General features: G+C 59.3%; 108 protein-coding genes, 5 tRNA genes, 1 other RNA gene and 3 pseudogenes (2 of these 117 cut by a window edge). 55 read left to right on the forward strand and 62 right to left on the reverse strand.

From position 1 onward, the window contains the following. Positions 1-1,122, forward strand: partial view of a nitric oxide reductase transcriptional regulator NorR gene (norR, locus tag MKR05_RS10865; RefSeq protein WP_048335079.1) — the 3' portion only. The gene continues 429 nt to the left of window position 1, outside the view; only the last 1,122 of its 1,551 coding nucleotides appear in the window; the start codon falls outside the window, past its left edge; its stop codon occupies positions 1,120-1,122. Here norR and gutQ read toward each other — a convergent pair. The 7 genes from gutQ to MKR05_RS10900 form a co-directional block, all read right to left on the reverse strand. After that, the gene (gene gutQ, locus MKR05_RS10870; protein ID WP_032453823.1) at positions 1,085-2,050 is read right to left on the reverse strand and encodes an arabinose-5-phosphate isomerase GutQ; all 966 of its coding nucleotides are present in this window, start codon (positions 2,048-2,050) and stop codon (positions 1,085-1,087) included. The two genes, norR and gutQ, sit on opposite strands and share 38 nt — an antisense overlap. Further along, positions 2,043-2,816, reverse strand: coding sequence for a DNA-binding transcriptional repressor (locus MKR05_RS10875; RefSeq protein WP_004205671.1), 774 nt, complete (start codon positions 2,814-2,816; stop codon positions 2,043-2,045). Before MKR05_RS10875 ends, gutQ begins: the two co-directional genes overlap by 8 nt. A gap of 66 nt (positions 2,817-2,882) precedes the next feature. Beyond that, positions 2,883-3,242: a transcriptional regulator GutM gene (gutM, locus tag MKR05_RS10880; RefSeq protein WP_032453822.1), complete on the reverse strand. Its 360-nt coding sequence runs from the start codon at positions 3,240-3,242 to the stop codon at positions 2,883-2,885. 157 nt (positions 3,243-3,399) lie between these two features. Next, complete coding sequence (gene srlD / locus MKR05_RS10885) at positions 3,400-4,179, reverse strand: sorbitol-6-phosphate dehydrogenase (RefSeq protein ID WP_002914815.1); 780 nt, start codon at positions 4,177-4,179, stop codon at positions 3,400-3,402. A 12-nt stretch (positions 4,180-4,191) separates the two neighbouring features. Next, entirely contained in the window at positions 4,192-4,554 is a 363-nt protein-coding gene (gene srlB / locus MKR05_RS10890) for a PTS glucitol/sorbitol transporter subunit IIA (RefSeq protein ID WP_050533591.1), read from the reverse strand. A gap of 13 nt (positions 4,555-4,567) precedes the next feature. Next, complete coding sequence (locus tag MKR05_RS10895; protein WP_032453820.1) at positions 4,568-5,548, reverse strand: PTS glucitol/sorbitol transporter subunit IIB; 981 nt, start codon at positions 5,546-5,548, stop codon at positions 4,568-4,570. Next, on the reverse strand, positions 5,545-6,108 hold the full coding sequence (locus tag MKR05_RS10900; RefSeq protein WP_004205677.1) for a PTS glucitol/sorbitol transporter subunit IIC: 564 nt from the start codon (positions 6,106-6,108) through the stop codon (positions 5,545-5,547). The genes MKR05_RS10895 and MKR05_RS10900 overlap by 4 nt, the downstream gene beginning before the upstream one ends. Before the next feature lie 277 nt (positions 6,109-6,385). Between MKR05_RS10900 and mltB the strand changes: the two genes are divergently transcribed. From mltB to MKR05_RS11000, 20 genes are all read left to right on the forward strand, one after another. Continuing rightward, complete coding sequence (gene mltB / locus MKR05_RS10905) at positions 6,386-7,465, forward strand: lytic murein transglycosylase B (RefSeq protein WP_023290770.1); 1,080 nt, start codon at positions 6,386-6,388, stop codon at positions 7,463-7,465. A 325-nt stretch (positions 7,466-7,790) separates the two neighbouring features. Then, a complete protein-coding gene (locus MKR05_RS10910) occupies positions 7,791-8,501 on the forward strand; it encodes a metal ABC transporter ATP-binding protein (RefSeq protein ID WP_075206823.1) in 711 nt (236 codons plus the stop codon). Further along, entirely contained in the window at positions 8,498-9,361 is an 864-nt protein-coding gene (locus MKR05_RS10915) for a metal ABC transporter permease (RefSeq protein ID WP_023290767.1), read from the forward strand. Before MKR05_RS10910 ends, MKR05_RS10915 begins: the two co-directional genes overlap by 4 nt. Before the next feature lie 7 nt (positions 9,362-9,368). Then, a complete protein-coding gene (locus tag MKR05_RS10920; RefSeq protein WP_032453816.1) occupies positions 9,369-10,247 on the forward strand; it encodes a metal ABC transporter substrate-binding protein in 879 nt (292 codons plus the stop codon). Positions 10,248-10,385: 138 nt separating this feature from the next. Next, on the forward strand, positions 10,386-10,883 hold the full coding sequence (gene pncC, locus MKR05_RS10925; RefSeq protein WP_032453814.1) for a nicotinamide-nucleotide amidase: 498 nt from the start codon (positions 10,386-10,388) through the stop codon (positions 10,881-10,883). A gap of 90 nt (positions 10,884-10,973) precedes the next feature. After that, positions 10,974-12,032 (forward strand): recombinase RecA, encoded by a 1,059-nt coding sequence (gene recA, locus MKR05_RS10930; protein ID WP_004205686.1) that lies wholly within the window; start codon positions 10,974-10,976, stop codon positions 12,030-12,032. Positions 12,033-12,102: 70 nt separating this feature from the next. Further along, positions 12,103-12,603, forward strand: a complete 501-nt coding sequence (gene recX, locus MKR05_RS10935; protein WP_101996172.1) for a recombination regulator RecX — start codon at positions 12,103-12,105, stop codon at positions 12,601-12,603. 250 nt (positions 12,604-12,853) lie between these two features. Next, positions 12,854-15,481 (forward strand): alanine--tRNA ligase, encoded by a 2,628-nt coding sequence (gene alaS, locus MKR05_RS10940; RefSeq protein ID WP_032453813.1) that lies wholly within the window; start codon positions 12,854-12,856, stop codon positions 15,479-15,481. Positions 15,482-15,843: 362 nt separating this feature from the next. Continuing rightward, entirely contained in the window at positions 15,844-16,029 is a 186-nt protein-coding gene (csrA, locus tag MKR05_RS10945; RefSeq protein ID WP_000906486.1) for a carbon storage regulator CsrA, read from the forward strand. A 321-nt stretch (positions 16,030-16,350) separates the two neighbouring features. Further along, positions 16,351-16,443: transfer RNA gene (locus MKR05_RS10950), tRNA-Ser, on the forward strand. Positions 16,444-16,447: 4 nt separating this feature from the next. Continuing rightward, positions 16,448-16,524: transfer RNA gene (locus MKR05_RS10955), tRNA-Arg, on the forward strand. Positions 16,525-16,675: 151 nt separating this feature from the next. Next, positions 16,676-16,752: transfer RNA gene (locus MKR05_RS10960), tRNA-Arg, on the forward strand. Between the two features lie 188 nt (positions 16,753-16,940). Next, positions 16,941-17,017, forward strand: a tRNA-Arg gene (locus tag MKR05_RS10965). 228 nt (positions 17,018-17,245) lie between these two features. Then, positions 17,246-17,322 (forward strand) — tRNA-Arg (locus tag MKR05_RS10970). A 391-nt stretch (positions 17,323-17,713) separates the two neighbouring features. Next, positions 17,714-18,028, forward strand: coding sequence for a BON domain-containing protein (locus MKR05_RS10975; protein WP_004205689.1), 315 nt, complete (start codon positions 17,714-17,716; stop codon positions 18,026-18,028). A gap of 125 nt (positions 18,029-18,153) precedes the next feature. Next, complete coding sequence (gene yqaB / locus MKR05_RS10980; protein ID WP_004205690.1) at positions 18,154-18,720, forward strand: fructose-1-phosphate/6-phosphogluconate phosphatase; 567 nt, start codon at positions 18,154-18,156, stop codon at positions 18,718-18,720. Then, positions 18,717-19,145: a YqaA family protein gene (locus MKR05_RS10985; RefSeq protein ID WP_023290761.1), complete on the forward strand. Its 429-nt coding sequence runs from the start codon at positions 18,717-18,719 to the stop codon at positions 19,143-19,145. Before yqaB ends, MKR05_RS10985 begins: the two co-directional genes overlap by 4 nt. A gap of 66 nt (positions 19,146-19,211) precedes the next feature. Next, on the forward strand, positions 19,212-20,768 hold the full coding sequence (gene gshA, locus MKR05_RS10990) for a glutamate--cysteine ligase (RefSeq protein ID WP_064155053.1): 1,557 nt from the start codon (positions 19,212-19,214) through the stop codon (positions 20,766-20,768). Positions 20,769-20,933: 165 nt separating this feature from the next. Further along, the gene (luxS, locus tag MKR05_RS10995) at positions 20,934-21,449 is read left to right on the forward strand and encodes an S-ribosylhomocysteine lyase (RefSeq protein WP_004205694.1); all 516 of its coding nucleotides are present in this window, start codon (positions 20,934-20,936) and stop codon (positions 21,447-21,449) included. Between the two features lie 52 nt (positions 21,450-21,501). After that, positions 21,502-22,269, forward strand: coding sequence for a helix-turn-helix transcriptional regulator (locus tag MKR05_RS11000; RefSeq protein WP_032456498.1), 768 nt, complete (start codon positions 21,502-21,504; stop codon positions 22,267-22,269). Here MKR05_RS11000 and leuA read toward each other — a convergent pair. The 14 genes from leuA to MKR05_RS11070 form a co-directional block, all read right to left on the reverse strand. Then, the gene (gene leuA, locus MKR05_RS11005) at positions 22,248-23,924 is read right to left on the reverse strand and encodes a 2-isopropylmalate synthase (protein ID WP_238875130.1); all 1,677 of its coding nucleotides are present in this window, start codon (positions 23,922-23,924) and stop codon (positions 22,248-22,250) included. The genes MKR05_RS11000 and leuA overlap by 22 nt on opposite strands. 136 nt (positions 23,925-24,060) lie before the next feature. Continuing rightward, complete coding sequence (gene emrB, locus MKR05_RS11010) at positions 24,061-25,599, reverse strand: multidrug efflux MFS transporter permease subunit EmrB (RefSeq protein WP_002914342.1); 1,539 nt, start codon at positions 25,597-25,599, stop codon at positions 24,061-24,063. Between the two features lie 15 nt (positions 25,600-25,614). Next, complete coding sequence (gene emrA / locus MKR05_RS11015; RefSeq protein ID WP_004205697.1) at positions 25,615-26,787, reverse strand: multidrug efflux MFS transporter periplasmic adaptor subunit EmrA; 1,173 nt, start codon at positions 26,785-26,787, stop codon at positions 25,615-25,617. Positions 26,788-26,912: 125 nt separating this feature from the next. Further along, positions 26,913-27,443: a transcriptional repressor MprA gene (gene mprA, locus MKR05_RS11020; RefSeq protein WP_002914337.1), complete on the reverse strand. Its 531-nt coding sequence runs from the start codon at positions 27,441-27,443 to the stop codon at positions 26,913-26,915. Positions 27,444-27,533: 90 nt separating this feature from the next. Continuing rightward, positions 27,534-27,869: an L-valine transporter subunit YgaH gene (gene ygaH / locus MKR05_RS11025; protein ID WP_004205699.1), complete on the reverse strand. Its 336-nt coding sequence runs from the start codon at positions 27,867-27,869 to the stop codon at positions 27,534-27,536. After that, positions 27,859-28,605 (reverse strand): AzlC family ABC transporter permease, encoded by a 747-nt coding sequence (locus MKR05_RS11030; RefSeq protein ID WP_023290756.1) that lies wholly within the window; start codon positions 28,603-28,605, stop codon positions 27,859-27,861. The genes ygaH and MKR05_RS11030 overlap by 11 nt, the downstream gene beginning before the upstream one ends. A gap of 180 nt (positions 28,606-28,785) precedes the next feature. After that, positions 28,786-29,784 carry a glycine betaine/L-proline ABC transporter substrate-binding protein ProX gene (proX, locus tag MKR05_RS11035; RefSeq protein WP_023290755.1) on the reverse strand — a complete coding sequence of 333 codons (999 nt, stop codon included), beginning with the start codon at positions 29,782-29,784 and terminating at the stop codon, positions 28,786-28,788. A gap of 77 nt (positions 29,785-29,861) precedes the next feature. Next, a complete protein-coding gene (proW, locus tag MKR05_RS11040) occupies positions 29,862-30,929 on the reverse strand; it encodes a glycine betaine/L-proline ABC transporter permease ProW (RefSeq protein WP_004205702.1) in 1,068 nt (355 codons plus the stop codon). Further along, positions 30,922-32,124, reverse strand: coding sequence for a glycine betaine/L-proline ABC transporter ATP-binding protein ProV (gene proV / locus MKR05_RS11045; protein ID WP_002914328.1), 1,203 nt, complete (start codon positions 32,122-32,124; stop codon positions 30,922-30,924). Before proV ends, proW begins: the two co-directional genes overlap by 8 nt. 356 nt (positions 32,125-32,480) lie before the next feature. After that, entirely contained in the window at positions 32,481-33,443 is a 963-nt protein-coding gene (gene nrdF, locus MKR05_RS11050; protein WP_032453806.1) for a class 1b ribonucleoside-diphosphate reductase subunit beta, read from the reverse strand. 10 nt (positions 33,444-33,453) lie between these two features. Beyond that, entirely contained in the window at positions 33,454-35,595 is a 2,142-nt protein-coding gene (nrdE, locus tag MKR05_RS11055; protein ID WP_048298087.1) for a class 1b ribonucleoside-diphosphate reductase subunit alpha, read from the reverse strand. After that, positions 35,568-35,978 carry a class Ib ribonucleoside-diphosphate reductase assembly flavoprotein NrdI gene (gene nrdI / locus MKR05_RS11060; RefSeq protein WP_023290751.1) on the reverse strand — a complete coding sequence of 137 codons (411 nt, stop codon included), beginning with the start codon at positions 35,976-35,978 and terminating at the stop codon, positions 35,568-35,570. The genes nrdE and nrdI overlap by 28 nt, the downstream gene beginning before the upstream one ends. Continuing rightward, positions 35,975-36,220 carry a glutaredoxin-like protein NrdH gene (gene nrdH / locus MKR05_RS11065; RefSeq protein ID WP_023290750.1) on the reverse strand — a complete coding sequence of 82 codons (246 nt, stop codon included), beginning with the start codon at positions 36,218-36,220 and terminating at the stop codon, positions 35,975-35,977. Before nrdH ends, nrdI begins: the two co-directional genes overlap by 4 nt. 183 nt (positions 36,221-36,403) lie before the next feature. Next, a complete protein-coding gene (locus MKR05_RS11070) occupies positions 36,404-36,835 on the reverse strand; it encodes a carboxymuconolactone decarboxylase family protein (protein ID WP_023290749.1) in 432 nt (143 codons plus the stop codon). A gap of 88 nt (positions 36,836-36,923) precedes the next feature. On the opposite strand from MKR05_RS11070, the gene MKR05_RS11075 reads away from it, so the two are divergent. After that, positions 36,924-38,294, forward strand: coding sequence for a PLP-dependent aminotransferase family protein (locus tag MKR05_RS11075; RefSeq protein WP_238875128.1), 1,371 nt, complete (start codon positions 36,924-36,926; stop codon positions 38,292-38,294). A gap of 119 nt (positions 38,295-38,413) precedes the next feature. Here the strand turns inward: MKR05_RS11075 and MKR05_RS11080 are convergent, their stop codons facing one another. Then, positions 38,414-38,761: a DUF883 family protein gene (locus MKR05_RS11080; RefSeq protein WP_032432206.1), complete on the reverse strand. Its 348-nt coding sequence runs from the start codon at positions 38,759-38,761 to the stop codon at positions 38,414-38,416. A 149-nt stretch (positions 38,762-38,910) separates the two neighbouring features. Between MKR05_RS11080 and MKR05_RS11085 the strand changes: the two genes are divergently transcribed. Beyond that, positions 38,911-39,273 (forward strand): DUF2002 family protein, encoded by a 363-nt coding sequence (locus MKR05_RS11085; protein ID WP_002914291.1) that lies wholly within the window; start codon positions 38,911-38,913, stop codon positions 39,271-39,273. Between the two features lie 78 nt (positions 39,274-39,351). Here the strand turns inward: MKR05_RS11085 and MKR05_RS11090 are convergent, their stop codons facing one another. Then, on the reverse strand, positions 39,352-39,801 hold the full coding sequence (locus MKR05_RS11090; protein ID WP_049013830.1) for an L-alanine exporter AlaE: 450 nt from the start codon (positions 39,799-39,801) through the stop codon (positions 39,352-39,354). Between the two features lie 728 nt (positions 39,802-40,529). Between MKR05_RS11090 and stpA the strand changes: the two genes are divergently transcribed. Next, entirely contained in the window at positions 40,530-40,931 is a 402-nt protein-coding gene (gene stpA / locus MKR05_RS11095) for a DNA-binding protein StpA (RefSeq protein ID WP_064157708.1), read from the forward strand. Positions 40,932-41,006: 75 nt separating this feature from the next. On the opposite strand, the gene MKR05_RS11100 is transcribed toward stpA, so the two are convergent. Then, positions 41,007-41,186 carry a hypothetical protein gene (locus tag MKR05_RS11100; protein WP_023290745.1) on the reverse strand — a complete coding sequence of 60 codons (180 nt, stop codon included), beginning with the start codon at positions 41,184-41,186 and terminating at the stop codon, positions 41,007-41,009. Positions 41,187-41,390: 204 nt separating this feature from the next. Here MKR05_RS11100 and lpxO point away from each other — a divergent pair, with 204 nt between their 5' ends. Further along, entirely contained in the window at positions 41,391-42,293 is a 903-nt protein-coding gene (gene lpxO / locus MKR05_RS11105; RefSeq protein WP_032453800.1) for a lipid A hydroxylase LpxO, read from the forward strand. Here lpxO and MKR05_RS11110 read toward each other — a convergent pair. The 3 genes and pseudogenes from MKR05_RS11110 to MKR05_RS11120 all read right to left on the reverse strand — a co-directional run bounded on the left by MKR05_RS11110 (position 42,274) and on the right by MKR05_RS11120 (position 43,809). Continuing rightward, positions 42,274-42,820, reverse strand: a pseudogene (locus MKR05_RS11110) (rhodanese family protein). The gene lpxO and the pseudogene MKR05_RS11110 overlap by 20 nt on opposite strands. 7 nt (positions 42,821-42,827) lie before the next feature. Next, on the reverse strand, positions 42,828-43,127 hold the full coding sequence (locus MKR05_RS11115) for a helix-turn-helix transcriptional regulator (protein WP_002914277.1): 300 nt from the start codon (positions 43,125-43,127) through the stop codon (positions 42,828-42,830). A 76-nt stretch (positions 43,128-43,203) separates the two neighbouring features. Then, positions 43,204-43,809: an FMN-dependent NADH-azoreductase gene (locus MKR05_RS11120; protein ID WP_048298082.1), complete on the reverse strand. Its 606-nt coding sequence runs from the start codon at positions 43,807-43,809 to the stop codon at positions 43,204-43,206. A gap of 103 nt (positions 43,810-43,912) precedes the next feature. Here MKR05_RS11120 and MKR05_RS11125 point away from each other — a divergent pair, with 103 nt between their 5' ends. Further along, positions 43,913-44,809 (forward strand): LysR family transcriptional regulator, encoded by an 897-nt coding sequence (locus tag MKR05_RS11125; protein ID WP_048298081.1) that lies wholly within the window; start codon positions 43,913-43,915, stop codon positions 44,807-44,809. A 32-nt stretch (positions 44,810-44,841) separates the two neighbouring features. On the opposite strand, the gene MKR05_RS11130 is transcribed toward MKR05_RS11125, so the two are convergent. Then, positions 44,842-46,629, reverse strand: a complete 1,788-nt coding sequence (locus tag MKR05_RS11130) for a sigma-54-dependent Fis family transcriptional regulator (protein WP_023290740.1) — start codon at positions 46,627-46,629, stop codon at positions 44,842-44,844. A gap of 263 nt (positions 46,630-46,892) precedes the next feature. Here MKR05_RS11130 and MKR05_RS11135 point away from each other — a divergent pair, with 263 nt between their 5' ends. From MKR05_RS11135 to MKR05_RS11155, 5 genes are all read left to right on the forward strand, one after another. Continuing rightward, complete coding sequence (locus MKR05_RS11135) at positions 46,893-48,413, forward strand: aldehyde dehydrogenase family protein (protein WP_032453792.1); 1,521 nt, start codon at positions 46,893-46,895, stop codon at positions 48,411-48,413. A gap of 699 nt (positions 48,414-49,112) precedes the next feature. Continuing rightward, on the forward strand, positions 49,113-49,694 hold the full coding sequence (locus tag MKR05_RS11140; RefSeq protein ID WP_044524454.1) for a fimbrial protein: 582 nt from the start codon (positions 49,113-49,115) through the stop codon (positions 49,692-49,694). Positions 49,695-49,888: 194 nt separating this feature from the next. Continuing rightward, positions 49,889-50,551, forward strand: a complete 663-nt coding sequence (locus MKR05_RS11145; protein WP_032418427.1) for a molecular chaperone — start codon at positions 49,889-49,891, stop codon at positions 50,549-50,551. Between the two features lie 36 nt (positions 50,552-50,587). Then, complete coding sequence (locus MKR05_RS11150; protein WP_238875126.1) at positions 50,588-53,143, forward strand: fimbria/pilus outer membrane usher protein; 2,556 nt, start codon at positions 50,588-50,590, stop codon at positions 53,141-53,143. Between the two features lie 7 nt (positions 53,144-53,150). Further along, on the forward strand, positions 53,151-54,245 hold the full coding sequence (locus MKR05_RS11155) for a fimbrial protein (RefSeq protein WP_237902473.1): 1,095 nt from the start codon (positions 53,151-53,153) through the stop codon (positions 54,243-54,245). Here MKR05_RS11155 and MKR05_RS11160 read toward each other — a convergent pair. Then, positions 54,242-54,931: a molecular chaperone gene (locus MKR05_RS11160; protein ID WP_044524452.1), complete on the reverse strand. Its 690-nt coding sequence runs from the start codon at positions 54,929-54,931 to the stop codon at positions 54,242-54,244. The two genes, MKR05_RS11155 and MKR05_RS11160, sit on opposite strands and share 4 nt — an antisense overlap. Positions 54,932-54,967: 36 nt before the next feature. Then, on the reverse strand, positions 54,968-55,519 hold the full coding sequence (locus tag MKR05_RS11165) for a fimbrial protein (RefSeq protein WP_044524451.1): 552 nt from the start codon (positions 55,517-55,519) through the stop codon (positions 54,968-54,970). Between the two features lie 492 nt (positions 55,520-56,011). Here MKR05_RS11165 and MKR05_RS11170 point away from each other — a divergent pair, with 492 nt between their 5' ends. After that, complete coding sequence (locus tag MKR05_RS11170) at positions 56,012-56,836, forward strand: transporter substrate-binding domain-containing protein (RefSeq protein WP_369816809.1); 825 nt, start codon at positions 56,012-56,014, stop codon at positions 56,834-56,836. Between the two features lie 55 nt (positions 56,837-56,891). Here the strand turns inward: MKR05_RS11170 and MKR05_RS11175 are convergent, their stop codons facing one another. The 9 genes from MKR05_RS11175 to speB form a co-directional block, all read right to left on the reverse strand. Then, a complete protein-coding gene (locus MKR05_RS11175; RefSeq protein WP_023290731.1) occupies positions 56,892-57,512 on the reverse strand; it encodes a hypothetical protein in 621 nt (206 codons plus the stop codon). Positions 57,513-57,668: 156 nt separating this feature from the next. After that, a complete protein-coding gene (locus tag MKR05_RS11180; protein ID WP_064155063.1) occupies positions 57,669-58,463 on the reverse strand; it encodes an SDR family NAD(P)-dependent oxidoreductase in 795 nt (264 codons plus the stop codon). Positions 58,464-58,523: 60 nt separating this feature from the next. Beyond that, a complete protein-coding gene (locus MKR05_RS11185; protein ID WP_032453784.1) occupies positions 58,524-59,456 on the reverse strand; it encodes a glyoxylate/hydroxypyruvate reductase A in 933 nt (310 codons plus the stop codon). A 5-nt stretch (positions 59,457-59,461) separates the two neighbouring features. Further along, positions 59,462-60,190, reverse strand: coding sequence for a class II aldolase/adducin family protein (locus tag MKR05_RS11190; protein ID WP_023290728.1), 729 nt, complete (start codon positions 60,188-60,190; stop codon positions 59,462-59,464). After that, the gene (locus MKR05_RS11195; RefSeq protein WP_182962508.1) at positions 60,191-61,711 is read right to left on the reverse strand and encodes an amino acid ABC transporter permease/ATP-binding protein; all 1,521 of its coding nucleotides are present in this window, start codon (positions 61,709-61,711) and stop codon (positions 60,191-60,193) included. It abuts the gene before it with no gap. Positions 61,712-61,741: 30 nt separating this feature from the next. Beyond that, positions 61,742-62,545, reverse strand: a complete 804-nt coding sequence (locus tag MKR05_RS11200) for an ABC transporter substrate-binding protein (protein ID WP_044524443.1) — start codon at positions 62,543-62,545, stop codon at positions 61,742-61,744. 19 nt (positions 62,546-62,564) lie between these two features. Continuing rightward, positions 62,565-63,632: an isopenicillin N synthase family oxygenase gene (locus MKR05_RS11205; protein WP_023290725.1), complete on the reverse strand. Its 1,068-nt coding sequence runs from the start codon at positions 63,630-63,632 to the stop codon at positions 62,565-62,567. After that, positions 63,629-64,492 (reverse strand): sugar phosphate isomerase/epimerase, encoded by an 864-nt coding sequence (locus MKR05_RS11210; RefSeq protein ID WP_214184107.1) that lies wholly within the window; start codon positions 64,490-64,492, stop codon positions 63,629-63,631. The genes MKR05_RS11205 and MKR05_RS11210 overlap by 4 nt, the downstream gene beginning before the upstream one ends. Before the next feature lie 10 nt (positions 64,493-64,502). Then, positions 64,503-65,453 (reverse strand): agmatinase, encoded by a 951-nt coding sequence (speB, locus tag MKR05_RS11215; protein ID WP_004145693.1) that lies wholly within the window; start codon positions 65,451-65,453, stop codon positions 64,503-64,505. Between the two features lie 115 nt (positions 65,454-65,568). Here speB and MKR05_RS11220 point away from each other — a divergent pair, with 115 nt between their 5' ends. Continuing rightward, on the forward strand, positions 65,569-66,480 hold the full coding sequence (locus MKR05_RS11220) for a LysR family transcriptional regulator (protein ID WP_002914199.1): 912 nt from the start codon (positions 65,569-65,571) through the stop codon (positions 66,478-66,480). Positions 66,481-66,674: 194 nt separating this feature from the next. Here the strand turns inward: MKR05_RS11220 and MKR05_RS11225 are convergent, their stop codons facing one another. Together MKR05_RS11225 and MKR05_RS11230 are read right to left on the reverse strand one after the other, a co-directional pair. After that, positions 66,675-67,298 (reverse strand): hypothetical protein, encoded by a 624-nt coding sequence (locus MKR05_RS11225; RefSeq protein WP_238875123.1) that lies wholly within the window; start codon positions 67,296-67,298, stop codon positions 66,675-66,677. 204 nt (positions 67,299-67,502) lie between these two features. Further along, complete coding sequence (locus MKR05_RS11230) at positions 67,503-68,624, reverse strand: FAD-dependent oxidoreductase (protein WP_023290721.1); 1,122 nt, start codon at positions 68,622-68,624, stop codon at positions 67,503-67,505. 185 nt (positions 68,625-68,809) lie between these two features. On the opposite strand from MKR05_RS11230, the gene MKR05_RS11235 reads away from it, so the two are divergent. The 8 genes from MKR05_RS11235 to MKR05_RS11270 all read left to right on the forward strand — a co-directional run bounded on the left by MKR05_RS11235 (position 68,810) and on the right by MKR05_RS11270 (position 76,985). Beyond that, positions 68,810-69,709 carry a LysR family transcriptional regulator gene (locus tag MKR05_RS11235; protein ID WP_023290720.1) on the forward strand — a complete coding sequence of 300 codons (900 nt, stop codon included), beginning with the start codon at positions 68,810-68,812 and terminating at the stop codon, positions 69,707-69,709. A gap of 120 nt (positions 69,710-69,829) precedes the next feature. Then, positions 69,830-70,987 carry a S9 family peptidase gene (locus MKR05_RS11240; protein ID WP_023290719.1) on the forward strand — a complete coding sequence of 386 codons (1,158 nt, stop codon included), beginning with the start codon at positions 69,830-69,832 and terminating at the stop codon, positions 70,985-70,987. A 22-nt stretch (positions 70,988-71,009) separates the two neighbouring features. Beyond that, positions 71,010-71,930: a VOC family protein gene (locus MKR05_RS11245; protein ID WP_044524437.1), complete on the forward strand. Its 921-nt coding sequence runs from the start codon at positions 71,010-71,012 to the stop codon at positions 71,928-71,930. Beyond that, positions 71,930-72,289 carry a Rieske 2Fe-2S domain-containing protein gene (locus MKR05_RS11250; protein WP_238875121.1) on the forward strand — a complete coding sequence of 120 codons (360 nt, stop codon included), beginning with the start codon at positions 71,930-71,932 and terminating at the stop codon, positions 72,287-72,289. The genes MKR05_RS11245 and MKR05_RS11250 overlap by 1 nt, the downstream gene beginning before the upstream one ends. Continuing rightward, complete coding sequence (locus MKR05_RS11255) at positions 72,267-73,250, forward strand: fumarylacetoacetate hydrolase family protein (RefSeq protein WP_032454935.1); 984 nt, start codon at positions 72,267-72,269, stop codon at positions 73,248-73,250. The genes MKR05_RS11250 and MKR05_RS11255 overlap by 23 nt, the downstream gene beginning before the upstream one ends. 3 nt (positions 73,251-73,253) lie before the next feature. After that, the gene (locus MKR05_RS11260) at positions 73,254-74,045 is read left to right on the forward strand and encodes a cyclase family protein (protein WP_023290715.1); all 792 of its coding nucleotides are present in this window, start codon (positions 73,254-73,256) and stop codon (positions 74,043-74,045) included. Between the two features lie 229 nt (positions 74,046-74,274). Continuing rightward, the gene (locus tag MKR05_RS11265) at positions 74,275-75,477 is read left to right on the forward strand and encodes an MFS transporter (RefSeq protein WP_238875119.1); all 1,203 of its coding nucleotides are present in this window, start codon (positions 74,275-74,277) and stop codon (positions 75,475-75,477) included. A 197-nt stretch (positions 75,478-75,674) separates the two neighbouring features. Next, the gene (locus MKR05_RS11270) at positions 75,675-76,985 is read left to right on the forward strand and encodes a carbohydrate porin (protein ID WP_043521376.1); all 1,311 of its coding nucleotides are present in this window, start codon (positions 75,675-75,677) and stop codon (positions 76,983-76,985) included. Positions 76,986-77,122: 137 nt separating this feature from the next. On the opposite strand, the gene MKR05_RS11275 is transcribed toward MKR05_RS11270, so the two are convergent. From MKR05_RS11275 to MKR05_RS11285, 3 genes are read right to left on the reverse strand one after another with little or no spacing between them, the layout of a single operon-like run. Continuing rightward, positions 77,123-79,567 (reverse strand): beta-glucosidase, encoded by a 2,445-nt coding sequence (locus tag MKR05_RS11275; RefSeq protein ID WP_064157698.1) that lies wholly within the window; start codon positions 79,565-79,567, stop codon positions 77,123-77,125. Next, positions 79,542-80,165 carry an NADPH-dependent FMN reductase gene (locus tag MKR05_RS11280; RefSeq protein WP_048298064.1) on the reverse strand — a complete coding sequence of 208 codons (624 nt, stop codon included), beginning with the start codon at positions 80,163-80,165 and terminating at the stop codon, positions 79,542-79,544. Before MKR05_RS11280 ends, MKR05_RS11275 begins: the two co-directional genes overlap by 26 nt. Before the next feature lie 20 nt (positions 80,166-80,185). Then, positions 80,186-81,280, reverse strand: a complete 1,095-nt coding sequence (locus MKR05_RS11285; RefSeq protein ID WP_238875117.1) for an LLM class flavin-dependent oxidoreductase — start codon at positions 81,278-81,280, stop codon at positions 80,186-80,188. A 202-nt stretch (positions 81,281-81,482) separates the two neighbouring features. On the opposite strand from MKR05_RS11285, the gene MKR05_RS11290 reads away from it, so the two are divergent. Continuing rightward, complete coding sequence (locus tag MKR05_RS11290) at positions 81,483-82,127, forward strand: TetR/AcrR family transcriptional regulator (protein ID WP_012967405.1); 645 nt, start codon at positions 81,483-81,485, stop codon at positions 82,125-82,127. Positions 82,128-82,138: 11 nt separating this feature from the next. On the opposite strand, the gene MKR05_RS11295 is transcribed toward MKR05_RS11290, so the two are convergent. The 3 genes from MKR05_RS11295 to MKR05_RS11305 form a co-directional block, all read right to left on the reverse strand. Next, the gene (locus tag MKR05_RS11295; RefSeq protein WP_023290709.1) at positions 82,139-83,386 is read right to left on the reverse strand and encodes an MFS transporter; all 1,248 of its coding nucleotides are present in this window, start codon (positions 83,384-83,386) and stop codon (positions 82,139-82,141) included. 268 nt (positions 83,387-83,654) lie between these two features. Beyond that, the gene (locus tag MKR05_RS11300; protein ID WP_284118213.1) at positions 83,655-85,154 is read right to left on the reverse strand and encodes a GMC oxidoreductase; all 1,500 of its coding nucleotides are present in this window, start codon (positions 85,152-85,154) and stop codon (positions 83,655-83,657) included. Positions 85,155-85,281: 127 nt separating this feature from the next. Then, positions 85,282-86,739, reverse strand: coding sequence for an MFS transporter (locus MKR05_RS11305; protein WP_064155072.1), 1,458 nt, complete (start codon positions 86,737-86,739; stop codon positions 85,282-85,284). 220 nt (positions 86,740-86,959) lie between these two features. Between MKR05_RS11305 and MKR05_RS11310 the strand changes: the two genes are divergently transcribed. The 4 genes from MKR05_RS11310 (at position 86,960) to MKR05_RS11325 (ending at position 89,923) form a co-directional block, all read left to right on the forward strand. Beyond that, on the forward strand, positions 86,960-87,733 hold the full coding sequence (locus MKR05_RS11310) for a TIM barrel protein (RefSeq protein WP_023290706.1): 774 nt from the start codon (positions 86,960-86,962) through the stop codon (positions 87,731-87,733). 20 nt (positions 87,734-87,753) lie between these two features. Then, positions 87,754-88,767 (forward strand): sugar phosphate isomerase/epimerase, encoded by a 1,014-nt coding sequence (locus MKR05_RS11315; RefSeq protein ID WP_023290705.1) that lies wholly within the window; start codon positions 87,754-87,756, stop codon positions 88,765-88,767. Positions 88,768-88,778: 11 nt separating this feature from the next. Beyond that, positions 88,779-89,171, forward strand: a complete 393-nt coding sequence (locus MKR05_RS11320; RefSeq protein WP_023290704.1) for a DUF6379 domain-containing protein — start codon at positions 88,779-88,781, stop codon at positions 89,169-89,171. A 272-nt stretch (positions 89,172-89,443) separates the two neighbouring features. Then, positions 89,444-89,923, forward strand: coding sequence for an Rrf2 family transcriptional regulator (locus MKR05_RS11325; RefSeq protein WP_049013852.1), 480 nt, complete (start codon positions 89,444-89,446; stop codon positions 89,921-89,923). Between the two features lie 64 nt (positions 89,924-89,987). Here the strand turns inward: MKR05_RS11325 and oqxB are convergent, their stop codons facing one another. Then, positions 89,988-93,140: a multidrug efflux RND transporter permease subunit OqxB gene (oqxB, locus tag MKR05_RS11330; protein WP_238875113.1), complete on the reverse strand. Its 3,153-nt coding sequence runs from the start codon at positions 93,138-93,140 to the stop codon at positions 89,988-89,990. A 23-nt stretch (positions 93,141-93,163) separates the two neighbouring features. Next, a complete protein-coding gene (gene oqxA, locus MKR05_RS11335; RefSeq protein ID WP_044524416.1) occupies positions 93,164-94,339 on the reverse strand; it encodes a multidrug efflux RND transporter periplasmic adaptor subunit OqxA in 1,176 nt (391 codons plus the stop codon). 333 nt (positions 94,340-94,672) lie between these two features. On the opposite strand from oqxA, the gene MKR05_RS11340 reads away from it, so the two are divergent. Continuing rightward, positions 94,673-95,026 (forward strand): helix-turn-helix domain-containing protein, encoded by a 354-nt coding sequence (locus MKR05_RS11340; RefSeq protein ID WP_032429203.1) that lies wholly within the window; start codon positions 94,673-94,675, stop codon positions 95,024-95,026. 19 nt (positions 95,027-95,045) lie between these two features. On the opposite strand, the gene MKR05_RS11345 is transcribed toward MKR05_RS11340, so the two are convergent. Continuing rightward, positions 95,046-95,618, reverse strand: a complete 573-nt coding sequence (locus MKR05_RS11345) for a flavin reductase family protein (RefSeq protein WP_044524415.1) — start codon at positions 95,616-95,618, stop codon at positions 95,046-95,048. Between the two features lie 211 nt (positions 95,619-95,829). On the opposite strand from MKR05_RS11345, the gene MKR05_RS11350 reads away from it, so the two are divergent. Both MKR05_RS11350 and MKR05_RS11355 read left to right on the forward strand, forming a co-directional pair. Further along, positions 95,830-96,714, forward strand: a complete 885-nt coding sequence (locus MKR05_RS11350; protein WP_023290699.1) for a LysR family transcriptional regulator — start codon at positions 95,830-95,832, stop codon at positions 96,712-96,714. Positions 96,715-96,834: 120 nt separating this feature from the next. Next, on the forward strand, positions 96,835-97,635 hold the full coding sequence (locus MKR05_RS11355) for a hypothetical protein (RefSeq protein ID WP_065812300.1): 801 nt from the start codon (positions 96,835-96,837) through the stop codon (positions 97,633-97,635). A gap of 142 nt (positions 97,636-97,777) precedes the next feature. Here the strand turns inward: MKR05_RS11355 and MKR05_RS11360 are convergent, their stop codons facing one another. The 5 genes and pseudogenes from MKR05_RS11360 to MKR05_RS11380 form a co-directional block, all read right to left on the reverse strand. Next, positions 97,778-98,140, reverse strand: a complete 363-nt coding sequence (locus tag MKR05_RS11360) for a cupin domain-containing protein (protein ID WP_023290697.1) — start codon at positions 98,138-98,140, stop codon at positions 97,778-97,780. A gap of 448 nt (positions 98,141-98,588) precedes the next feature. Beyond that, positions 98,589-99,155, reverse strand: a complete 567-nt coding sequence (locus MKR05_RS11365) for a helix-turn-helix domain-containing protein (RefSeq protein WP_048298702.1) — start codon at positions 99,153-99,155, stop codon at positions 98,589-98,591. 401 nt (positions 99,156-99,556) lie between these two features. Continuing rightward, positions 99,557-100,297, reverse strand: a complete 741-nt coding sequence (locus MKR05_RS11370; RefSeq protein WP_023290695.1) for an SDR family oxidoreductase — start codon at positions 100,295-100,297, stop codon at positions 99,557-99,559. A 119-nt stretch (positions 100,298-100,416) separates the two neighbouring features. After that, positions 100,417-100,536 (reverse strand): annotated as a pseudogene (locus MKR05_RS11375) (integrase arm-type DNA-binding domain-containing protein); the annotation flags it as partial. Between the two features lie 424 nt (positions 100,537-100,960). After that, entirely contained in the window at positions 100,961-102,214 is a 1,254-nt protein-coding gene (locus MKR05_RS11380; protein WP_048325396.1) for an enolase C-terminal domain-like protein, read from the reverse strand. 337 nt (positions 102,215-102,551) lie between these two features. Here MKR05_RS11380 and MKR05_RS11385 point away from each other — a divergent pair, with 337 nt between their 5' ends. The 3 genes from MKR05_RS11385 to MKR05_RS11395 all read left to right on the forward strand — a co-directional run bounded on the left by MKR05_RS11385 (position 102,552) and on the right by MKR05_RS11395 (position 105,462). Next, positions 102,552-103,319 carry an SDR family oxidoreductase gene (locus tag MKR05_RS11385; protein WP_049013856.1) on the forward strand — a complete coding sequence of 256 codons (768 nt, stop codon included), beginning with the start codon at positions 102,552-102,554 and terminating at the stop codon, positions 103,317-103,319. A gap of 56 nt (positions 103,320-103,375) precedes the next feature. Continuing rightward, positions 103,376-104,662 carry an MFS transporter gene (locus MKR05_RS11390; protein ID WP_075206799.1) on the forward strand — a complete coding sequence of 429 codons (1,287 nt, stop codon included), beginning with the start codon at positions 103,376-103,378 and terminating at the stop codon, positions 104,660-104,662. 80 nt (positions 104,663-104,742) lie between these two features. Beyond that, complete coding sequence (locus MKR05_RS11395) at positions 104,743-105,462, forward strand: FadR/GntR family transcriptional regulator (RefSeq protein ID WP_048325388.1); 720 nt, start codon at positions 104,743-104,745, stop codon at positions 105,460-105,462. Positions 105,463-105,568: 106 nt separating this feature from the next. On the opposite strand, the pseudogene MKR05_RS11400 reads toward MKR05_RS11395, so the two are convergent. From MKR05_RS11400 to smpB, 3 genes and pseudogenes are all read right to left on the reverse strand, one after another. Then, positions 105,569-105,997 (reverse strand): annotated as a pseudogene (locus MKR05_RS11400) (integrase core domain-containing protein); the annotation flags it as partial. A gap of 126 nt (positions 105,998-106,123) precedes the next feature. Then, positions 106,124-106,486, reverse strand: a transfer-messenger RNA (tmRNA) gene (gene ssrA / locus MKR05_RS11405). A gap of 144 nt (positions 106,487-106,630) precedes the next feature. Continuing rightward, complete coding sequence (gene smpB / locus MKR05_RS11410) at positions 106,631-107,113, reverse strand: SsrA-binding protein SmpB (RefSeq protein ID WP_002914164.1); 483 nt, start codon at positions 107,111-107,113, stop codon at positions 106,631-106,633. Between the two features lie 149 nt (positions 107,114-107,262). Between smpB and MKR05_RS11415 the strand changes: the two genes are divergently transcribed. Beyond that, complete coding sequence (locus MKR05_RS11415; protein ID WP_008806099.1) at positions 107,263-107,700, forward strand: type II toxin-antitoxin system RatA family toxin; 438 nt, start codon at positions 107,263-107,265, stop codon at positions 107,698-107,700. Continuing rightward, the gene (locus MKR05_RS11420) at positions 107,690-107,980 is read left to right on the forward strand and encodes an RnfH family protein (RefSeq protein WP_004206851.1); all 291 of its coding nucleotides are present in this window, start codon (positions 107,690-107,692) and stop codon (positions 107,978-107,980) included. Before MKR05_RS11415 ends, MKR05_RS11420 begins: the two co-directional genes overlap by 11 nt. Before the next feature lie 69 nt (positions 107,981-108,049). On the opposite strand, the gene bamE is transcribed toward MKR05_RS11420, so the two are convergent. The 3 genes from bamE to nadK form a co-directional block, all read right to left on the reverse strand. Beyond that, positions 108,050-108,391: an outer membrane protein assembly factor BamE gene (gene bamE, locus MKR05_RS11425; RefSeq protein ID WP_004206850.1), complete on the reverse strand. Its 342-nt coding sequence runs from the start codon at positions 108,389-108,391 to the stop codon at positions 108,050-108,052. Positions 108,392-108,537: 146 nt separating this feature from the next. Next, positions 108,538-110,199 (reverse strand): DNA repair protein RecN, encoded by a 1,662-nt coding sequence (recN, locus tag MKR05_RS11430; RefSeq protein ID WP_004206849.1) that lies wholly within the window; start codon positions 110,197-110,199, stop codon positions 108,538-108,540. An 86-nt stretch (positions 110,200-110,285) separates the two neighbouring features. Further along, a complete protein-coding gene (gene nadK / locus MKR05_RS11435; RefSeq protein ID WP_002914158.1) occupies positions 110,286-111,164 on the reverse strand; it encodes an NAD(+) kinase in 879 nt (292 codons plus the stop codon). Between the two features lie 124 nt (positions 111,165-111,288). Between nadK and grpE the strand changes: the two genes are divergently transcribed. Further along, positions 111,289-111,879, forward strand: a complete 591-nt coding sequence (gene grpE / locus MKR05_RS11440; RefSeq protein WP_004174800.1) for a nucleotide exchange factor GrpE — start codon at positions 111,289-111,291, stop codon at positions 111,877-111,879. A 118-nt stretch (positions 111,880-111,997) separates the two neighbouring features. On the opposite strand, the gene MKR05_RS11445 is transcribed toward grpE, so the two are convergent. Continuing rightward, positions 111,998-112,914, reverse strand: partial view of an HlyC/CorC family transporter gene (locus MKR05_RS11445; protein ID WP_023290690.1) — the 3' portion only. Its footprint extends 370 nt past the window's final position; the window shows 917 of its 1,287 coding nt (coding positions 371-1,287); its start codon lies off the right edge, out of view — the gene reads right to left on this strand; its stop codon occupies positions 111,998-112,000.

The raw sequence follows: 112,914 nt of genomic DNA on the forward strand, positions 1-112,914 counted from the left end.
GAAGAGCTGCGACTGATTGCCGCGCTGGTGGCCGGGGCGCTGAATAACGCGCTGCTTATCGCCCGCCTTGAAGCGCAAAACGTCCTGCCCGCGCAGGTGGTGAATTACCCGCAGCCGGAGCGTCAGGAGATCATCGGCCTGTCGGCGCCGATGCTGCAGCTGAAAAAAGAGATCGAGATTGTCGCCGCCTCGGATTTGAACGTGCTGATCAGCGGCGAAACGGGGACCGGTAAGGAGCTGGTGGCGAAGGCGGTGCATCAGGGATCGCCGCGTGCGGCTAACCCGCTGGTGTACCTCAACTGCGCGGCGCTGCCGGAGAGCGTGGCGGAGAGCGAGCTGTTCGGTCACGTGAAAGGGGCGTTTACCGGGGCTATCAGCAATCGCAGCGGCAAATTTGAGATGGCCGATAACGGCACGCTGTTCCTCGACGAAATCGGCGAGCTGTCGCTGGCGCTGCAGGCGAAGCTGCTGCGCGTCCTGCAGTATGGTGATATTCAGCGTGTCGGTGATGACCGCAGCCTGCGGGTCGATGTGCGGGTGCTGGCGGCCACCAACCGCGATCTGCGCCAGGAGGTGGTGGAAGGGCGCTTTCGCGCCGACCTCTATCACCGGCTGAGCGTCTTCCCGCTGTCGGTTCCGGCGCTGCGCGAGCGGGAAAATGACGTGGTGCTGCTGGCTGGCTATTTTTGCGAGCAGTGCCGCCTGCGGATGGGGCTGGCGCGGGTAATTTTAAGTGAGGCAACGCGAAACAGGCTGCAGCAGTGGTCGTGGCCTGGCAACGTGCGCGAACTGGAGCATGCCATTCACCGCGCGGTGGTGCTGGCGCGGGCTACTCAGGCTGGCGATGACATAGTACTGGAGCCGCAGCATTTCGAGTTTACGGCGACTGCGCCGACGTTGCCGACCGAGGCGGCGGCAGCGGCGCCGGCAATGGGCAACGTGAATCTGCGCGAAGCCACGGATAATTTCCAGCGCGAGGCGATTGCCCGCGCGCTGGCGGCACATCAGGGCAACTGGGCGGCGACCGCCCGCGCGCTGGAACTCGACGTCGCCAACCTGCACCGGCTGGCGAAACGTCTGGGGCTTAAAGGATCCCGGCCTGGTAAAAGTTCTGCAGGTTGATGGCGCCGACCAGTTGGCCGTTTTCATCGACTACCGGCGCGGCGCTGATTTTGTGCTTCATCAGCCGCTCTTTAGCTTCCACCGCGCGGCTCTCCGCCTGTAGCGTCACGCCGTTGCGGGTCATCGCCTGCGCGACGCCGTCGTTTAAGGTGCCGCCGCCCACCAGCCAGCGGCGCAGGTCGCCGTCGGTGAAGACCCCCTGCACGCGGTTGGCCTCATCGCAGACCGCCACCAGGCCGAGCCCGGTGCGGCTTAGCTCGAGCATTGCGTTCATGACGTTGGCGTCCGTGCCGACGCGCGGCACTTCGTCGTCGCGGCGCATCAGGTGATGCACTTTATTCAGCAGACGCGCGCCGAGCGCCCCTGCCGGGTGGGAGCGGGCAAAATCCTCTTCATTGAAGCCGCGGGCCTGCATGACCGCCATCGCCAGCGCATCGCCAAGCATCAGGGTGTTGACGGTGCTGGAGGTCGGCGCCAGGTGCATCGGACAGGCCTCTCGCTCGACGGCGATATCCAGCACCGCTTTCGCCGCCAGCGCCAGCGGCGAGGTGGATTTGCCGGTCATCGCCAGCAGCGGGATACCTTTTTCCTCCAGCCGCGGCACGATCAGATCCAGCTCTTTCGCGCTGCCGGAGTAGGAGATAAACAGCATCACGTCGCGGCCGTCGAGCATGCCAAGATCGCCGTGCAGCGCTTCCGCCGGATGGACAAAAAAGGCTGGGGTGCCGGTGCTGGCGAAAGTCGCCGCCAGCTTTTTGCCGATATGACCGGATTTACCGATACCGGAGACAATCAGTTTGCCCTCGCAGTGGATGATGGTTTCCGCCGCGCGGATGAAGTCGTCGCCCAGGCGTTCCGGCAGGCGGCTCGCCTCCTGTAGCTCCAGCATCAGGGTCTGGCGTCCGGCCTCTAACAAAAAGTTACTCATGATGTTCTCCAGTAATGATGACTTCTATGCCTTTGGCTTCCAGCGCCCGCTGGAATGCAGGGTCAATATCGGCATCGGTAATCAATTTATCCACGCGCTCCAGGCCGCAGACGATATTGGGGCTTTTACGGCCAAACTTTGACGAGTCGGCCATCAGGATCACTTCGCGGGCGGCGTTGCACATCGCCTTGCTGACGGTATACACCTCATTGAAGGTGGTGACGCCGGCGTTCAGATCGATGCCGTCGGTGCCCATAAACAGCTTGTCGAAACTGAACTGTTCGAAGGCGTTTTCCGCCAGCTGGCCGTGAAAGGAGGCCGATTTTTTGCGGAAGGTGCCGCCGGGCATCAGGATAGTCTGTTCATTATCCAGTTCGGCAAGGGCGTTGACGATATGCAGGCTGTTGGTCATCACCGTGATGTTATTGAAGCGGCTGAGCAGTGGGACCATCTGCAGCACCGTGCTGCCGGCATCAAGGATGAGGGAGTCGCCATCATGAATAAAGCGCACCGCCGCTTCGGCGATGCGCGCTTTCTTATGGGTGTTGATCAGCGTTTTATGATCGATCGGCGGATCGGCTTCATCTTTGTTGAGTACCACGCCACCGTAGGTGCGAATGACGGTGCCGGCGTTTTCCAGCGTGACCAGATCCTTGCGGATGGTGGTGCCGGTAGTATCGAAGTGTTGCGCCAGCTCTTCGACCGAGCATTTTCCCTGCGACTGCAGGAACTCGAGAATGGCTGCCTGGCGCTGACGTGGTTTCATAGGCGTCTATCCTGCGTTTAAGTTTCGAAGTGATAATTTCGCAAGATATTTACTTTTACAACGAAATTATCCATGTTTCGGATTAAGCGCTAATGATAGTGCATTCTGACAGCGCGGATCATGGGGAAAGATCACATCAGGCTGCAATTCCCCGATATGTTTGCCGTCCAGCGCGGGGATTTTTTGCGGTCGGGCGAAAATGGTGAAGCCTTTCATCAGCAGCGTGTCGCAAATGCGGTTGTCATCATCAACGGCGATAGCGACGATGGCGCGCGGTTGAAAGCGCCCGGCGGAGCGGCCGACCCCCACCCGACCCTGCTGGCACAGGCGGTCGAAGGCGCGATTGAAGCGGCGGATCTGCCAGCCGCCGAAGGCCAGTTGGGTAAGCCAGGCGATGGCGGCGACGGTGATGAGTGCGGTAACCATAGGTGTCTCCTTAAGGGGGCCGGGAACAACCCGGGTCGCGGCGCGAGCGCCTAACCCGAGCGACCCGCGGTGCCGTATTTTTGTCGGGTGGCGGCTAACGCCTTACCCGACCTACCGTTTTGTCGCCCGGATAAGCGCGGCGCCATCCGGGATCCCTTTAAAACATCACCTGGCCGCCGGTAACGTTGATCGACTGACCGGTGCAGTATGACGCCTGCGGGCTGGCGTAAAACATCAGGACGTTCAACACATCCTGATATTCGCAACCGCGCTTCAGGGGCACCTTGTCGATGTAGTACTGCTCGACCTCGCTCTCATCGATACCGAGCTTGGTGGCGTACTGCGGCAGCAGCGACTGGAACATCGGCGACTTCAGCAGATTGCCGAGCATCAGTGAGTGTACGGTAATGCCGTACTCCGCCAGATCCAGCGCCAGCGACTGGGTCAGGCCGACGCCGCCGAACTTCGCCGCGCTGTAGCCGGAGTTGTGCTTGCTGCCCACTTTGCCGGATTTCGAGTTGATCTGAATGATGCGTCCCTTAATGCCGTCGCGGATCATCAGCCGGGAAAACTCGCGGGCGCAGAGGAAGTAGCCCACCAGATTGACCTGCAGCGAGCGGTCGAAATCCCCCAGCGCAAAGTCGCTAATAAACGCCGCTTTAGCGATGCCGGCGCTGTACACCAGCAGGTCGACACGCGAGAAAATCTCATCCACTCCGTGGGCCAGCGCGGTGACGCTGGCCTCGCTGGTGGCGTCGGCGCCGAAGCCATACGCCATGCCTTCGCCATATTCAGCGTTAATCTCCTGGGCGACGCGGCTGGCTTTTTCGCTCTGAATATCGACCACCGCCACGCGGTAGCCCTCGGCGGCCAGCCCGCGGCACAGAAACTCTCCTAAGGTTTGTCCACCGCCAATGACAACAGCAACCTGATTCATCTTTCTCTCCTGTTAAGCAACAAATTTCAGTACGCAGCCGGGCGCGATGGCGTCCGGCACCGGGCCCGCGACGTGCACGGTTCCGGGGAATTCCGCTTCGCGGTGACCATCAAAGCGCAGGGTGATGTGGCCCAGCTCGCGCAGGTTTTGTTCGGCGACCTCGCCGACGGCGGTCACCGGGTAGCGCAGCTCGCCAAGCTGCAGCTCTGCGCCCGGCTGCAGCGCGCCGGCAAGCTCGCCGTGGTTGTGAATAAAGCAGTACGCTTCGATATCCGCCGGGGCGCCCTCGCGGAAGGTGATCAGCATCTGCTCTTCCAGCGCCATCGTCGCGCAGGCGCCGATGTGCGTAATGGTGGTCTGGTAAATCACGGTCATGTTCTGGCCCCTCTTACTGGTAAATAAATCCGGAAACGAACCACGCGATCAGCACCGTTGGCGCGCCGGTCAAAAAGCGGCTGACCAGCACCGACGGCACGCCGACGCGCACGGTATCCTGGCGGGCTTCAGCCAGCGACAGGCCTACCGGGATAAAATCGCAGGCGGCCTGGGCGTTAATGGCGAACAGCGCCGGCAGGGCGAGGTGCGGGGGAATATTGCCGAGGCCGATCTGAACGCCGATCAATACGCCAATCACCTGGGCGATAACCGCGCCGGGGCCGAGAAACGGCGACAGCAGCGGGAAGGAGCAGATCAGCGCCAGGGTCACCAGACCCAGCGGATGGCTGGCCAGCGGCGCCAGGCCATGGGCGATCCAGTCGCCGATGCCGGAGGCCATGATGATGCCGATCAGCGCCGAGACGAAGGCCATAAACGGCAGAATAGTCTTCAGCACCGTATCGATGGTGTCGCGCCCGGCCTGGAACAGCACCGCCACCACCGAGCCCATCCCCATCCCGACCTTCGCCAGCAGGCCATCGCTCTGTTCAGTGATCTTTTTGCTGGCGTCGTAATCGCGACCCGCGCGGTTGTTCTCCGCCGGTGGCTCGGGAGCTACCGCGCTGTCGGTCGCGATGCGCTGAATGTTCTCCTCTTTGACGCCGGAGACGTAGATATCTTCTGTGATGTATTGGGCCAGCGGCCCTGATTTGCCGGTGGCATGGATATTCACCGTCGGGATACGACGCTTGGGGTAGAGCCCGCAGCGCAGGGTGCCTCCGCAGTCGATAATCGCCACGCCGATGTCGCTTTCCGCCGGTTCGCCCTCTTTAAAACCGTCCACCGCCTGCCAGCCGGTCAGGCTGGCGATGCGGTCAACGATCGCCGGGCGGGTGCCGGCGGTGATATAGACGATCTTTTTGCCCTCGACGACGTCGAGCTCAAGGGGGCCGCCCCAGCCGCCGGTGCCTTTCTCAATACGAATCCGGGTCATGATGTCGCTCCTGACAGATGCACTTTCTGAGCCAGCTGAATCGCCATTTTTCGTTCGAAAATCGAGGTGGTCAGGTCGGTGACCCAGCCGCGGAAGAAGTTGGTCACCAGCCCGACCAGCAGATAGCTCACCGCCAGCGGCCCAAGCGGCAGGCCGAGGGTGGTGAGGCCGTTGGCGATGCCGAGATAGACGAACAGCTCGCCGGGGTTGATATGCGGAAACAGGCCGTTCATCGAGTGGCAGCTGTAGGACGCCGCCGCGTAATAGCTGGGCTTGTACTTCTCTGGCATAAAGCGGCCCAGGCTCAGGGTCATCGGGTTACAAAACACAAAGGTGCCGATGCAGGGCAACAGCAGGTAGCGGGAGATCGGGTTCCCGGCGCAGCGCTGCGCCAGTTTTTCGATCCGCTGCTGGCCGATAAAGTTGATCAGCGCGTTCATGATCACCAGCAGACTGATCAGCAAGGGGAGGATCCCGGTCACCATTCCGGTAAATACCTCGCCGCCTTTCTGAAACAGGCCGATAAACCACTCTGCGCCGTGGGTCACGACGTCAATCATTGTTCTCTCCTTCAGCATGTTATTTTTCTTGCTAACTGCAGGCTGATTTTAATCACTTTGAAAGATTTTAAAGTGTTAAATAGATCGCAAAATGAAAGATAAATATTTTATTTCGAAAGATTGGGGCTGAGAGGATGAAATCACGAGGCGCATGACAGCATCCAGGAAGGGGGGCGGTGAAGGACTATTTTGTCTACAAACAGATTGTCGCTTTCTTGTTGGTCGTCGCATGCTTTACCATAATTATCCCTTGCTGAATTTGTTAAACGGAATTCCCATGTTGAAGCGTCGCTCTCTGGCTGTACTTCCCCTTTGTGTGCTCCTCGCTGCCTGCAGCAGCAAACCCAAGACTCCCGCGGAAACGGAGATGGCGAGTGGAACCGGCGGCTTTTTGCTGGAACCGCAGCATAACGTGATGCAGATGGGCGGCGACTTCGCCAACAACCCGGCAGCGGCGCAGTTCATCGATAAGATGGTGGCGAAGCACGGCTTCGACAGGCAGCAGCTGCAGGAGATCCTGTCGCAGGCGAAGCGTCTGGACTACGTTCTGCGGCTGATGGATCGTCAGGCGCCGACCGGCCTGCCGCCGACCGGGCCGACCGGCGCCTGGCTGCGCTACAAGAAACAGTTTATTACCCCGGATAACGTGCAGAACGGCGTGGTGTTCTGGAATCAGTATCAGGACGCGCTCAACCGCGCTTATCAGGTCTACGGCGTACCGCCGGAAATCATTGTCGGCATTATCGGCGTGGAGACCCGTTGGGGCCGGGTGATGGGCAAAACCCGCATCCTCGACGCGCTGGCGACCCTGTCGTTTAACTATCCGCGCCGTGCTGAATACTTCTCCTCCGAGCTGGAAACCTTCCTGCTGATGGCGCGCAGCGAAAGCGACGACCCGCTGGATCTGAAAGGCTCTTTCGCCGGGGCGATGGGTTACGGCCAGTTTATGCCGTCCTCCTATAAGCAATACGCGGTGGACTTTAACGGCGACGGCCATATCAACCTGTGGGACCCGGTGGATGCGATCGGCAGCGTGGCCAATTACTTCAAACAGCACGGCTGGGTGAGCGGCGATCTGGTGGCGGTGCAGGCGCTGGGCCAGGCGCCGGGGCTGGAGAATGGTTTCAAAACCAAATACAGCGTTTCGCAGCTGTCGGCGGCGGGATTAACCCCGACCCAGCCGCTGGGCAACCATCAGCAGGCCAGCCTGCTGCGCCTGGACGTCGGCACCGGCTATGAGTACTGGTACGGGTTGCCGAACTTCTACACCATCACCCGCTACAACCACAGCACCCACTACGCCATGGCCGTCTGGCAGCTTGGCCTGGCGGTTTCTCAGGCCCGCGGCGGTTATTAATACTGTCATCCGGCTGACCGATCCCGAGCCTCCCCGGATAGCGGCGCGTAGCGCCTTATCCGGGCTACGGTCTGTTATCCGGCTGGCAGCCCCGGTAAGCGCAGCACGACCGGGGGACTTCTCGCTTATCCTCCTGCTTTTTCCCGTTTGCCTGCCGTTTGTCGACCTTTGTTACATTTCCGCTCCCCGACGCTGATTTACAATCTTATTTCGCCTCTGTATTGTTATGTTATAACATTAAGTAGAGGTGGGATATGTTCACATCGGTTTTTATGGCATCCGGCGCGGCGCGCCTGGCCATCGCGGGAACGCTGCTGGCGGCGCTATGGCTGGCGACCTGGTGGGCGGTGACGCTGCCATGATTGAACTGGAACAACTGGTAACCGGCTATGGCGGGGTGGCGATCACCCCGCCGCTGAGCGGGATGATATGCCCCGGCAGCCTGACGGCAATCGTTGGCCTCAATGGCTGCGGAAAATCGACTCTGCTGAAAACCCTCGCCGGGTTTCTTCCGCCGGTCAGTGGCTGTCTGCGCTGGCAGGGAAAGCGGCCGGTGATTGGCTGGCTGGCGCAGCGCCATGCCCTCGAGTCGCAGTTTCCTCTCAACGTGCAGGATGTGGTGAGCCAGGGCGCATGGCCCGGCGTGTCGCTGCTGCGCGGTCTGGGCGGCGATACCCGGCGACGCATCGGCGCGGCGCTGGAGCGGGTCGGGCTGGCGAGCCTGGCGAAAACCCCGATCGAAGCGCTCTCCGGCGGCCAGTTTCAGCGCATGCTGTTTGCCCGGGTGCTGGTGCAGCAGGCGCCGCTGGTGATGCTCGACGAGCCCTTCACCGGCATTGATGAAGCGACCAGTTGCGAACTGATGGATTTGATCCTCGACATGCACCGGCAGGGGCAGACCATCCTGGCGGTGCTGCATGATAACCAGCGGGTAGCCGACTTTTTCCCGGAGACGCTGCTGCTGACCCCCCGGCGCGCCTGCTGGGGCGCCACCCGGGCGGTTCTCCCGGCCTTCAGCCAGGCGAGGTCGGCATGATCTGGCACACCTTCTTTCAGCCTTTTATTGAATTCGGCTTTATGCGCCGGGCGCTGGTGGTCTGTCTGGCGCTGTCGCTAAGCACCACCATGCTGGGCGTCTTCCTGCTGCTGCGGCGCATGAGCCTGATGGGCGACGCGCTGTCGCACGCCATTCTCCCCGGCGTGGCGGTGGGCTATCTGCTGAGCGGCATGTCGCTGCTGGCCATGACCCTGGGCGGCTTTGTCGCCGGCATCGCGGTCGCGCTGGTGGCGGGATGGGTGAGCCGGCGGACGCCGTTAAAAGAGGACGCCAGCTTTGCCGGATTTTATCTGGGATCGCTGGCGCTGGGCGTCACCCTGGTGTCGCTGCGCGGCTCCAGCGTCGACCTGCTGCATCTGCTGTTTGGCTCCATTCTGGCGGTAGACCGTGACGCGGCGCTGTTTGTCAGCGGCGTCGCCAGTCTGACGCTGCTGTGCATCGCGCTGTGCTACCGCGGTCTGGTCAGCGAGGCTTTCGACAGCGCCTGGCTGCAGGTGAATCACCGCCGGCTGCCCGCGCTGCTGCATGGGCTTTTTCTGGCGCTGCTGGTGCTTAACCTGGTGGCGGGGTTTCAGGTACTCGGCACGCTGATGGCGGTAGGGGTGATGATGCTGCCGGCGGTCGCCGCGCGCTGCTGGGCGCGAACGCTGCCGGGCATCCTGCTGCTGGCGGCGCTCTCCGGCGCGCTCTGCGCCTGGCTGGGTTTGAGTCTCTCCTGGGCGGCCAGTCTTCCCGCCGGGCCCGCCATCGTGCTGACCGCCAGCGCGCTGTTTTTTATTTCGCTGTTTTTTGGCACGCGCAGCCGGCTGCTGGTCGGCTGGCGCAAATTGATGGGGTAAGGAAATGATGAAACGTAGTGCAATAGTGGTCGCGCTGGCCTTCGGCCTGATGGCGCAGGGGGCGATGGCGAAAACGCTGAATGTGGTAAGCAGTTTTTCGGTGCTGGGTGATATGGTGCAGCAGGTCGGCGGGGAGCATGTTCATGTGGATACCCTGGTCGGCCCGGATGGCGATCCGCACACCTTCGAGCCGTCGCCGAAGGACAGCGCGCTGCTCAGCAAGGCCGACGTGGTGGTGGTTAACGGTCTGGGACTGGAAGGGTGGCTGGATCGCCTGATTAAGGCCTCTGGTTTTAAGGGCGAGCTGGTGGTGGCGTCGAAGGGCGTCAAGACCCATACCCTCGATGAAGATGGCAAAACGGTGACCGATCCCCACGCCTGGAACAGCGCGGCGAACGGCGCGTTGTATGCGCAGAATATCCTCGATGGACTGGTGAAAGCCGACCCGGAAGATCAAGCGGCGCTGACGAACAGCGGCAAGCGTTATATCGAGCAATTGACGGCCCTCGACGGCTGGGCGAAAGGGCAGTTCAGCGCCATTCCGCAGGCAAAGCGCAAAGTTCTCACCAGCCATGACGCCTTCGGCTATTTTGGCCGCGCTTATCACGTGACCTTCCTCGCGCCGCAGGGGCTCTCTTCAGAGAGCGAGGCCAGCGCGGCGCAGGTGGCGGCGCTGATTAAGCAAATCAACGCGGACGGCGTCCATACCTGGTTTATGGAGAACCAGCTTGACCCGCGACTGGTGAAGCAGATCGCCAGCGCCACCGGCGCGCAGCCCGGCGGAGAACTCTATCCTGAGGCGCTCTCCGCCCCGGGTGGCGTCGCGGATAGCTATGTCAAAATGATGCGTCATAACGTGGCGCTGATCGCCGCCAGCATGAAGTAGTCGTGCAATTTCTCATCCCGGCGCCGCCGGGATGATTCATTTTGGATGTCCCCTCGTAAATTCCACACCTCGTCCCCATATCTCTGTGGAAAGTGCTATCTTTGATGGCCTCTTTATCCGGAGCAAAGCGGGGCGATAATGACCGATTCAGAATTAATGCAGCTAAGCGAGAAGGTCGGCCGGGCGCTGAAGGCGCAGGGCGCGACGGTGACCACGGCGGAATCCTGCACCGGCGGCTGGATAGCGAAAGCCATCACCGATATTGCCGGCAGCTCAGCGTGGTTTGAACGCGGTTTTGTGACCTACAGCAACGAGGCCAAATCGCAAATGATCGGCGTCAGCGAAGCGACGCTGCGGGACAACGGCGCGGTGAGCGAACCGGTGGTGGTGGAGATGGCGATCGGCGCGTTGCGCGCCGCGCGCGCGGACTATGCCATCTCGGTAAGCGGCGTCGCCGGGCCGGATGGCGGCAGCGACGAAAAGCCGGTCGGGACGGTGTGGTTTGGCGTCGCCAGCGTCAGCGGGCAAGGGGTGACGCGGCGGGAATGCTTTGCCGGAGACCGCGAAGCGGTGCGTCGTCAGGCGACGGCCTACGCGCTCAATCTGCTCTGGCAACAATTTCTACAAAAGACTTGATACTGTATGACTATACAGTATAATTGCCTCAACTGAACAAATATTAACGGCGAAGCGAACAGGCTTCACCCTGCATGATTAGGAGTAACAATGGCGATCGACGAAAACAAACAGAAAGCGTTGGCGGCTGCACTGGGCCAGATCGAAAAGCAATTCGGTAAAGGCTCCATCATGCGCCTGGGTGAAGACCGTTCTATGGACGTAGAAACCATCTCCACCGGCTCGCTTTCTCTGGATATCGCGCTGGGCGCCGGCGGTCTGCCAATGGGCCGTATCGTCGAGATCTACGGGCCGGAATCCTCCGGTAAAACCACCCTGACGCTGCAGGTTATCGCCGCAGCGCAGCGCGAAGGTAAAACCTGTGCGTTCATCGATGCGGAACACGCGCTGGATCCGGTCTATGCGCGCAAACTGGGCGTGGATATCGACAACCTGCTGTGTTCTCAGCCGGATACCGGCGAGCAGGCGCTGGAAATCTGTGACGCGCTGGCGCGCTCCGGCGCGGTTGACGTTATCGTCGTCGACTCCGTCGCGGCGCTGACGCCGAAAGCGGAAATCGAAGGCGAAATCGGCGACTCTCACATGGGCCTCGCGGCGCGTATGATGAGCCAGGCGATGCGTAAACTGGCGGGTAACCTGAAGCAGTCCAACACGCTGCTGATCTTTATCAACCAGATCCGTATGAAAATCGGCGTGATGTTCGGTAACCCGGAAACCACCACCGGCGGTAACGCGCTGAAGTTCTACGCCTCCGTGCGTCTGGATATCCGTCGCATCGGCGCGGTGAAAGAGGGCGATAACGTCGTCGGCAGCGAAACCCGCGTCAAAGTAGTGAAGAACAAGATTGCGGCGCCGTTCAAACAGGCTGAATTCCAGATCCTCTACGGCGAAGGCATCAACTTCTTCGGCGAGCTGGTTGACCTCGGCGTGAAAGAGAAGCTGATTGAGAAAGCGGGCGCCTGGTACAGCTACAACGGCGACAAAATTGGTCAGGGTAAAGCGAACGCTATCACCTGGCTGAAAGAGAACCCGGCGGCGGCGAAAGAGATTGAGAAGAAAGTGCGCGAACTGCTGCTCAACAACCAGGACTCTACGCCGGACTTCGCCGTTGACGGCAACGACGCAGAAGAAACGGAACAAGATTTCTGATATCGTCTAACAGAGTGATAAAGGGCTGCTTATGCGGCCCTTTTGCTTTTCTTAGATTATTGAGGTGCCTGTGACTGAACCTTCATCACGCCGATCCGGCTATGCTCGTCTGCTGGACCGCGCTATCCGTATCCTGGCGATGCGCGACCACAGCGAACAGGAGCTGCGGCGCAAACTGGCCGCTCCGGTGATGAGCAAAAACGGCCCCGAGGCGCTGGACGTCACCCCTGAAGAGCTGGAGCAGGTGGTGGCCTGGTGTATCGAAAACCACTATCTCGACGATAATCGTTTTGTCGGCCAGTTCATCGCCAGCCGGAGCCGCAAAGGCTATGGCCCCGCGCGCATTCGTCAGGAGCTCAGCCAGAAAGGCATTGCGCGCCAGGCCGTTGAACAGGCGATGCGCGAATGCGATATCGACTGGGTGAGCCTTGCCAGGGCGCAGGCGCAGCGTAAATACGGTGAACCGTTACCATCCGCCTTTACTGAAAAAGTGAAAATCCAGCGATTCCTGCTGTACCGTGGCTACCTGATGGAAGATATCCAGGAAATCTGGCGAAATTTTGCAGATTGACCCATCCGGGATTTTACTTCGCCGTAAAGAAAACTTATCTTATTCCCACTTTATTCCGTCGGGCCGCTGGTTGTGACAGTGCAGGCAGCGTCCTGGGCGATTATTCCTTTACACAAAATCATTCAAGCTGCATCAGGGCGGCAAGAGAGACTATCTTCCGCAGCGCACGTCAGTTCGGTGCCGGAAGAGCAAGCGCAGCCAGGACAGAGGCGACTTGAAGGATGACGTGTAGCTTGATTTCAGGATAATTATGAGCAAGAGCACCGCTGAGATCCGTCAGGCGTTTCTCGACTTTTTCCATAGCAAGGGACATCAGGTAGTTGCCAGCAGCTCCCTGGTGCCGCACAACGATCCGACCCTGCTGTTTACCAACGCAGGGATGAACCAGTTCAAGGATGTCTTCCTTGGTCTCGACAAACGTAATTATTCGCGTGCGACCACCGCGCAGCGTTGCGTGCGTGCGGGTGGTAAACACAACGATCTGGAAAACGTCGGTTACACCGCGCGCCACCACACCTTCTTTGAAATGCTGGGCAACTTTAGCTTCGGCGACTACTTCAAGCAGGATGCCATCAAATACGCGTGGGAACTGCTGACCGGTGAGAACTGGTTCGCGCTGCCGAAAGAGAAGCTGTGGGTCACCGTTTACGAGACCGATGACGAAGCATTCGACATCTGGGCCAATGAAGTTGGCGTCCCGCGCGAGCGAATCATCCGCATCGGCGACAACAAAGGCGCGCCGTTTGCTTCAGACAACTTCTGGCAGATGGGCGACACCGGTCCGTGCGGCCCGTGCACCGAAATCTTCTTTGACCACGGCGATCACATCTGGGGCGGCCCTCCGGGAAGCCCGGAAGAAGACGGCGACCGCTACATTGAGATCTGGAACATCGTCTTCATGCAGTTCAACCGTCAGGCTGACGGCACCATGGAGCCGCTGCCGAAGCCGTCCGTCGACACCGGTATGGGCCTGGAGCGTATTGCCGCGGTGCTGCAGCACGTTAACTCCAACTATGACATCGACCTGTTCCGCGATCTGATCGCCAGCGTGGCGAAAGTCACCGGCGCCACCGATCTGACGAACAAGTCGCTGCGCGTTATCGCCGACCACATTCGCTCCTGCGCCTTCCTGATCGCTGACGGCGTTATCCCGTCGAATGAAAACCGCGGCTACGTGCTGCGTCGCATCATTCGCCGCGCGATCCGTCACGGCAACATGCTGGGCGCGAAGGACACCTTCTTCTGGAAACTGGTTGCCCCGCTGATTGCCGTGATGGGCTCCGCCGGCGAAGAGCTGAAGCAGCAGCAGGCTCAGGTTGAGCAGGTGCTGAAAACCGAAGAAGAGCAGTTCGCCCGTACTCTGGAGCGCGGACTGGCGCTGCTGGATGAAGAGCTGTCGAAGCTGAAAGGCGACACCCTGGATGGCGAAACCGCCTTCCGTCTGTACGACACCTACGGCTTCCCGGTCGACCTGACCGCGGACGTCTGCCGCGAGCGCAACATCAAGGTTGACGAAGCCGGCTTTGAGGCCGCCATGGAAGAGCAGCGCCGCCGCGCGCGCGAGTCCAGCGGTTTCGGCGCGGACTACAACGCGATGATCCGCGTTGACGGCGCCTCTGAATTTAAAGGTTACGATCGTCTGGAGCTGAACGGCAAAGTGACGGCGCTGTTTATCGACGGCAAAGCGGTGGATAGCGTCAGCGCGGGTCAGGAAGCGGTGGTGATCCTCGACCAGACCCCGTTCTATGCGGAGTCCGGCGGCCAGGTGGGCGATAAAGGCGAACTGAAAGGTGCGGGCTTCTCCTTCGCGGTCAGCGACACGCAGAAGTACGGCCAGGCCATTGGTCATATCGGTAAAGTCGCCAGCGGCTCCCTGAAAGTGGGCGACGCGGTGCAGGCCGATGTGGACGAGGCTCGCCGTCAGCGTATCCGTCTGAACCACTCCGCGACGCACCTGATGCACGCGGCGCTGCGCCAGGTGCTCGGCACCCATGTGGCGCAGAAAGGCTCGCTGGTCAACGATAAAGCGCTGCGCTTTGACTTCTCGCATTTCGAAGCGATGAAGCCGGAAGAGATTCGTGCAGTGGAAGATCTGGTCAACGCGCAGATCCGTCGTAACCTGGCTATCGAAACCAACATTATGGATATCGATGCCGCGCGCGCATCCGGCGCCATGGCGCTGTTCGGCGAGAAATACGATGACCGCGTCCGCGTGCTGCAGATGGGCGACTTCTCCACTGAACTGTGCGGCGGGACTCACGCGGCGCGTACCGGTGATATCGGCCTGTTCCGCATCACGTCTGAGTCCGGTACCGCCGCTGGCGTGCGCCGTATCGAAGCGGTGACTGGTGAGGGCGCGATAGCCATGCTGCACGCGCAGAGCGATCAGCTCAGCGATATCGCACAGCTGCTGAAGGGCGACAGCCACAATCTCGGCGAGAAAGTTCGCGCCGCGCTGGAGCGTACCCGTCAGCTGGAAAAAGAGCTGCAGCAGCTGAAAGAGCAGGCTGCGGCGCAGGAGAGCGCAAACCTCTCCAGCAAAGCGGAAGAGATTAACGGCGTTAAGCTGCTGGTCAGCGAACTGGCCGGCGTGGAGCCGAAGATGCTGCGTACCATGGTTGACGACCTGAAGAACCAGCTGGGTTCGACGGTTGTGGTGTTGGCTACGGTCGCAGACGGTAAAGTTTCCCTGATTGCCGGTGTGTCTAAGGATGTGACAGATCGCGTGAAGGCAGGGGAGCTGGTTGGTATGGTCGCTCAGCAGGTGGGCGGTAAAGGGGGCGGTCGTCCGGATATGGCGCAGGCCGGTGGTACCGATGCGTCTGCTCTCCCTGCAGCGTTAGCCAGTGTGAAAGGCTGGGTCAGCGCAAAACTGTAATAACTATAAGCGCATATACCCTAAATAATTCGAGTTGCAGGAAGGCGGCGACGCAGCGAATCCCCAGGAGCTTACTCAAGTAAGTGACTGGGGGAGCGAGGAAAGCCAACACACATGCAACCTGAAGTATGACGGGTATAAGTGCCGTAACCTCAGGGAAATGGCACCTTGCGCGAGAAACACCGATAACGATAAAGTCGGGTTGAAATTGTGTATATCGGCTAAACTTAGGTTTAACAGAATGTGATGCCATGACTGCTTATACCGCAAGGTATTTGTCATCGCTTACTTTTTGGCGTTATATGATGGATAATGCCGGGATACGAGAGACCCGACTCTTTTAATCTTTCAAGGAGCAAAGAATGCTGATTCTGACTCGTCGAGTTGGTGAGACCCTCATGATTGGAGATGAGGTCACTGTGACAGTTTTAGGGGTGAAGGGTAACCAGGTTCGTATTGGCGTAAACGCCCCTAAAGAAGTATCTGTTCACCGTGAAGAGATCTACCAGCGTATTCAGGCTGAAAAATCCCAGCAGTCCAGTTACTAAGGTTTCCGCGCCTCGCTGTTCAGTGAGGCGCATCACTTACCGTCGCTTTTTCCCTTTTTCTGTTTTTTCCCCTGCGCCATACCGCTTTTCATCACCCTTTGCTGCTTTGGTCGTTTGGCGTTATGCCTGCGTCAGGGCTGATTTCCTGTTGATAAATTGCCCTTTTTGCCGTTTTTGCACGCGAATTGCGTGCGAAGTGTGCAAACGAAAAAAGGTCTCGAAAAAGTGTTTGACTTATAAGTACCAGAAAGTAATATGTGCGCCATCGCAGCGACGAAGAGCAGAAACAAGTTCTTCGAAGCACTCGAAAGAGGCGTGTGTGGTGAGGTGGCCGAGAGGCTGAAGGCGCTCCCCTGCTAAGGGAGTATGCGGTCAAAAGCTGCATCCGGGGTTCGAATCCCCGCCTCACCGCCATTTTGCATCCGTAGCTCAGCTGGATAGAGTACTCGGCTACGAACCGAGCGGTCGGAGGTTCGAATCCTCCCGGATGCACCATCATTCTTTCTGAATGAAGAGAGAAGAACGCTGTGAAAGCAGCGGCCCGCAGTGCGAGGCATAATCGAGTCACTCTACCGATTAGGCCGTCATACTCAGTGTGGCATGTGTTAGTTGTGACACTGACGCGTAGTAAAGCAAGTTTCCCGATGCATCCGTAGCTCAGCTGGATAGAGTACTCGGCTACGAACCGAGCGGTCGGAGGTTCGAATCCTCCCGGATGCACCATATTCTCCTTAGTAACAGCAATATCGTTGTTACATGGTCTGCGAAATTTTCGCCAGCACCAGGGAGGATAACGTTGCGTAAGCAACGGCCCGTAGGGCGAGGCGTAGACGAGTCATCCTCCCGGATGCACCATTCTTGCCTGATTCTGATTATTCAGATGAATTCTGTAGTAAACTAGTTATTCCGATGCATCCGTAGCTCAGCTGGATAGAGTACTCGGCTACGAACCGAGCGGTCGGAGGTTCGAATCCTCCCGGATGCACCATATTCTCCTTAGCAACAGCGAAAACGTTGTTTCATGGTCTGCGAATTTATCGTCAGTACCAGGGAGGATAACGTTGCGTAAGCAACGGCCCGAAGGGCGAGGCGCAGCCGAGTAATCCTCCCGGATGCACCATATTCTCCTTAGCAACAGCGAAAATGTTGTTTCATGGTCTGCGAAATTATCGCCAGCGCCAGGAGAGTAACCCCGCAGTACAATCGCTTTCCCGATGCATCCGTAGCTCAGCTGGATAGAGTACTCGGCTACGAACCGAGCGGTCGGAGGTTCGAATCCTCCCGGATGCACCATATTTTCCTTAGCAACAGCGAAAATGTTGTTTCATGGTCTGCGAATTTATCGTCAGTACCAGGGAGGATAACGTTGCGTAAGCAACGGCCCGAAGGGCGAGGCGCAGCCGAGTCATCCTCCCGGATGCACCATATTCTCCTTAGCAACAGCCTTCTCCTTAGTAACAGCGAAAATGTTGTTTCATGGTCTGCGAAATTATCGCCAGCACCAGGGCGGATAACGTTGCGTAAGCAACGGCACCCTCTTCACGCTTCCCTCGCCATCCCGATAACCGCGTTTTCCATCGCCAGTTTCATCCTGACTTTTTTATTGGCAAGCCGCGCTTTCCACTATAATTTATCCTTGTATATCAGCGTTATCAGGCTGAGATAAATGCAAGGAGAGAAATCCATGAAATGGTTCAAAGCAATACCTGCTTTTTGCGCAACGCTGCTGGTGGCGACTGCCCTCGCTGGCTGTGCGGGATCGGCTACAAAGGAGAGTACGGGCGGCTATATTGACGATACCGTGGTGACCACCAAGGTGAAAACGGCGCTCTTTAACGATAAAGACATCAAGTCCTCTGAAATCAGCGTCCAGACCTTTAAAGGCCGCGTCCAACTGAGCGGATTTGTCTCCTCCGCGGAAAGCGCTAAACGGGCGGTGGAAGTCACCCGTCGGGTGCAGGGCGTGCGAATGGTCGAAAACGATCTTCGAATTAAATAAGGCCGCCTATCCGGTCTGATGCCTGAAGGCGCCTGTGGGCGCCTTTGTCGTCTGCGCCGCTGGCCGCGACAACGACCGGCTTTTGCGTTACAGTAACCATTCATTAACCGGTTGGTGAGAAGACGATGTACGAAGGTTACGCAGGACTGATCTTTGATATGGATGGCACTATCCTCGATACCGAGCCGACCCATCGTCAGGCATGGAATGAGGTGCTGGGCCGCTACGGTATGCGTTTCGACGAACAGGCGATGGTTGCCCTCAATGGCTCACCGACCTGGCGGATTGCCCAGGCGATTATTGAACTCAACCAGGCGGATCTCGATCCACATCGCCTGGCGCAGGAAAAAACCCTGGCCGTTAAGGCGATGCTGCTGGACAGCGTACGTCCATTGCCGCTGATCGAGGTGGTCAAGGCGTGGCACGGCCGTCGCCCGATGTCGGTCGGCACCGGTAGCGAAAGCGCCGTCGCCGAAGCGCTGCTGGCGCACCTGGGCCTGCGTCATTACTTCTCCGCGGTGGTGGCGGCCGATCATGTGGTCAACCATAAACCCGCGCCCGATACCTTCCTGCTGTGCGCCGAGCGCATGGGCGTCGCGCCGGAAAAATGCGTGGTCTTCGAAGATGCCGACTTTGGTCTGCAGGCAGCGAAGCGCGCGGGAATGGACGCTGTAGACGTGCGTTTGCTGTGAGCGATGCGCTGTCACTCCTCTCGCTGTTTGCCAGTAGCTTTTTAAGCGCCACGCTACTTCCCGGCAATTCGGAGGTTGTGCTGGTTGCGATGCTTCTTACGGGGGTTAGTCATCCGTGGTGGTTAGTATTAATAGCAACAATCGGCAATAGCCTTGGAGGGGTAACTAACGTTATTCTGGGGCGCCTGTTTCCGCTGCGTAAAACCTCGCGCTGGCAGGAGCGGGCGGCCGGCTGGCTTAAGCGCTACGGCGCGGTGACGCTGTTGCTAAGCTGGGCGCCGGTTGTCGGCGATTTACTGTGTTTGCTGGCGGGATGGATGCGCATTTCCTGGGGACCGGTACTCTTTTTCTTATGCCTTGGAAAGGCGCTGCGCTATATCGTCATTGCGGCAGCGACGCTTCAGGGCATGACGTGGTGGCACTAATTGGACTGATAGTTCATCCATTACAATTATGCTTATTCAAACGATTTCGACAGGCGGGAGGTCAAATTGATCCCGGACGTATCACAGGCGCTGGCCTGGCTGGAAAAACATCCGCAGGCCCTGCAGGGTATTCAACGTGGTCTGGAGCGGGAGACGCTGCGCGTGAACGCAGACGGCACCCTTGCAACGACCGGTCACCCTCCGGCGTTAGGCTCAGCGCTGACGCATAAATGGATTACCACCGATTTTGCCGAAGCTTTACTTGAGTTCATTACGCCAGTAGATGGCGATATTGAGCATATGCTGACCTTTATGCGCGATGTCCATCGCTATACCGCGCGTCAGATCGGTGATGAGCGGATGTGGCCGCTGAGTATGCCATGCTATATCGCCCCCGGTCAGGATATTGAGCTGGCGCAGTACGGCACCTCTAACGTGGGGCGCCTGAAAACGCTATATCGCGAGGGGCTGAAGAACCGCTATGGCGCGCTGATGCAGACTATCTCCGGCGTGCACTATAACTTCTCCCTACCGATGGCCTTCTGGCAGGCTAAATGTGGTGTGGAAGACACTGAGAGTGGTAAAGAGGCCATTTCGGCGGGCTATTTCCGCTCAATTCGTAACTACTATCGCTTTGGCTGGGTGATCCCCTATCTGTTCGGCGCCTCGCCGGCGATTTGCGCTTCGTTCCTGCAAGGAAAGCCGACGACGCTGCCCTTTGAGGAGACGGGCAACGGCATGTATTACTTGCCGTACGCCACCTCGCTGCGCCTCAGCGACCTTGGTTATACCAATAAGTCGCAAAGCAATCTCGGAATTACGTTTAACGATCTGCACGAGTATGTGGCAGGATTGAAGCGCGCGATTAAAACGCCGTCGGAAGAGTACGCTAAAATCGGGCTGGAAAAAGACGGTAAGTATCTGCAGATCAACAGCAATATCCTGCAGATTGAAAACGAACTCTATGCGCCGATCCGCCCGAAACGCGTCACCCGTCGGGGCGAAACCCCGTCCGATGCGCTGTTGCGCGGTGGTATTGAGTATATCGAAGTGCGTTCGCTGGATATCAATCCCTTCTCGCCGATCGGCGTTGACGCCCAGCAGGTGCGTTTCCTCGACCTGTTTATGGTCTGGTGCGCGCTGGCCGACGCGCCGGAGATGAGCAGCGATGAGCTACTGTGCACCCGCACCAACTGGAACCGGGTGATTCTGGAAGGGCGTAAGCCGGGCTTAACGTTGGGCATCGGCTGCGAAAGCGCGCAGTTCCCGCTGGCGCAGGTGGGTAAAGATCTGTTCCGCGATTTACGCCGTGTAGCGCAGACGCTGGACAGCATTCACGGCGGCGAGGCCTATCAACAGGTCTGCGATGAGCTGCTGGCCTGTTTTGACGATCCGGAATTAACCTTCTCAGCCCGCATTCTGCGTTCTATGATTGAAGAAGGGATTGGTGGAACCGGCCGTGCGCTGGCCGATCGTTACCGGACCCAGCTGCGTGAAGAGCCGCTGGAGATCCTGAGCGAAGAAGATTTCATCGCCGAGCGTGACGCGTCGGTGGCGCGACAGAAGAAAATAGAAGCGGAAGACAGCGAGCCGTTTGAGGCGCTGTTGGCGCGGCACGCGTAGCGGTCGAAGCGCTGGAAAAGAAAAAGGCCACATCACTGTGGCCAAACTTTCATCTCTGATTCAGGGATGATGATGATAATAAATGCGCGTCTTTCATATACTGAGACTCGCGGCTGAACAAAGAGTTCATTTTATTTTAAAAAAATTCACTCCCGGAGGTGACGAATGCCGTTGTTAGATAGTTTCACAGTCGACCATACCCGAATGGAAGCCCCAGCGGTGCGTGTCGCGAAGAAAATGAACACGCCGCATGGCGATGAAATCACCGTATTCGATCTGCGCTTCTGCGTGCCGAACCAGGAAGTGATGCCGGAGCGCGGTATCCACACCCTCGAGCACCTGTTCGCCGGCTTTATGCGCGATCACCTGAACGGGAATGGCGTGGAAATTATCGACATTTCGCCGATGGGCTGCCGCACCGGGTTCTATATGAGCCTGATTGGTACGCCGGACGAGCAGCGCGTCGCCGACGCCTGGAAAGCGGCGATGGCCGACGTGCTGAAGGTGAAAGATCAGAACCAGATCCCGGAGCTGAACGTCTACCAGTGCGGGACCTACACCATGCACTCGCTGGAAGAGGCGCAGGAGATCGCTCGTCATATCATCGAGCGCGATGTGCGCATCAACAGCAACGACGAACTGGCGTTGCCGAAAGAAAAACTGCAGGAACTGCACATCTAGTGCTTCCGCCGCGGCCCGACGCCTGTCGCCGGGCCGCTTTCCCGACGCCGCCATGACGACGACCACCACCTTCTCCTTTCAGCACCGCCCGCTGGTGCCCTTTGCCCATGATTATGCTCACGGTGACCAGGAAGACTGGCATCAGCATGACTGCGCCCAGCTGCTGCATATTTTAAGCGGCGTGGTGCGGGTGGCGACGCCGGCAGGCTACTGGGTGGTGCCGCCCGGACGCGGCGTCTGGCTGCCGGCGGGAACGCCGCACGCGCTGCGCATGACCGGCAACGTGGCGGCGCGAACGCTGTTTATCGATCCGCTGGCGCGCGCCGATCTTCCGGCGGGCTGCCAGATCGTACAGATCACGCCCCTGCTGCGGGAACTGATTGTCTCCTCCCTGGCGCTGGCCGAGCGTTATGCCCCCGCCAGCCGCGACGAACGGATTTATGAGCTGATCCTCGATGAGATCCGCGGGATGGCGATCCTGCCGTTTGGCCTGCCGGAGCCGCAAAGCGAAACGCTGCGCCGGCTGTGCCAGCAGGTGCGCGAGGCGCCGGGCGACGTCTGGAGCAGCAGCCAGGCGGCGAAGGCGTGCAGCATGAGCGAGCGAACCCTGAACCGCCATTTTCAGCAGCAGACTAGCCTGACGTGGCGCGAGTGGGTGCGCCGGGCGAAGCTAATGGAAGCGCTGATTCGCCTGGCGCAGGGCCACTCCGTGCTGCGGGTGGCGCTGGAGCTGGGCTACGGCAGCCACAGCGCCTTCAGCGCCATGTTTCGTCGGGTGATGGGCGTCGCCCCCAGCGACTATTTTCGTCCCCCGGCCTGATCGGCGGCGCTGAGCGCATTGCACAGCGCCTGCAGCGAGGCGCGCGCCACGTCATTATCGATACCCACGCCCCAGTAGCTTTCTCCTTGCGGAAAAACGCAGCGGATATAGGCCACCGACCGGCTGTCGCTGCGCGCGCCGAGGGTATGCTCATGATAGTCCTTGATCATAAACGGCTGCCGAAACAGCGCGCTGAGGCCGCTGGCGGCGGCGGAGAGCAGGCCGTTGCCCTGGCCCTGCAGGCGTCGGGTTTCGCCGTGGTGACGTAGCGTCCCCTGCAGGGACAGCTGGCCATCCTGCTGGCTGGCGCTCTGATAATCGACCAGCGTCAGCGCAGGCTGCGCCTGCAGCCCGTAGCGCGTGCGGAACAGCTGCCACAGCGCATGGTGGGTCATCTCTTTGCCGTCGCTATCGGTGGCCTGCTGAACGTGCTGGCTGAAGTCCTGCTGCAGCCCGCGGGGCAGCTTCAGACCATGATTTTGTTCGATAAGCCAGGCGCTGCCGCTTTTCCCCGACTGGCTGTTGACGCGGATCACCGCCTCATAGCTGCAGCCAATATCCTGCGGGTCAATGGGCAGGTAGGGCATCCGCCATGGGTCGCCAGGCTGACGGGCATCAAACCCTTTTTTGATCGCATCCTGATGGGAACCGGAGAAGGCAGTGTAGGCCAGACTTCCCGCCCACGGGTGGCGCGGGTGCACGGGGATCTGATTGCAGTTTTCCACCACTTCCACCACCCGGTTCATCTGCTCGAAGCGAAGCTCAGGGTCGACGCCCTGGCTGTAGAGGTTCATCGCCAGCGTCACCAGGCAGACGTTGCCGGTGCGTTCGCCGTTGCCGAACAGGCAGCCTTCCACCCGGTCGGCGCCGGCCATCACCGCCAGCTCGGCGCTGGCGACGCCGGTACCGCGGTCATTGTGAGGATGCACGCTGATGCAGACCTCGCCGCGGCGGGAGAAGTGGCGGCAAAAGTACTCGATCTGATCGGCATAGACGTTGGGGGTGTTGACCTCCACCGTCGCCGGCAGATTGACGATCATCGGTCGCTCGGCGCAGGGCTGCCAGACGTCCGCCACCGCTTCGCAAATCTCGAGCGCAAACTCCGGTTCGGTGAAGCAGAAGGTTTCAGGCGAATATTCATATTGCCAGCGGGTCTCCGGCTGTTGTTCGCACTGCTGGCGGATAAGCCGGGTGGCGCGGGTCGCGAGGGCGATCACCTCGGCCTTGTCCATGCCGAAAACCAGTTCGCGGAACAGCGGCGCGGTGGCGTTGTAGAGGTGGACGGTGGCCCGGCGGGCGCCGCGCAGCGCTTCAAAGGTTCGCAGGATCAGCGGGTCCCGCGCCTGGGTCAGCACCTGGATAGTGACCTCCTCCGGGATGCGCTGTTCGTCAATCAGCTGGCGGACAAAGTTGAAATCGGTTTGCGAGGCGGAAGGGAAGGCGACCTCAATCTCTTTAAAGCCGCACTCCAGCAACAGATCCCAGAACTGCAGTTTGCGGGCGCTGTCCATGGGCTCCGCCAGCGCCTGGTTGCCGTCGCGCAGGTCGGTCGACAGCCAGCGCGGGGCGTGGCTGATTTGCCGGTCCGGCCAGCGGCGGTCGGGCAGGGTAATCGGCGGATAGGGACGGTACTTTTCAGCAGGATGGCTCAGCATAGTGTTCTCCTTAATAGTCAGCCTCTATCCTGCCCGAGCGCCGGCTGGCGGGCTTTCGCAAACGAGACAGAAACTAGCGAGAACTGGACAACCTGACGCCGTAAAAAAGGGACCCGCAGGTCCCTTAATGTGAGGCTTAGTGCGCGCCGCCGCCGCCGCCGCCGGCGCTGAACGGGGGTCTGGCGAACCACACCAGTCCCAACAGCAGGATGAAAATGGCCGCTGAGATCCAGAAGATTTCGTTGGCGGAGATAATCAGTCCCTGGTTGGTTATCTGCTGCGCTATCCAGCCGGACGCCTGCTGCTGCGTCATTCCCATCCCCTGCAGCTGATCGTAGATCTGCTGCGCGTTGGGGTTGAACGGCGTCACCGATTCGGTGAGCTGCGCATGGTGCAGCGCCTCGCGGTTGGTCCACAGGGTGGTGGTGATCGAGGTCCCGATGGAGCCGGCAAGGGTACGGGTGAAGTTCGACAAGCTCGACGCCGCCGCCAGCCGTTCCGGCGGCAGGCCGGAGAGGGTGATGGTGGTCAACGGCATGAAGAAGCAGGCTACCGCGAAGCCCTGGATAAACTGCGGCCACGCCGAGGCGCCAAAATCCATCCCCGGTTCGAAGGTCCAGGCGCGCCAGTAGAAGCAGACGGCGTACATGATAAAGCTGAAGGTGACCAGCCGTCGCATATCGAGCTTATGCGCAAAGCGGCCGATAATCGGCGACAGAATGACCGGGATCACCCCCACCGGCGCTGACGCCAGGCCGGCCCAGGTCGCGGTGTAGCCGTAGACCTCCTGCAACAGCTGCGGCAGCAGCACGATGGCCCCGAAGTAGAGCATGTAGGCCAGGCTGATACAGAGGCAGCCGATGGTGAAGTTGCGCGACTTAAACAGCGACAGATCGACAATCGGGTTATCGTCGGTCAGCTCCCAGACGATCAGGAAGCTTATCGCCACCACCGCCACGATGGTCAGAATGATAATTTCATTGGAGGAGAACCAGTCCAGCTCTTTACCCCGGTCCAGCATCACCTGCAGGCTACCGATACCGATGATCAGCAGCGCCAGGCCGACGCCGTCGATACGCCGCTGTTCGGTTTTGGTTTCCCGGTTGCGCAGGGTCTGCAGGGTCATCAGCACCACCGCCACGCCAATGGGCACGTTGATAAAGAAGATCCATCCCCAGTGGTAGTTATCGCTGATATAGCCGCCGAGGATCGGGCCGCAGATGGGGGCGACGATCACCGTCATCGACCACAGCGCCAGGGCGATAGAGCGTTTCGCCGGCGGATAGTTGCTGAGCAACAGACTTTGCGACAACGGGATCAGCGGCCCGGCAACAATCCCCTGAATGACGCGGAAGAAGATCAGCATCGTCAGGCTGTTGGAGACGCCGCAGGCCCAGGAGGCGATGGCGAAAGCGGTGGTGGACCACAGGAACAGCTTCACCTCGCCCACGCGCTTGGCCAGCCACCCGGTGATCGGAATGGAGATGGCGTTAGCGACCCCGAACGAGGTGATGACCCAGGTCCCCTGGCTCAGCGATGAGCCAAGGTTACCGGCGATGGTCGGGATCGCCACGTTGGCGATAGTGGAATCCAGCACCTGCATGAACGTCGCGAGCGACAGCGCAATGGTCATGATGACCAGCTGCGCGCCTTCCAGCGGTTTTTGCTGTTGCATTACACTCACCCCGAATTATCCGGCGTTGGCCTGAATGATCTCGTCTATCAGTTTATTGACCGGATCGAGAGCGATTTCGCGGGCATTGCTCTCGTAGACCGGGGAGCTCCGCACCTGGCTTGCCAGCATTTCGCCATCGCGATCGGTGGTGTTAACTTCCACCAGCGTCGAGAGGCCGATGCGCAGCGGGTGTTCCGCCAGCTGTTTTTCATCCAGTTCGATGCGGACCGGCAAGCGCTGTACCACTTTGATCCAGTTGCCGGTGGCGTTCTGCGCCGGCAGCAGGGAGAAGGCGCTCCCGGTTCCCATATCCAGACCAACCACCTTGCCGGTGTATTTCACGTCATCGCCATAGATGTCGCTGATTACGGTGGCCGGCTGGCCGATGCGCATATGCGCCAGCTGGGTCTCTTTAAAGTTAGCGTCGATCCACAGGTTGGTCGCCGGAACCACCGCCATCAGCGGCGTGGTGGTGCCGATCTGCGCCCCAGGCTGTACCGAGCGGCGGGAAACGTAGCCGCTAATCGGGCTGACGATCTGCGTACGCTGCAGGGCCAGCCAGGCGTTACGCACTTCGGTCGCCGCCTGCAGCACCGCCGGCTGCTGTTCCAGTTTGGTACCCAGCACGATCGCCTGGTTGGCGTTGTACTGCTGGATCGCCACGTCAAGCTCGGCCTGCGCGCTGGCGACGGTGTCGCGGGCGTGCTGCAGCTCTTCGCGGCCGATGAGGTTCGCGGCGCCCAGCGGGATGCGGCGGTTCAGGTCAGCCTGCGCCTGGGCGAGGGCGGTCTTTTTGACGTCAATATTCGCCTGCAGCTGCTTGCTGTTGATCATCTGCTGACGGGTTTGACGCACGCTGGCGGCCAGCTGCGTTTTGGCTTTCTCAAACGCCTGTTGGGCATCGGTCTGATCGAGAGTGACCAGCGGATCGCCTTTCTGCACATAGTCCGTGTTGTCTGCCCAGACTTTGGTCACGCTGCCCGAGACCTGGGCCATAATTTGTACCTGGTTCCCTGCCACGTAGGCATCGTCGGTCTCTTCGTAGTGACGCAGTACCAGAAACCAGTAAATCCCATATGCCACGGCAATAATAATGAAGAGCAATGTCAGCAACAGAAGGGCGCCTTTACGCTTCCCTTTTTTGCTGCCTGGTTGCTGCGGGGTTTGGCTCTCCGCATTTGCGCTCATGTTATTCTCCACGATCTTATTATTTCACATCGGCTGAGCCGACCTGTTTATCAGAAAGGCCAGCAGAGATCTGCTGGCCTGGCTGTTTTCCTTGCAACGTAAAAATGGGCTGAGCGACGCCGCCCTTAGCGTAGAGAGTCCGCCAGCACGCCTTCTTCTTCCATCTGGTCAAGGCGGCTCAGGAGTTTGCGGGTAATGTGTTCGAGCTGATCTTTTTCGCTGGTGCTGAGTGAAGACCACAGCTGGTGCAGGCAGTTATGCTGCGGCGGCAGGACTTCACGCAAAAACTGATGGCCCTTTTCGGTCAGCTGCAGATGCAGACAGCGACGATCGTTATCGCTCTCGCGGCGTTCAATCCAGCCGCGTTTTTCCAGTTCATCAGCGATACGGGTGGCGTTAGTACGCGACGAGCCCAGCGCACAGCTCAGCTCGGACGGCTGAATGCTGTGGTTTTCCTGCGACTCCAGCGTAATCAGCGCCATAAATAATGTCTCGTTAATTCCCTGCGCTTTGAGCATTTTATTGCGATTTTCCAGCAGCTTACCTTGCATATGCATGCAAAGACGAGTTAACAGAATCTCCTGGAACGGGAAATCTTCATGGCGGCTGGCGCGGAACTTGAGCATTTGCTCAATGGGAGTAAACGAACTATCCATTTGGGTATGACCTCATTAATTACAGCCGATATAATAACTATTGTGACAAATAAATCAAATGAATTATTGACCAAAATTGATACGCAAAGCTTAGAGCCCGCTGGCGATTTTCCAGGCCAGACCGTAGGCCAACGCCGACAGCAGGGTCGGGATAATAATGCTGCGGGTTTTCCAGAAGGCGCCCCCCAGCACCAGGAAGCCGATCAGCGTCGGCGCCAGGCGATGGGCATCGGCGAGGATCTCCGGCACGCTGGAGACCACCAGCAGCGCGCAAATCGAGGCGATGCCGATGGTATCCAGCAGCACGCTGACCGGGCCACGACGGGCAGGCCGGGCATGACCCGCGCGCAGACGCAGGGGAAGATAACGAAACAGATAGTTCACGCCGCCGACAATCACTCCGAGCAGAAGGACCTCACTGTTCATCCGGCATCCCCTTCAGCATGGCCTGGACCAGCGCCGTCAGACACCCGCAGACAATTCCGGCGAGGATCGCCGCCGGAATGGAAAATAACAGAATGCCGCCCAGCGCGCCCGCCAGCGCCGCCGTGACGCACAGCGATTGCTGGCGCTGGAAAGAGGCCAGCAGGAAGCTCATAAACAGCGCCGGCAGCATAAAGCCGAGCGCGGCTTCCACCGCCGGATAATCCACCAGCAGGCCGTTGCCGGACCAGGCGCCGGCCAGCGTGCCGCACACCCACGATGCCCACGAGGTAAACGCGAGACCGAGCATCCAGTTTTCGCTCCAGCGTCGGTTGTCGCGTACCAGCCTGGCGGTGGCGGCGGCGAAAACCTCATCGGTCAGGCCGAAGGCCCAGAGGGCGGTCTTCTTTTTGTCCAGCGCGGTATGAATGCGGCTGCGCAGCGAGGGGCCATACAGCACGTGGCGGACGTCCATCGCCATCACCGTCAGGGCGGCGACCCACAGCGAACTGCCGGCGGCCAGCATGGCGGTGATCACAAACTGGCTGGCGCCGGCGTAAATAATGCAGGAGAAAAACAGGCTTTCCAGTGGGGTGAACCCCAGCCGGGTGGCGTTCAGTCCGAAGGCGAATGCCACCGGAAGGTAGCTGATGACGATGGGGAGACTGTCTTTAATGCCTTCGCCGACGGTAGCGACACGTTCAGATAAGGCACAGGTTAAGGGCGCGGGGTTTTCCATATGAATAACTTATCGCTGGATCCATGTGAAGGTGGCAAATTGACCGATGTCCCCACCTTAACAGAGCGCGACGCGCCTTAACACTATGAAAATGCCCGCAATCCGCTTTTCCATGACCCTGACGGGATGAAAGGCGGGGAAGGGGCCCGGATAAGGCGCCGGGCCTTATCCGGGGGCGGGTTACTGCTGCGCGGCGAGCGCGGCTTTCACCCAGCTGTCGAACAGCGGCTGGTGGGCTTTGATCCAACCATCAACATGACCGTTAATGTCGGCTTCGGAAGCATGGCCTTCGTGCATCATCGCATTCTCGGCGTTGATGTCGGCGATCGGCAGCTTCATGACGCTAAACAGAGTGGCGGCGGCCGGATTTTTCTCCGCCCAGGCTTTGTTGGCGACAATGTGCATGGTGTTGACCGGGAAGCCATAGTTGGCGCCGTTGGCCAGTTTGGTATCGATGTTTTTCTGCTCGCCCGGCAGGGAGGAGAACGGCACCTGCAGCCAGACGACGTCTTTGCCAGGCTTCAGCACGTCGCTAACCCAGTACGGCGTCCAGGTGTAGTAGAGCACCGGTTTACCCTCTTTATAGCGGGCGATGGTGTCGGCCATCATCGCCGCGTAGTTGCCCTGGTTATGGGTAACGGTTTTGCTCAGGCCATAGGCGTCAATCTGGTGGTTAATCACCGCTTCGCAGCCCCAGCCCGGGGTGCAGCCGGTGAGGTCCGCTTTACCGTCGTTGTTAGTATCAAACAGTTTGGCGATCTGCGGATCTTTGAGCTGATCGATAGAGGTGATGTGGTACTGCTCGGCGGTTTTTTTATCGATCAGATAGCCCTGGGCGGCACCTGAGACGTACACCCCCTTGCGGTAAAATTTGTTATCACCGCCCGCCGCGGCGTACATGTCATCGTGCAGCGGCTGCCAGTTGGTGGCGATAAAGGTAGTATCCCCGGCGGCAATCGAGGTATAGGCAACGTTATAGTCCACTTCGCTCGGTTTTTCGACGGTGTAGCCAAGCTTCTCCAGCGCGCGGCTGACCAGCAGGGTCTGGAAGCTCTCTTCGGAGATAGTGCTCTGCGCCGGCTTGACGGTAATTCCTTTGCCCGGCAGGTCGGCGGCGAAGGCGCTGGTGGCGATCAGGGTGGCAAAGGCGGCGGTGGCCATCATCGTGCTATGTCGCATGGTGGTTCCTCTTATTGTTTAACGGGAAGGCGGCTCCCCGGCATCGGCTGGTGCCGGGGTGCGGCGCTGTTATCGACTTATCGACAGAAAGGGCGAGTGAGAAGCCCCAGCGGGCCGGTGGTGTACCAGCGGCGGTTGCCGCGACTGCGGGCGTCGCGGCCGACGGCCTGGGTGAGGCGGTCAAGAATAATCGCCAGGATCACGATCCCCACGCCGCCGACGGTGGCCAGGCCCATATCCAGGCGGCCAATGCCGCGCAGCACCATCTGGCCAAGACCGCCGACGGCGATCATTGAGGCGATCACCACCATCGACAGGGCCAGCATTAGCGTCTGGTTAACCCCGGCCATAATGGTGGGCATCGCCAGCGGCAGCTGAACTTTAAACAGCAGCTGGCGAGGGCTGGCGCCAAACGAGCGCGACGCTTCGATCAGATCCGCAGGCACCTGGTTTATCCCGAGGATGGTCAGACGGACGATCGGCGGCAGGGCGAAGATAATCGTCACCACCACGCCGGGCACGTTGCCGATGCCGAACAGCATCACGATCGGCACCAGGTAGACGAAGGCCGGCGTGGTCTGCATGGCATCCAGCAGCGGGCGGATAATTTTCGCCGCTCGCGGACTGCGCGCCAGCCAGATCCCCAGCGGCAGGCCGATGATCATGCAGAACAGCAGGGCGGTGAGGACCAGCGCCAGGGTGACCATCGCCTGCGACCACGCGCCGATGGCGCCGATGGCAATCAGCGAGACCAGGGTGGCGACCCCCATGCCGAGGCTGGAGATCTGCCAGGCGATCAGCGCGAAGACGATAATCGCCACCGGCGCTGGCATCCCCAATAGCAGCTGCTGGAAGGCGCTGAGGATGTAGTCGATCGGCACGCGGATCCCCTGGAACAGCGGGCGGAAGTGCAGCACGATCCAGTCGATGGCGTGGGTCACCCAGCTGTCGAGCGGGATCAGGGTCTTATGGAACGGATCCATGATATTGAACTGTTCCGGCTGCGGCGCCGGGGCGCTGTGCAGCCAGTCGGCGCCGCCGCCATTAGTCGGCGCGGCAGTTGAGGCGCCACCCCAGGCGTCTGCAGCCTGGGCGGCGTTGTCGGTTGCCGGGGCGCTGTCCCACGGATTGGTTTGATCAGCCATGATTCACCCCCTCGCGATCTAAAGCCTGGAGCAACATTCGTTTGGAAATGATGCCAATATATTGTTGTTCTTCATCCACCACCGGGACGGCGCACGGGGCGTGGCCGACGTGGGAGAGCAGATCGCTGAGCGGCGTTTGCGCCTCCACCGCCAGCGGGGCGTCAATCAGCGCCGCCTCGATCCCCTGGCCGGCGCTGAGCGCGGTTTTCAGAGAATCGATCGAGACAATCCCGACAAAGCGATTACCGCGCTCAATGACATAACCATATTCCCGGTCTTCATCCTGTAATAATTTCAGCGCAGAGCGGGGGCCAAAACCTGGCGTTTTACGAATCAGGCCGACCGGGCTACGACGGGCAATATCTTTCGCGCTGAAGACCTGGCTAATATCGACGCCGCGGAAGAAGGTGCGGACATAATCATTGGCCGGATTATTCAATATTTCATCCGGAGTGCCGACCTGAACCACTTCGCCATTTTGCATAATGGCGATACGATCGCCAATTCGCATGGCTTCATCAAGGTCATGGGAAATAAAGACAATGGTACGCTGATGCTTAGCCTGTAATTTGATTAGCTCATCCTGCATTTCGGTGCGAATGAGCGGATCGAGCGCGGAGAAGGCTTCATCCATTAACAGAATATCGGGATTAATCGCCAGGGCGCGGGCTAAACCGACGCGCTGACGCATCCCGCCGGAGAGTTCATCCGGCCAGGCGTGGGCATAATTCTCCAGCCCCACCTGACGCAGCGCTTCCCGCGCTTTTTGCTCTCGCTCAGCGGCCGGGACGCCGGCAAGCGCCATGCCAAACGCCGTATTGTCGAGCACGCTCATGTGCGGCATTAGCGCAAAGGACTGAAAAACCATCGCAATTTTTTTACGACGCACCTCGCGCAGCTCGGCGTCCGACATTTTGGCGATATCGACCCCGTCAATCAGCACCTGGCCGCGGGTGGGTTCAATCAGGCGATTGAGAAGGCGAACCATGGTGGATTTCCCCGAGCCGGAGAGCCCCATGATGACGAATATCTCGCCTTCTTCAATGGCCAGACTGGCGTCTTTGACGCCAAGCGACAGCCCCGTTTTTTCCAGTATTTGCGCTTTGTTGAGTCCTTTCTCAATATATTTGAAAGCACGGTGAGGGTGCTCGCCAAATATCTTATAAAGATTTTTAATTTCTAATTTAATTGCCATGCAATAGAGAAGTTCCTGTTATTTGTTTATTGCGATATGGTACCCAATGGTGATAATGATCTTTTTACACCCTAACATACTCAGATTCTGTGACAACCCTCAATGGCGAACTCTCGGCAAAATGGAGGGAGGGGCATGGCGGCACAGCCCCCGTGATATAAGGGCTGAGCGGTAATTTGTTGTGGGTAATATTTTTTGATTATCTTTGGATAATTCGAATGAAATGGGCCGGTTTTCTGCTAAATATGACGAAGTGATGACGGTTAGACCATGGAGAGAATATTTGGTGGATTAATCGCGATTCTGTGAAATTGATCACCAGGAATATGCGGGCGATATTCCTGGTGAAAGTACGGTTAAAAGTCCCAGTCGTCGTCGGCGGTCTCTTCCATTTTTCCTATCACGTAGGAGGAGCCGGAGCCGGAGAAAAAGTCGTGGTTTTCATCGGCGTTGGGTGACAGCGCCGCGAGGATCGCCGGGTTAACCGCCGCCATCTCCGCCGGGAACAGCGCCTCGTAGCCGAGGTTCATCAGCGCTTTGTTGGCGTTGTAGCACAGGAAGGCGCTGACGTCGTCGAACCAGCCGCTCTCGCCGTACAGTTCCCGGCTGTAGGCCAGCTCGTTGTCGTACAGATCCATCAGCAGATCGAGGGCGAAGTTTTTCAATTCTTCGCGCTTACCGGGGCTGACGATCTCCAGTCCTTTCTGATACTTGTAGCCGATGTAATAGCCATGCACCGCTTCATCGCGAATGATCAGGCGGATCAGATCCGCGGTATTGGTCAGTTTTCCCCGACTGGAGAAGTGCATCGGCAGCCAGAAGCCGGAATAGAAGAGAAAGGATTCGAGGAACACGCTGGCGATTTTTTTCTTCAGCGGCTCGTCGGCCTGATAGTAGCCCAGCATCAGCTGCGCTTTGCGCTGCAGAGGTTCGCAGCTTTCGCTCCAGGCGAAGGCGGCATCCACCTCTTTGCTGTGGCACAGCGTGGAAAAGATGGAGCTGTAAGAGCGGGCATGAACCGCTTCCATAAAGCTGATGTTCGACAGCACCGCCTCCTCATGCGGGGTCAGAGCGTCCGCCATCAGCGCCGGCGCGCCGATGGTGTTCTGAATGGTGTCGAGCAGGGTCAGCCCGGTAAAAACGCGAATGGTCAACTGCTGCTCCGCCGCGCTAAGGGTTTGCCAGGCGGGAATGTCGTTCGACAGCGGCACTTTCTCCGGCAGCCAGAAGTTGCTGGTGAGACGATTCCACACCTCCAGATCTTTATCGTCATCGATGCGGTTCCAGTTGATCGCGCTGACGCGTGTTAAATGGGTCATCCTGTTCTCCTTACAGCGCGCAGGACACGCAGCCTTCAATTTCAGTGCCTTCCAGCGCCAGCTGGCGCAGTCGGATGTAGTACAGCGTCTTAATGCCTTTCTTCCAGGCGTAGATTTGCGCCTTGTTGATATCGCGGGTGGTGGCGGTATCCGGGAAGAACAGGGTCAGCGACAGCCCCTGATCGACGTGGCGCGTCGCCTCGGCGTAGGTGTCGATGATCTTCCGGGGGCCTATTTCGTACGCATCCTGGTAGAGGGCCAGATTATCGTTATTCATAAACGGCGCGGGGTAGTACACCCGTCCGGTTTTCCCCTCTTTGCGGATCTCAATCTTCGAGACGATCGGGTGAATGCTGGAGGTAGCATGGTTGATGTACGAGATCGAGCCGGTGGGCGGCACCGCCTGCAGATAGCGGTTGTAAATGCCATAGCGCATGACGTCGTCGCGCAGCTGGCGCCAGCTTTCCCGGTCGGGCAGGGAGATGCCGGCGCGGGCGAACAGCGCGCGGACCCGTTCGGTTTTCGGCTGCCACGACTCCTGCAGATATTTGTCGAAGTATTCCCCGCTGGCGTAGCGCGACTGCCCGAAGCCGGCGAAGCGCTGGCCGCGCTCGCGGGCCAACAGCATCGAGGTGTGCAGCGCGTGCCAGGTCACGGTGTAGAAGTAGATATTGGTGAAGTCCAGCCCCTCCGGGCTGCCGTAGGCAATGCCTTCCCGCGCCAGGTAGCCGTGAAGATTCATCTGCCCCAGACCGATGGCGTGGGAGGCGGCGTTGCCGGCCGCCACGGAGGGGACCGACTGAATGTGGCTCATGTCGGACACGGCGGTCAGGGCGCGCACCGCGGTGGCGATAGTGAGGCCGAAATCCGGCGAGTCCATGGTGTGGGCGATGTTCAGCGAGCCGAGGTTGCAGGAAATATCTTCCCCGATATGGGCATAGCTGAGATCTTCATTATAGGCGGACGGCGTACTGACCTGCAGGATCTCGGAACACAGATTGCTCATGGTGACCCGCCCGGCCACCGGACTGGCGCGGTTCACCGTGTCTTCAAACATGATGTACGGGTAGCCGGATTCAAACTGGATCTCCGCCAGGCGCTGGAACAGGTCGCGGGCGCGGATCCAGCGTTTGCGAACCCGATCGTCGGCTACCAGCTGTGGATAGAGGTCGCCGATGGCGCAGTCGGCGAAGGGTTTGCCGTACAGCCGTTCGACATCATACGGCGAGAAGAGCGCCATCTGCGCGTCTTCTTTCGCCAGCTGGAAGGTGATGTCAGGGATCACCACCCCCAGCGACAGGGTTTTGATGCGGATTTTCTCATCGGCATTTTCACGCCGGGTATCAAGGAAGCGCAAAATATCGGGATGGTGAGCGTGCAGCCAGACCGCCCCCGCCCCCTGGCGGGCGCCGAGCTGGTTGGCATAGGAGAAGGCGTCCTCCAGCATCTTCATCACCGGCACCACGCCGGAGGACTGATTTTCGATGCGCTTGATCGGCGCCCCGGCCTCGCGCAGATTGGAGAGTAAAAAGGCCACGCCGCCGCCGCGCTTCGATAACTGCAGCGCCGAGTTCACCGCCCGGCCGATGGACTCCATATTATCTTCAATGCGCAGCAGGAAGCAGGAGATCAGCTCCCCGCGCTGCTGTTTGCCGGCGTTAAGGAAGGTGGGCGTGGCTGGCTGGAAGCGGCCGCTGAGTATCTCCTCCGTCAGCTGCCGCGCCTGCTGTTCATCGCCCCGGGCCAGCGTCAGGGCCACCATTACGCTGCGTTCCGCGAAATCCTCGAGGTAGTGCTTGCCGTCAAAGCTCTTCAGCGCGTAGCTGGTATAGAACTTCCAGGCGCCGAGGAAGGTCTGGAAGCGAAACGCGGCGCGCCGGGCATGGGCGAACAGCGCCAGCACAAACCCGCGATCATAGCCGGCCAGCAGCTGGGGATCGTAATACCCCTCGCGGACGAGCCAGCTGAGTTTATCCTCCTGGCTGGCAAAGGCGAGGGTGTTGGGCTGAACCTGGGTCGCCATAAAAGCCTCAACCGCCTGGCGATCTTTTTCAAACGGGATGCGGCCCTCGCTGTCGTACAAATTCAGCATCGCATTGAGGGCGTGAAAATCCACGGCGGCGGTTATACGTTCTGCGGTTGTCGTTGCCAAAATTCGCTGACTCCTTTACGCACGTTATCGATATCGTCGGGGGTTCCCATCAGCTCGAAGCGGTAGAGATAGGGCACGGCGCATTTCTGCGCGATGACATCCCCGGCGCGCCCCCAGGCGTCGCCAAAGTTGCGATTGCCGGCGGCAATCACCCCGCGGATCAGCCGACGGTTATGTACGTCGTTTAAAAAGCGGATCGCCTGACGCGGCACGGCGCCGGCGGTACCGCCGCCGCCATAGCTGGGAACGATGAGAATATAGGGCTCGTCTACCTGCAGAGGTTCACGCTCGTTCAGCGGGATGCGCACCGCCGGCAGCCCCAGGCGCTGCACAAAGCGATGGGTGTTCTCCGAACGGCTGGAGAAGTAGACGATGAGGCTCATGCGCTGGCCGTCGCGACGGAGGGGCGCAGGCGATTGATCATATCCGGGCGGAAGCCGCTCCAGCGCAGGTCGCCGGCGATCACCACCGGCAGCTGGCGAAACCCCTGTTCGCGCAGGGTGTCGGCGGCATCCGGCTGCTGGTCGACGTTGACCATTTCAAAGGCCAGTCCCCGGCTCTCCATGGCTCGTCGGGTGGCATGGCACTGCACGCAGTCATTTCGAGTGTAAATAGTAATGCGCATGATTCGTATTTCCATTTAAGATAACAGCACGGCGCTAAACGTAGCGTCGAACGTTGTGGGCCATTCGATAAGGAAATACTAGATGTAGTTATTTAAAACTTCAACCACTCAATATATAGCGTTTTTAGCAAAGAATTCCCCCGCCGGGGTGGCCAGGCGGAGGAGGGGGAAGGCTACGCGAAACTACAGACGCATGGCGACGGCGAGGCGGTTAAAGGCGTTCATCAGGCTGATGGCGAAGGTGAGATCGCTTATCTGACGTGGGGTAAAATGTTCGCGCAGCGGCAGGTAAACCTCATCTTCCGCATGGCTGGCGGCGATGTCGGTGACCGACTCGGCCCAGGCAAGCGCCGCGCGTTCGCCAGGGGTAAAATGGTCGCTCACCCGCCAGCCGGCCAGGGCATCCAGCTTGCTCTGCGCCATGCCGCCTTTGCGCAGCGCCTGGCTGTGCTTCTCAAGGCAGAAGGCGCAGCCGTTGATCTGCGACACGCGTAAATAGACCAGCTCCACCAGGGCGCTGCCCAGCTCGCTTTTCTCCAGCGCGAGGCTGGCCTGCACCAGCCCTTTATAGACTTCCGGGCTCAGTTCACTGAATGGCTGACGTAATTGGCTCATGGTGTTCTCCTCTCTAAGACGGCAGCCAAAATAGCACTATAATGGACTGCAAAAGATAGCCATATTGTGATGAAAAAAGCAGACCATAATGGAAGCCAGCCACCTCCCTCTCTATCAACGCATCGCCCGCCAGCTGAAATCCGCCATTGAACGTGGCGAACTGGCTCCGGGCAGCCGTCTGCCCGCCAGCCGGGTGTTTGCCCAGGAGCAGGGCGTCTCCCGGGCGACCATCGAAAACGCCTGGGGCGAACTGGTCGCCCAGGGCTGGCTCGAGCGACGCGGGCAGGCGGGAACCTTTGTCAGCGAGCGGCTCAGTCCGCGCCAGCTGGCGCCAGTGCCGCCAGCGCAGCCTGCCGCGCCGGCGGAGCCGTTGCCGTTTCAGATGGGGCTCCCGGCGCTGGATCTCTTTCCGCGCGGGCTGTGGGCGCGGGTGATGGGGCGCCGGCTGCGGACGCAGTCGCGGTTCGATCTGGCGCCCGGCGATCCCGGCGGCGACCCGCTTCTGCGTCAGGCGATCGTCGACTATCTGCGCCTGTCGCGCAGTATCGACTGCCAGCCGGAGCAGGTCCTGATCGCCGGCAACTATGCCACCGCCATAAACCTGATCCTGCGTACCCTGGCGCAGCCGGGGCAGCATATGTGGATGGAGGATCCGGGATATCCCTTTATCCGCCCGGTGGTCGAGGCCGGGCAGCTGGTGGTGGATGCGATCCCGGTGGACGACGAAGGGATGGATATCGCCTGGGGCCAGCGCCATCACCCGCAGGCGCGGTTTGCCCTGCTCACCCCGGCGCATCAGAGTCCGCTGGGAGTGGCGCTCTCGTTGCCCCGGCGTCGCCAGCTGTTGGCATGGGCCGCGGAGCGTGACGCCTGGATCATTGAGGATGATTACGATAGCGAGTTTCGCTATCGCGGCAAACCGCTGCCGCCGCTGAAAAGCCTTGATGCGCCACAGCGGGTCATCTACGCGGGCACCTTCAGTAAGTCGATGTTTCCGGCGCTGCGCACCGCCTGGCTGGTGGTGCCGACCGCGCTGGCGGCGCGCTTTCACCAGACCGTGGAGCGCCAGCCCTGCACCGTTCCCACCCTGTGGCAGCAGACGCTGGCGGATTTTATCCAGCAGGGCCATTTCTGGCGTCATTTGAAAAAAATGCGCGCCAGCTACAGCCAGCGCAGGGAGTGGCTGGAGTCGGCTCTGCAGGCGCAGGGCTTTCAGGTCACGCCGCAGCAGGGAGGGATTCAGCTGGTCATGCCGGTCAACGGCGACGATCGCCTGCTGGCCCAACGGGCGGTGGCGGCCGGGCTGGCGGTACAGGCGTTGAGCGACTGGCGGATGCGCCATACCGACGAGGGGGGATTACTGATGAGTTTTACCAATATTCGCTCGCCGGCAATGGCTGGCGCGCTGGCCCGGCGGCTGAGGGAGGCGATCGGCGGCGTCACGCCCGCTGGCGCATAAAAAACCCCTGCGGCCAGAGGCGCGCAGGGGCTGACGCGTATTTGTTATCTTCATTGCTTTCCGTGAAGCAGGCGGGCTTCCGCGCGCTTATCGCGCGGCGGCAGCAAACGCTATAGCTATTATCGACGTAAATTGAGCAATACGCCAATAAATACCCCGACGGCGGCGGCGGCGCCCACGCTGTGCCACGGTTTATTGCGCACGTAGGTGTCGGCGCAGCCCAGCGCATCGCACGCTGCCTGGCGCGCATCCAGCGCCGCCTGCTGCACCCGGTTGTGGCCATTAAGGCGGGCGCGGGTCTCTTTTAACAGCGACTGCGCTTTGGCACGCGCCGCTTCCGCTTCCTCTTTCGCGTCACTGCCCCACGATTTCAGCACCTCTTCCAGCGTGTCCGCTAATTGGCTGACATCGTTATGAATATCTTCGGCGTTCTCGTCAAAATTGTTGCGGTTCACATGGTTAGCCATCGTTATCTCCCTTAATTCCATCGAGTGAGTAAGTGTAGGACAAGATTTTGAATTATGCTTACTGCTGTGGTTTCTGGAATATTCCGAAAGCACTGCCCTTAATGAATAAGGTAAGGTCAATGTGCGGTAAAAGATAACGAGGAATCAGTATGTATTTAAGACCCGATGAGGTGGCGCGTGTTCTTGAAAAAGCCGGCTTCACCATGGATGTTGTGACGCAAAAAGCGTACGGCTATCGCCGCGGCGATAATTATGTTTATGTGAACCGCGAAGCGCGCATGGGGCGAACAGCGTTAGTTATTCATCCAGCGTTAAAAGAGCGCAGCAATATGCTGGCTGAACCGGCTTCAGATATCAAAACCTGCGACCATTATGAACAGTTTCCGCTGTATTTAGCCGGGGATGCGCAGCAGCATTATGGTATTCCGCACGGCTTTAGCTCACGCATGGCGCTTGAGCGTTTTCTTAATGGACTGTTTGGCGAAGCCCAGCCGGCCATGTCGACGAATTAATTCGCTGGATAAAGACCCGGGCGAAGCTGGCTGGCGGGAGGAAGCGACTGGCAGAGCCAGTCGCTGTTAACGTGTCGGTCAGGCTTTCGCCTGCTGGTAGGGCGCCACGCGGAACAGGCGGCGGCAATAGTCGAGGAAGTAGCCGTAAGCGGCGCCCATCATAATTGAAACCGCCAGGTTCGAGCTCACCGCAGCGACAATCTGGTGCCAGTCCGCACCCACGCTCCACAGAATGGCGACATAAACCGGCGACTGAAAGGTCACGTAGGCCAGCACGTCGGCCATATTTTTCATCCAGCCGGCCGGAGTAATACGCCGGGCCTGACGCATCGCGAAGTCGCGATAAATCCCGTAAGGGACAGCGATAATAATGTTGACCGGGATCGCCACCAGGCGCGACGATAACGACTGCTCAAACGTCATACCAGAGAGAAAAATTTCGATCATCATGTTGACGACGGTGCAGTAAACCACCATCGCAAAGGTGTCTGCAACCGCATGCCGCAAGCGGGAGTGCGCAGAGAACATCGGAGTGCTCCTCGAAAATGAAGTCAATAACGCCGAAAAATGCGCGTTGGTATAGCGTTTTTGGGCTGCCTGTTTTGATGTGCGTAGAGTATATCTCTGCATTAAAAGTGGCAACTAGCTATAAATTTTTATTTATTGCCTTTTTGTCGATAAAATACTCTGCGAAGGTCGGTTTTTTGCCCGTTACGCTACTTTTATTGCTGGTTTTATTAAATTCTTTTACTTTCAAATGGTTGCGTTGTTTTTCGCCATGATATCTGACCAGGGGGTCGGTATCTGACCACCCGCTGTGGCGCAAAATCGCGTTAGCCTGTGATAAGGGTCATGTTTAGATGTTTTTATGCCATTACGCCGGTTTTTGTGGTGAAAAATTCTAAAACGATATGTGGCGTTTTATTCTGAATGTCTGAGTAACTATTCATTTAGCCACGCTGAGAGGGCCTGCGCATTCACCGACGATAAGAGGATAACCCGCTGACCATAAAGGTAATATCGCCTTCTGGATATATTTTCCTATCTCACCATCCGCCGCTTTTATTTATTCAGGGTCTTATTGGCCTGCGCTGGCGAAAAAGAAGCGGGGATTTCCCGATATAAGGTAGGCGGAAAAGGTTTACTCTCTGCATAATATATTTATCTGGATAACCGAAGGCTGGAAATAAATAAACGTTTCTATTACACTTGCCGCGTTGTGTCTTTTAATTTGCTATTTGGAAGTTTTTAATTTTATGTCTTCAATGTTACACAAACTGAATAATATCCGTTCACTGCGCGCGCTGTCCCGTGAATTCTCCATTGACGTGCTTGAAGAGATGCTGGAAAAGCTCAGGATCGTCACTGAAGAAATACGTACGCAACAGCAGCTGGCGGCGCAGCAGCAGGCGGAATATCAGGAAAAAGTGAATACCTGGCTTGAGCTGATGCGCGCCGACGGTATTTCTCCTGACGAGCTGGTGGCCGATATTCAGCCGCCGATGGCGGGAGGTAAAAAGCGGAAACCGCGCCCGGCGAAATATCGTTATAGCGATCATACCGGCGCCGAGAAAACCTGGACCGGCCAGGGAAGAATGCCGAAGCCGATTGCCCAGGCGGTCGCCGAGGGGAAATCGCTGGACAGCTTTTTAATTTAAAACCGATGCAGCCAGCGCCGCGACGGCGGGGAGACCCACCGCCCGGCCTGGCCTTATGACCTGCAGCGAGGGGCTTCAGCAGACGCCGAAGTCCCCCTCTTCCTGATAGGACGTCACCTCGTCTGACTTCAGCGTATAGCGTTCTCCCTGCTCCTGCGCGGCCTGAACCACCACCAGATCCTCGCCCTGCACTTCGACCACTTTCAGTTTTGGCCCGCCCGCACGCGGTTGTACCAGATCGCCGACAGAAAACATCATTCACTCCTCACTGTTAATACCACGTATGAACCTAAACCATAGCTCAACGCCCGCGCACTGAACACCGGGTGTGCTCTTTTTTGTTAAAACAATTTGGAGGTATATGTATTAATGTTGTTAATGTTTTGCTGGCGCCATACCGCTGCTGACAAGGGGGACGGCGAGGGTAGGGTTACCATCAATCAGGTCAGGAAAGACACCATGAAGTATATCATTCTGTTGATCATTGTTATTGCTGTGCTGTATGTCCATTACCGCGGACGGGTGCGCTATCGTTTCTGGCGACAGCTCTCCGACCATTCCACATTTACCGCGCCGTTGAATGGATTTATGTATTTATTTTCCCGCGTGCCGAATACGCCTTATCTGCGCCCGGAGATGTTTCCCGAGCTGGCGATATTGCAACAAAACTGGCTGGTTATTCGCGAAGAAGGCATCCGCCTCCAGCAGCTGGAGCAGATTAAAGCGGCCGATAAATATAACGATGCCGGATTTAACTCATTTTTTAAAACCGGCTGGAAACGCTTTTATCTGAAATGGTATGAGGATGCCCATCCCTCCGCCAGCCAGCTTTGCCCACAAACTACCGCGCTGCTGCGGGATATTCCGTCGGTGAAAGCGGCCATGTTCGCCACCCTGCCGGACGGCAGCCGTCTGCCGCGCCATCGCGACCCCTACGCCGGTTCCCTGCGCTTTCATCTTGGCCTGGCGACGCCGAACGATGACCGCTGCTTTATCGAGGTGGATGGTCAGCGCTACAGCTGGCGCGACGGGGAAGGCGTGCTGTTTGACGAGACCTATATCCACTATGCGGAAAATACCAGCGGTGAGAATCGGCTGATTCTGTTCTGTGATATTGAACGGCCGATGCGCTACCGCTGGGCGCAGAAGGTCAACCACTGGCTGGGGCGCAATCTGATGAGCGCCGCCTCGGCGCCCAACGACGCCAGCGATCGCACTGGCGGAATTAACCGGGCGTTTCGCTATATCTACCAGATCCGCATTGTCGGCAAGCGGCTGAAAAAATGGAATAAGACGGTCTATTACGTCGTCAAATGGCTGCTTTTCGGCGGCATTGCCTGGCTTATCTGGAGTGCGTTTTAACTCCCCTGGCGCCGGTTCCACGGCATGATCGCCAGCAGGCGCGCCATGCCGCAAAAGCCGGTTATCCCGGCGAAAGTGAGCCCGGCGCCGACCGCGCCGCTGAGCAGGAAAAAGCCGCCGTTCACGGTATAGCCCAGCAGCACCCCCAGTAAGATCAGAGCGCCAGCGGCGATTTGCACCTGGCGCATCAGCGGCAGCGGTTGCGATTTATCTTCCTCAACCGGGAGCCCCGCGGCTTTCCATGCCTGAATCCCCCCCGCCAGCAGGCTGACCTGCGCCGGCGCGGCGGCGGCGGCCAGACGAATAGCGTTGTTCTGCGTCCGGGAGCCGGCCTGGCAGTGGAAGATCACGCGCTCGCCGGCCCGGGCGTTTAGGGTCGCGCCGCCGTTCAGGGTGGCGAGCGGCACCAGCTCGGCATCGGGAATATGTTCGCGCGCGTATTCATCCGCATCGCGGATATCTATCAGTCTGGCGCCCTGGGCAATCTGCACCCGGGCTTCGGCAGGGGTTAAGGTGGCGATGGTCATAGGATCCTCACGGGCAATAGAGCGTTTTCAGCGTGTTGATCACCTGCTGTACCGCAGGATGGGTGATGAAATAGTGGATGCGCTGAGCGTCGCGTTCGCTGTCGATCAGCCCCTCGTCACGCATCCGCGCGAGGTGCTGCGAGGTGGCGGAAGGGCTCAGGCCGGTAGCGCGGGCCAGTTCACCGGCGCTGGCCCGCGGCGCGTCGCATAGCATGCACAGGATCAGCAAGCGGTGAGGATTGCTCATCGCTTTCATCAGCGCGGCGGCTTCGCCGGCGCGGGCCTGCAGGTCTTCGGGTGTGGTCATGTATTTTAGCTTTTTCTAAATTTAGATAACTCTAAAATAAAAAAGCCGCCAGCGCCAGCCCCTTTTTCCCCGCGACTCAGGCCGGAACGGCGAGATCGGCTATCTGCGCCCGGGCGCTGGCGATCCCGGCGTCGCGACCGTGCGGGCGGTTATCCAGCCCTTCGGCATAGATAAATTCCACCTCATGGATCCCCATCAGCCCCAGCACCGCGCGCAGATAGGGGGTGACGGCGTCGGTGGTTTCTCCCTGGTGAACACCGCCGCGGCTGCTGACGACCACCGCCCGGACGCCCTCGACCAGCCCCTGCGGCCAGCTGTCGGTGTAGCGAAAGGTTTCCCGCGCCCGCGCCACGAGGTCGAACCATTTCTTCAGATCGGTCGGGACGTTGAGGTTATACATCGGGGCGCCGATCACCAGCAGGTCGCTGGCTTTTAACTCGGCGATAAACTGGTCGGAGAGCGCTACCGCCGCGCGGATGGCCGGCCGCGGATCCGCCGCCCCGCGCAGGGCGGCAAACAGCGCGCCATCCAGCGTCGGCAGCGCCATAGCGCTGAGATCGTGTTCGCGGATCCGATCGTGGCGGCCCGCCGCCTGGCGCGCCGCGAGAAATTCGTTAATCAGCTGATTGGTCAGGGAAGTTTCGCCATTAATACTGGACTTTAATACCAGAACGTTAGCCATGATGAGTGCCTCAAGTGAAGGATAGAAGCAGAGACTAACACTGTCTTTTTTCTCTCTGGAGTGACATTATTTTCCTCTATTGTATCCCGTAAGGAACCAATCTGTGCGCGACGATCTGAACGCGATCCCCGTGTTTGTCACTGTGGTCGAGAGCGGTAACTTTGCCAGCGCGGCGACGATCCTCCACGTGACGCGATCGGCGGTGGGAAAAACCATTGCCCGGCTGGAAGCGCGTCTCGGCGTGGCGTTATTCCAGCGCACCACCCGCAGGCAACTGCTGACGGAAGAGGGAGAGCAATTTTATCACCAGTGTCGGGAGGCGCTGGGACGCATTCGCGAGGCCGAAGAAGCGCTGCAGCGCGGCAAAGGCGAGGTGCAGGGACGGCTGCGGATTTCGCTGCCGGTGCTGTTTGGCCAGCGCTGCGTGGCGCCGCTGCTGTTCCGTCTGAGCCAGCGCTATCCATTGCTGAAGCTCGAGCTCCACTACAGCGACCGGCAGGTCAATCTGCTGGAAGAGGGGTTTGATCTCGCGGTGCGTATCGGGAGCCTGGCCGATACCGGGTCGCTACGGGCGCGGGCGCTGGGGGAGCATGGCATGGTGCTGTGCGCGGCGGCGGAGTACCTGCGTCGCCAGCCGGCGCCGCAGACCATCGCCGGGCTGAGCGAGCACCGCACCCTCGGCTATCTGCATAACGGTCAGCTGCAAAAATGGCAACTTTACGACCCGCAGCAGGGCGAAGTGCGCTTCACCCCGGAGGCGTGGCTGGTGCAGGATGACTTTGCCGCCATCGCCGCGGCGGCGCAGCAGGGAATGGGCATCGCCTGGCTGCCGGACTGGCTGGTGGCGCAGGCGCTCGCCGACGGGACGCTGCAGCAGGTTCTGGCGCCCAGCGACCGTGTGCGTTTCGCCATCCACGCCGTGTGGCCGGAAGGGCCGTGGCTGCCGCAAAAAACGCGGGTGACGATCGATGCCCTGCGGGCGGGGCTGGGTCTGGCGTAGCGTCCGCGGCCGGCGCGCTTTAGGCCATCGCCTCAGCGGCGTGGCCGTCCGGCACGGGCGGCGCGGCGGTATAGCGTGCTGCGGGCGATGCCCAGCATCTGCGCCGCCCGGCTGACGTTGCCGTTGACCCTGGCGAGGGTATCGACAATCAACTGCTCGTCATGGGCCTGCAATCCCCCGCGCGGCAGCGGCGCAGGCGCAGCGCGGTATGCGTCCGGCAGCGCATCGGGCGTCAGCGTGTCGCCCTCATCGGCCAGAGCCAGCATCACCTTCAGGACGCTCTGCAGCTGGCGCACGTTTCCCGGCCACGGCAGCTGGCTGAGGTGGGTCAGCAGCGCGGTGGACAGCGTCACCCGGCGCGAAGCGCCGCCCAGGTCGCGCCACAGGGTGGCGATAAAGGTTTCCAGCGCCGGCCACTCGCGTAGCGGAGGCAGCGCCAGGGCGTACTCCCGCAGGCGCCACAGCAGATCTTCGCGGAATTCGCCGGCGCTGACCCGCTGGGTCAGGTTGCGGTGCGTGGCGCAGATCAGGGCGAAGTTCACCGGCACGCTGCGGCTGGCGCCGAGCGGGGCGACCTCTTTCTCCTGCAGTACTCGCAGAAGGCGGGTCTGCAGCGCCAGCGGCATATCGCCGATCTCATCAAGAAACAGCACCCCGCCCTCGGCCTCGCGGATTTTGCCGATATAGCCGTTTTTGCTGGCGCCGGTAAACGCCCCTGGCTGGTAGCCGAAAAGCTCGGACTCGATCAGCGATTCCGGGATGGCGGCGCAGTTAATGGCGACGAATTTACCGCTGCGCCAGCGGCTGTGCTGGTGCAGCGTGCGGCTGACATACTCTTTGCCGCTGCCGGTTTCCCCCTCAATACAGAGCGCGATGCCGGCGTTAAGCAGCCGGAGCAGCTTTTCGCCTTCCCGCGGGCTGGTGAAGGGGAGCTGCATGGCCGGCGGGGCGCTCACCGCCACCCGGCGGCGGGTGGGCTCGCGCAGGCGATAGTGATAGCGGCCCTGCGGGGTGGTCAGGGGCAGGGGAACGCTGACCGCCGTTTGCGTCAGCGTCGGAAAAAGCGACGCAAAGGTGAGCTGGCCAAACTGCGCCGCGCTCAGGCCGAACTCGCGCATCGCCAGCCGGTTGCCGGCGGTAAGGACGTTGTCGGAAAATACCAGCAGCAGTTCCTCCACGCTGTCGAGTTTGTCCACCTGCCGGTGGAGGCTCATCAGCCACTGCTCAGGATGCAGGCTCTGCTTCACCCACAGATACTCAATCTGCTTTGCCGCCGCTTTCACCCAGCCAAAGGTGTGCTGGTGGGGAAAATCCGCCGGGCCGGAGATATCCAGCACGCCGGCGATGCTTCCGTCCGGCCGCTGGAGCGGCATCGCCGCGCAGTACAAATTCTGGTTGCGGGTGAGAAAGTGCTGACGCCCATCGATTTCGCAGCCGTCGTCAATCGCCAGCGCGGTGCCGATGGCGTTGGTCCCGCGTCCGCTTTCGCTCCACAGATTGCCCGGCGCCAGCGCGACGCGCTGAGCCTTCTGCATCGCCTGGGTATCGCCGACGGTATGGAGCACCAGACCGCCGGGGTCGGAGAGGATCACCACCGACTGCAGGTCCGCCACCTGGCGCGACAGGGCTTCCACCACCGGCTGCGCCAGCTGCTGCAGGCTGCGGTGGCTGGCGAGCCGGTCCGCCAGCTCGCCGGCGTCGAGGCGGGGAAAATCCTCGGTGGCGGGATCCAGGCCGTAGCGCTGGCAGCGAGACCATGAATCGCTCAGCAGGGGATTGGCGTTAACCTCTGGGGCGAGAAGAAAGGGATTGCCTGGCACAGGGCACCTCTGGGTCGATGTTGCTGTGTTGCAATATTGTAGCTATTTGGTTTATTTGGTGTTGCGATTTGCAACACATAAGTGGAAACCCGTGCGACAGTGGCTGACCATCTGCCCAGTTAGTAAATGCAACCTGTTAATAAATAAACCTATTTAGAGAAAATGAAAAACTGGCATAACCCCTGCAAAGTGAGATGCGTTCGGCGGCAAGTTTAAAAAATCAATATGCCGCTGCGTCTCAACCCTACAGAAGGAGATTTGCGATGCGTTATGCACACCCTGGCCAGCCCGGCGCCCTGGTTTCATTGAAATCCGCTTACGGCAACTTTATTGACGGTAAATTTGTCGAGCCGCTGAGCGGTGAATTCTTTATGAATACCTCCCCGGTAGACGGCAGCAACATTGCGCAGTTTCCCCGGTCGGATGCCAGAGACATTGACTTCGCCCTCGACGCCGCCCACCGTGCGGCGCCGGCGTGGGGCAAAACCTCAGTGCAACAGCGCTCCAGGCTGCTGCTGCAGGTCGCCGACCGTATTGAACAGCATCTGGAATATCTGGCGGTGGCGGAGAGCTGGGACAACGGCAAACCGATCCGCGAAACGCTGAATGCCGACCTGCCGCTGGCGGTGGATCACTTTCGCTACTTCGCCGGCTGCCTGCGCGCCCAGGAGGGAAGCACTGCCGAAATTGACGAAACCACGGTGGCCTACCATTTCCATGAACCGCTGGGGGTGGTCGGTCAGATTATCCCGTGGAACTTCCCGCTGCTGATGGCCGCGTGGAAGCTGGCCCCGGCCCTGGCGGCGGGGAACTGCGTGGTGCTCAAGCCGGCGGAACAGACGCCGCTGAGTATTACCCTGCTGCTGGAGCTGATCGGCGATCTGTTCCCGGCGGGGGTGCTGAACGTGGTGCAGGGCTTCGGCAAAGAGGCGGGCGAGGCGCTGGCCACCAGCAAGCGTATCGCCAAGCTGGCGTTTACCGGCTCCACGCCGGTCGGGCGACATATTCTCGCCTGCGCGGCGGAGAATATTATCCCCTGCACCGTCGAGCTGGGGGGCAAATCGCCCAATATTTACTTCGCCGACGTGATGGAGGGTGAAGAGGAGTTTATTGAGAAGGCGGTGGAGGGGCTGGTGCTCGGTTTCTTCAACCAGGGTGAGGTCTGTACTTGCCCGTCGCGGGCGCTGATCCATGAATCCATCTATGAGCCCTTTATGGCGCGGGTCATGGAGAAGGTGGCGCAGATCCGTCGCGGCGATCCGTTAGATACCGACACCATGATCGGCGCCCAGGCTTCCCGCCAGCAGTTCGACAAGATCCTCTCTTATATTCAGATTGCCCGGGAAGAGGGCGGACAAATCCTCACCGGCGGCGAGCGGGCGGCGATCGCGCCGGCGCTGGATAATGGTTTTTATATTCAGCCCACGCTGATTAAAGGTCGCAACGATATGCGCTCCTTCCAGGAGGAGATCTTTGGGCCGGTGATCGGGGTGACCACCTTTAAGGACGAAGCGGAAGCGCTGGCTATCGCCAATGAGACCCAGTTTGGCCTCGGCGCCGGGGTGTGGACGCGCGATACCAACCTCGCCTATCGCATGGGGCGCGGTATTCAGGCCGGTCGCGTATGGACCAACTGTTATCATGTCTACCCGGCTCATGCGGCGTTCGGCGGCTACAAACAGTCCGGCGTCGGGCGGGAAACGCACAAGATGGCGCTGGATGCCTATCAGCAAACCAAAAACCTGCTGGTGAGCTACGGCACCGCGCCGCTGGGCCTGTTCTGAAGCCCATCTCATTACTGATTGATCCTCAGTCCGCAATCCGTTCGGGTTGCGGATTTTTTTTGCGTCAAAATAACCCGGTGAAAGGGAGCGGTTACGGTGGCGGATAACGGCAATACATTTGGGTTAATGAAGTAATGGCTTTCATTTGAAAACAAAAACACTTCCAGAACAAGAAATTACAGCGCGGGTCAGGAGCGCTTTGCCTTAATTTGTGTAGAAATGATGAAGATTAATACCAGGAAAATTCCTAATTTTTTCGTGGCAACGGGTTTGAGCACAATAAAACAAGACGCTTTTTTGAGCAATTACCTTTAAATTTGTTAATAAAATGGACGTGTTGTTGTTGAGAGGTATTTAATTTTCTTTTGTATAGATATGTAAATTAACATTGAAATGCCATTTCAAAAAATAACTTTATGCCGAGTATAGTCGTTAACCTGTATGTAACATTTCATCAGGTTGCCTTTTTTTACATCGGGTAATATATTTATTTCGCACATCAAAATAACTCTTTTTCTTCTGCTTGTTATTCATGGCCACCTTTCGGCGAAATAAAGCGGAGTCAAAGGACGTGTGCCGATTATCCTGCGGAAGGAACGCAATGAACATTTACAGGGAGGAACGGACGAGCCGTTTCGCGATAGCCATGGGGCTATTGCCGATGACGGGAAAATATATTCGTTAACGATGAGATAAATAATGAAAACGCAACTTCGTATTATGGCAATTCTCATGGGAGCGCTGGTTTCTGGCGCTGCAATTTCTGTTACTACGCCAACCATTAACGTTAACCCTGGCACCAAGGCGGGTACCCAGGGTACCGGCGGACAGGTTATCTTCAATGGATCAATCACCGACAGCTCCTGCAATATCGACAGCGCATCCACCAGCCAGACGGTGGATCTGGGCAAATGGGCCAGCACCTATTTTACCAGCACAGGTTTTGAAACCACCAAAACGCCTTTCCATATCAGTGTGAAAGATTGCCCCGCCAGCGTAAAAAATGTTGCAGTGCTGTTTGACGGCGCGCGCGATCAGTCGGATAACACGCTGTTGGCGACCACCGGCGGCGCCGCTGGCGTGGCGATCAAGCTGTATGAAGATGACAAGTCTACGGCGGTCAGCCTCGGCAAAGCGTCTCAAGCCAAAAATGTCGTTGCGGGCGCGACTGCCGGCACCGGCACTGCCGACCTCAAGTTTTTCGCCGACTATATCTCCACCGGTGCGGTGACGGCAGGCGATGCTAACGGTACGGCTAATTTCAATATGATTTATAACTAATCATATTGCGCGCTATTCAGAGTCAGTCCTCTGCGTCCTGATTAATTGCAGATAGCTAAAGTGATAATTGTCATAAAGTCACGGACTATATTCGTGACGGTATAGTTGTTTTTGCTAATTATCCCGACGGGTACTGGCTCTGATATTCCCTGCTTTATTTTACTGTTTGTTCAACCTTTACCTGATGGTAAGTCATGATGAAGAAAATAATTGCCGTTGCGGCCTTTCTGCTGTGCTCCACGGCAGCGCAGGCCGGTATTGTCATGGGTGGAACCCGTGTGATTTATCAGGAAGGGAAGCGTGAAGCCGCTATTTCAGTCACTAATGCCGATACCCATACGCCCTATCTGGTGCAGTCGTGGGTGGAAAATTACGCGGAAAACGATAAGGCCAAGGTGCCCTTTATTGTTACGCCGCCCTTATTCCGTCTCGATCCGGAGCAAAATAACGTCCTGCGCATTAACTTTATTGGCGCCTCGCTGCCCAGCGACCGTGAATCGGTCTACTGGCTGAACGTCAAAAGTATCGCCCCGACGCCCAAGGGCGAGGTGAACAAGCTGCAGGTCAATATTAAGTCGAAATTCAAAATCTTTTATCGCCCCAACGGCCTGGCGGGCGACCCGGCTAAAGCCTGGCAGCAGCTGAAGTTTAGCCAGTCCGGCGGCCATCTGACGGTGGCAAACCCCACTCCCTATTTTGTCTCTTTTTACGCCGTCGAAGTGGGCGGGAAGGCAATCGACGAGCCTGGCATGGTGGCCCCCTTTGGCGAGAAAACGTGGCCGGTGAGCGGGCACGGCACCGTCAAATGGCGGGCGATTAACGACTACGGCGGCGTCAGCGATTACGCCCAGCAGTAATTCCCCTTTGTGATGAGCTTACCGGACGGCGCCAGCATGAAAAGAATAACAACAGCCAGGGTGCGGGAGTATGCCGCGTTGCCCGTCACCGCCGGACGGGCGCTGGCGCTGGCGACGCTGCCGACGATGATGTGCTGTCTCAGCCCGCTGAGCCGGGCGCTGGCCGACGACTATTTTGATCCGGCGGCGCTGGAGTTTGCCGACCCGCAGCAGCAAACCTCCGATCTGCACTACTTCGCCAAACCCGGCGGGCAGCAGCCGGGGACTTACCCTGTCACCGTGGTGGTTAACGACCAGGAGCTGGGCCAGGCCAATATCACCTTTGTTGACGATGGCGGGCAGCTGCAGCCGGTGCTGACGCCCGGGCAGCTGGCGGATTATGGGGTCAACGTCAGCGCGTTTCCGACTTTTCAAACGCTGCATGAAGGTGAGACCTTCACCCGGATCGAGAAGTTTATTCCCGACGCCAGCAGCCGCTTCACCTTCGCTAACCAGCGCCTGACGCTGAGCATTCCCCAGGCGGCGATGAACGTGCAAAGCCGCGGCTATGTCGATCCCTCGCGCTGGGACGATGGCGTGCCGGCCGCGTTTGTCGATTACTATTTTTCCGGCGCGCAGATAAAGAATGCCGATGAAGGGGAGAGCAGCCGCTCAAACTATCTCAATTTACGCAGCGGCGTGAACCTGGGCGCCTGGCGGCTGCGCAATATCTCCTCAATGCAGTACGACCAGCAGCGCCGGCACTGGGATTCACAGAGCACCTGGCTGCAGCGCGACGTCCGCTCGCTGAAGAGTCTGCTGCGGATCGGCGATACTTACACCACCGGCGATGTGTTTGACAGCATCCCGTTTCGCGGCGTCCAGCTGATGTCTGACGATGAGATGCTCCCGGACAGCCAGCGCGGCTTTGCCCCTACCATCCGCGGCGTGGCGCACAGCAATGCCAAAGTGACCGTCTCCCAGCACGGGTATGTGATCTACGAAACCTTCGTGTCGCCGGGGGCGTTCGCCATCAGCGATCTTTATCCCACCTCGCAGAGCGGCGATCTGGAGGTGAAGGTGACCGAGAGCAATGGTTCGGTGCGCACCTTTACCCAGCCCTATTCCGCCGTGCCGTATATGCTGCGCGAAGGGCGCGGCAAATTCAGCCTCAGCGCCGGTCGCTACCACTCCGGGGCGGATTCGGTGCGCTCGCCGGAATTCCTGCAGGGCACCCTGTTCTATGGTCTGTCGGCGGGATTTACCCTCTACGGCGGCACGCAGCTGGCCCAGGACTATCAGTCGTGGGCGCTGGGCCTGGGCCGCGGCTTTGGCGAGTTCGGTTCGCTGGGAGGCGACGTTACCCAGGCCGTCACCCGTACGCCGTCGGGCAAGCGCTATGCGGGCCATTCGCTGCGCGCTCAGTATCAGAAAGATTTCGTCAGCTCGGGCACCACGTTCAGCCTCGCCAGCTATCGCTACTCCTCCAGCGGCTATTACGATTTTGCCGAAGCCAGCGCCCTCGAAAGCGCGCAGGGGCAGGTGGACAACCGGCGCCGCCGGGAGGAAGTGTCGGTGTCACAAAGCCTCGCCGGTCTGGGCAGTCTGGCGGTTTCCGCCTGGTCGCAGGAATACTGGCACCGGCAGAGTCGGGATGAGACGGTGCATCTCGGGTTCTACAGCGCCTGGAAAGGGATCTCCTGGGGCGTGGGCTATTACTACACCCGCGCCAGCGGCCAGCAAAAAAATGACCGCTCCTGGTCTTTCAATATCAATATTCCGCTGGGCGGTCCGCTGTCCGACAGCGCGGTGAGCTACAACACCACCTCGGACAGCAATGGCTATACCTCGCAGCAGGTGTCGCTGTATGGCGCGGTGCCGACGCGGCCGAATCTGTTCTACTCGGTTCAGCAGGGCTACGGCAACCAGGGGCGGGGCACTAACAGCAGCGTCGCCCTGGACTACCACGGCGGCTTCGGCAACGCGCAGCTCGGCTATCGCCATGACGCCGCCAGTAATCAGCTGACCTGGGGAGGCGCCGGCTCGGTGGTCGCGCATCCGCACGGCGTGACCTTCGGTCAGACGGTGGGCGAGAGCTTCGCCATCGTCCGCGCGCCGGGGGCTGCCGGCGTGGCGGTGCAAAACGGCAACAATGTGCACACCGACTGGCGCGGCTATGCCGTGGTGCCGTCTCTGACCACCTACCGGAAAAATGTCATTACCCTCGACACGGAGTCGATGGCGGATGATACCGACGTCGACCAGCAGGGTCAGACGGTGATCCCCGGCGGCGGCGCGGTGGTGATGGCCAACTACCGGACCCGCATAGGCAACCGGGTGCTATTTACCCTGCGCAACGCGCAGGGGCCGTTACCCTTTGGCGCCAGCGCACGGTTGGTCGGGACGGAGGAGAGCGGCAATGCGCCGGGCGGCATGGTAGCCGACGGCGGTCAGGTGTACCTCAGCGGCGTGCCGCAGGAGGGAACCCTGGCGGTGAGCTGGGTCGTCAATAACCAGTCGCAGAGTTGCACGATGCATTTTCATCTTGCGGATAACCCACAGCAGAGTCTGAATACGGTGAAAACCGTCTCCGGGCTGTGCCAGTCACGCTGAGGCGGCTATGAAATCTGTTTTTCGTCTACTTCCTTTTCTCTTTTTGCTGGCGCTGAGCGGCTATCTTCCCGGCGCGCGGGCTGAAAACTGCCGCGCGAATATCGGCCAGACCACCGTCAATATTCCCAATATCAAGTATTTGCCCACGCTGCCGGTCAATACCCAGATGACCAGCGCGATGGCGGATAACGGCAGCGGGATCCCCTTTTCCTGCGACCTGCAGCTGCCGACGGCGAGCGCCAAACGCATTGTCTACAAACAGCTGAAAACCGGCGGCTCGCCGGTGGTGATTAACGGACAGCACGTCTACCCCAGCGCCATCGACGGCATCGGCTACTCGCTTAGCTTCCAGTGCGCCGGCGGCCCGATGCGCGCTATCGACGGCAGCCACTCCGCTGGCGGCGAGTCGGTGGTGGTCTGCGACAGCACGATGCTCCCGGCGCTCATGACGCAGCAGCAGACGACGGTCAGGATCGCGGTAACCTTCTATAAGACCGGTACGGTACAGCTGGCGGACGGGACGCATACCAACTCGTCGCCGCTGCCGCAGGTGGGGGAGGTGACCATTGAACAGCAGGCCAACGGAAACGCCGGCTTTGTCGCCAGCGCGCCGGTCAGCATTGATATCGCCGCCCTGAACGTGGACATTGGCAGCAGCGGCAGCTGCCAGGTGGCGACCTCAACGATCCAGGTCAGTCTGGGCACGGTAAACCGGGCGGAGTTTCACGGTAAAGGGAGCACCGGCGGCCAGGCGAAGCGCTTTTCGATCCCGGTGTTCTGTCCGACGCCGACCGATGTGCGCATCGGCTTTTTCGGCGTCAGCGTGGAGAGTGATACCCTGGCGCTAAGCAAGGCCAGCAACAGCGCCAGCGGCGTCGGCGTGAAGCTGACCTACGGCAATAACCCCGGCGCGGCAGTGTCCGATGGCACCAGCGTTAAAATCAATGAGGCCAGCAACTTGCCGATCCTGAAAAGGGTAACCGGCAGTAACGCCGGCACGGCTGAGGCCATCAATTTTAACGCCCAGTATGTGCAAACTGACGCCACGGTGACGGCGGGCACAGCCGACAGCATGGTGACCTTCGCCCTCGAGTATAACTAGCGTGGGGCCGGAGCATAGGCCGCCTGAAGGGGGATCGCCACCACCGCGCCGTCATCGTCGATATAGTTCAGCTTGTACAGGCGAGCGCTGTCGGTCGTTGACACGGTATAGCTGCTGTACGGCCGGAGCATCACGTTTCTCATCGGCGAAATGTGGCCTTTATTATCGATCAGCGCCCCGTTGACCAGGGTGATATGCAGTGGGCCTGAGTTAGTTAAGCGCAGGTTATTGCCGCTCTGCTGCCACTGCAGCTTTCGCACCTCTCTGGCGAGGGTGGTGGCGATGGCGGGAGGACGATAAAAGAGCTTCAGGCGGGTGCGGACGATAAACTGCAGCGTATGGTTACCGTCTGACGGCGGCGGATTCTCCTGAATATTGACCCAGTACAGGCTTTCCCGATCGGCGGGGAGCCCGCCGCCGAGATAGATAAAGCGCAGCTGGGCGGTTTGCTGGGGGGATAAATAGACCAGCGGCGGGGTCGCCACCATCGGCAGGCCGACGCGCGACCTGTTGAGCCCGGCGTCCAGCCAGATCTGCACTTTATAAGGTGTGCGGCTGCGGTTATGAATGTTCAGGGTGGCGGCTTTGTCTTTTCCTGAGTAGACCACCCGCGTGGCATCGATGGTGATCCCGGCGCAGGCCTGAAAGGTCATGGCGCTAAACAGCACAGCCAGCTGTATTTTCATCTTCGCTCCCTTTACGTCTCATCCCTGACCGGGAAGCTATTCCTGCATAATGGTAAACCGGGCCGTTGCGTTGCCGTCACCGGGGAGTACGTGGGCTTTATCCCAGGTGTAATAGAAGGCTTTCAGACTGAAGGTGCCGGAGCCGCCGTCCACCGGGATCTCAATGCGGGGATCGTGCTGTGGATCGAGGTGTGCATCGAGGCCGAGCGGCGTCCCCGTACGGTCGGTGAGCAGAATACCCACGCTGCCGGCCGGCTTACCGCTATCGTTGAGGGCCAGCACATGATTTTCAGGCGTGGCGGTGGGAGAGGGGCCATCCACCACAATGTAGTAGGTGCCTTTCTCGCAATCTTTGACGCGAATATCGACGCCGACCGCTGGCCCGGTACCCGACTGGCTGTTTTTCAGTCTCGACAGCGGAATATCGCCCATGCTGATGTCGATGACCCCGTTATTGCCCGCCCCTTCGAGTTTGCAGGCGCCGTTCACGACCCTGCCGATGAAATTTAGCGTGCCGTCTGCCGCGTAAACCGGGCCGGCGGCCAGTCCGACGAAGAGCATCGCCAGACCCAGGGTGGTTATTTTCATGTTCATTCCTCCTGTCGTGCCGGTAAACCTGGCGCCAGTGTCATTATTTTGCGGGTCAGATACGGCACAAAATGACTTTAATCGGGCATGTTTTTTATTAATTCATTTATTTGGCAAATATATTGTCGCCTGGAATTAATATATGGTTGTTATTTATTACCTGCGTTTTCCGGGATAGTACTGTGGAGGAATGCTGGAGTAAATAAGACGGTAGTTGTCGATGTCTGAACGCGAAATATCGTGTATTTAAATAAATTATTCATTAATTCAATTGGTTACTTCGCTCTTGCTGCTGTTTTTTGTGCTTAATTCGGCACGGCGTCAGTCTGGAAAATACGATCGCTGGCGTAAAGCTACGCCCGGCGGATGAGAAATCATTCACCGGGCGATAGCCCTGTTTCGTTTTCAGATTTGCGATCGGCAACCCGATCGTCGGGTTGTATGTCCCGATGTTTAAAAATAGGATGAATTCCCTGTTACGCGCTGCGGATGATGTTGACTGAGAAGCGGCCGGCCACCCCGGCGCGAAAACCCGATAACAAAAAGGATGGCGAGATGAAACTGACGGTGGGGCTGGCGCTGACGCTGGCGATAATGACCTGTGGCGCCCAGGCGCGCGATATGCAAACCATCGAGCGCAGCGGTGAACTGAAGGTCGGCGTGCCGGGCGACTACGCCCCGCTAGCGTTTCGCAATGCCGCCGGCGAGCTGCAGGGCTATGACGTGGACATGGCCCGCGATCTCGGGCGCACGCTGGGGCTGAAGGTGAGCTTCGTCTACACCAGCTGGCCGGCGCTCGCCGCCGATCTGCAGGCGGACAAGTTTGATATTGCGATGGGCGGCGTGACGCAGACCCCGGCGCGGGCGAAGGAGTTCGCCCTCAGCCACCCGGTGGTGGCGAACGGTAAAATCGCCTTAGCCAACTGTCAGGCCGCCCCCCGGCTTGGATCGCTGGCGAAGATAGACCGTCCGGAGGTGAAGGTGGTCGTCAACCCTGGCGGCACCAACCAGAGCTTTGTCGATGAGCATATTAAGCAGGCGCAGATCATTCGCGTGAAGAACAACGTCGATAACCTGGAGGCGCTGCGGCAGAAAACGGCCGATATGATGGTGACCGATCTGATCGAAGGCGACTATTACCAGAGCAAAGAGCCCGGCGTGTTCTGCGTCGCCAACGAGACGCCGTTCGCCGGCACCGCCAGCGACAAGGTGTATATGATGAGTAAAGATAATCCGGCGCTGCTGGAGAAAGTGAACCAGTGGCTGGATAGCCAGGATAAAGAGGTTCTCAAACGGAAGTGGAAAATTCGCGGTTAAGCGCTGAGGCGCCCCACCGCCGACGGGCGCGTCCGGCGGTGGTTGTCGGCCGCGGTCAGCGCTGCGGCGACAGCGTCTGTCGCGCCAGGTCGCGGAAGTAGCAGGCGTAGCCGAGGGTGGCGGTCAGGCACAGCATATAGCCAAACGACTCGCTGCCTTCCTCCACCGTATTTTTCACCACCCGAGCGTAGTTCTCATCCAGCACGGCGTACCACAGGCCGTGCATACCGAACAGCCGCGAGAAGACCAGAATCGCCAGCAGGCCGCTGATCATCATCCCGTAATACGGGGTGCGGGTATAATCCGCCAGCTGCGACAGGGTCTGGCGCAAATGGCGCAGCGGCATCAGCAGGGACCCTGCGGTAGCCAGCAGGGCAAACCACACCCAGCTGCCATGGGAGAGTAAATCAAACAGGCCATCCAGTTCGCGGATCAGCATGGCGAGGAAGAAGCCGCCGATGAGGATATTGCTATAGCGCAGGTGGGCATATTTGCGCGCCAGCAGAAGATGAACCAGCACGATGACGGCCAGCACGCTCTCCTGAACCACTTCGGTGAGCGACACCTCCGGGATGTCGTTGCCAAATACCCGAATATCCACCCACAGGCAGAGTACCGCGATGGCGGCCGCGACCGCCGCGCCGAGAAAGAAAAGCAAGCTTCGTAACAGAGACATTAACACCACAACTTATATTTAAAACAAATATCATAAGTTTTGGGAATACATGTTCCTGTTCACTTTGTGCGACTTTGCGGCGGTTTTTTAACGTTTTGCGCTTTTTAGCGCCGGGAAAGACGACAGGGGAGGGGGACTCCCCTGAATGAGAGGACGTCAGAGAATATCATCCACCACGCCGCCGTCAACGCGCAGCGCGGCGCCGGAGGTGGCCGACGCCTGCGGCGAGCAGACGTATACCACCATATTGGCGACCTCTTCCACCGAGGCCGCCCGCTGGATCACCGAACTCGGACGATGGGTCATGACAAACGCTTTCGCCAGTTCCTCCAGCGACTGGCCGGTTTTCGCCACTTCGTCTTTCAGCATTTCGGCAAAGCCGTCGGAAATCGTCGGCCCCGGCAGAACGCTGTTAACGGTCACTCCGCTGCCGGCGACATATTTCGCCAGGCCGCGGGCCAGCGACAGCTGGGCGGTCTTGGTGACGCCATAGTGGATCATATCCGCCGGGATATTGCGCGCCGATTCCGAGGAGATAAACACCACCCGCCCCCAGCCTTTACTGACCATCGCCGGCAGCAGCCTCCGCGACAGGCGCACGCCGGACATGACGTTGGTCTGCCAGTAGTTTTCCCAGGTCGCGTCATCGGTGGCGTAAAAATCCTGCGGGCCGTAGATCCCGGCGTTATTGACCAGAATATCGACGCCGGTCACGGCCTGCAGCAGCTGTGCCGCGCCGTCGGCGCCGCTGAGGTCGGCGACGGCGGGGCGCGCTTTCGCCCCCGGCACCTCATTTTGCAAGCGGGCGATCGCGGCGTTCACACTCTGCTCGCTGCGCCCGTTAAGGATGATCTCTGCGCCGCTCTCCGCCAGGCCTTTGGCGATAGCAAAGCCAATACCCGCCGTGGAGGCGGTGACCAGCGCGACTTTCCCCGATAAATCAATCTTCATGTTCCTGCCTTCTGGTTGTGGATCTCCCATTAAGCGTAGCAGCGGCGGTATCGGTGAGGATCAGTAACCGGCGTGCTTATTGACCAGGTTTTTGAGCGGCAGCCCGCGACGCTGGCGCTGAATGTTCTCCAGCAGCTGGCGGGCGATCACCTCGGCGGGGGCCGCAGAGGCCATATGCGGGGTGATCACCACCTGCGGATGGCGCCATAGCGGATCGTCCGCCGGCAATGGCTCCTGCGGGAAGACGTCGAGCACCGCTCCGGCGAGCTGGCCGCTCTCCAGCGCCGCCAGCACATCCTCATTGACCATATGTTCTCCACGCCCGCAGTTGATTAACACCGCCCCGGCGGGAAGCCGGCTGAAGAGCGGCGCGGCGAGAATACCCCGGGTCTGCGCGGTGAGCGGCAGGAGGTTAATCAGCCCGTCAAGCGACCCGAGGAAGCTGTCGAGCGCCTCCTCGCCGCGGTAGCAGGTGACGCCAGCCAGCTGCTTCTCACTGCGCGACCAGCCGGAGACCCGATAGCCAAGGCGGGCCAGCTGGTCGGCGATATAGCCGCCAATTTCGCCGAGTCCCATAATGCCGATATGGAAGTCGGCGGCGGCGCGCTGGGGATAGAGCTTCCAGGTTTGGGTCCGCTGGTGGGCCAGCGCCCGGTCAAAATAACGCTGGAACCACAGCACGCCCCACAGGGCATATTCGAACATGCCGTGACGAAAGTCCTCATCGATCACCCGGCACAGCGGGATATCGCTGGCGAACAGCGCGGGCGGCAGATGATCGACCCCGGCGGACGCGGCCTGGATCAGCTTCAGCCCCGGCGAGCGGGTCAACAGCTGCGGGTTCGGGAACCAGCAGCTGGCGTACTGTGCGTCGCGCGCCGCCTGGTGATGGGGCAGGAGCGCGGTGACGTCGGGAAACTGCTGCAGGGCGGCGCAGATATCGCGGGCGAAATCCGCGTCGTTACAATCCACCACGATAGTGATATCGGACATAGGCGTTAGTCTTTGTAAGAAGTATCGAGACGGTCAAGACGGCGCAACCACGCCTGCCAGACCTGTTGACGTTCATGCTCCACGCCCATCAGCTGCTCGCAGGCGTGCTGGCTGAGGTGCGGGGCGATGGTGTGGATCGGGCTGAGGGCCGCCAGCTGGCCGGCGGCCATCTGGATCTCGCAGGCACGATTGAGGTAGAACATGATGTAAAAGGCGTCAGCCACGGTACGGCCCACCGACAGCAGGCCGTGGCTCTGCAGGATCATGGCGATGTTATTCCCCAGCGAGCGCTGAATGCGCGCCCGTTCGTCGAGGTCAAAGGCCACCCCTTCATAGGGGTGGTAGCCGACGCGCTGGTAAAACTCGGTGCTGATCTGGTTGAGCTGCAGCAGGCCGTCCTCGCAGGCGGCCACCGCCATCCCCGGCAGGGTATGGGTGTGGATCACGCAGTGGGCGTCTTCCCGGGCCATATGCACCGCGCTGTGGATGGTGAAGCCCGCCGAGTTAGCCGGCGCCTCGCCCTCTACGACCTTGCCCTGCATATCCACCACGATCAGATTGCTGGCGGTGACCTCATCAAACATCATGCCGAAGGGATTAATTAAAAAGCGCGGCTCGCCGTCGCCGGGCAGGCGCACGGAGAAGTGGGTGTAGAGGGTATCCTCCCAGCCGAACAGCGCCGCCAGACGGTAGGCGGCGGCCAGCTGCTGGCGCAGGTGTTGCTCAGTTGCCATTTAGTGCACTCCCATAAATTCACGGATTCGTTGCAGAGAAGGGGCCTCCAGCGGGCTGCGGATCACCTGCGGGGCGATGTCGGCCTGCACCACGCCGTTCTCCATCAGCACCACGCGGTCGGAAATCGACAGGGCGAAGTCCATCTCGTGGGTAACAATCAGCATGGTCATACCTTCGCGGGCCAGCGACTGAATAACCTTCAGCACCTCGCCCACCAGCTCGGGATCCAGCGCCGAGGTCGGTTCGTCAAACAGCATGATGTCCGGCTTCAGCGCCAGCGCCCGGGCGATCGCCACGCGCTGCTGCTGGCCGCCGGAGAGCTGTCCGGGGTACTTGTGGGCATGGGCCAGCAGACCGACGCGGTCGAGCAGCGCCAGGGCCTGCTCGCGGGCGACCGGCTGATCCAGCAGCTGGTGGTAGCGCGGGGCCAGCATCACGTTGTCGAGCACCGTGCGGTGGGGGAACAGGTTGAAGCTCTGGAAGACCATGCCGATGCGCCGCACCCCGGCGCGCATCTGGCGCTTATCGACGATGGCTCCGCCTTTCAGATAGTCCTCGCCGTAGAGAATGATCTCCCCGTCATCAATGCTTTCGAGGGCGTTGATGGTGCGGATCAGGGTTGTTTTGCCGGAGCCGGACGGGCCGATGATGCTGATCACCTCCCCGTTATCTACCTGCAGGTCGATGCCTTTCAGCACCTCATGCTGGCCCCAGGATTTGCGGATGCCCCGCAGATCCAGCGCCGGCGGCGCGCCGTTGACGGCCGGGGTGTTGATCGCTTCCGTCAGCGCCGGCAGGCTCTGGCGCAGCGCCTGGCATTCCGCCTCGCTGAGCGTTTGCGGACGCTTGCGCTGAATATCGAGGCTATTCTCCAGCGCCCGGAACAGCCAGGTGAAGACGGTAACCACCATGACGTAGTACACCGCCACCGCCAGCAGCGTCTCCATCACGAGGAAATTTTGCGCATACAAGCGCTGGCCGGTGAGCAGCAACTCGGGTAAGGAGACCACCGATAAAATCGAGCTCAGCTTAATGATGGTGATGTATTCATTGATCAGCGTCGGCAACGAGATGCGAAACGCCTGAGGAATTACAATCAGCCGCTGGATGCCGATAAAGCTGAAGCTCAGCGCATGGCCCGCCTCGCTTTGCCCTTTGGCCACCGACAACAGCCCGCCGCGGTGGATCTCCGCCATATAGGCCGCTTCGGTGACGGTCATCGACACCAGCCCGGCGATAAAGGGCACCCCGAGCAGCGGCTGGGTCAGCGGAAACAGCTGCGGCAGGTTGTAGACAAACACCAGCAGCACCATCAGCGGCACGCTGCGGAAAAACCAGATATAGAGTTCGACGGGGATCTTGATCCAGCGCGGCGCCGAGAGCTTCGCGCAGGCTAGCAGAAAACCGACCACCAGGCCGATCCCCCAGGACAAGGTGCTGATTACGATAACCGTCACGCACGCCTGCCAGAATGCCCCAATGCTAAATAATGAAAAAAAGTATCCCCAATCGAACGCCATACTGACTCCTGTTGCGCAGTGCTTATTGTCTTAATCGATGCTTTCTAAGTTGTATTTTTTGATCAGCGCGGCATATTTGCCGTTGGCTTTGAGCGTGGCGAGGGTGGCCTTGATCGCCTCCGCCAGCTCGGTGTTGCCTTTGGCGACATAGATCCCCAACGGCAGCGGGTAGACGAGGCGCGTCGAGCTTATCCCCAGGCGACCGCGGCTCTTATCGACGATAATCTGCGCCGCCGGGGCTATCTCAAGCTGGGCGTCGATGTTCTTCGACAGCAGCGCCTGGGAGGCTTCCGGCGCCGTCGGGAACTCCTGAATAGTGATGGCCGGTTTGCCGTTTTTCAGGCACCACTCATCGGAGTGTTTTTTCAGGCTGGTCACCCAGGTGGTGCCTGCCTGCAGGCCGACCTTCACGCCGCACAGCTCATCTTCGGTTTTCGGCTGCGCCGCGCCGCCCTTCAGGGCGATGATCGACGCGCCGGAGAGGGCGTAAGGGATGGCGTCGGCCTGTTTCTGGCGCTCCGGCGTCACGTACATCCCGGAGATCACCGCATCATATTTCTTGCCGATGCCGAGGATCAGGCTGGTGAACTTGGTGTCGATCAGCTGCGGTTTGGCCTGCAGATGCTCGGCAATCAGCGTCGCGAACTCCGGGTCGAGACCGACGATATTGTTATGGCTGTCATAGGACTCAAACGGCGGGTAGGTGACCTCCATCCCCACCTTAAAGACGCCCTCGGTCAGCAGTTCCGCCGCCTGGGTGACAGAGGAGAAACAGGCGCTGACGGCGAGGGTAAGCGCGACGCGGCGCGAGATTTTTTTCAGGGTGCTAGTCATCATGGATCCTCACGGGTGGTTAGGGTTTTTTTTGCTGTGCCTGTTTTTTCAGATGGCCAAAGGTATGGGTGCCGCGCGCGCGCGCCGGCAGCTGGAGCTCGCCGCGATTGACCTTCTCGCGCAGATAGCGATAGGTTTGCAGCGCCTGGCTCCACATATGCTCGCCGATGCTCAGCTCCTGATATTCGCTGGCTTCGCCGGCGGCGAGAAAGGTCGGCAGCGGGCGGATCAGCGTGTGGTAATCGCAGGCGAAAAACAGCGGGAAGGAGTACCGCTCCTGCGGCACTTTGCGCACCCGGTGGGCTGTAGCAACAAATGTGCCAGCGCTGAGCACTTCAAGCATGTCGCCGATATTGATCACGAACGCCTCTTCTCCGGCGGCGTTCGTGACGGGAGGCGCGTCGATCCACACGCTTTCTTCATTGAGGACTTCAAGCCCGGGCTGGTCGGCGAGCAGCAGGGTGAAGCACTCATAGTCGGTGTGTGCACCAATTCCGGGAACATCTTCGACGCTGGCGTCGAACGGGTAATGGATGAGCCGCAGCTTGGCCGGCGGGCAGGTCACCATCGGTTTGAAATACCCTTCCGGCAGACCGAGCGCGAGGGCGAAAGCGTCGAACAGGCGGTGGCCGAGGGCGAAGACCGCGTCGTAGTAGGCCAGCACCCGCGCGCGGAAATCCGGCAGGTCGGGCCACTCGTTGGCGCCGATCAGCGGCGTACCGGCGAGCACCAGCGGATGGTCGTCCGCCGCCTGGAAGCCAATATCGAAGGCCTCTTTATGGTCCGGCTTGCCGGCGCCGTAGATCTCTTCTCCTTCCGGGACGTAGCCCTTATGGCTTTTGGAGCGGCCGATGTAATAGTTCATCTTCTCCGCCATCGGCAGGGCGAAGATCTGCTTCGCCGCCTCGCGGACGCCGGCGATCAGCGCCGGGTCGATGCCGTGGCCGGTGATGTAGAAAAAGCCCACCTCGCGCGCCGCGCGGCCGATGGCGTCGGCCACCGCCTGGCGCCTGGCGAGATCGTCGCCGGCCAGATCGCGGATATCGATGGTCGGGAGTTCAGTAAAAGCGTGCTTCACGGCGGTCATGGCTGCGGTTCCTGTTCAGTGAGCGTTAAAAACTGCTGAAAGTGGGCCTGCTGGCGCGCGGCCATCCAGGCGTTGAGCGACCAGAGGTCGGCCACCGGAACGTTGGTGAACGGCAGATGGTGCAGATAGCCGTCGGCGCCAAACTCCGGCGTCAGGGTGGTCTGCGGGTAGCCGCGCCGGCGCTGCGAATGCCAGATTTGCTCCCAGAAGCGCTCGGCAAAGGCCAGCGCCGGCTGATACTCCGGCGCCGCCGGGTGCGGCACCTGCGGCCCCTGGTCGTAGCCCACCCGGGCCTGCACGTGATGCACGCGGTCGATAAAGGCGCTGAAGTCATCGCAGGGGTCATCCAGCAGGCGCTCGCTGACCACCACCCAGTGGCTGATGTCGGCGGTAAAGCGCAGCTGGGGGAGCTGCTGAATGATCTCCAGGGTGAGCCACGGGCTGTACAGCGAGGTGGCGCGATGGGTTTCAAAGCTGCAGGTCAACCCAAACCCGGCGGCCAGCTCGTGCGCCTTGCCGAGAAAATCGACCTGCTGCGCCAGCGGCCAGCGATCGTTGCCCGCCAGCAGATTGACAAAGCGCGGGTTGAGGCCGCTGGCCTCGGCGAAGCGGATCCGCAGGCGCGCCAGATGCTGCTCCGGCGTTTCATGCTGAGCGGGGAGCACCCCGCCGCCGCTGAAGAGAATGGCGATATACTCCAGCCCCGACGCCTGCAGGCGGTCGGCGAGCTGCCGCCGCTCCTCCGCCGTTAACGGGACGCGGGCTTCGATACCACAGCAGCCGACGCGCTGCAGTTCATCCAGCGTTTGCGGCCAGGCGGTCGTCACTCCCCAGAGGGTGCGAAAGCATTTCAGCTCCATGGCGGCTTCCTCAGGCGTACTTCACGCCGGGCAGGACGCAGAGCATCTCGTACAGCAGGTTGGCCGCCAGCTGGGAGGTATTACCGCTCACGTCATAGGGGGGCGAGACTTCAACCAGATCGGCGCCAATCAGGTTCAGGCCGCGGCAGCCGCGGACGATCTCCAGCGCCTGAATGGAGGTCAGGCCGCCGACCTCCGGCGTCCCGGTTCCCGGGGCCCAGATAGGATCGAGGCTGTCGATATCAAAGCTGAGATACACCGGCCCATCGCCCATCTGCTGGCGGACTTCGGCCATCAGCGGCGCCAGCGAGGTATGCCAGCACTGCTCCGCCTGCACCAGGCGAAAGCCCTGGTCGACGCCCCACTGGAAGTCCCCGGCGGCATAGCCCTGGGCGCGCTGGCCAATCTGCACCACCCGCTTGAGGTCGAGTAGTCCCTCCTCAACGGCGCGGCGGAAGGTGGTGCCGTGGGCGATTTTCTCACCGAACATCTCATCATTGGTGTCGGTATGGGCGTCGACGTGGATGAGCCCCACCGGCCCATGTTTTTTGGTCAGCGCCCGCAGGATGGGCAGGGTAATGGTGTGGTCCCCGCCGAGGGTGAGGGGGATCAGCGGATAACTATTCAAACCGGTGTAGTAATCTTCAATAATTTGCACCGATTTGAGCAAACTGTAGGTATTGATCGGCACATCGCCGATGTCGGCTACCGACAGCGAGTCGAACGGCGCGGCGCCGGTCGCCATATTGTACGGACGGATCATCACCGATTCGGCGCGAATATAGCGCGGTCCGTAGCGCGTGCCTGAGCGCTGCGAGGTGCCGATATCCAGCGGAATGCCGACAAATGCCGCATCAAGTCCCTGTAAATCTTCGATAAACGGCAGGCGCATCATCGTGGCGCGGCCGGCGAAGCGTGGCATCTCATTGCCACCCTGCGGTTGGTGAAAGAGGTTATCCATGTCTGCTCCTGAATCTGACGGATGAAACGTAACAGGAGAGATAGTGCGCAACCCGCGCTGGACTTTACATCGTCTGGCGTAAATACTCAGTTCATTTATTGGTGAACTAAATACGATGCATCACGACGCCAGCCTCAATATTCGTCAGCTGCAGGTTTTCGAGGCGGTGGCCCGCCTGGAGAGCTACAGCCGGGCCCAGCAGGAGCTGGGCATTTCGGTCTCCGCCATCAGCAATGCGATGTCGCAACTGGAGGGGCAGCTCGGCTTCACCCTCTGTCAGCGTGGGCGCGGCGGCTTTTCCTTAACGGAAAAAGGACAGCAATTTTTACAGCAGGCGATCCGCGTGCTGAGCGAACTCAATGAGCTGGAGCGGCAGTCGGCCCTGCTCAAAGGGGAGCACAGCGGCACCCTGTGCATTTCGACGCTCGACTCCATCGAGACCGAAACGGCGCTCTCGCTGCCGGTGGTCTTGCGCAGCTTCAGCGACAAATTTCCCCATGTACATATCAAACTGATTATTCGCACCCCGGCGGAGCAACTGAACGGGGTGCTGAACAACCATATCGACCTGGCCATCGGCAGCTACAACTCGCAGGTGCATAACATCATCAGCGAGCCGCTGTATCGCGAGCAGCACTGGCTCTATTGCAGCGATCTGCACCCGATGTTCTTCAGCCGCCAGCTCGATAAAGAGCAGATCAGCCAGTGTCCGCTGGTGACCCGCAGCTACTGGAACACCAGCGATCTCCGCCGCCGGGGCTTCAGCAAAGGCAGCGCCACCGTTGAGACCGTCGACGCCCAGCTGCTGCTGATTCTTTCGGGGAAATACATTGGCTATCTGCCGGAGCATTACGCCTGGCCGTGGATCAAAGAGAACCGCCTGCGGGTGCTGTTGCCCAACGAGTTTGGCTTTCAGTCGCCGTTCTCGGCCATCTGTAAGCGCGGGCGCAGTAATGAACCCTATCTGAAAGCGTTCCGCGATCTGCTGAAGAAAAACACGGTGGCGCGGCCGAAGTGGAATTATTAAGCGGGGCGGACGCTTCCCTCCGCCGTGGTGGCGGGGTTCGCGCTCAGCGCGCGGTCCGGCGGGGGTGTTTGCCTGTTCAAAAAACGAACGGCGGCCGGTAGCCCGCTTGTGCTGGGGCTGCCGGGCAACTGCCTCCAGGTTATCCACAGGGTTAGGGGCCGCTGATGTGGACAGGTCGCCGGGCGGTGGGCGGGTTAGCGATTCGCTTTGATGGTTTTTTCCGCGATCGAGAGGGTGGAGAGTTTATGCAGGCAGATCAGCGCCAGACAAACCCCGCAGGCGAACAGATAACTTGCCATACAGAATTTTTGCAGACGGGATAAATGATTAATCCGCTCAATCACCGCCGGGCTGGCGAGGCCTTCATACAGGAAAGGCAGAGCCGTTAAGAAGCCGCCAATAAAATAGAGCGCCAGACTGATGACTTCGACGCATTTGCGATAGAGCCAGAAGCGATAGCCCCGCTTTTTCCATTTGAATATCCGCTTTTCATTATTGACGGAAATTAAATGCTGGCATTTGCTGTAATTATCAATATCGCTGACCGGATTTTTGCATTTCAACAGTATTTTTCTTTGTTCCATGGTCAGGTTTTTATCTTTGGTCAGCGCGGCGATACCATATTCGTACGCGATCCGTTGCAGATCGGGATCGTCGCTATTTTTATGCAGCGCAGCGGCGAACTCACTGATGTTTTTGCGCGAGGTGAATATTTTATCTTTAGGGAATACCCAGCCAGAACGCACGGCAAAAATTTGAATAATCAGCGGGATAATAGCGATAGCATATTTAAAGATCTCAGTCGGAATAATAGTCATCTCCGTATTTTCCTTTCCATGATAACGGGGCGGGCTGAAATATACCTTAGCCATCATGATGGAGGGGTGTCAAATATCACGAGGCACGCCGGTATATTTTCCATGGCGAAAGGTGAGCGTCTGGTGAAAGAGGGGAGAGGGCAGTCGTGTCGACGAATGAACAAGAGAATACTCCGCCGGCCTGGCCGGCGGAGGGGGCGTCGTTTATATCGGTCTCGCCGTCAGGGTCATCATATCGCCGATCGCCCGCTGACGGTCAAAATGGCGATCGCGGTGGATCTCGCTCTCGCCCACCTGCAGCGAGGCGGCCCAGATCTGCTGACAGCGCGGCCGGCGGCGGGCGTCAAAATGCGCCAGCGCGGCTGCGACGCTGTCGGTCTGCTGCAGCGCTTCGCGCAGCACGATGGCATCCTCAATCGCCATGCCCGCCCCCTGACCGAGGTGCGGGGTGGTAGCGTGAACCGCGTCGCCCACCAGTACGACTCGTCCCTGATACCAGGGATCGTCGACGAACAGCTCCTCCAGCGGCTTATAGACGACCTCGTCGTTGTTAACGATATGCTCCCGCAGGCTCCCCGGTAACCCCGCGCCGGGCGGCAGACGGCGGCGCATCTCTGCCGCCAGCTGGTCGCGGGCGTAGCGGGGGTTATCCGCTTCGTGGGAGGTGATAAACAGATACATCAGATCTTCCCCCAGCGGCACCAGCCCGCAGTTGCAGCTCTCCCCCATAAAGCACATCAGATGGTCCACCTCCGGCGGACGCGGAAAGTTGTAGCGCCAAACGCCCTGACCGGTAAAGCGGGGACGATAGCGCTCGCCATACAGCATGCCGCGCACCCGGGAGTAGATCCCGTCGGCGCCTACCAGCAGATCGTAGCGCCCCTGGCCGCCGCGGCTGAAGCTCACCTCCACGGCATCGTCAACCTGACGAAAGGCGTCAATACTCTCGCCAGTGGTCAGTCGGACCCCCAGCTCCCGGGCGGTGGAACAGAGGACGTTGTGCAGAGCCAGGCGGGAGATGCCGACGTTGGCCGGGAACTGTTCACCCGCCAGCCGCTGGCCGGGAAAGCTGGCCAGCTGGTGGCCGCTCAGGGTGTGCACTGAGACGCTGTCAAACGGCCAGGCGGCGTCCAGATAGCGTTCCAGCACCCCAAGCCGCTGCATTTCCCGCACGACATTGTTCTGCTGAATGATACCGACGCCGTAGACCCGCCACTGCGGCTGGATCTCCACCACGTCGACGGCGACGCCGGCCTGGCGGAGGGCGATGGCGGTGCACAGACCGCCGATGCCGCCGCCAACGATTAATACGTTATTGATGTTCATCGTAGCTGTTTTCTCCAGGGTACAGAGTAGAGGACGTTAACCAGGCCAGCGGCGCGCTGACTAATCGCGATAAAGAATGATCGCTATCGCAAAAAACGATATCGCCGTGGAAATTGAAAACAAAAAGTTGCAGAAAAGTTAAATTAAGCCACAGGATAAGCACGCCATTTCTCGCCGGGGGACCCATGCGTTACCAACATCTTGATCTGAACTTACTGGTGGCACTGGATGTGTTACTCGATGAACAGAACATCACCCGCGCCGCGGGCCGGTTGCATATGACCCAGTCTGCCACCAGCGGGGTGCTCAACCGGCTACGCACCTACTTTGAGGACGATCTGCTCACCCAGGTGGGCAGAAAGATGCGGCCCACGCCGCTGGCGGAAGAGCTGCGGGAGCCGGTCCGCGACGTGCTGATGAAAATTCAGACCTCCATTGCCCGCCGGCCGGTGGATGAGCCGGCAACCAGTAAGCGCCATTTCCGCATTATGGCCTCGGATTACGTTATCAACGTGATGCTGAAGGATGCGCTGCAGGCGGTACACCTGCAGGCGCCGAATATGACCTTTGAGTTTTTCTCGCCGGACGCCCAGTCCACCGGCATGCTCAACCGCGGCGAGCTGGATATCATCGTGGCGCCGGAGCGTTTTATGGCCGCCGACCATCCCGCCGAAGCGCTGTTTGACGAAGAGTTTGTCTGCCTGGCCTGGGCGGACAATCCCCACACCGGCGAGGCGCTGACCCTTGAAGCCTGGCAACAGCTGGGGCACGTGTCGGTGGTCTTTGGCCGCGAGCGGCAGCCGGGGCTGGAGGGCAATCTGTTTGCCGAGTCGGGGCTGAGCCGCCGTATCGAGGTGGTGACCCACAGCTACCACTGCGTTCCGCAGCTGCTGATCGGCACCTCGCGGATCGCCACGCTGCACCGGCGGCTGGCGGAGCAGTACGCGGCGATGCTGCCGCTGCGTCTTTTCCCGGTCCCGGTGACGCTGCCGGTCATGCGCGAATTTATCGGCTGGCACCGCTCGCTGGATAACGATCCTATCTTCGGCTGGCTGAAAGCGAAAATCGTCGCCAGCGCACGCTAACCCACTGGTATTGCTCCCGTCGATACCTGACATCCTGAGACATGATTGGTCGCCCGCAGGTGCTTTATGTGACAGTGCCTGCGCTACAGCGATTGCGACTGAATGTTGAAGGATGACCCTATGTTTCGCTATTTCCCTAAAAACTATGTCTGGAACCTGTCGGTGGATCTCTCCATCGAGATGGGCGCCCGCATCGGTGAGATCGAAGAGATGTGCGCGCCGCTATTGGCCGCGTCCGAGCATCCCGACGCCGAAGGCACCCGCGCGTTCCGGGAAACCTGGTCCCGCATGGCCGATAAATTATGCGCGCTGGCCGGCGAAGATGAGGCGCGGGGGCGGCGGCTGTCGGCAGGAGAGAAATATCTTCGGGCGGCCAACTATTACCTGACCTGCGAGCGCCTGCAGGCGCATGGCGCGCCGGACCGCGATGCGCTGTACCGCCGCTTTCTCGATGTCTTTGCCGCCGGGCTGCACCATACCCATGCCAACTGTCAGCGGGTGACTATTCCCTACGAGGGCAAAACCCTGTCGGCGCTTTACGTCCGCGCCGAAGGGGCGACCGGCCGCGCGCCGCTGCTGGTGCAGGTCAACGGTCTCGACTCCACCAAAGAGATGAAATATCTGGTGGGGCTGCCGCAGTGGCTGGCGCGGCGCGGGGTCTCCTCGCTGGTGGTCGACCAACCGGGAACCGGCGAAGCGCTGCGTCTTCACGGCATGCAGGCCCGCTATGACAGCGAGCACTGGGCCAGCCGGATCGTTGACTGGCTGGAACAGCACCCGGAGGTGGATGCCGGGCGTATCGGCATGGAAGGGGTCTCGCTGGGCGGCTATTACTGCCCGCGGGCGGTGGCGTTTGAGCCGCGCTTCGCCTGCGGCGTGGTGTGGGGCGCCAATCACGACTGGCGGGAGGTACAGCAGCGCCGCCGCGAACGCGAAGGCGATTTTCCGGTACCGCACTACTGGCAGCATGTGCGCTGGGTGTGGGGGGGTGAGGATATCGACGCTTTTATGCGCATCGCGGAGAACGTCCATCTCGACGGCATTCTCGACCGCATACGGGTGCCTTTCCTCGTCACCCATGGTGAAAAGGACTCGCAGATCCCGGTGAAATGGGCGCAGCGCACCTACGACCAGCTGGTGAACAGTCCGCGCCGCGAGCTGAAAATTTTTACTGACCGCGAGGGCGGTGTGCAGCACTCCAGCTTCGACAACTCGATTAACGCCGGGCACTACATCGCTGACTGGGTGGCGGAAGCCCTCGGCGGCCGGGTGGCCTGAACACGCATAAGGAACAACCGCGATGAATATTCTTGGTCCGGATTATCTGGTATTTGGCGTCGATGACCTGGCGGGCTGCCGACAGTTTCTTCTCGACTACGGTTTACGCGAGCAGGAGAACGGTTTCTTTAGCGCGCTGGATGGCACCGGGGTGCTGCTGCGGGAGCGTGACGATCCGTCGCTGCCCGCGGCGCTGCCCAGCGGCAGCCAGCTGCGGGAAACCGTCTATGGCGTGGCGGATAGCGCCACCCTTGAGGCGATCGCCGAGACGCTGCGCCGCGATCGCGAGGTGAAGCTCGGCGCCGACGGCGTGCTGCGCTGCGTCGATGATGCCGGCTTTGCCCTCGGGTTTCGCGTCAGCCAGCGTCAGCCGCTGCAGCGGGAAGGGGAGAAAATCAACGCCCCGGGGGATCGCGCCGGGCGGCCGGTCAACCAGACCGGGGCCAGCGCTGACATGGCGGCAGAGCCGCGCTCGCTCTCCCATGTGGTCTATTTTGTGCCGGACGCCGCGCGCGCGGAAGCCTTCTATCAACGGCTGGGCTTTGTCTGTACCGATCGCTTCACCCACGTCGGCCCCTTCCTGCGGCCCGCCGGCACCCAGGATCACCATACCCTGTTTCTGATCCAGGCCCCGCCGTTTATGACCGGTATTGAACACTTTACCTTTCATCTCGGCGGCCCCACCGAGCTGATGATGGCCGGCAGCCGCTTTCAGCAGAAGGGGTATCAGACCTTCTGGGGGCCGGGGCGCCATCAGCTGGGATCGAACTGGTTCTGGTACTTCAACAGCCCGCTCGGGTGTCACATCGAATACGACGCCGATATGGATCAGCACGATGACCACTGGCAGCCGCGCGAAGCGCTGCCGGGAGCCGATAACTCGCAATATTTCCTGCTGGGGTATCGCGAGAAGTGGGCCCCCGGTCCGGATAACGCCCGCTGATGGTTCGCCTGTGCCGTGCCGACAGCCTGGCCGAGGGCCAGGCGCGGGGATTTGACCCTACGGGCAGCGGGCAGGCGACGGTGATTGCCTGCCGCTATCAGGGAACGCTCTATCTGTGGCGTAACCGCTGTCCGCATCTGGATACCCCGATGAACTGGCGGCAGGACGCTTTTTTCAACGCCCGGGGCGACCGGCTGGTCTGCTTCGCCCACGGGGCGATTTTTATGCCGGACAGCGGCCTCTGCGTGCAGGGCGCCTGCGTAGGCCAACGTCTGAGTCCGCTGGCTGGCGAGGTGGACGCCGACGGCTGGCTCTGTCTGCTGGAGGAGGAAGGTCATGAAACTGGCAACACGAGATAACGGTGAACGCGACGGCTGCCTGGTGGTGGTCTCGGGCGATTTGACGCTGATGGCCGATGCGGCGGATATCGCTCCGACGCTTCAGCAGGCGCTGGAGCAGGCCGCGCGGGTCTGGCCTGCGCTGCAGGCGCGCTATCAGGCGCTCAATGCGCGCCGCTACCCGGCGGCGCAGCCCTATGATCCCCGGCGCCTGCTGGCGCCGCTGCCCCGCGCCTGGCAGTGGCTGGACGGTTCGGCCTTCCTCAGCCATGGCGAGCGCATGCAGCGGGCCTTTCATCTGCCGCCGATTGCCGGCGCCGACCAGACACCGCTGATGTATCAGGGCAGCGGGGACGACTTTCTTGCCCCCCACGCCGGGATAGTCTGCCGCCGGGTCGAGGACGGTCTCGACTTTGAGGGCGAGTTCGCGGTGGTGGTGGACGAGGTGCCTCAGGGTTGCTCGCCGCAGCAGGCGCTGAGCTGTATCCGCCTGATCGTCTTGCTCAACGATATCAGTCTGCGGGCGCTGGCGCCGCGCGAGATGCAGACCGGGTTTGGTTTTATTCACGCCAAACCCGCCTCGGCCTTTGCGCCGGTGGCCCTTACCCCGGATGAACTGGGAGAGGCCTGGCAGCACGGGCGGGCGGCGCTGACGCTGCAGGTGACCCGCAATGGCGAGCCGTTTGGCTGCCAGTCGGGCAGCGAGATGCATTTCCATTTTGGCGAACTGATTGCCCATGCGGCGCAGACCCGCCGCCTGCGCGCCGGGACGGTGGTGGGTTCCGGTACGGTGTCCGGGCCGGACGCCAGCCGCGGCGCCAGCTGTATCGCCGAGGTGCGGGCCATAGAGATGCTGGCCTTCGGCGAGCCGCGCACGCCGTTTTTGTCCCCGGGGGAGCGGGTGACGATGGAAGCCCACGCCCCCGATGGCCGGCCGCTGTTTGGCGTGCTGGATCAACATGTTGTGATGTTAACGGAGTAAACCATGATCAATCTTTTACAGGGGCGTCGGCTGATCGACCTCTCCGTCACCCTGGATAACAATCCCTGGACCGACCCGCCGCCGCTGCTGCCGAACATTGAGTATCAGGATCATCAGCAGGGATGGCCGGAAATGGCGGCGATGTTTCCGGGACTGGAAAAAACGCAGATGCCGGGAGAGGAGGCCTGGGCCTCGGAGCGTCTGACCGTGACGCCGCACAATGGCACCCATATGGATGCTCCCTGGCACTACAGCTCAACCACCAACGGCGGCGAACCGGCGTTTGGCATCGATGAGCTGCCGCTGGAGTGGTGCCTGCGCCCCGGCGTCCGGCTGGATTTTCGCCATGTCGCCGACGGGGCGATCCTCCAGCCGGAGGATCTGCAGCGCGAGCTGGCGCGGATCGATTATCGCCTGTCGCCGCTGGATATCGTGTTAATCAATACCGCCGCCGGCGCCCGCTACGGCCAGCCGGATTATCTGCAGCGCGGCTGCGGCATTGGCCGGGCGGCAACGCTGTGGCTGCTGGAGCAGGGGGTACGGGTGGTCGGCACCGACGCCTGGAGCTGGGATGCGCCCTTCCACTTTACCCGCGAACGCTTTCAGGCCAGCGGCGACGCCGGGCTGATCTGGGAAGGGCATAAAGCCGGCAGGGAGATCGCCTATGGGCAAATGGAGAAGTTGAGCAATCTGGAGCAGCTTCCCGACCACGGCTTCTGGGTGAGCTGTTTTCCCTACAAGATCCGCCGCGGCTCGGCCGGTTTTATCCGCGCGGTGGCGATTGTCGACGCCTGAGGGAGTCGATGGTTATGTTAATTTAATGTGAATGCATTGTATTAATTGTGATAGCAATCGCAGTCCATGCCACCTGCATCCGGTAGGGTAGAACGGTATGTGTGCTGAGTTCGCTGCGGCGTGTTCAGCCAGGATACCGGGGCGACAGAGCGCCTTTCTTTATCGATAAAAAATAGAACTGTAATTCATATTCTAAATAAAGAGCAGTGACGGAGAGCGGAAGATGGTGATGCACAAGGTTTCAGCAACCCCGCGCGAGGCGGGGGCCGTACAGGCGATTTTACTGATGTTGGCGGCCCTGTTGCCGATCATGGGGACCTTGACCATGCTGCCGGTGATGCCGCTCCTGTTCGGCCATTTTGCCGCGCAGCCGCACGCCCAGCTGCTGGTGCCGATGATCATCACCATTCCGGCGGTGAGCATGGCGCTGCTGGCTCCGCTGGCGGGGCGGGTGGGCGATCGCCTGAGCCGTCGTCGCCTGCTGATTGCCGCCACCGCTCTGTACGCGGGGTTTGGCCTGCTGCCGGTGATGCTCGACGATCTGTATGCCATTCTGCTGGCGCGGCTGGTGATGGGCATCGCCGACGCCTTTATTCTTACCACCGCCAATGCGCTGATTGGCGACTACTTTGCCGGCGAGGCGCGCAGCAAATGGCTGGCGGTGCAGAGCGGCATCGGTTCGATACTGTCGACGCTGATCGTGCTGGGCGCTGGCCTGCTGGGCACCCTGGGCTGGTATGGCCCGATCTACCTGTATGCGCTGGCGATCCCGGTGTTTATCGGCCTGTGCCTGTTCACCGCTGAGCCGGCGACTCGCCGTCGCGCGGACAGCGTCGCTGACGAGGAGCCTGTCGCTTTTCCACGGCGCAAAATGGCGACGATCGGTCTGATTACGCTCGCCAGCGCGATCCTCTACTTTCTCGAGCCGCTGCAGATAAGCCAGGTGTTCAGTCAGCTCGGGCTGACCTCCAGCAGCCAGATCGGCATCGCCACCGCCGTTGCGGGCATTGGCGTGCCGCTGGGCGCCTGGCTGTATGGCCGCAGCGCCAGGCAGCGTGTCGACAGGCAGTTTTTCCTTTTTTACGCCATTTTTGGCCTCGGTCTGCTGTTTATCGCCGTGGCCCACAATCCGCTGGCCGGCGTGGCGGCAGCGTTCGTCGCGCAGGTTGGTAACGGAATGCTGATCCCTCTGATGCTGGCCTGGATGTTGGAAGCCCTGCCGGCGCCGCACCGGGCGATGGGGATCGGCATCTGGCACACCTTCTTTTTCCTCGGCATGTTCATCAGCCCGGTTCTGATGACCTTGCTGAACGGCATGACCGGCAGCATGCAGGACAGCCTGCTGCTGTTTGCGCTGCTGACGCTGGCTATCGCCGGCGCGACGGGTATCGCCAGCGCCCGGATGGGGGGCCGCCGCGCGCTGGCTCGTTAATTTCACCTGACGACATAATTACCACACGCCCGCCGGTCTTCCGGCGGGAAGGGGAGGCCATTATTTAGAAAAAGCGTACACCTTATTTAGCGTTAACTTTCAGCCTAATTAATCCCTGTAAATAAACGTATTGTGACTAATTTATTTTTCACGATATGGCGCATCTTACCTGCAAAAAATAAAAATGAGGGTTTATTATGAGTCTCTGCTGTACCGACGTAAGTAAGAAAATAGTGTTTCCACTTTCGGCGCTGACGCTGGCGATATTCTCCAGCACCGCGCTGGCCGATACCTGGACCTGTGAGCAACTGGATAAACTGAATACCCGCTCCGCGCAGGTCGTCAGCCCTCCGTCGACCTGCGAATCGCTCATCGGCGATATTGGCGGCTTTCGCAGCGCGCTGGCCGACCGCGGGTGGGGCGTCCAGTTAAGCTGGAACCCGATGGTGATGTACGATCTGAAAGGCCAGTCCGCTGACCCGCAACAATATGCCGGGCAGAATTTTACCTGGTCGCAAAATATGTCGCTGAACGTCACCTACGATTTAAGCCGAATTGGTTTTAGCAAAGACGCGCAATTTACTTTTTCTCCCCAGTGGGCGACCTCGAATTATCATGATAGCTATCCGGAACTGCATAATATTGCGGTGCTGGCGGTGAACCAGCCCTTATTAAACGGCCAGCTGGAACTGCAGTATGGTTTTTATCCGTTAATTCGTCAGTTTTACGGCATGGTGCTGGGGGGGAACTCCTCGTCAGCCGCGCTGGGGCCGACCAGCGTGATCCCGGTGCAGGTGGGGATCAGCCTCAACGCGCCGACGCCGACCTTCACCGCCATCGTCCGCGACAGCGATAAGAAGTTCTATAACAACTTTGCCGTCAGCCGCAGTATGTCGCCTGCCGGACATCTCGACGACGTGGAGCAGAACCCCTCGGGGCTGAAATGGCACGTCGATGGCGCCAACCCGATCCTGGTGAATGAGTTTGGCTTTAAGCAGGCGGCGGGCGAGTCGCAGCGATCGCTGTGGTTCCGCGCCGGGGCTATCTATAACACCTCGCACTACCAGTATTTTGACCAGCCCGGCGACAGCAGTAGTAACTATGCGTTCTACGTCGCCAACACCATGCAGCTGACCCAGCCGAAAAAAGGACTTCCGCTGGGGCTGTATCTCGATGTGAAAGCGGACTACGCGCCGGACGATCGCAATGCTTACACCAGCGACTTCCAGGTGACCTTCTTTGACATCGGCCTGTTTCCCGGCCGCGAGCAGGATATGACCTCGCTGGGCTACACCCGCTCCTTTATCAGTAAGAAGTTCCGCGATTATGTCGGCGAGGCGGGGATGGAAGCGCCGCAGAGCATCAACGCCATCTCCCTGTCGCACGCCCTGCGCGTGACGAAAGGTATTTACTGGATCAACGGTATCACCTGGCAGGATAACCCGACGCTGGTGCCGAAGCATGAGTCGGCGGTCCTCTGGCAGTCCTCGATGTACTGGAACTTCTGACACCGATCGTCTCAGGCTTTTAACCCCGCCCGCTGGTACGCTGCCGCCGGGCGTTTTTTTTTTACGCGAATCGGCTGGCGCAGGAATAAAAAAAGAGGGCCGGCACGTTGCCGACCCTCTTTGACATCGATCCGGGCTTAGCCCCGGTGGCTGATTTTCCCGTCGGGAGTCAGCACGAAATCGAAGGTTGCCCGGATATCGTCGCTGGCGAAACCCACCGCCAGCTGCCAGGGGCCGCTGGCCAGGCGCCATTCCTGGGCTGGCACCTGCCAGCGCTGCAGCGCGTGACGCGGCAGGGCAAGGGTCAGGGAGGCTTCCTCGTGCGCCGGGACGCTGACCGCCGCAAACTCCGCCAGCGCCGACCAGGCCGTCTCCGGCCCCCGCAGGTAGAGCTGGACCACTGCTTTTCCGGCGCGGGCGGCGCGGTTTTCCAGCCGGCAGCGCAGCTGCATAGCATCCACCTCGTCGCCTGTCAGCGCGGCGGCGCTCAGGGTGATATCGGCATACCCCAGACCGTGACCAAAGGCCCAGGCGGCGGGGCGTTCGCGGGCGTTAAACCAGCGATAGCCCACCTGCTGGCGCTCGTGGTACCAGAGGTCCCCTGCGGCGTCCGGCGTCAGGCTGCGCACCGGATAGTCGTCCAGACGCTGGGCGAAGGTCACCGGCAGGCGACCGCCAGGCTCACGATCCCCGGCCAGCACCGAGGCCAGCGCCGGGCCAAACTCCTGGCCCGGATACCAGACGACCATGACCGCCGCCGAGTCGGCGAGACACCCGGTATCCACCGGATGGGCGACGTTGAGCACCACCACCGTCCGCGGATTCGCCGCGCAGACGGCGCGGATCAGGGCGACCTGATGCGCCGGCAGCGCGGTAGCGTCCCGGTCGATGCTCTCCAGACCGGCATCGGCCGTTTCGCCGATCACCAGCACCACGCTGTCGGCCGCCCGGGCCTGGTCGACCGCCTGCTGCAGCAGATCGATGGTTTGCGGGGGCTGGCAGCCGAACCAGATGCCGTGGGCGATACTGCTGCCCAGCGCCATCTCGGCCCGGAAGGTCAGGGTTTCCCCCGCCTGCAGCGGGAAGTCGAGACGGGTATGCGGGGCTTGCATCAGCTTGCCCATGATATCCCCCTCCAGCGCCTCGCCGTTAAAGGTCGCCATGCGCTCGCCGTTCAGTTGCAGGGCGATCTCCCCGGTGCCGCCGATCCAGAAGCCGTAGCGGCCGCTCACCGGCGCGGTGAACTGGCAGCTTACCGTCACGGTGGCGCGTTCGGTCAGGCGCAGCATGTCGCCGACGCCCGGCATATCGCGGAACCAGATCAGCGAGGAGGCGTCGCGTACCTCCTGATGAACCACGCCCCCGTCGGCGGTGGCGTAGGCAACGTCCAGGCCGCGCTCGCCGGCGGCGGTGCGCAGCGGCAGATGATGCAGAGGCGGGATGCGGTAATCGCTCTCCACCCCCTGGGCATAGCTTATTTCGACCCCTGCGGCGGAAAAGCGCTGGCGAATGGCCTCCAGAGGAGAGATCAGCCCCGGCATCAGCGCCACTCTGGCAAAGGTCCCGCCCTGGAAGCAGGGCGTCGTGGCGTTGGGGCCAATCACCGCCAGCCGCTGTCCCGCCTGCGCGGCGAGGGGCAGCAGCCGCTGGCGATTGTGCAGCAGGACAAACCCCGCCGCCGCCGCCTCTTCGAGGGTGTGACGCCGCTGCGCCTCGGCGGCGGCAGAGCCATCCCAGGGCAGGGGATGGCTGACCCGTTCGGCCAGCCGCGCCAGCCGGACGGCGGCATCGTCCAGCCGCCGGGCGTCGCTGTCGGTGTCCATCAGCGCGGGCAGCAGGCGCTCGCCCATATGGCGGGCCGGGCCCGGCATCTCCAGATCCAGCCCGGCGCGGAAGCTGGCCGGGCCGTTCTGGGTGCCGAACCAGTCGGACATCACCAGCCCGTCCCAGCCGAGATCGCGCTTCAGCCACTGGCTGATGGCCTGATGCTGCTCGGCGCAATAGATCCCGTTCACCCGGTTATAGGCGGTCAGCATGCCCCAGACGCCGCGGCTGGCCGCCACTTCGAACGGCCAGAAATAGACTTCGCGCAGGGTGGCTTCATCGACAACCACGTTCATGGTCCGCCGATCGGTTTCCGAATCATTGCAGACCATATGCTTGACGATGCAGCCCACCCCCTGACGCTGGACGCCGTCGATCCACGCCGCGCCGAGCTCGGCGATATGCCGCGGGTCTTCGCCGAAAAGCTCAAACGCGCGGCCGGCAAGGGGGCTGCGCAACAGGTTCAGGTTAGGCGCCAGCAGCGCCTGCGTTCCGGTGCGCAGCGCCTCCTCGCCGATGACGCCGCCAACCCGGCTGACCAGCTGGCGGTCCCAGCTGGCGCCAAGCGCCAGCCCGCAGGGGCTGAGCAGGGCAATATCCCGCTCGTCAACCCGGCCGCCGGTGATCCCCATCGGGCCGTCGGACAGGGTGACTGAACCCAGCGTGGAGTGGGGGATAGGGTGGGTGGACCACATCCCCATCCCGGCGGTGAGCCGCGCTTTTTCGGCAACGCTAAGCGACAGACTGAGCGCAGGCATCGGCATGTCTCCGTAAGGGGGCGGCGGGGGCGAAGGCCAGCGCCTGTTCGGCTACGGTGGCCAGCGCGCGCTGGACCGCGTCGTCGGTGCAGCGACCCTCGCTGTCGAACAGCGACACGCCGGCGGTGTTGAGGGTCACCCCCAGCGGAGTCGGCCAGCCGCGCAGGGCATGAACGATCCCGCGCATGGCGCCGAGGGTGGTGTTGCAACCCTGCCAGCCGGCGGCGGTGACGATGCAGCCCACCGCCCGGCCATCAAGATAGACCCGGCTGTCGCCGCGCAAATCTTCCAGCAGGTCGATGGCGTTCTTCACCAGACCAGACACCCCGCCGTGGTAGCCCGGCGAGGCCAGCAGAATGCCGTCGGCCTGGCGCACGGCGTCGACAAACGCCGTTTCCTGCGGCGTGCGGGTGGTGACTTCCGGGTTAAACGGCGGCAGGGCCGCCAGTTCAGCGCCGCCGAACAGCTGGGTCTGCGCGCCGAGCGTGCGGGCGTGGGCCAGCGCGGCGGCGAGGGCGCGCTCGGTGCTGGAGCCCGGGCGGGTGGTGCCGCCGATGCCGATCAGCAGCGGCGGGCGTGAGAAAGCAGGTTTATTCATAGCAGGATCTCCCGGTCGGATTAGCGAAAGCGCGGCAGGATCTGGTCCGCAAACAACGAGATCGACTGCTGGCTCAGGCGCAGGCGCGCCTCGGTCAGCGGGCCGTTGGTGAAGCCGAGCAGCACGTTGCCGATGCCCAGCTGCTGATGGCGTTCCAGCTCCTCGGCGACGGTCTCCGGGCTGCCGTACAGGCACCAGGTTTTGATCCACTCTTCGCTGAAACAGTCCGGATGGCGGTGCAGCGTAACGCCGCTGAACTCTTCCGCCCGCTTGTTGTACTCATATTCCCGGTCGATGGCCTGCTGGTACCAGCCCATGATCTGCAGCATCTCTTCGCGGGCCTGCTCGTCGGTGGGGGCGATATGGACGCACTGCCAGGTGTGGGTGGTCCACGAGAGGCAGTGGTTCACCACCTCGTCGCTATGGCCGGCGTTGAGCAGGGCATCGCGGTAGCGGGTGAAATAGTGGGTCAGCTGGCCAAACGGATCGTTGCTGGCCGGGATCGGCGGAGTAAACGCGGGAATAAAGGCCGGCCAGCCGTTATCGGCGGCGCGCTGCATGCTGGTTTCACGCAGCGCCACCGGCATAATGCGGTTGAACGGTTTTTGCCAGGGGGCAGGAACGATGCGCTGGACTACCGCGCCCTTATAGTGGCCGGTTTCGAAAATGATCGGATCGTCTTCAATATTTTTCTCCCACAGCCGCTGGACCAGATCGAGGTTCTCCTGCAGCAGGCTGGAGGCGTCCTTGTAGTTCACGCCAAAGCCGATCATCTCTTCCGGCGTGGTGCCGCTGCCGATGCCCACCAGCAGGCGGCCTTCGGTGAGTTGATCCAGCAGGTTAACGCGCTCGGCGAAGCGCACCGGGTGGTGCAGCGGGACGGTGGTCACCGACATGCCGAAGTGGATCTTTTTCAGCTGGCCGGCCAGGTAGGCGGCGAAGACAAACGGATCGCTGGACATCGGCGCATAGCCGGTGAAGTGATGGTCTGGCATAAAGACCGCATCGAAGCCGCGATCTTCGGCCTGGCGCGCATGATCGATCAGCGACTGCATGACAAAACGATCCTGCTCGGGGGCGGTGGAACGGCCGACGAGGAAAACAGAGAAACGCATAGCAACTCCTGGGTTGTGTGGTGGTTGTTATTATTAAATAGAACTAGAATTATGATTCTAGTTGTTTATCAAAGAATGAAAATGACCGCCATCACACTTTTGCCACATCGCCGACGGGGGAGTCGGGTGGGCAATTTGCAGCGTGGTCGCTAACTGCAATACACTGCGGGGGTTTTCTATGGATAAAGAGGTGAGAACTGCGATGACCGATCTTCCCGCGATGCGCCAGCCGAAACAGGACCGGAGCCGGGTGGCGCTGGAGCGGCTGATGGCCGCCAGCCGTGAAATCCTGCATGAAGGCACCTTTGAGCTGCTGACCATTGCTGAAATCAGTAAACGCTCGGGCGTTTCTGTCGGCTCGATCTATGCCCGCTTCGGCGGCAAAGAAGATCTGTTTATCGCCGTCATGATGGAGGTGATGCAGGAGCTGGACGCCGAATGGCAGCAGCTGATCCAGCAGCTGCACGCGCGCAATCTGCCGCTGCGCCAGCGGCTTCCGGCGCTGATGGATGTTCAGGCGGAGTATCTGCGTCGCCATGCCGGGATCCTGCGGCCGTTTATGGCGCGGGCGGATGATGAGCGCGTGGCGGGGATTGGTAAAGCCGCTTACCAGAAAAACGAGCAGACCTTTATCGACCAGCTGCTCGACGCCGCGGCGGAGATCCGCCACCCGGAGCCAGAGCAGGCCGCCCGCTTCTGCTTTACGGTTTCGTATGCCGCGCTGGCGCGCTTCCTCGGCCTGGGGTCGGCGGCAGAAGCCGCCGGCGAGGGCGACTGGGAACAGCTCAAACGCCATCTGGGCATGATGTGTCTGAGCTATCTGGTTACCCCCGTCGAGGCGGGCTAAGCCGCGGGATTTTACTTCGCTAACTGCCAGGCGCTGGCCTGCTTGTGCTGACGCAGGCGCTGGCTATGGCGGGAGAAGGTATAAAGAAATATCGCGGCGGCCAGCACCAGCGCCGCGATGCCGAGCGTCAGGAAGGCGCTCAGCACATCGTTCCCGGCCCGCAGGCGGATCGCGCCGACGATAATTGGGCTGACGAACATGCCCGCGAAGAAGGCCCCGGACCAGGCGCCCATCGCCCGGCCGCAGTAGGCGGGCGGAATCAACGATCCTACCCAGTAAATCATCGCATTAATCGCCATGCCGGCACCCAGCTGCTGGATGGCGGAGCCGATCCCCATGGCGATCAGCGTCCGCGATTCGCCCACCACCAGCATTCCGATCCCCATCAGGCAGAGCATGATGGCGAGCACGCGCTCCGGCGTATAGCGGCGGGAGACCAGACCGAACAGCAGCGAACCGACCGGCACGGCGAGGCTGACCAGCGACATAATCAGGCCGATACGCTGCGGGCTGGCGTTTTGCAGGGTATGAAAGGCGTTGGCGCCGTTGATGGTGTACACGTAATAAATGATGGCGCAGACAAAGGTGAGCACGCTGAGGGCGATCACTCGCGGCCACGGAAACGGATTATGCTGCGCCGCCTGGGCGGCGTGCTGCGGACGGGCCGCCTGAGCGGGTTCGAACATCCAGAAGTACATCGCCAGAAACAGCAGGATGGCGACAAAGTAGATCATAAAGGCGCCGTTCCAGCGCAGGGCGGTCAGATAGCCGGAGCTGGCCAGCACCAGTACCGCCAGCGCCGGGCCAATCACCCCCTGCACCGTCAGCCAGAAGCGGCGCTGTTTGTCGTCAAAGTAATCGATCAGCATGGTGTTGGCGATGGTCAATACCACCGCCTCCGCCAGCCCGACGCCGAGGCGGCTGCAAAAGATGCCGGTCAGGGAGGTGATGTACAGCGGCATTGTGCCGCAGATGCCATACAGCAGCGTGGCGCTGAGCAGCAGTTTGCGGCGGCCAAATTTATCCGCCAGCCAGCCGGTGCAGGGCCCGGCGATGGCGATCACCAGACCGGGCGCGGTGAGCATCAGCGGCACCAGGGTTTCGACATAAGGCACGCCGGCGAAGTGCTGGATCAGCGTCGGGACCGCCGGCGCCAGGGAAACGATCGCCAGGATGGGCAGAAAGGCGGTCAGGGCGATGATGATGCCCTGGATCGCGCCGGCTTGCGGCGCGTGGGGCGGATTCAGACTATGGCTCACGACGTTCTCCTTTTATCGCGCGGGTCGCCTGTCGTTGGCGGCGGCGCGGTTTTTTAGTATGCAGGTCAGGGATACAGGTGGCGGCGGGAATAGCCGCGGATTTAAGAGTAGGAGCAGGAACGGCGCGGGGAAAAATTGTGATTACGTATGTGATCCATCACAAACAAAAATACCATTTGTTTTATGTGGTTATTGCGGCAATAAAAAGGCGACCGGTGTCGCCTTTCGCGGGGAGCGGTGCCGCTTGTGCCCCGGTGAGCCAGAGGCGCTACAGCAGCCGCGCCACGATATCGTCAGCGGCGAGGATCGCCAGCGCGACGCTGGTCAGCGTCGGGTTGCAGGCGGTTGAGGTGGTGATCGCCCCGTTGCCGCCGACGTACAGATTGTGAAAACCCCAGACCCGCGAGCGGCGGTCGGCCACGCTGTTGCCGTCGTTCGCTTCTCCCAGGCGACAGGTTCCCTGGTAATGCAGCGAGGTGCCCGCCGGCAGGATCATGGCCTCCCCGCCGGGCGCCACGCGGCCCAGCGCGGCGCCGACGCGTTCAGTCACTGCCACCGCCTGCTGTAAACGGCGGCGATCGCCGTCGGTTAACTGATAGTTCAGCTGCATTTTCGGCAGTCCTACGGCGTCGGTTTCATCACTGAAGACGATCCGATCCTCCTCGCGCAGCTCCTTGGCGAGGAACAGCCCCAGGCCCACCACCGGCTTCGCCGGGGTACCCGACGGCTGGGCAAAGGCGATCGGCGAAGTATCCATCTGCATCAGTTGACCGTGGAACGGAAAATCGGGCTCATGGAACGGCAGCCAGGTGACGCCGGAGACATTGTCCCGTCCGTCGCGCACCGGGGAGGTCGGCGCGACGGCGGCCGGCGGGGCGTCCACTTCAATCAGGGCGATCACCTGCGGCTGATCGTTGAGCCAGCGCCCCAGCGCCCGCGGACGGATGCCCGAGGCGTACAGCAGCTGCGGCGTACGCAGCGCATCGGCGGCGACCACTACCGCTTTGGCCGTCACTACATACTGTTCGCCGGTACGCAGATCGCGCAGCTCCGCCCCGCGGGCGACGCCGTCCTCGCTGAGGATCCGCGTGCACAGGGTGGCGGTGCGGATCTCCACCCCGCGCTGGCGGCGGGTCTCTTCCTCCGCCAGCTCGCCGAGCACCGCGTCGACGCCGGACCAGCGCGGCTTGCCCTCCGGCGTCGCGGCGCAGGCCAGCGGCATAGGCTGCGCCAGCCGCGCCGGCGGACGGTCGCTGGCGAAGTGCTGATTAAGGGCATCGACGATTTGCCGGCCGATGGCGGTGGCCGGAAATCCTTCGCGGGTCACCTGCAGATAATGCTCTGCCGACTCCCAGGCGTCGGCCATCTCCCGGGGATCGAGAAAGGGAATGACTTCGCTGCCACCCGGTCGCGGACAGGCGCAGGTCCAGTGGACGCCCATGCCGCCGAGGTTAGTGGAGAGCGCGGCGGCCGGCATGCCGCTGTGGGGCGCCGCCGGGTCGAGAAGGTGGGTGCCGGGCCGCGCCTGCAGGGCGTCTGCCGGCAGGTTTTCCGGCAGGGCGGCCAGCGGAAACGCCCGGGCGCGGTCGTAGGCCGTTTCCCGCTGCGCTGGCGCCAGGTTGCGGATATTAACCCCGGTGGCGGGCGTCAGCGCTTCGCCGGCTTCCACCACCAGGATCCGCGCGGCGCGGCAGTCGGCAATCCGCCGCGCGAAAGCGGCGCCTACCGGGCCGCTGCCAATAATCAGTACATCGATGTTCTCATCCATATCAGTCCTTGCCTTTGTTGTTCTCCGGGCGCATGCCCGTTGCAGGTGTACAGAAAATAGGTACTACAGCTTTGTGCGTCCTGATAAATGGTTCCTCATGATAGCAGCCATTGCCGGACGCGATAGGTCATGGCTTCCCTGGCGGGGGAAGCACCGAGACGGGCAGCAGGCGGCTGAGGGCGGCAATCGCCAGCAGGATCAGGGCGCCAAGGGTCAGCAGGGTGATAAACGCCCCGCGCCAGGCGTCCGGCGCGGAGGCGCTTTGCGCCAGATAGAAACCGCCAAGGGTCGCCATGCCAAGGGCGGCGCCAAACTGCTGGCCGGTGCGAAATAATCCCGACGCCGCGCCGGCATGGGCCACCGGGATCGCCGCCATGGCAAAGGCCGGCAGCGGGGCGGAGATAAGCCCCATCCCACAGCCGCACAGGCCGAACCCGAGACCCAGCGCGGTCAGCGGCAGCGTCCCCGGCGCCGCGGCGATCCCGTAGCCCATCAGCAGCAGGCCGCTCATCTGTACGGCCACCCCGACCAGCGTCACGTTACGCCCAAGACGAGGCGATAGCCGGCGGCCGGCGACGGCGATGGAAAACATCGCCCCGAGGGCGAAGGGGATGTGCAGCAGGGCGGTATGGAACGGGCTGAAGCCTAGCCCGTTCTGCAGCACCAGCGCGGTGGCCAGCAGCAGCGAGGCGGTGGTCAGCTGATAGAGCAGGGTGATGACGATCCCGGCGCGAAAGAAGCGGTCGCGCAGCACCGCGGGGGGTAACAACAGCGTGCCGCCCCGGCGTTCACGGCCCAGCAGATGTCGCCAGAGAAGGGCCACCGTGATGAGCGACAGCAGCGGCGGCAGCGCCATCCATAGCGGCCAGCGCAGGGCGGGGCCTTCGATCAGGGTGAGCAGCAGCGCGCCGCCGCCCACCACCGCCAGCAGGGTACCCAGCGGATCGATACCTTTGGCCGCCGGGCTGCGCACCGCCGGCAGCGCCCGCCAGGCCAGTATCACGGCGACGACGATCACCGGCACGTTGATCAAAAAGATCGGCCGCCAGCTGAGGCCGAACAGATTGCTTTCGATGATGATCCCGCCGAGCACCGGGCCGAGGATCCCGGCGGCGCCGCCGAGCAGGCCGAAAATACTCATCACCCGGAAACGTTCGTGCGGGCGATACAGAACCTGCATCAGGGAGAGGATTTGCGGGCCCATCATCGCCCCGCTGGCCCCCTGCGCAATACGCATCGCCACCAGCATCTCCGGGCTGGCGGCCAGCCCGCAGCCGGCCGACGCAGCGCCAAACGCCAGCAGTCCGCTGATAAACAGCCGCCGGTAGCCATACAGATCGCCGAGCCGACCGCCGGTGAGCAGCAGAATGGAGAAAAAGAACAGGTAGCCGGTGACCACCCATTCAATTTGCCGCGGGCTGGCGAGCAGATCCCGCTGTACCACCGGGATGGCGACATTAATGATCGAGACGTCGATGATCTCCAACACCAGCGCTATCGAAACCACCAGCGTGGCCAGCGTGCGCTGCCGCTCGCTGGTATAGGGAGGCGCCTGAACCGCGGCCGCCGAAGCGTTATTGAGCATGATGTACCTTCAGATTTGGTTAAAAACTTGTTAAATAATGTTGACAATTTATAGCAACCAGAGATTAGAATTAGAGCACTCATTCTGGTTATGCCGCGTCAGATCCTGCTGTTGACCGCGAAGCCAGAAGGGAAGGCGTCACACTGCCGCTCCGAAACAGAATAAGAATTCTTATTCTAATTTTGTTTGTTTTGATCTGGCAAGTAGAGAAGGGGGTCGGATGTATTTGTCCGCATGTATTGAATGGCTGTTTCGTGAAGAGTATCCCGATTTCAGCGATCGGGTCCGGGCGGCGAAAGCGCAGGGATTCAGCCACGTTGAGTTTCATCTCTGGCGTGATAAACCGCTGGCGGCGCTGGCGCAGGCGCTGGAGGAGACCGGCGTGAGGCTGTCGAGCTTCGTGGTGGAGCCCCGGCGCAGCCTGGTGGATCCGGCGGAGCATGAGCAGTTTCTGGCGGCAGTGAGCGACAGCCTTGCGGCCTCGCGCCAGCTGGGGTCGCCGCCGCTGGTGGTGGCCTCCGGCTTCAGCCGCGAAGGGGTGGCGATCGCCGAACAGCAGGCGCAGGCGATCCACATCCTGCGCCAGGCGGCGACGCTGGCGGAAGCCGCCGGGGTCACTCTGCTGCTGGAGCCGCTCAACACCCGCATCGATCATCCGGGGATGTTCTTAAACGACACCCGGCTAGCGCTGGACATTATCGAGGCGGTCAACAGCCCGCGGCTGCAGCTGCTGTTTGACGTCTATCACTCGATGGTGATGGAAGAGGAGATGGAGGAGGTGCTCGGCGGCAGAATGCACCGGGTGGGACACGTGCAGATAGCGCAGGCGCCGGAACGTAACGAACCGGATCCGCGCAGCGGCGAGTGGCCAGAAGTGATCGCCCGGCTGCAACGCCTGGGCTACAACGGGGCCATTGGCCTGGAGTATAAACCGTCGCTGCCCGCAGCGGCCTCGGTGGCCCGCGCCCGCGAAGCGACCGGCTTATCCTGTTAACCAACTTACCTGGTACTTTTATGACTCAGAAAATAAAACGCGGCGTCAGTCTGTACAGCTTTCAGAATGAGACCTATCTCGGCAAGATGTCCCTCGATCAGGCGATCGGTCACTGCGCGGCGTTCGGCGCCCGCGGCATTGAAGTCGTCGGCGAACAGACCTTCGCCGGCTGGCCGGAGTGCGGCATGCCGGAAGCGGCGATCGCCGACTGGCACCGTCTGATGCAGCGCCATGACACGGTGCCGGTGTGCCATGACTTTATGCTCGACTATAAACGCTATAAAGACCGGCCGATGCCGTTTGACGAGCAGGTGCGCAGCGTGCAAAACGACATCGATTTTGCCGCCCGGCTGGGCATGCGCTTTATCCGCTCTCTGGTTTCCGTGGCGCCGGAGGTGCTGGTGGCGGCGGCGCCTTATGCGGAAGACAAAGGGATCACCATTCTGCTGGAGGTGCACGCCCCGCTGCATTTCGACCATCCGTGGATTATTCGCCATGCCGAAGCCTATGAAAAAGCCAACACCCGGGCGCTGGGCTTCCTGCCGGATATGGGGATGTTTTTAGCCCGCTTCCCGCGGGTGTGGAAAGAGCGCTTTATTCGTAACGGTTGCCCGCAGGCGGCGGCGGATTTTATCGAGAAAGCCTATGAGGAGCGGACGCTCAGCGAATACGTGATCCTGGATGTGATGCAAAAATGGGGGCCGGGCCCGCAGCTGGCGATGGCGGAAACGCTGCGCCACAACGCGGCGTTCGAGCCGAAGCGGATGCTCGATTTTATGCCGCGGATCCACAACATTCATGCCAAATTCTATGAGATGACCGACGAGATAAGCGAGTGGTCAATTCCCTACGATGAGATCTTCCGCGTACTGCAGAAGGGCGGCTATGAGGGGTATGTGTGCTCCGAGTATGAAGGCAACCGCTGGGTGGAAGATGCGCAGGAGGTGGACAGCCTGGAGCAGGTCCGCCGCCAGCAGCTGATGTTCTGTCGCCTGTTAGATGAAACCCCACCCCCGGCGCTGCTGGGTCAGTAAGGAGCATTATCATGTTTGATCAGCATATTATCTGCCGCGAAGGTTTCGGCAACGTCACCCGCGACGGGGAAGTTATCGGCGTGCGCTTTTTGGCCCGTCTGCCTTACTACCGCGGTCTGGGTTTGTCGATGGTGGAAGATATCGCCGTGACCCTCAACGGCGAAGCCATCCCGCGGCAGGCGATCCGCCTGGCGCTGCGCGGCCGGGAGTGGACGCTCGACGAGCTGGAGAGCGTCTACGACGACCGGTGGAACTTCGGTGAAAAGGCGACCATCACGGTGCTCAAACCCGGCGGCCTGCCGGCCGGCTGGCATCGCCTGAAGGTGGCCGAGAGGCTGCGGATCTCCTATCTGCCGTTTGTGCCGGTGACCACCTTTGAAACCGAGCTGGAGTTAACGGCGTAACCTCCCGCAGGATCCGCTGCCGTTATGGCAGCGGATTTCTATACCACGGGGCAGCCACCGGGGAGCGCTGAGGAGATTGCCGTCCAGTCAAACCGCTTCGGAAGAGCGCGGTTTCTCAGCCCGCCTGTGCAGACGAAATAGGAAAATTTACTTCGCAGGCTAACCGCAGATTGCTTCAAAAAAATTCCCGTATTTGTTATATTGTTGTTCATTGATTACTCACCTCTGCGGTGCCAAAAAGAACAAGATTCACCGCAACCCAGGACAATACCATGTTAGATTACCGCTTCCCGACAGCTTTGCAGATGGTTCTCAGCGTAGCAATGGCGGAGCAGATGGGTGAACGTTCGACGAGTGCGATTCTGGCCTACGGCCTGGAAGCCAACCCGAGCTTTATCCGCAAATTAATGGTTCCGCTCACCCGTGACGGCATCATTGTCTCCACGCTTGGCCGCAACGGCTCTATTCATCTTGGCCGCCCGGCGGACAAAATCACTCTGCGTGATATCTATCTTTCCGTTATCGAAGATAAAAAACTGTGGGCGTCGCGCCCTGACGTCCCGGCCCGCTGCGTGGTCAGCGCCAACGCCTGCTGGTACTTCAAATCGGTCGCTGACGAAGCGGAGCAGGCTTCGCTGAACGTCCTCGCTCGCCATACCGTGGCCAGCGCGCTGGAGGTGCTTAAAAACGCCGATACCAGCGGCTGCGACCCGGTACCGGAAATGATCGCCCGCTTTAAAAAAGCGCATTAATCCCGGTCCTGACGAAAAAAAACCGCCTTCAGCTTGAAGACGGTTTTTTGTTATTTGCCGCAGGCTAGGCGGGCAGATCTTCCTGGACCGGCTTACTGCGGGTCACCATTTTCCGTAGCGTCACGTAAAACACCGGCGTCAGGAACAGACCGAACAGCGTCACCCCCAGCATCCCGGAGAACACCGTGATCCCGGTGACGCCGCGGACTTCCGCCCCTGCGCCGTGGCCGAGGATCAGCGGAATGGTCCCGGCGATAAAGGCGATGGAGGTCATGACAATCGGGCGCAGTCGCAGGCGGCACGCCTCCAGCGCGGCTTCCATGATGCCTTTGCCCTGAATCTCCAGCTCGCGGGCAAACTCGACGATCAGAATGGCGTTTTTACAGGCCAGGCCCATCAGGACCACCAGCCCCACCTGCACGAAGACGTTGTTATCGCCCCCGGTCAGCCAGACGCCAAACAGCGCGGAGAGCATCGTCATCGGCACGATAAGGATCACCGCCAGCGGCAGGGTCCAGCTTTCATACAGCGCCGCCAGCACGAGGAACGCCAGCAGCACCGCCACCGGGAAGACGATCAGCGCCGTATTGCCCTGGGTGGCCTGCTGGAAGCTCAGATCCGTCCACTCAATATTCATCCCATTCGGCAACACCTGTTTAGCCATGGCATCCAGCAGCGTCATCGCCTGCGAGGAGGAGAGGACGCGCGGATCGGCATCGCCAATCAGGTCCGCCGCCGGATAACCGTTGTAGCGGATCACTGGATCCGGCCCGTAGGTGGTACTGATATTCACCATACTGCCGATCGGCACCATTTCGCCCTGATTATTGCGGGTGCGCAGATTGGCGATATCTTCCACGCTCTCGCGGTACGGCCCGTCAGCCTGGGCCATCACGCGCCAGGTACGCCCGAACTGGTTAAAGTCATTGACATAAGACGAGCCGAGATAGGTCTGCAGCGTGCCGAACAGATCGGTCAGCGATACCCCCTGCGCTTTCGCCTTATCGCGATCGACCTGGACATCCAGCTGCGGCACGTTAGCCTGGTAGGTCGAGATCGGGAAGTGCATCCCCGGCGTCTGCATAATCGTCCCGGACATGGCATTCACCGCGCTTTGCAGCGCGCCATAGCCCAGCCCACCGCGATCCTGGATGTACAGGGAGTAGCCGGAGCCCTGACCCAGTCCTAAAATCGGCGGCGGCAGGATGGAGAAGCCAAATCCCTGCTGGATTTGCGCGATTTTGGCGTTGATCTCCGCGTTAATTTCCGCCGCCGAGTGTTTGCGCTGGTCGAACGGTTTCAGGCCAAAAAAGACCGTCCCGGTATTCGGCGTGTTGGTGAACTGCAGCGCGTTAAGACCGGGGAAGGCGACCGCATAATCGACCCCTTCGGTATTCATCCCGATCTCGCTCATTTTGCGGATCACCGCATCGGTGCGCGCCAGCGACGAACCTTCCGGCATCTTCACGCCGCCAATCAGGTACAGCTTGTCCTGGGTGGGAATAAACCCGCCGGGGACGACTTTAAACATCACCCCTGCGGCGCAGAGCAGCAGCAGGTACACCACAAACACCGCGCCACGGCGGCCGAGAGTTTTACTCACCAGCCCCTGATAGCCGTTCGAACTGCGCAGGAAAAAGCGGTTAAACGGACGGAAAATCCAGCCGAACAGACGATCGATCAGCCGGGTAGGGAGGTCTTTTTTCGCGCCGTGCGGCTTTAACAGCAGGGCCGCCAGCGCCGGGGAGAGCGTCAGCGAGTTGATGGCCGAGATCACCGTGGAGATGGCGATGGTCACCGCAAACTGCTTGTAGAACTGACCGGTCACGCCCGAGAGAAACGCCATCGGCACGAACACCGCGCACAGCACCAGCGCAATAGCGATAATCGGCCCGGAGACCTCTCGCATCGCCTGATGCGCCGCGGCGAGCGGCGCAAGCCCCTCTTCGATATTGCGCTCGACGTTTTCCACCACCACGATGGCGTCATCCACCACGATACCAATCGCCAGTACCAGCCCGAACAGGCTCAGGGTATTCAGCGAGAAGCCCAGCAGATAGAGAATGCTGAAGGTACCGACCACCGATACCGGCACCGCGATCAGCGGGATAATCGACGCGCGCCAGGTCTGCAGGAACAGGATCACCACCAGCACCACCAGCACCACCGCCTCCAGCAGCGTCTGCACCACCGCGCGGATGGAGTCGCGCACGAACACCGTTGGGTCGTACGGCGCCGCCCATTTCATATCTTCCGGGAAGCGGGTGGCCAGCTCGGCCATTTTGGCGCGCACGGCGTTCGACAAATCGATGGCGTTAGCCCCCGGGGACTGGAAGATACCGATCCCGACCGCGTCCTTGTTGTTGAGCTGGGAGCGCAGCGCATAGCTACCGGAACCCATCTCGATGCGCGCCACGTCGCGCAGGCGGACCAGCGAGCCGTCCTGCGCTGTTTTCAGAATGATATTGCCAAACTCTTCTTCGGTATGCAGACGGCCCTGGGCGTTAATCGAGATCAGGAAGTCGCTCTCCTGCGGCAGCGGCTCGGCGCCAAGCTGCCCGGCGGAGACCTGGACGTTTTGCTCCTGCATCGCGGTGACCACGTCCGAGGCGGTCAGCCCGCGCGCCGCCACCTTATTGGGATCCAACCAGACGCGCATCGCATATTCGCCGGAACCAAATATCTGGATCTGGCCGACGCCGGGCAGGCGCGCCAGCTCATCCTTCACCTTCAGCGTGGCGTAGTTGCGCATATACAGCGAGTCGTACTTACCGTTTGGCGAAAACAGATGCACCACCAGGGTCAGCGTCGGGGACTGTTTCTGGGTGGTGATCCCCAGACGGCGCACATCCTCCGGCAGACGCGCCTCCGCCTGCGCGACCCGGTTCTGCACCTGAACCTGCGCCTGATCCGGGTCGGTACCCGGGCGGAAGGTCACGGTGGTCACCAGCACGCCGTCGGAGCCGGCGACCGATTTCATGTACATCATGTTTTCAACGCCGTTGATCGCTTCCTCCAGCGGCGTCGCCACGGTCTCGGCAATCACTTTCGGGTTGGCGCCGGGATACTCCGCGCGCACCTGCACGCTGGGGGGCACGACGTCAGGATATTCGCTCACCGGCAGCAGCGGGATGGCGATTAACCCGGTGATAAAAATTAAAATCGACAGCACCGCGGCGAAAATTGGCCTGTCGATAAAAAAGCGGGAAAAGTCCATGTCTTGGATTCTCTGATTAGGGATCAGTTGAGGGCGGCGCTGGGGGTCATGGCAACGGTTTTGGCGTTAACCGGCATACCCGGCATAAACACTTTTTGTAAGCCGTCGACGATGACGCTATCCCCAGGCTTCAGACCCTGCTTCACGACACGTAAACCGTCGGCCAGCCGCCCCGGCGTGATATCACGTCGCTGCGCTTTGCCATCTTTATCAACGATATAGACATATTTACGATCCTGATCGGTGAGCACCGCTTTGTCGTCGATAAGCGTAGCCTGGAACGCCGCGCTGCCCGGCAGACGCACGCGGGCAAACAGACCCGGCGTGAACAGCCGCTGCGAGTTATCCAGCAGGGCGCGCATGCGGATGGTGCCGGTGCTCGGCGTTAACTGATTATCGAGAAAATCCACTTTGCCCTGATGGGGGTAGCCCTCCTCGCCAACCAGGCCAATCTCCACCGGGAGCGCCTGATTATCGCTGGACGCGCCTTGCCCGCGGCGGGCGAGATTTTGATAGTGGAGGTAGGTTGACTCGTCGACGTCAAAGTAGACGTACACCGTCTTCTGCGAGACCAGGGTGGTGAGCACGCTGGCGGTGTCGCCCGCCGTGACCAGGTTGCCGCTGGTGATCAGCGCGCGGCTGGCGCGGCCGTCGATAGGGGCGGTCACTTTGGTGAAGTCGAGGTTAAGCTGCGCGGCATCCACCGCCGCCTGCGCGGCGCGAATATCGGCCTGCGCCTGTACCGCGGCTGACCGGCGCTGCTCCCACTCTTCACGGGAGACGAGGTTGGTATGGACTAATTTATCGGTGCGGTTCGCCTCGCTTTGCGCCAGGCTGGCCTGCGTTTTGGCTCTCGCCAGCGTCGCCTGCGCCTGCTCCAGCGCGGCGCGATAGGTTCTGTCGTCTATCGTGAACAGCACCTGGCCCTTTTTCACCTCCTGGCCGTCGGTGTAATTCACTTTATCAATATATCCCGAGACGCGGGGGCGGAGCTGAACGCTCTCCACCGCTTCAATGCGACCGTTGAAACTATCCCACTGACTGATCGACTTTACCAACACCTTAGCGGCGCTGACGGCAGGCGCGGGCGGCGCGGCGTTTTGTGCGACGCTGTCGTCGCAGCCGACGAGCAGAAAGGAGAGCATCATCGCGCCGAGCGCGGTCAGGTGAATGTTTCCCCAGGTTTTTTGCAGGCTCATTATTTTTATTCCAGTCATTGTAGCCGCCGGGCAAGACGCAGCCTGAGAGGCTGCGCTACTTCCTTTGTCCGGGCTGGCTTAAGGCCATTTGTGTCGATCATCGCCACAAAATTGTAACAATCTCGAATACACTATCGCGGCGATTGTAGGAAGGCGCTTAACTAAGTGCAAGAATAATTGTTGCACTTTATGTGCGATCCTCACCGGAGAAAAAAGGCGCGATCCTGGCAGGGTTTTAAATGCAACAATAAAACTTGCATTTTGTGTAAAACCAGGCCACCTTTTAATGCAACTGCTAAAGATGCTTTTAACCGGCCGCGAGGGGGAAATATGATGAACACTGGCGCCATCATTCAGGATCTGATCGACTGGATCGACAACCATCTTGATAGCCGTCTGGATATTGATACCGTTGCCCGGCGAGCCGGCTATTCGAAGTGGCACCTGCAGCGGATCTTCAAAGAACATACCGGGCACCCCCTCGGGGAGTATATCCGGGCGCAAAAGCTGCAAAAATCGGTCGAACGCTTAGCCCACAGCAACGAGCCGATCCTCAACGTGGCGATCGCCCTCGGCTTTGACTCCCAGCAGTCTTTCAACCGCAGCTTCAAGCGCCAGTTTGGCCAGGCGCCCGGCGTCTGGCGCCGGAGTATCAGCCGCTCTGCCGCGCAGACATCTCGTCAGTGATGCTCATGACCGGGGAGGGTCAGTCCTTACCCGGTCCATGATCGAATTTGCTGCCTTTGCCGATGGCATAGAACTGCCCGCCTGCGACATAGTGAACGGTCCGTAGTTCGTCCGGCGCATCATCAAAGATCCAGTGTCCGTTGCGGAATACCCGGTCATCGCTCCAGGCGGCGACGATGTCGCCCATAAACAGATTGTGCTGTTGCTGGATGTCCGGGTAAGGCATCACTTTGCACACCAGCCAGCCCGCGCAGCCGGCGACAAGGGGGAGATCGAACCCCGGCTGATAAAAGAAGGGGATGGTGTCGTTTTTATCCGGCGCGTCGGCATAGCTGCGCCCGCCAGCGTAGAGGACGGTTGCCATCTGGCTGACTACGGGGATCTGCACGACGAAATAGCCGCTCTTTTCCACCAGCTGACGAGTGAAGGCCTGGGGGCCGATATAGGCCACCACTTTTCGCTCGCCTGCCAGCCCAACCCAGGCGGCTGACATGACATTTTCGACGCCATCATATTTTGCGGAAATCATGGTGGTGGACCCGACCTGCAATAAACGATACGCCTTACGTAATTCGACAGGCTGAACGGACATTATTTTTCCTTTATGCGTGTTATTTAACGTGGTGATTCTCTGGATATTTATTGAGGGCATGGTCATTTTTGGCCCCTCACGCGATATCCACAGCGCAACGATACGTCAGGCGATTAAGCGCAAAAAGATGCGTAAATTGTTTTCATTATTCATAATCAACGAATAATCATGCCGCCTGTCGGTAGGCTGCTCGCTACAGGGGAGAAAGAAGGTGGATCGTATCCAGGCTATGCAGATGTTTATGCGCGTCGCGGAGGCAGGGAGCTTCGTGCGTGCCGCGGAAACCCTTTCCCTGCCGGCCTCCACTGTCACCAGTACCATTAAAAACCTTGAGAAATACCTGAAGGTGCGACTGCTGAACCGGACCACAAGGCGGGTGAGCCTGACTCCGGAAGGGATGCAGTATCTGGCGCAGTGCCGGGAAATTCTCGCCCTCATCGAACATAGCGAATCCAGCCTGAGCGAGTCTGTCGCGCGGCCTCAGGGGCGCCTGCGGGTTGATATGCCCGCGGGCATCGCGCATTTCATCGTCATGCCCCATCTGCAAGACTTTTACCGACGTTACCCTGATATCTACCTGATGATCGGGGTCAGCGATCGGCAGGTCGATCTCATTCAGGAAGGCGTCGACTGCGTGATACGCACGGGAGAGCTGAACAACTCCAGCCTGGTGGCCCGGCCTCTGGGCCGCTTTCGCTGGGTCACCTGCGGGTCACCGGACTATCTCAGGGAATATGGCGTGCCGCCATCACCGGAGGCGCTCTCTCAGCACCGCGCCGTGCATTATTTCTCCGGCCAGGCGAGGCGGGCCGATGAGTTCCGCTTCCTTCGCCACGGCGAGACTTTTTCTGTACCCGTCAGCGGCACCGCCGCGGTGAATGAAACGGGGCTTTATATAAAAATGTGCCTGGCAGGATTTGGGCTGGCGCAGCTGGCGGAGAATATCGTGGCTGACCACCTGCGGGAGGGGAGGCTGGTGGAAGTGCTGGCGGACTGGCAGCCGCCCCCGGTACCCGTCACGTTGCTCTATCCGCACCAGCGCTTTCTCTCTCCCGCCGTGCGGGCGTTTGCTGAGTGGATGAGCGAGGTGGTTTGAGGGGAGTATCGTTTCGGGAGCCCCTCATGGGAGCGCAGGGCTCCTGCAGAAATATCTGGTCTGCCGATCAATCACTCGATATTCTGTAATGCTTTGTCTTTTTTGTGAACAGGAAAAAGTATGTTTAATACGCTCCCCGATTTACACAGAAGTTTTGCAGAGCAACTGAAGCTTAAATTACAGTCTGACCCGCGGATCCACGCCCTTCTCGCCGGCGGATCGTTTATCCATGGCGGGTTTGATCAATACTCCGATCTCGATTTCGTGGTGGTGGTCGACCCTCTCTATTATGACGAAATCATGGCTCAGCGTATGGCGTTCGCCGGAACCCTCGGCCATCTGCTACATGCTTTCACCGGGGAACACGTCGGCGAGCCCCGGCTGCTGATCTGTCTGTTTGGCCCGCAACTTCTGCATGTCGATCTCAAATTTATCACCCTGGACATGCTCACTCAGCGCGTTGAGGAGCCTGCCGTGCTATTTACCCGTGATAGCGATGCTCTCAAGCGCCAGCTGGCAAAATTTAGCGCTTACTGGCCGAACATGACGCCGGAGTGGTTTGAGTCCCGAGCCTGGATCTGGCTGCATTATGCCGGGGTTAAACTGGGCAGGGGCGAACTCTTCGAAGCGCTGGGGATGCTGTCCTTCTTCCGCGAACAAGTGCTGGGACCGATGCTGTTCCGTCGCGCCAATCTACCGCAACGCGGGGTTCGCCGAATAGAAGCCCTCGGCATTGATCCCGATGGCCTGCTGACTTCCACTCTGGCAACGCACGATCGTCACTCTGTCGGGATTGCCATCCGAAGGGCTGCCGACGCTTATGTCAATCTGCGGGCTGATGCGCTGCCTGACAATATTGCAGACGATGCGGCGCGGTGGGCGGTCTTTGCCATGCTGGACGCCTATTCTGACAGGGAGTAAATCTATTCCTCCGGCCGCTGACGCGGCCGGAGTATGAAAGGGGGGCGCGAGATGTCGTGGGGGTCTTATCCTGAGAGGGGGGTCGGGTAACCGGTAACGCTAAAACTTCCCCTGGCCCGGTTTATTCCGCACCGCCAGACGATTAGAGTTTATCCAGTTCACGCACCGTACGTTCATTGACGATATTACCCGTATTCAGGGTCGATTTTGGCTCCAGTAAAACGACGCAGCACTCTTCGGTTAACGCTTCAGGACAATGCTCAGTTCCTTTCGGCACAATAATAAACTCACCGGCATCAAGAATGATATCGCCTGTTCTTAAGCCCATTCGCAAGCGGCCGCTGACCACAAGAAAAAGCTCGTCCTCCTGTTCATGATGATGCCAGTCAAATTTTCCGGATAATTTAGCCAGTTTGACATATTCGTTATTCATTTCGCCGACAATTTTCGGGCTCCAGTAATCACTGAACAGAGCAAAACTGTCTTTTAAATTAACTTTACGCATTCATCTTCTCCGTCACACATATTTAATGCGGGTGGGTTGATTTCGTCATAAAAAAGAGCAGGCATTGGGCCGCACGGCGCACAGCCGGGTTAGGCGATATTGATCGCTAATAAAAAGACGCCAGGATCATCAGGAAAGTGACCGTATTATGGCCAGCTTTCCGGCTATTACGCCTGCTTTGCTTTGTGGGAAAATACAGCGCAAGCAGGCCGGCTCTGCTGTTCGAAATAACAATACAGTTAACCCGCAAACTGAACAACGGGTTTCCCGATGACGGGGGAAGATATTTATCAGTTCGCAATCAATCGCCTGAATTTAATTAATTTTATTTTTAAAATAATTTTCCCTCAGGCATTCAGCGGACCGTTTTTGTTTCTTTAAGTGAACAGATGCCCGAAACGCCGGCGCCATATCTCAGGTCTCCAGGTCCGATAATGGCGCGGCGGAGTTAACCGGGCTCGAGGTGAGTCATTACCACCGTCGCGCTAACCGCCGTTTCCGTTGCGCTGTACGTGTGCGCAATCTCTGCAGAGAAGGCATAAAAATCCCCGGGCTCCAGGGTGATGACTTCATACTGGCTCAAGCGCAGGCGCAGAGTTCCGCTGTGTACCAGAATATGTTCATGCGCCCCCTCTGAATGTCCGGGGCTGTGGATGGTGACCCGCGGTTCCATTTGCAGCAACCATATCTCGGAGGTATTGCCGGGGCCGATGCGGAATTTCATCATTTGCGAATAATCGCCCGGCACAGGGCGATATTTTTCAAAGCGGGGATACATCCTGCTACCGCTTAGCAAATCGCCGACCGGTAAACGTAACGCGGTGGCGATAGCGTCCAGCGTATCAACTCGGGGACTGGAAGATCCTGATTCCAGCTTGGATAACGCTCCCTTTGAAACCCCTGACAATTTAGACAGATCGTTTAACGAAATCCCCCGGGACTGCCGTAGTCGTCTTATTTTACTGCCGATATTTAATGACAACGCAGCTGGTTTATCGCGTTCTGAATCTGCCATTATTGCCTCCCTCCCCGAGTGAGTCCTTCTCATCCGAATAAACGCCCCGCCCAGTTGAGATTGCGGTAGGGACATAACACTGCTGTCGCTGGCCTGATATATCATCGCTGCATCAACAGTCAGTGATTCTTCACGCGCCCGCCATGCCTGAATACCACGTTTATCCTTTCAAATGAATCATTTTGGTGTTTCCCGGTTTGATGGGCAGTCTGGGTAACGGGAGATATTGCACATTGAATCTGTTCGTTGCGTTCGGATGTTGCCGGGCTGTTTTAAGCGAAAAATGGACGATTCTGGAGTAACGGATTGTTTATTGATGTAAGCAGGGGCCGTTATTTTCCCCACTTCTACAGTGGGGGTTTGAGGATCTGTATCAGGAAATGATGCCGGTGTTGCCATATCTAGTAATGCACCAGCCCGCCATCTACCGCGTACTGACTGCCGGTGACATAGGATGCATCATCAGAAAGCAGGAAAAGTGCGACAGCAGATGCTTCTTCCGCGGTTCCTGCCCGGCCGAGGGGGACCTGGCTGACAACAAAATCTTCAAACTGCTGACGCGACTCTTCCGGCATGAAATGTCTAAAGTTCGTTTCGATCGGACCCGGTACCAGCGTATTGGCGCGAATCCCCCGCACAGCCAGCGCAGAGGCCCAGCTTTTAACCATTGCGACAACTGCGCCTTTCGTTGCTGCATAGAGGCTGGTCATTGCCGCACCTTCATATACAGATGAAGATGAGGTGACAAGAACAGATGCGCCTGAATTGAGGGATCCAGAAAGAGCGGCAAGCTGCAGCATCGGGCCGCGGACGTTAGCATTCATCATGCGGTTAAAAGCATCCGCTGTCACCGATTCCGGAGCACCTACTTCTGCGAAGCCAGCATTAAGCCATAGTCCGTCGAGTGAACCCCAGTCGCTTATCGCTGCCTGAAGAACGCTTATATCTGCTTCGCTGGCTGCATCGTTTTTCAGAATGAGAGATGATTCAGGCAGTAGACTACGGGCGCGCTTCAACCTTTCATCATTGAGGCCCGTAATGGCAACATTGCCGCCCTCACTAACAATGCGCAGTGCGCCTGCAAACCCCATACCGCTGGTACCGCCAGTGATAAGGATGCGTTTACCTTGAAATCTGCCCATGATTCGCCTTTCTTTGTCTTTAGAACCATCACGTACCTGACGAAGATAACCATCAGTCGCATCTGTTACATCACGCCATGGTGAGATTATGGCTGCAGCGTTAGCATTTGGCACCAAGCGGGGTGGGGTCCAATGCTGATGGTGGCCCTTTTTTTCAGCGCCGGGGGAGTGTATTTGAAGAACCAGATCTTTCTGCCGAATGGCTTAATCAACAACGCCAGCCCGTCGCCATCGCGTAGTCGCTACCCGGTATTGGCTTGTTATTTCAATGGGTTAGACATGTTTTTGCACCATGATTTTTTACGTTATGGCATCGTGGTGCAAAACAAGCATAGATGATGCTCGAGATTGATACAGAGAATATGACCGCACAGGTAACAAAAAAGCCCGCAGGGCTTGCGCCGTGCGGGCCTTCAGGACTTCATCGGATGACTCTGGTAATCACCGATGGGCTGGCAGCGGCGTAATTAGTGCAGGAGTAGATCAATTCTGTTGGGGATGTTTATAGGTTGCTTAGAAGGGAAGGCGCAAAAAGAGTGGTGACGGTATTGATAGGGAAAGGCGTATTTATGCGTTGGATTTTTATGGTGATTCGTCGGACTCATTATTGTGAGTGGCTAGCTGTAATAAAGACCCGGCAAATTTAAGCCGGGTCTTTATTATTTACGGTCTTGAAGCCGTGCCGTCAGGTGTGCGCGCCATTGTCCAGGAAGGGATCCCCCCCTCGCACGGGTATTTCGCCGCCTCGGCTTCATCAATGTCGATACCCAAGCCAGGCTTATCGTTCAGGTAGGCATAGCCGAGGTCAATCTCCGGGCAACCCGGGAAGACATCACGCAGCGCGTCGTTCATGGGCGTGTATTCCTGAATGCCGAAGTTCGGTGAACTCAGATCCAGATGCATATTGGCGCAGACCCCGACTGGTGAAATATCACCAGGACCGTGCCACGCGGTACGCACGCCGTTCAGTTCGCTATAGACAGCGAGTTTCTTCGCCGGCGTGATACCGCCGATGGTGCTCACATGACAACGAATGTAGTCGATCAGTTTGTTGTCGATGAGTGGTTTCCACTCATTAACATTGACAAACAGTTCGCCCATGGATATTGGCGTGGAAGACTGCTGGCGCAGCATTTTCAACCAGTCGATATTTTCCGGCGCGACTGGGTCTTCGAGATAAAACAATTGATATTGTTCCAGTGTCTTTGCAAGGTTAATGGCGGCCACCGGGGTGACGCGCTCATGGACATCATGAATAAATTCGATGCCAAAACCGAGCTTGTTACGCAGGTGGTCGAACAGACGCGGAACGCTTTTGGCGTAGGCATCCGGGTCAAAGTAGATGCCAGGCGTTTTGCTGCGCGGTGAACGTTTCGGCTGAATGTTCTTCGCACGTGCCAGCTGCGTGGCGATCAGTTTGAGGTCATCGGTCCCCGCACCACCATACATTCCCATCTGGCAGCGAACGTACTGGTAGCCTTCTTCCATTCTGGCGCGGATGTTATCTTCCACTTCAACTTCATCGCCACCGTCAGTGTGACAGTACAATGGGATCCCATCACGGCATTTGCCGCCCAGCAGATCATAAACCGGCATCCCCGCCAGCTTACCTTTGATATCCCACAGCGCCATGTCCACGCCCGACAATGCATTGTTCATGATCGGGCCATTGCGCCAGTAACCGCTCACCGCGCCTGACTGCCAGATGTCCTCAATACGGGTCGGATCTTTGCCAATCAGAAAAGGCGCCATGTACTCATCGATCGCGTTTTTTACCGCGAAGATACGCTGCGTAAAGGTCGCGCATCCCAGCCCATACAGCCCCGGCTCATTGGTTTCTATCTTAACGACCGCCAAATCAATGCCGCCCGGCGCCGTCAGAATCGTTTTCACATTGGTGATTTTCAGGTTACTCACTTTCTCTCCTCAACTCAGCGAATTTACCGCATGTCATACCGTTGTGGATGACATGGTGCATATTTGTAAGTTGTCCTACAACTTGGTGCTGTTATATCACGCTTCTTTTACAAAGGATCGCTTAGAGTGCCATTCTGTGATAGCGATCAAATTGCGTTCAATGAAAATTGAATAAACACTTATAATTCAATTTGTTAATCGTAATAATATGATCGCGAAGTTGAGCTGTTTGTGATCCTTGTTGCAAATTCATAGGTAAACTGTTGATTTTATCAGGACGAAAATTCAACCTTAAAAAAGACAGTCGTCATACAAATTAAACGAATGAGGAAACAACATGAACGCTTTATTTGATTTAACCGGGAAAACGGCGCTGGTGACGGGTTCTGCACGCGGACTGGGCTTTGCCTACGCTGAGGGCCTTGCCGCTGCAGGCGCACGGGTCATCCTGAATGATATTCGCGACACACTGCTGGCCGAATCCGTGGATACACTGACAAGCAAGGGTTACGACGCACAAGGCGTGGCTTTTGACGTCACCGATGAACAGGCGATTGAGGCGGCTTTTAGCAAACTCGATGCAGAAGGGATCAGTGTGGATATCCTGATCAATAACGCCGGTATTCAGTACCGTAAACCGATGGTCGAACTGGAGCTGGAAAAGTGGCAGAAGGTGATCGACACTAACCTGACCAGCGCATTTCTGGTGTCCCGCGCGGCGGCAAAACGGATGATGGCCCGCAACAGTGGCGGCAAAATCATAAATATTGGCTCGCTTACCAGCCAGGCTGCACGACCGACCGTTGCCCCGTACACGGCGGCAAAAGGCGGTATCAAAATGCTTACCTGCTCGATGGCCGCAGAATGGGCGCAGTTTAATATCCAGACCAACGCCATTGGGCCGGGCTACATTCTGACGGATATGAACACTGCACTTATCGAAGACAAACAGTTCGACGCCTGGGTGAAAAGCAGCAACCCCTCTCAGCGCTGGGGTCGTCCGGATGAGCTTATCGGCACGGCCGTCTTCTTATCATCCAGAGCATCCGATTATATCAACGGGCAGATTATTTACGTCGATGGTGGCTGGCTCGCCGTGCTGTAATTAATATTTTTTACTATCCTTTTTTTTGCCCAGCAGTAAATACACGGGAAAAAATTATGATTCATAGTATGCAAAAAAAATTAGCTCCGATTCGCTGGAAGAAACTGATTCCACTGGCTTTCATTACCTATAGCCTTGCCTATCTCGATCGTGCCAATTACGGATTTGGTGCTGCTGCCGGTCTGGCTGAAGATCTTAATATCACGCCAGGGATTTCCTCATTATTAGGTGCGTTGTTTTTCCTGGGATATTTTTTCTTTCAGGTGCCTGGCGGGATTTACGCTGAAAAAAGAAGTGCTAAACAACTTATTTTTTGGAGTTTAATTCTTTGGGGGATATTAGCCACGGCAACCGGTATGGTTCATGATGTTAAAACCCTGGCAGTCATCAGATTCTTGCTTGGTGTTGCCGAGAGTGTGGTAATGCCCGCTATGCTTGTTTTCTTAAGTCATTGGTTCACCAAGAAAGAAAGGTCCAAAGCCAATACATTCCTTTTTCTGGGTAACCCCATCACGGTACTCTGGATGTCGGTATTATCAGGGTATCTCGTGGATGCTTTTGGCTGGCGTGGTATGTTTATTATCGAAGGCGTACCTGCGATTATCTGGGCAATTATCTGGTGGGTGATATTTGTTGACCGACCTAAAGATGCAACATGGTTAACAGCGCAAGAAAAAGAAGATATTGAAGCAGCGTTGGCAGCAGAACAAACCAATATTAAAGAAATAAAAAACTACACTGAAGCATTTCGCTCCGGTAAAGTTTTGTCCCTTTCATTTATTCATTTTTTCTGGAATATTGGGATGTATGGTTTCATCATGTGGTTACCCTCTATTTTGAAATCGGCTTCTGGGCTGGGCATAGTCGCAACAGGTTGGCTATCAGCAGCACCCTATTTATTAGCCGTTCCACTGATGCTAGCTGCGTCATGGTATTCAGATAAATTTCTTAACCGTAAAATTATTGTTCTGTTGTTTTTAGGACTTGGTGCTATCTGCTTTATTGGATCGTTTACCATTGGAGCATCAAACTTCTGGCTCTCATATGTTCTGCTGATGATTGCTGGCGGCGCGATGTATACCCCTTATGGACCATTCTTTGCGGCCATTCCAGATATGATCCCGCGTAATGTTGTGGCTGGCGCGATGGCATTTATCGTGAGTTTTGGCGCGTTGGGGTCATTTGTAGGTTCTTGGATAGTGGGTTATCTGAATGGTATAACTGGCGGCCCAGGTGCTTCTTATGCCTTTATGGGAATCTCACTGGTGCTGGCAGTGCTGCTCACCTCCCTTACTTCGTTTAGTAGTAAAGAATCCAGGCAAGCGAAAGCACAAACTTGCTAAGTTAGGGCGCCTTTCGGGGCGCTTTAATTTTAAAAATGTTATATTGTATAGAGTTCCTGAACAGATTACGGATACCCATCTTGAGCATAAAATCCATTCAAAAACAAAATGTTGTAAATGAAATTTATGATCAGATCTGTAGCAAGCTGCTGGACGGCAGCTGGGCGCCAGGTAGTCGTTTACCTTCGGAAGCGGAGCTAACTGCCTCATTTAACGTTAGCCGTGTCAGTGTACGTAGTGCGGTACAGCGTTTTCGTGATCTTGGGATAGTGGTGACACGGCAGGGTAGCGGCAGCTACGTGAGCGAAAACTTCACTCCACACATGTTGAGTAACGAGCCCCGCCCAATCATGCACCTGAGTCGCGAAGAATTTCACGATATGATGATTTTCCGCCAAACCGTGGAATTTAAATGTGTGGAACTCGCGGTCTTGAACGCTACCGAAGACGATATTCGTCAGCTCGAAGAAGCATTGAACAATATGCTGATCAACAAGGGTGACTATAAAAAGTATTCAGAAGCGGATTACGAGTTCCATCTGGCCATTGTCAAGGCCTCTCATAATAGTGTCTTTTACAATGTTATGAGCTCAATTAAAGATATCTATTACTATTATCTTGAAGAGCTCAACCGTGCACTGGGTATTACTCTTGAGAGCGTGGAGGCTCATATTAAGGTCTACATGTCCATTAAGAACCGCGATGCTAGTTCTGCTGTACAAGTTCTCAATGAAGCGATGTCTGGAAATGTTGTTGCTATTGAAAAAATTAAATCTATAGATATCTCTGGGGATAAATGATCGCAATTCCAGGCTGTAACCTGAATGGCTGTTGCTTTTATCTGGGAAATCATCTGCCTGCTGGTGTTTCGTTTTATTGATCTGCCTCCAGTATTAGATATAACCTTCAGGTTGATTTTTCTTCATGTTTCCTGTTTCGCCAGCCTGCTGCAAATTCAGCTGGCGTCTGGTAATTCAGCGATGAATGAGGATTGGACTCGTTATAGTCATGCCGCCAGTCATGAATTATTTTCCGGGCATGAAGAACTTCGCTGAACCAGTTCTCATTCAGGTATTCATCCCGAAAGCGACCGTTGAAACTCTCAATAAATCCGTTCTGAGTTGGCTTGCCCGGCTGGATTAAGCGTAACTCAACACTATGTTCAAAGGCCCATTGATCCAGTTCGCTGCAGGTAAATTCCGGGCCCTGATCGGTTCTTATTGTCGCCGGGTAGCCCCGAAATAGTGCGATGCTGTCCAGAATATGCGTGACCTGAACACCTGAAATACCGAAAGCAGCCGTGATCGACAGACACTCCTTTGTGAAATCGTATACCAATAATCACAGGATTTAGCCGGATGTTCTCGAACAACAACAGGCACAAAAAAGCCCGCAGGGCTTGCGCCGTGCGGGCTCTTAGGACTTCATCGGATGACTCTGGTAATCATCGATGGAGAATTTTGGTGGAGCTGGCGGGAGTTGAACCCGCGTCCGAAATTCCTACATCCTCGGCACTACATGCTTAGTCAGTCTTTACATTCGCTTGCCAGCTGCGGACAGACACGCCACTAACAAACTAGCCTGATTAGATTTAACGCTTCAACCCCAGGCAGGGCATCCACGCGATCTCTTTTGGGTTTGACCTCTCTTTGATCCCCGTCTTAAGAGCGGAAGCTAGGGAGAGAGGGCTCAGAGCAGGTTATTAAGCTGCTAAAGCGTAGTTTTCGTCGTTTGCGACTATTTTTTGCGGCTTTTTACGAGGCCAACCGCCCCTCGGCATGCACCTTGGGTTTCGCAAATCCCGTCGAATCCAGAATCAGCCCCAATGTGTAGGTCAAGTATAACAGATTTGTGAATGTCGTTACCAGCCCCATAACGCAGGATTCTTTCAGCAGGGGTGGACGAAAAAGCAGCATCAACAAGGATATAGCGTGAGGGCCAGCGAGAGCTGGCCCTCAGGGGAGGGGGTTAGCGTCCGGCGTGCTTCATAATACGCGCCTTATCCAGCGCCCATTCACGATCTTTCAGATCCGTACGCTTGTCATGCTGTTTCTTACCTTTGGCGACGCCGATTTTCACTTTGCACCAGGCATTCTTCCAGTACAGCGATAGGGCGACAACGGTGTAACCTTCGCGGTTAATGCGGCCGTACAGCGTGTCGAGTTCGCGCTGGTTGAGCAGCAGCTTACGGGTGCGCGTCGGGTCGCAGACATAGTGGGTGGAAGCCACGGCCATGGGCGTAAAGTTGGCGCCGAACAGGAAGGCTTCGCCATCCTTCAGGATGACATAGCTATCGCCGATGTTGGCTTTGCCTGCACGCAGGGATTTGACTTCCCAGCCCTGCAGGGCGAGACCAGCCTCGTATTCATCTTCGATAAAGTATTCGTGACGGGCGCGTTTATTCAGCGCAATGGTGGCTGATCCAGGTTTGTGGGCTTTTTTCTTAGTCATAATGTCCTGAAGTCATCGTCTTATACACAGTTACCTCGATCGCATCCTGCGAGGTGTACTGCGCATCTTAGCACGAGTTGCGGCACAGCGTTTTTTTTAGCAGCAGATAAATGATATTATTTGCACTGTGTTTAAATGTGGAACCTGCTATGCCTCAGATTAGCCGTACTGCGCTGGTGCCTTTCAGCGCGGAACAGATGTATCAACTGGTAAACGATGTGAAGTCCTATCCTGATTTTCTGCCAGGCTGCACCGGTAGCCGCGTGCTGGAATTCGGGCCGACGCAAATGACGGCGGCGGTTGATGTGTCCAAAGCCGGCATCAGTAAGACCTTCACGACCCGGAATACACTGACCAGCAACCAGAGCATTTTGATGAGCCTGGTGGATGGCCCGTTCAAGAAGCTGATTGGCGGCTGGAAGTTTATTCCGCTGAGCCCGGAGGCGTGCAAAATCGAGTTCCATCTCGATTTTGAGTTTACCAATAAGCTGATTGAGATGGCCTTTGGCCGGGTCTTTAAGGAACTGGCCGCCAACATGGTGCAGGCGTTCACTTCGCGCGCCAAAGAGGTCTACAGTGCCAGCTAATATTCGTGTTGAGGTCGCTTACGCACTGCCTGAAAAGCAGTACCTGCAGCGGGTCACTCTGGACGAGGGGGCGACGGTCGAGCAGGCGATTATCGCCAGCGGCCTGCTGGCGCTGCGTGATGACATCGATCTGGCGAAAAACAAGCTGGGTATTTACAGTCGTCCGGTTAAGCTGCACGACGAAGTCCATGACGGCGACCGGGTGGAAATCTATCGCCCGCTGATCGCAGATCCGAAAGAGCTGCGTCGCCAGCGGGCGGAGAAAAACGCCGCGAAGTAACCGGCAGCTGCAGACCCGCTATCGGCCATAAAAAAAGCGCTCATTGAGCGCTTTTTGCTTTTCCGGGCCTTACTGACTGGTCAGCGCGGGCTTGTTATCAATGTTGGTTAACACGCCGCCATTGTTGAAGGTCAGGGTCAGGGTCTGCTGAGTCACTTTCTCGTGGCCCGGCTCCTGACGGAATACATAGAACCAGGTGTTGGTGCCGAACGGATCCGACATCATTGGCGTTCCGAGAGCATAAGCAACCTGCTGTTGCGTCATACCGACACGAATTTTTGCTACATCGTTAGGTGCCAGATAGTTACCCTGGTTGATGTCAGGACGGTAAACCACTCGTTCCAGAGTGGAACAGCCTGCGGTCAACATAAGAAGAACCGCTGCGGCAGCAGTCAGCGTTTTACAGCGCATAGTGATTTGATTCCTTTTTGGGCCCGAGCAGTACGTGGCTCATCTGTAATATGCCGATAATAATAGACCTTCGCGCCGATGGAAACCTCCGGCTGCGGTCAGCAGGCAATTTGCTGTTCACTATGACCCTGTGAAAATCAAAAAGTTTACGCCGCAAGCAACTCTTTCGCGTTCGCCAGGGTGTTGCGCGTGACTTCGCTGCCGCCCAGCAGGCGAGCCAGCTCCTGCAGACGAGCACGCTTATCCAGCGGCTGCATATGGGTTTCGGTCATCTCGCCATCGGTCTCTTTGCAGACAAAGAAATGATGGTGGCCGCAGCCTGCGACCTGCGGCAGGTGGGTAACGCACATCACCTGCGTGGACTCGCCCAGCTGGCGCAGCAGCTTGCCGACTACCGCCGCGGTCGGGCCGCTGATGCCGACGTCCACTTCGTCGAAGATCAGCGCCGGGGTTTCCATTTTACGCGCGGTGATCACCTGAATCGCCAGCGCAATACGCGACAATTCGCCGCCAGAGGCCACTTTCGCGATCGGCTGCAGCGGCTGCCCCGGGTTAGTGGTGACGCGGAACTCAATATGATCGGCGCCGTCGGCGGTGAGATGGCGTTCATCAAAAGCGACCTCAATCGCGAAGACCCCGTGCGGCATCGAAAGTGAGTGCATACTCTCGGTGATAAGCTGGGTTAGCTCGTCGGCGCTGGCCTGGCGCAGGGCGTGCAGCTGGCGCGCGGTCTCCAGCGCCAGCTGATGATGTTCGACCACCTGCTGGCTGAGGGATTCCAGCGAGCCGGCGCTGTCGTCCAGCAGGCGCTGCTCTTCCAGCATCGCCTGATAAACCGCCGGCAGCTCTTCCGGCATCACCTGATGTTTACGCGCCAGCGCGATTTGTCGGGAAATCCGTTGCTCAAGTTCAAACAGACGGTTCGGATCGAGATCCAGACGGTCATGGTAGTGGCGCAACTCGTCGCTGGCCTCGCTGAGCTGAATGGCCGCCTCTTCCAGCATATCCAGGACGCCGGAAAGCTTGCTGTCCATGCCCACCAGCTCGCTGACCAGCTGCTTCGCGGTATAAAGCTGGCTCTGCAGATTGGCCTCTTCGCCGTCCGCCAGTACCGTAAGGGCGTGCTGGCAGGTGCTGAGCAGCTGGCCGCTGTTGGCCAGGCGCTTGTACTCTTCGTCAATCTGCTCAAACTCTCCCGCCAGCGGGTTAAATTCGTTCAGTTCTTTAAGCTGGTACTGCAGCAGATCGGCGCGGGCGGCACGCTCCTGGCTCTGCTGCTGATGCTGGGCCAGCTCGCGGCAGCTCTGGTGCCACTGGCGATAGTGCTCGGCCATACGCTGAGTGAGCGCATACTCACCTGTATAGCCGTCGAGCAGCGTTTTCTGGTGTTCGGGTTTGGTCAACAGCTGGTGCGCATGCTGGCCGTGGATCTGGATCAGCAGCTGGCCCAGCTCGCGCAGCTGCGAGAGCGGGACGGCGGTGCCGTTGATGAAGCCGCGCGAGCGGCCGTCGGCGCTGATCACCCGGCGAAGTAAACACTCACGCCCGCTCTCCAGCTGGTTCTCTTCCAGCCAGCGCTGGGCGGCCGGGGTATCTTTCAGCGCGAAGCGCGCGCACAGGTCGGCACGGGTGGCGCCGCGACGCACCATGTCGGCTTCCGCTCTGCCGCCGAGGCACAGCCCCAGCGCGTCGATGGCAATGGATTTCCCGGCGCCGGTTTCCCCGGTGATGGCGGTCATGCCGCTGTGGAAATCAATTTCCAGTTCACGAACGATAGCAAAATTACTGATGGTGAGTTGCGCCAACATAGCTGCCTTCCTGTATGAAAAACCAATACTGTGTTTTCGTACAGTATAGACTGGTTTTTTATCCAGTAAAGAGGCAGCGATGTAAATCAGAACAATTTTTTCGACCAGCCGAGCTTGGTGCTTAATGTATTGAAATAGCTGTAATCTTTAGGGTGAATCAGATTGAGGTGATAATCACAGCGGCGAATGAGAACGTCTTCGCCATCCTGGATCGGCAGGGCAATCTGGCTGTCGCAGCTGATCTCCAGATCGCTGCAGCGGTGAGAGAAGCGCAGGCGGATGGTGCTGTCGCCGTTGATCACCAGCGGTCGCGCCGAGAGGGTGTGCGGGAACATCGGCACCAGGGTGATGGCGTCCAGCGACGGGGTGAGGATCGGGCCGCCGGCCGACAGCGAATAGGCCGTGGAGCCGGTCGGAGTGGAGATAATCAGGCCGTCGGAGCGCTGGGAGAAGGCAAAGACTTCATCGATATAGACTTCGAACTCAATCATATGCGCCACTTTGCCGGGGTGCAGCACCACTTCGTTGATGGCGGTGCTGATGCGTTTCTGGCAATCCTGCTGGCACACCTGGGCCTCCAGCAGAAAGCGTTTTTCCGCGATGTAGTGGCCTTCCAGTACGTCGGCGAGCTGCTGCAGGGCGTTGTCCGGGTCCAGGTCGGTGAGAAAGCCGAGGTTGCCGCGGTTAATGCCGATGACATTAATGTCATAACGGGCCAGAGTCCGCGCCGCGCCGAGCATATTGCCGTCGCCGCCCACTACCACCGCGAGGTCGGCCTGTTGGCCAATCTCCGCCAGCGTGCCGGTTTTCACGTTGCTGAGCTGGAGTTCATGGGCGATCTGCTGTTCAACCAGCACTTCATACCCTTTGCTGCACAGCCAGCGCCAGAGCATTTCATGTGTGGTCAGGGCGGTGGGGTGACGAGGATGTCCCACAATGCCGATACACTTGAAATGGTTCTTCATGATCTGGATGTCCTTGCGTTAAATGAAATAGTGACAATCTGTCCGCTTCCCTTGAAACCCGGAAACTGATCCCCATAATAAGCGAAGTTAGCGAGATGAATGCGAAAAAAACGCGGAGAAATTCATGAGTAGTAAAGAACAGAAAACGCCTGAGGGGCAAGCCCCGGAAGAAATTATCACGGAGCAGCACGACGACGTTGAGGCGGTAGAGCCTGAAGTTTCGGCTGAGCAGGTGGATCCGCGCGATGAAAAAATTGCGAATCTGGAAGCCCAGCTGGCTGAAGCGCAGAAACGTGAACGTGAAGTGATGCTGCGTGCCAAAGCCGACGAAGATAACCTGCGTCGTCGTACCGAGCAGGATATCGAGAAAGCGCACAAATTCGCGCTGGAAAAATTCGTCAATGAACTGCTGCCGGTGATCGACAGCCTGGACCGCGCGCTGGAAGTGGCCGACAAGGCTAACCCGGAGCTGGCGCCGATGGTGGAAGGGATCGAACTGACCCTCAAATCTATGCTGGACGTAGTGCGTAAGTTTGGCGTGGAAGTGATCGCCGACACCAACGTTCCGCTGGATCCGAACGTCCACCAGGCCATTGCGATGGTCGAGTCTGAAGACGTGGCGGCGGGCAACGTGCTGGCCGTGATGCAGAAAGGTTACACCCTGAACGGCCGCACCATTCGCGCCGCGATGGTGACGGTAGCAAAAGCGAAATAACGTTTGCTGCCTTGCTCAACGGCTGCCCGCGGGCGGCCGTTTTTTATGCCATCGCTCCCGGCGCGAGAAAAAAAACGGCGGGCCGCAGCCCACCGTGATGTTAATTCCTTCGCTCGCGCTACTCCGCGACGCTCTCGCGTAATGATTTCACCGGCATCACTTTCACCTGTTTGATCATGTTGTCCTGCACGTCGAGGATATCAATATCATACTGCTCAATGCGCACGCGGGTGCCCGGGACCGGGATCTCTTCCAGCGCTTCAAGGATGATACCGTTGATGGTGCGCGCTTCATCTTCCGGCAGGTTCCAGTTGAACGCTTTGTTGATCTCGCGAACGTTGGCGCTGCCGTCGATTATCACCGTACCGTCGTTGAGCGGGGTCACTTCCTCCGCCAGGGTGGGTGACATGGAGGTGGTGAAGTCGCCGACAATCTCTTCAAGAATATCTTCTACGGTAACCAGCCCCTGAATATCGCCGTATTCATTAACCACCAGGCCGACTTTCTTTTTATTGCGCTGAAATTTCACCAGCTGGGTGCTGAGCGGCGTCCCTTCCGGAACAAAGTAGATCTCATCTGCCGCCCGCAGCATGATCTCTTTTGTGAACTCTTTCTTCTCCGTCATCAGGCGGTAGGCTTCGCGGACGCGCAGCATGCTGATGGCATCGTCCAGCGAATCGCGGTAGAGCACAATACGGCCGTGTGGGGAGTGGGTCAGCTGGCGGACAATAGATTTCCAGTCGTCATTTATGTCGATGCCGACAATCTCATTGCGCGGCACCATGATGTCGTTAACGCTGACCTTCTCCAGGTCCAGCACCGACAGCAGCATATCCTGATTGCGTCGTGAGATTTGTGAACGGGATTCATTCACAATCGTGCGCAGTTCATCTTTACTCAGGGCGCTGCTGATGACGGTATCGGTGCGGATGCCCATCATGCGCATCAGCATGCGGGTGATGGTATTCAGCAGCCACACCAGGGGCATCATCAGCACCTGCAGGGGCGCCAACAGGAAGCTGCTGGGGTAGGCGA

Origin of the sequence: Klebsiella sp. K5-204 (assembly GCF_030128585.1) — a bacterium.
In the GTDB taxonomy this organism is placed as follows: Bacteria; Pseudomonadota; Gammaproteobacteria; order Enterobacterales; family Enterobacteriaceae; genus Klebsiella; species Klebsiella quasipneumoniae.

What these genes read in the sequence shown, in the direction of transcription:
- emrB (WP_002914342.1), bottom strand. Translation starts at nt 25,599, where the DNA reads ATGCAACAGCAAAAACCGCTGGAAGGCGCGCAGCTGGTCATCATGACC.
- MKR05_RS11100 (WP_023290745.1), bottom strand. Translation starts at nt 41,186, where the DNA reads ATGTTTTCTGTCGGCGATCTGGTACAACCGCGTGCGGGCGGGCCAAAA.
- MKR05_RS11385 (WP_049013856.1), top strand. Translation starts at nt 102,552, where the DNA reads ATGAACGCTTTATTTGATTTAACCGGGAAAACGGCGCTGGTGACGGGT.
- mltB (WP_023290770.1), top strand. Translation starts at nt 6,386, where the DNA reads ATGTTGAAGCGTCGCTCTCTGGCTGTACTTCCCCTTTGTGTGCTCCTC.
- proW (WP_004205702.1), bottom strand. Translation starts at nt 30,929, where the DNA reads ATGGCTGATCAAACCAATCCGTGGGACAGCGCCCCGGCAACCGACAAC.
- MKR05_RS11355 (WP_065812300.1), top strand. Translation starts at nt 96,835, where the DNA reads ATGTTTAATACGCTCCCCGATTTACACAGAAGTTTTGCAGAGCAACTG.
- MKR05_RS11075 (WP_238875128.1), top strand. Translation starts at nt 36,924, where the DNA reads ATGGAAGCCAGCCACCTCCCTCTCTATCAACGCATCGCCCGCCAGCTG.
- MKR05_RS11320 (WP_023290704.1), top strand. Translation starts at nt 88,779, where the DNA reads ATGTTTGATCAGCATATTATCTGCCGCGAAGGTTTCGGCAACGTCACC.
- nrdH (WP_023290750.1), bottom strand. Translation starts at nt 36,220, where the DNA reads ATGCGCATTACTATTTACACTCGAAATGACTGCGTGCAGTGCCATGCC.
- MKR05_RS11155 (WP_237902473.1), top strand. Translation starts at nt 53,151, where the DNA reads ATGAAATCTGTTTTTCGTCTACTTCCTTTTCTCTTTTTGCTGGCGCTG.
- nadK (WP_002914158.1), bottom strand. Translation starts at nt 111,164, where the DNA reads ATGAAGAACCATTTCAAGTGTATCGGCATTGTGGGACATCCTCGTCAC.
- emrA (WP_004205697.1), bottom strand. Translation starts at nt 26,787, where the DNA reads ATGAGCGCAAATGCGGAGAGCCAAACCCCGCAGCAACCAGGCAGCAAA.
- MKR05_RS11265 (WP_238875119.1), top strand. Translation starts at nt 74,275, where the DNA reads ATGCACAAGGTTTCAGCAACCCCGCGCGAGGCGGGGGCCGTACAGGCG.
- pncC (WP_032453814.1), top strand. Translation starts at nt 10,386, where the DNA reads ATGACCGATTCAGAATTAATGCAGCTAAGCGAGAAGGTCGGCCGGGCG.
- srlD (WP_002914815.1), bottom strand. Translation starts at nt 4,179, where the DNA reads ATGAATCAGGTTGCTGTTGTCATTGGCGGTGGACAAACCTTAGGAGAG.
- MKR05_RS10875 (WP_004205671.1), bottom strand. Translation starts at nt 2,816, where the DNA reads ATGAAACCACGTCAGCGCCAGGCAGCCATTCTCGAGTTCCTGCAGTCG.
- MKR05_RS11250 (WP_238875121.1), top strand. Translation starts at nt 71,930, where the DNA reads ATGGTTCGCCTGTGCCGTGCCGACAGCCTGGCCGAGGGCCAGGCGCGG.
- MKR05_RS10910 (WP_075206823.1), top strand. Translation starts at nt 7,791, where the DNA reads ATGGCTGGCGACCTGGTGGGCGGTGACGCTGCCATGATTGAACTGGAA.
- MKR05_RS11270 (WP_043521376.1), top strand. Translation starts at nt 75,675, where the DNA reads ATGAGTCTCTGCTGTACCGACGTAAGTAAGAAAATAGTGTTTCCACTT.
- MKR05_RS11275 (WP_064157698.1), bottom strand. Translation starts at nt 79,567, where the DNA reads ATGCCTGCGCTCAGTCTGTCGCTTAGCGTTGCCGAAAAAGCGCGGCTC.
- MKR05_RS11220 (WP_002914199.1), top strand. Translation starts at nt 65,569, where the DNA reads ATGCATCACGACGCCAGCCTCAATATTCGTCAGCTGCAGGTTTTCGAG.
- MKR05_RS11235 (WP_023290720.1), top strand. Translation starts at nt 68,810, where the DNA reads ATGCGTTACCAACATCTTGATCTGAACTTACTGGTGGCACTGGATGTG.
- proX (WP_023290755.1), bottom strand. Translation starts at nt 29,784, where the DNA reads ATGCGACATAGCACGATGATGGCCACCGCCGCCTTTGCCACCCTGATC.
- MKR05_RS11030 (WP_023290756.1), bottom strand. Translation starts at nt 28,605, where the DNA reads ATGGAAAACCCCGCGCCCTTAACCTGTGCCTTATCTGAACGTGTCGCT.
- MKR05_RS11365 (WP_048298702.1), bottom strand. Translation starts at nt 99,155, where the DNA reads ATGGCAGATTCAGAACGCGATAAACCAGCTGCGTTGTCATTAAATATC.
- MKR05_RS11165 (WP_044524451.1), bottom strand. Translation starts at nt 55,519, where the DNA reads ATGAAAATAACCACCCTGGGTCTGGCGATGCTCTTCGTCGGACTGGCC.
- MKR05_RS11210 (WP_214184107.1), bottom strand. Translation starts at nt 64,492, where the DNA reads ATGGAGCTGAAATGCTTTCGCACCCTCTGGGGAGTGACGACCGCCTGG.
- MKR05_RS11315 (WP_023290705.1), top strand. Translation starts at nt 87,754, where the DNA reads ATGACTCAGAAAATAAAACGCGGCGTCAGTCTGTACAGCTTTCAGAAT.
- bamE (WP_004206850.1), bottom strand. Translation starts at nt 108,391, where the DNA reads ATGCGCTGTAAAACGCTGACTGCTGCCGCAGCGGTTCTTCTTATGTTG.
- MKR05_RS11340 (WP_032429203.1), top strand. Translation starts at nt 94,673, where the DNA reads ATGAACACTGGCGCCATCATTCAGGATCTGATCGACTGGATCGACAAC.
- MKR05_RS11170 (WP_369816809.1), top strand. Translation starts at nt 56,012, where the DNA reads ATGTTGACTGAGAAGCGGCCGGCCACCCCGGCGCGAAAACCCGATAAC.
- MKR05_RS10920 (WP_032453816.1), top strand. Translation starts at nt 9,369, where the DNA reads ATGAAACGTAGTGCAATAGTGGTCGCGCTGGCCTTCGGCCTGATGGCG.
- MKR05_RS11300 (WP_284118213.1), bottom strand. Translation starts at nt 85,154, where the DNA reads ATGGATGAGAACATCGATGTACTGATTATTGGCAGCGGCCCGGTAGGC.
- MKR05_RS11245 (WP_044524437.1), top strand. Translation starts at nt 71,010, where the DNA reads ATGAATATTCTTGGTCCGGATTATCTGGTATTTGGCGTCGATGACCTG.
- MKR05_RS11225 (WP_238875123.1), bottom strand. Translation starts at nt 67,298, where the DNA reads ATGACTATTATTCCGACTGAGATCTTTAAATATGCTATCGCTATTATC.
- MKR05_RS11255 (WP_032454935.1), top strand. Translation starts at nt 72,267, where the DNA reads ATGAAACTGGCAACACGAGATAACGGTGAACGCGACGGCTGCCTGGTG.
- MKR05_RS11280 (WP_048298064.1), bottom strand. Translation starts at nt 80,165, where the DNA reads ATGAATAAACCTGCTTTCTCACGCCCGCCGCTGCTGATCGGCATCGGC.
- MKR05_RS11080 (WP_032432206.1), bottom strand. Translation starts at nt 38,761, where the DNA reads ATGGCTAACCATGTGAACCGCAACAATTTTGACGAGAACGCCGAAGAT.
- MKR05_RS11175 (WP_023290731.1), bottom strand. Translation starts at nt 57,512, where the DNA reads ATGTCTCTGTTACGAAGCTTGCTTTTCTTTCTCGGCGCGGCGGTCGCG.
- speB (WP_004145693.1), bottom strand. Translation starts at nt 65,453, where the DNA reads ATGGATAACCTCTTTCACCAACCGCAGGGTGGCAATGAGATGCCACGC.
- MKR05_RS10900 (WP_004205677.1), bottom strand. Translation starts at nt 6,108, where the DNA reads ATGATTGACGTCGTGACCCACGGCGCAGAGTGGTTTATCGGCCTGTTT.
- ygaH (WP_004205699.1), bottom strand. Translation starts at nt 27,869, where the DNA reads ATGAACAGTGAGGTCCTTCTGCTCGGAGTGATTGTCGGCGGCGTGAAC.
- MKR05_RS11085 (WP_002914291.1), top strand. Translation starts at nt 38,911, where the DNA reads ATGTATTTAAGACCCGATGAGGTGGCGCGTGTTCTTGAAAAAGCCGGC.
- gutQ (WP_032453823.1), bottom strand. Translation starts at nt 2,050, where the DNA reads ATGAGTAACTTTTTGTTAGAGGCCGGACGCCAGACCCTGATGCTGGAG.
- MKR05_RS11120 (WP_048298082.1), bottom strand. Translation starts at nt 43,809, where the DNA reads ATGGCTAACGTTCTGGTATTAAAGTCCAGTATTAATGGCGAAACTTCC.
- MKR05_RS11190 (WP_023290728.1), bottom strand. Translation starts at nt 60,190, where the DNA reads ATGGCAACTGAGCAACACCTGCGCCAGCAGCTGGCCGCCGCCTACCGT.
- MKR05_RS11115 (WP_002914277.1), bottom strand. Translation starts at nt 43,127, where the DNA reads ATGACCACACCCGAAGACCTGCAGGCCCGCGCCGGCGAAGCCGCCGCG.
- yqaB (WP_004205690.1), top strand. Translation starts at nt 18,154, where the DNA reads ATGTACGAAGGTTACGCAGGACTGATCTTTGATATGGATGGCACTATC.
- proV (WP_002914328.1), bottom strand. Translation starts at nt 32,124, where the DNA reads ATGGCAATTAAATTAGAAATTAAAAATCTTTATAAGATATTTGGCGAG.
- MKR05_RS11415 (WP_008806099.1), top strand. Translation starts at nt 107,263, where the DNA reads ATGCCTCAGATTAGCCGTACTGCGCTGGTGCCTTTCAGCGCGGAACAG.
- csrA (WP_000906486.1), top strand. Translation starts at nt 15,844, where the DNA reads ATGCTGATTCTGACTCGTCGAGTTGGTGAGACCCTCATGATTGGAGAT.
- MKR05_RS11090 (WP_049013830.1), bottom strand. Translation starts at nt 39,801, where the DNA reads ATGTTCTCTGCGCACTCCCGCTTGCGGCATGCGGTTGCAGACACCTTT.
- MKR05_RS11305 (WP_064155072.1), bottom strand. Translation starts at nt 86,739, where the DNA reads ATGCTCAATAACGCTTCGGCGGCCGCGGTTCAGGCGCCTCCCTATACC.
- srlB (WP_050533591.1), bottom strand. Translation starts at nt 4,554, where the DNA reads ATGACCGTGATTTACCAGACCACCATTACGCACATCGGCGCCTGCGCG.
- MKR05_RS11160 (WP_044524452.1), bottom strand. Translation starts at nt 54,931, where the DNA reads ATGAAAATACAGCTGGCTGTGCTGTTTAGCGCCATGACCTTTCAGGCC.
- mprA (WP_002914337.1), bottom strand. Translation starts at nt 27,443, where the DNA reads ATGGATAGTTCGTTTACTCCCATTGAGCAAATGCTCAAGTTCCGCGCC.
- MKR05_RS11070 (WP_023290749.1), bottom strand. Translation starts at nt 36,835, where the DNA reads ATGAGCCAATTACGTCAGCCATTCAGTGAACTGAGCCCGGAAGTCTAT.
- nrdI (WP_023290751.1), bottom strand. Translation starts at nt 35,978, where the DNA reads ATGAGCCTCATCGTCTACTTCTCCAGCCGTTCGGAGAACACCCATCGC.
- MKR05_RS11325 (WP_049013852.1), top strand. Translation starts at nt 89,444, where the DNA reads ATGTTAGATTACCGCTTCCCGACAGCTTTGCAGATGGTTCTCAGCGTA.
- MKR05_RS11310 (WP_023290706.1), top strand. Translation starts at nt 86,960, where the DNA reads ATGTATTTGTCCGCATGTATTGAATGGCTGTTTCGTGAAGAGTATCCC.
- MKR05_RS11370 (WP_023290695.1), bottom strand. Translation starts at nt 100,297, where the DNA reads ATGGGCAGATTTCAAGGTAAACGCATCCTTATCACTGGCGGTACCAGC.
- MKR05_RS11140 (WP_044524454.1), top strand. Translation starts at nt 49,113, where the DNA reads ATGAAAACGCAACTTCGTATTATGGCAATTCTCATGGGAGCGCTGGTT.
- MKR05_RS11345 (WP_044524415.1), bottom strand. Translation starts at nt 95,618, where the DNA reads ATGTCCGTTCAGCCTGTCGAATTACGTAAGGCGTATCGTTTATTGCAG.
- MKR05_RS11230 (WP_023290721.1), bottom strand. Translation starts at nt 68,624, where the DNA reads ATGAACATCAATAACGTATTAATCGTTGGCGGCGGCATCGGCGGTCTG.
- MKR05_RS10915 (WP_023290767.1), top strand. Translation starts at nt 8,498, where the DNA reads ATGATCTGGCACACCTTCTTTCAGCCTTTTATTGAATTCGGCTTTATG.
- recA (WP_004205686.1), top strand. Translation starts at nt 10,974, where the DNA reads ATGGCGATCGACGAAAACAAACAGAAAGCGTTGGCGGCTGCACTGGGC.
- leuA (WP_238875130.1), bottom strand. Translation starts at nt 23,924, where the DNA reads ATGCTGAGCCATCCTGCTGAAAAGTACCGTCCCTATCCGCCGATTACC.
- MKR05_RS11150 (WP_238875126.1), top strand. Translation starts at nt 50,588, where the DNA reads ATGAAAAGAATAACAACAGCCAGGGTGCGGGAGTATGCCGCGTTGCCC.
- nrdF (WP_032453806.1), bottom strand. Translation starts at nt 33,443, where the DNA reads ATGACCCATTTAACACGCGTCAGCGCGATCAACTGGAACCGCATCGAT.
- MKR05_RS11285 (WP_238875117.1), bottom strand. Translation starts at nt 81,280, where the DNA reads ATGCGTTTCTCTGTTTTCCTCGTCGGCCGTTCCACCGCCCCCGAGCAG.
- alaS (WP_032453813.1), top strand. Translation starts at nt 12,854, where the DNA reads ATGAGCAAGAGCACCGCTGAGATCCGTCAGGCGTTTCTCGACTTTTTC.
- grpE (WP_004174800.1), top strand. Translation starts at nt 111,289, where the DNA reads ATGAGTAGTAAAGAACAGAAAACGCCTGAGGGGCAAGCCCCGGAAGAA.
- smpB (WP_002914164.1), bottom strand. Translation starts at nt 107,113, where the DNA reads ATGACTAAGAAAAAAGCCCACAAACCTGGATCAGCCACCATTGCGCTG.
- oqxB (WP_238875113.1), bottom strand. Translation starts at nt 93,140, where the DNA reads ATGGACTTTTCCCGCTTTTTTATCGACAGGCCAATTTTCGCCGCGGTG.
- lpxO (WP_032453800.1), top strand. Translation starts at nt 41,391, where the DNA reads ATGAAGTATATCATTCTGTTGATCATTGTTATTGCTGTGCTGTATGTC.
- MKR05_RS11195 (WP_182962508.1), bottom strand. Translation starts at nt 61,711, where the DNA reads ATGGCGTTCGATTGGGGATACTTTTTTTCATTATTTAGCATTGGGGCA.
- MKR05_RS11180 (WP_064155063.1), bottom strand. Translation starts at nt 58,463, where the DNA reads ATGAAGATTGATTTATCGGGGAAAGTCGCGCTGGTCACCGCCTCCACG.
- MKR05_RS11000 (WP_032456498.1), top strand. Translation starts at nt 21,502, where the DNA reads ATGACGACGACCACCACCTTCTCCTTTCAGCACCGCCCGCTGGTGCCC.
- MKR05_RS10975 (WP_004205689.1), top strand. Translation starts at nt 17,714, where the DNA reads ATGAAATGGTTCAAAGCAATACCTGCTTTTTGCGCAACGCTGCTGGTG.
- MKR05_RS11135 (WP_032453792.1), top strand. Translation starts at nt 46,893, where the DNA reads ATGCGTTATGCACACCCTGGCCAGCCCGGCGCCCTGGTTTCATTGAAA.
- MKR05_RS11290 (WP_012967405.1), top strand. Translation starts at nt 81,483, where the DNA reads ATGACCGATCTTCCCGCGATGCGCCAGCCGAAACAGGACCGGAGCCGG.
- MKR05_RS10895 (WP_032453820.1), bottom strand. Translation starts at nt 5,548, where the DNA reads ATGACCCGGATTCGTATTGAGAAAGGCACCGGCGGCTGGGGCGGCCCC.
- MKR05_RS11200 (WP_044524443.1), bottom strand. Translation starts at nt 62,545, where the DNA reads ATGACTAGCACCCTGAAAAAAATCTCGCGCCGCGTCGCGCTTACCCTC.
- MKR05_RS11390 (WP_075206799.1), top strand. Translation starts at nt 103,376, where the DNA reads ATGATTCATAGTATGCAAAAAAAATTAGCTCCGATTCGCTGGAAGAAA.
- MKR05_RS11360 (WP_023290697.1), bottom strand. Translation starts at nt 98,140, where the DNA reads ATGCGTAAAGTTAATTTAAAAGACAGTTTTGCTCTGTTCAGTGATTAC.
- recN (WP_004206849.1), bottom strand. Translation starts at nt 110,199, where the DNA reads ATGTTGGCGCAACTCACCATCAGTAATTTTGCTATCGTTCGTGAACTG.
- MKR05_RS11205 (WP_023290725.1), bottom strand. Translation starts at nt 63,632, where the DNA reads ATGACCGCCGTGAAGCACGCTTTTACTGAACTCCCGACCATCGATATC.
- MKR05_RS11145 (WP_032418427.1), top strand. Translation starts at nt 49,889, where the DNA reads ATGATGAAGAAAATAATTGCCGTTGCGGCCTTTCTGCTGTGCTCCACG.
- oqxA (WP_044524416.1), bottom strand. Translation starts at nt 94,339, where the DNA reads ATGAGCCTGCAAAAAACCTGGGGAAACATTCACCTGACCGCGCTCGGC.
- MKR05_RS11185 (WP_032453784.1), bottom strand. Translation starts at nt 59,456, where the DNA reads ATGTCCGATATCACTATCGTGGTGGATTGTAACGACGCGGATTTCGCC.
- MKR05_RS11260 (WP_023290715.1), top strand. Translation starts at nt 73,254, where the DNA reads ATGATCAATCTTTTACAGGGGCGTCGGCTGATCGACCTCTCCGTCACC.
- gutM (WP_032453822.1), bottom strand. Translation starts at nt 3,242, where the DNA reads ATGGTTACCGCACTCATCACCGTCGCCGCCATCGCCTGGCTTACCCAA.
- stpA (WP_064157708.1), top strand. Translation starts at nt 40,530, where the DNA reads ATGTCTTCAATGTTACACAAACTGAATAATATCCGTTCACTGCGCGCG.
- MKR05_RS11240 (WP_023290719.1), top strand. Translation starts at nt 69,830, where the DNA reads ATGTTTCGCTATTTCCCTAAAAACTATGTCTGGAACCTGTCGGTGGAT.
- luxS (WP_004205694.1), top strand. Translation starts at nt 20,934, where the DNA reads ATGCCGTTGTTAGATAGTTTCACAGTCGACCATACCCGAATGGAAGCC.